Below are 115,343 nucleotides of genomic sequence, written 5' to 3' on the forward strand. Positions count from 1 at the left end.
CCGTCACAGCTCGTTTCCAGTGCCTGTCTGTAAATCATAAAGAGCATACAGCAACAATTTGCTCATCGTGCAAAACTTGCTGTGCTCCTCGCAAAGCCACTGCAAAATGTCGCGTACAAAGATTCGCGAACTCGCCGTTCATCTGCATGTCACGTCCTTGCTCCGTACATCACCTTGGTAATAGGTCCCGTTCCCATTCCATCAACAACGCACCCCAACTCTTTACGACGCCCACCGGTACGTGTAATCTTCGCAGTGAAACCCGCACCAAACTCAAAGGAAGCGACCAACATGACCGATAATTTCTCCTCCGGACCGGAATCCCCCAACGATTCCGAACTCAGCGCCACCGGCATGTTCCTGCGCGCCTTTGAATCCGAGCCGGCTAAACCCGCTCAAGAAGATCCCTTCGCGGCAAAGCCAGCCGCTCCCGCACCACCAGCGCCATCACCTTACCTGGCAGCGCAGCCTGCGTCATCCTCTGGTCCTGGCGAATTCACCCGCATGTTCCAGGCCACTGAAGCCCGTCCCGCCGCACCGCCTCCACAGACTCCCGCACCAGCTCCACCACCAGCGCCTTCCGGAGCAGGTGAATTCACCCGCATGTTCAACTCAGGCCCCGCCGCTCCGGTTGCTCCAGCTCCGTCTACTCCGCCTGAACCAGCATTCAGGCCCCAGAGCGAGCCATCGGTGCCACAAGCTTCCTCTGTCCCCGTTCAGCCGCGCGCCAAGGGCTTCTCCTCACCCGGCGTCTCCGGCTCCGCCTCCGGCGAAGGCAGCTTCACGCAATTCTTCAAAGCATCTTCGTCACCCGCCAAGCCCGCAACGCCAGTTCAAACATTCACGCCAGCGCCACCGGCACCCGCTCCAGCGCCAACACCACAACCCGCAAGCCCATGGCAGTCCAGCCCCACCCCCAGCTATACGCCACCACCCAGCGCACCAGCTTCGAGCGGCGGAGCCACCGACCTCTTCGCCTCGCTCGCCGCAAAACCCGCAGCGCCTCCGCCATCGCAGCCCGAGCCAGCAGCGTATCGTCCAGATCCCTTCCCTTCCTACACGCCAGCTCCCGCGCCCGCACCATCTCCCGCCAGCGTCGAAGCCAGCAGCGTCACGCGTCTCATCCAGCGTCTCTCCGAAGTTCCCCGCGAAGCTCCGCCCGAGCCCATCCCCGCTCCCGTGCCGGCCTTCAACAACACTCCAGCCTTCACGCCCGCGCCTTCCGCACCCACAGGCCCGGAGCCCGGCGAATTCACCCGTATGATCCAAAGCTCCGCGCCCGCAAAGCCGGCAGCTCCAGCTCCCGCGGCGCCTGCCCCTGCGCCTGCTCCCGCTCCGGCCGCCCCCGTTGCAGTCAACGTCTCCTTCGCCGCGCCGGCCATGCCCGCCGCACCCTCGCTGCACGTAGCCGCACCCTCGCCCGCAGCTCCGGCCCCCGCCATGCACTTCCCTGCAGCGGCAGCGCCTGCCCCCGCTCCCATGCCTAAGGTTGAGCTCCCCAAAGCACCCGAACTCAAAGCCCCGGCACTCGCAGCCCCCAAGACCAAGCTCGAATCGATGATGCCCGCCCTGCTCATCATCAACACATTCCTGCTCGTCCTAATCCTGCTCGTCGTCCTCTTCGCAATGAAAGGCCGCTAAAAAAGTTATGGGCCGCCGAGATACTCTCTCGGCGGCCCACAATCCATCCGGCATTCCAGGGTAAATCCAGAACCCCGATCAACACTTACTTCCTCACGCCAGCAATCCCCGATCCTTCAGCAGACTATCGTTCCGCTCAAAGCTTGCAATCAGCACCACGCCCTGCGAGCGAGCCTTGCCCGCCCAACGTGTCGCCTCATCCTCGCCGAATTTCAAGTCCTGTAGCAGAGTCACCAGTTCGTCGTAGTTCGCAGCCTTCGCAGGCTTCGTATTCAGCCGGCCAGCGTATGGCACAAACACCACCTCGAAATATGGCTTTCCGCCGTCAGGTCCAGGGCTCGCGGTAATGCGCAAATTCCCTGTCAGCTTCGCCATCCACTCCTCCACCCAAAAACGCAAAGTTATCTTGAAACGGCTGCTCCGCCGTTGTCTTCAAGTCTTTCACATCTGCGTCATTTTCACAGAGGCAGACCTTTCAGCAGCGTATAAATCCGCACCGAATCCCTCAGGAATTTTCTACCGTCATAAAACCCCGTTCGATCAGCTTCCACAACAGCGCCTGGCACTCGCTCTGCACCCGTTCCAGCGGAGCTTTCACCTGCGCGGCAAACGACGCGATAGCCTCTCTCGCCGTTCGCGTCCCATCGCACGTCACCAGAAACTCCGCCACCAGCGGCTGTACAGCCATGTGGAACGGAAACCCACTGATCAGTCGCAGCGTCAGCGAATCCGTCGTCCAGCGCCCCTCTTTCGGAGCGCACACATGCTCCAGGCGCACATTCGCTCCCAGCTTCGGCCTCAACTTCAGGAACGCCTCATCCGTATCCGCGTTTTGCAGCAGATCCTGCGCCGCAAACGACGTCACAATCATCTCGCCCAGCTCGCCAGACGGCGTCTTCGGCACCTCTTCAATCCGCGCCCAGTTCTTTCCCTCCCGCTTGCGAATCACCACCAGCCCGTCGTGAATCGCTTCCACTCCACGTTGCCGGTAGTAATTCATGTAGCCCGCGTATGCTTCCGCATCTCCACCTGGATCCTGCGATATCTCCTTCACCCGACGCTGCGCATACTCCTCCGGATCCTGCGTCACGCCCTTCATCACCCACGCATCGCAGCCTGTACCCCGTAGCCATTCCGCCACGCGATCTTCCCAGCGCTCTCCGGTAACCTGTGCCCACTCGCACAGCATCTCCAGGTAGCCGCCCTCGCTCAGATGCTCCGGAGCTTCCTTCACCAGCCTGCGGCAAAGTCCATCCAACTCCATCGAGTTGTCGCAAAACAGATAGTCGCTCTGCGGCGTGATGAAAAACGGCGGATTCGAAAGAATCAGGTCGAACTTTTCGCCAGCCACCGGGGCAAAGCAGTCCCCAGCCACCACGTCGACGTTCTTGATTCCGTTCAGCCACACATTGAATCGCGCCATCTCCACCGCGCGCTCATTCAGATCCGTCGCAATCACCTTGTCGCTGAACGCCGCAGCCTGCAGGCTCAGAATGCCGCTGCCCGTTCCCAGATCGAGCGTCGCCCGCGAGTGCCTGCGAATCGCAAACTTCGCCAGAAACTTGCTCGTCGGATTCGGCCACAGCACAAGATCTGCTTCATGCCGCTCAATCGCCGAAGGATGATCCGCCGCCACCAGAAATCCGTCCGTGTGCAGCAGCATCACCGTCGCTGCCCAATTTTCGCCCTGCTCTGCAATCAACCCTGTCTGCTCCAGCAGGCCAAGCATCTCCGCCGGAATCGTCTTCTCCGCATTCGCCTTCGCTACAGGCACGCCAACCCAGAACCATCGGAGCAGCGTATTCAACTCGGTCGCGGTAGAGGTGCGATCCAGCAGGCGCGCTACATTGCGCAGCTGCAGCGACGGCAATTCCGCAGCGCCCAGATGTTTTCGCACTTGCGCTTCGGTATATCCGGCATCGTTAAATGCGTTTAACAACGTTCTTGCGGCATTCTCTGAGAGGACTTTCAACATAGCCTCCCCACCTTACCATCCTAAGTAGCCAAGCCCGAAAACTATAAGTTCCATGCGCCTCAAATGCCGCTCCTACTCCATTCCACATATGGGCTGACGATCTGCATTTCGTGTTATCTCGTTCCGCTGGTAACAGTACGAAAAGAAATTATCTTGACCCACCCATAGGCGTGTGCTATCACGAATAGGCACAAGAACACGACTGGCTTGACCGCTGGTTTGCGGTCTCTGTTGCACACGCATCTTCTTCGGTTTGCCCGGGGGCTGATCACCGAAGAAGCATTTTCTCCTGTTCGTATTTAGCACACCGTTCTTCGTTACCGCCGAAGGATGCATGTAACGTTCGGCGATTCCCCATCACTCTCCATCGAGGAAGGAAGCATGGCTAGACAAAGCGCTCAACATAAATTGGACCGGGTACGACCGCCCAGAGTGCAGATCACTTATGACGTCGAAGTTGGTGGCGCCATCGAAATTAAAGAACTGCCCTTCGTAGTCGGCGTCCTGGGTGATTTCACCGGAAATCCCGAACAGCCTCTCCCCAAGCTCAAAGAACGCAAGTTCGTCGAGGTCAACCCCGACAACTTCGATACAGTCCTTGAGGGCATGAAGCCCCATCTCTCCTTCGCCGTCGAAAACAAGCTGAGCGACGATCCCAACGCAGCCAACCTCAAGGTCGATCTCAAGTTCCGCAAGTTCGACGACTTCGAGCCCGGCAACGTCGCCAAGCAGGTTAAGCCGCTCAAGGAGCTTCTCGACCTCCGCACGCGTCTCTCCGATCTCCGCGGCTCGCTTCAGGGCAATGACAAGCTCGAAGAGTTGCTGCTAGAGGCTGTCGGCAACACCGAAAAACTCGACAAGCTCAAGGGCGAGATCGGCGATGGAGGCTCCAATGGCTGATACAGCAGTAAATCCTCAAGGAGCAGCGGCAGCCGTCGAGACAACCGAAGGCAGCCTTCTCGATCAGATTGTCCAGGAAGGCCGTTTCGGCGCCGACGCTGCGGCGCGCGATCGCGGCAAGGACCTCGTCAAGGAATTCGTTGCCCAGGTTCTCGATGGCTCCATGACCATCGCCAAAGATGCCGAGATGATGATCAACGCGCGCATCGCGCAGATCGATCATCTGCTCTCCATCCAACTCAACGAGATCCTCCACCACCCCAGCTTCCAGAAGCTCGAGGGCTCGTGGCGAGGTCTCAAGTACCTCATGGACAGCAGCGAAACCGGCACCTCGCTGAAGATCCGCGTCTTCAACGCCACCAAGAAAGAGCTCCTGCGCGACATCGAAAAAGCGCCTGAGTTCGATCAGAGCGCTCTCTTCAAGAAAATCTACGAAGAAGAATACGGCGTCTTCGGCGGCGCGCCCTTCGGCGCTCTCGTCGGCGATTACGAATTCGGTAAGCATCCTGAAGATATGGCGCTGCTCGAAGGCGTCTCCCATATCGCCGCTCAGGCTCATGCTCCTTTCGTCAGCGCAGCCGCGCCCGATCTCTTTAACCTCGAGGGCTATGGACAGCTCGACGCCCCTCGCGACCTGGCAAAGATCTTCGACTCCACCGAGTACGCCAAGTGGAAGTCCTTCCGCCAGAGCGAAGACTCGCGCTACGTCGCTCTCACCCTGCCTCGCACCCTGGGCCGCCTGCCTTACGGCGCCGAGACCAAGCCCATCGATGAGTTCCGCTACGAGGAGCACGTCGACGGCACCGATCACTCCAAATATCTTTGGACCAACGCAGCCTATTCGCTCGCTTCCAAGATGACCCAGTCCTTCTCGCTCTATGGCATGTGCGTTGCCATGCGTGGCGTTGAGGGCGGCGGTCTCGTCGAAGGTCTGCCTGTCCACAACTTCACCACTGACGACGGCGATATCGCCCTCAAGTGCCCCACCGAGGTACCCATCACCGACCGTCGCGAAAAGGAACTCGCGGATCTCGGTTTTGTGCCGCTGGTTCACTGCAAAGGCACCGACTATGCTGCCTTCTTCAGCGTGCAGAGTGCACAAAAAGCCAAGACCTACGACACCGACTCGGCAAATGCCAACGCGCGTCTCTCCACGCAGCTTCCGTACATCATGGCAGTCTCCCGTTTCGCTCATTACCTCAAGGCCATGATGCGAGACAAAATCGGCAGCTTCATGTCGCGTGAAGAAGCTGATCGCTTCCTCAACCGCTGGATCACGAAGTACGTCACACCTGATGATTCGGCTTCACCGGCAACCAAGGCCCAGCGCCCACTGCGCGAAGCGCGTATCGACGTCACCGAGGTTCCAGGCAAGCCTGGATGCTATCGTGCCGTCGCATTCTTGCGGCCTCACTTCCAGCTCGATGAGCTGACCGTTTCGCTTCGCCTGGTTGCTGAACTTCCAGCTCCGGCCAAGTAATTCGACCTTCGCACTCCCCGGGACTCAGGGCCGCATGTTCCTGCCGTCCTCAATCGACAGCTTTTGAACGAATGCCTCAAGGAGATCGAACATGGCAGTCAATGCGTATCTTATGATCGATGGCCGGCCTGGTCCCAGCACCAGCAAAACCAATGCCATCGATATTCTGTCCTTCAGCTTCGGCGCCAGCATGCAGCACACCATCGGCGTCGGCTCGTCCGGTGGCGAGTCCCGCTCCGGACGCGCAAACCTCACCGACCTGAGCATCATGAAGGTTCTCGACAAGACCTCGCCGCTGCTCTTCGATGATTGCGTTACCGGCAACGTCCTGACCAAGGTCGAGCTCTTCTACGACAAGCCCATGGGCGACCAGCAGGAAGACTACTTCAAGATCGAGCTCGACAACGCGCTGATCACCTCGATCTCGCTCTCCGGCTCAAGTGAGAATCCCATGGAGTCGGTCAGCTTCGCCTTCAACAAGGTCAAGGTCAGCTACAACCCCGAGACCGACGGCAAGCTCGCCGGATTCATCGACAAGGGCTTCGACCTGCTCACCATCAAACCCTGGTAGTACTCTCTGCTCTGGACGCCTTCGTCGCGGCCAGGCAGAAGTTCACGCCATATCAGTACGACAGGTGGCGATTTCCCTCGGGAAATCGCCACTTGCTGTGTATTCATTTTCGTCATCCTTCAAAGGAGCAATGCGCGTCCGGTGGCTATCACTCCGAAACAACTCTTCGATGCCGGCAAAGTGCGCGAGACCGAAAAGGCTCTCACCGCCCATTTGCGTGACAAACCCTCCGATACAGCCGCGCGTACATTTCTCTTCGAGCTTCTCTGCTTCTCCGGTGAATACGCCCGCGCCGAAAAGCATCTTGCCATCCTCGCCGATGGCCACCCCGACAAAGAGACCGGCGCCATCGTTTATTACGCTGCTCTCCACGCGGAAAAGACCCGCCACGAGTTATTCGAAAAGCAGGCCTTTCCAACCGATTCCCCGAAATCTCCAGCCGGTGAGCTGAACGGCAAGCCCTTCCAGGAGATTCGCGACGCCGATCCTGACATCGGCGCACGCCTCGAAATCTATGCCGCCGGAGCCTATCTCTGGCTTCCCTTCGAGCATGTGGCAGACCTCGAAATGGGCCCTCCGGAGCGCCTGCGCGATACTCTCTGGACTCCTGCAATCGTTCAGACCGCTGCATCCTTCCAGGGCAAGGACCTCGGCGAAGTCCTCATCCCCGCCATCTACCCGTTCTCCTGGAAAGATCCCGACGAGCAGGTCTGGCTCGGCCGCCTCACCACATGGCTCGCAGATGACGAAGGCAACGAATACCCATCCGGCCAGAAGATGCTGATTGTCGATGGCGAAGAAGTGCCTTTCCTCGAAGTGCGTACTCTTAAATTCTTCCACCCGGATACACCACAGCAACCGGCCGCTGAAGAAGCCGGCGAACAATGATGCATACACTTGATCGGGGTCTTATAGCCAATGCCTCTTCGTGAAGACATTCTCACGCCTATTCCTGGGGACAATCCCAGCGGCATCGACCTGCGTTACGACAACAAGCTCCTCGTTCACGACAAGATCAAAGAAGCCCGCCGCCAGGACGATGACCTCGCCCAGGGCGAGTGGCAAGCCGAGCGGAAGATTGCGAACTTTCCCCTCGTAGTCAAGCTCGCCCAGGAGACCCTCGCCACTTCCTCCAAGGATCTTCAGCTCGCCGCCTGGCTCACCGAAGCTCTCCTGCAGACCGAAAAATTCCCCGGCCTGCATCAGGGTCTCGATCTTACATTCAAGCTCCTCAATGACTTTTGGGACACCATCTACCCTGTCCTCGAAGAGGACGACAAAGAGCTCCGCGCACGCCCCCTTAACTGGATCGGCACCCAGCTCGACCTGCCCATTCGCAACGCTCCTATCACCAACGCCGGCTACTCCTGGCTCATCTACAAAGACTCGCGCCAGATTGGCTACGACGAAGTCCAGCGCCCGGACAAGGATAAGAAAGCACGCGAAGCTCTGATAGCAGGCGGCAGAGTCTCCGCCGATATCTTCGACAAATCCTTCAACGAAACCCCCAAAGCCTTCTACGCCCAGACCGAAAAAGAGATCGACGCCTCACTCGCCATCGTCGTCGAAATGGAAACCTACTGCGACGAAAGGCTGGAAGACGATTCCCCATCCTTCGGCAAGCTCAAGACAGCTCTCACTGAGGTCCGTCAGACCATTCATCAGCTTCTCGAAAAGAAGCGCGAAAAAGAGCCCGATCCAGTCGAAGAAGTCCCTATAGAAGCCTCTGCGGAAGGTGCAGAAGGCGCGCCCGTCGAGGGTCAGGAAGGCGCCGCGACAACCACCACATCCTTCGCCGTCTCCATGACCGCCGAGCCCGCGGACCGCCGTCAGGCCGTCGGCAGCATCCTCGCCGCCGCGCAGTTCCTGCGCAAGCGCGAGCCCCTCAGTCCCGCGCCCTATCTGCTTCTGCGCGGCCTTCGCTGGGGTGAGCTGCGTGCCGCCGGACCACTCGCAGGCAACAACATTCTCGAAGCCCCGACTACCGAGCTCCGCCAGCAGATCAAGCGTCTCGCCATCGCCAAGCGCTGGGCCGATCTCCTCGAAGCCGGCGAACAGGCCATGGCCCACCCCGGCAGTCGCGCATGGCTCGACCTGCAACGTCTCTCGGTCGCCGCCTGCAACGCTCTCGGCCCCGACTACGAGCCCATCGCCAAGGCCATTCAATCCGAGCTGCGCGCTCTGCTTAACGATCTTCCCGATCTGCTCGACGCCACGCTCCTCGACGACACACCCGCTGCCAATCCTGAAACCAAAGCCTGGCTGCAAGGCCTCTCCGAGCCCATCGTGCATCCAGCCTCAGAAGACGCCGAAACTCCCGCGGCAGCTCCTGCACCCATCAATGGCATCCCCACCTGGCTCAAGTCGGCCACCGACGCCTACTCGCTCGCCAAGGACGCTCTCGCCGCAGGCCAGGAAGAAAAAGCCTTCGCCATCATGCGCGCCGAAATCGCCCGCCAGCGCTCCGGCCGTCGCCGCTTCCGCCGCACCATGCAGATGGTCGAGCTCGCCGTCACCGCAGGCAAAGATGCTCTCGCCCAGCCGCTGCTTGAAGACATCTCCGCCATGATCGAAAACCACAAGCTCGACGCCTGGGAAGATCCCGAACAGGTCGCCTCGGACCTCATCAAGCTCATGCGCCACAGCAAGAAGATTCAGGGCAACGCCGGCGACAAGCAGAAGCTCTTCGAGCGCATCTGCCGCCTCGATCCCGTCCAGGCTCTCAATGTCGGATAAGAAACAGGAATCGAAGGTAGGCGGGGGTTTTAACCCCCGCATAAACCGCAACCACACAAACGGGGCTTTAGCCCCAGGGGCAATCTCTACTTTACCGGGGTGCCCCAGGTCTCGATTCTGAGACCTGGGCAACCACAACGGCCCACATCTCCACATATCCGTTTGCGGATGCTTCAGGATCAGGAAAGCGCTAAGTAATGGCCAGAAGCCAGGGCGAAACCACCATCACTATCTCGGTCCTCGACCGGCTCATCGATCTTGAGCCTTCGAACACCGTAGAGAATCCCCTCAGCCGCGCGCAATCCGTCCGCGTGCTCAAGGCCGCCGTGCGCCGCGACCTGGAGTGGCTTCTCAATTCACGCCGCATCGCCGACCCGCCCGACGAAGAGCTCAAGGAAACCAACCGCTCCGTCTACGTCTACGGCCTGCCCGATCTCTCCGCGCTCACCATGGCCTCTTCGGCTGACCGCAACCGGCTCGTCAAATCCATCATGAGCACCATCAATCTCTTCGAGCCGCGCCTGGCCAACGTCCGCCTCGTCATGGTCGAGTCGCCCGACGCAGGCAAGAAAGACGTGCGCCTCCGCATCGAAGCCATGCTCCGTATGGACCCGGTCCCCGAGCCCATCTCCTTTGATACCGTCATCGAGCTCAAGAGCGGCAACTGCCTCCTTACCGGCGGCGATGAAGGAGCACGCTGATGCCTGCCTCCCGCACAGGAGTTCCCCATGCGCGATGAGATGCTCCTCTTCTACGAGCGCGAGCTCGATTACATGCGCAAGTCCGCCGCGCAGTTCGCCGAGAAACACCCCAAGGTCGCCTCGCGCCTCGTCCTTGAGCCCACCAAGTGCGAAGACCCGCATGTCGAGCGCCTTCTGGAAGCCTTCGCCTTTCTCACCGCGCGCATTCATCTCAAAATGGAGGATGAGTTTCCCGAAATCACCGAAGCTCTCCTCACCGTCATCTATCCGCAGCTCGTCCGCCCCTTGCCTTCCATGTCCGTCGTCGAGTTCCAGCTCGACCCCGAAAAAGGCAAGCTCGCCAGCGGCCTCAAGATCGACCGCAGTACCCCGCTCTACTCCAAGCCCGTACAGGGCATGCCCTGCACCTTTCGCACCTGCTACGACACCACACTCTGGCCCATCACCGTCTCTGCAGCCGAACTCAGCGCGCCCAGCCGCCTCAAGCCCGCCGTTAAAACCAGCGATTCCGCATGGGCCATCCGCCTTGAGCTCCGCTGCGCCCGAGACATCACCTTCGTTGGCCTCCAGCCCGACAAGCTCCGCTTCTATCTCGATGGCGAAAGCGGCCTCGTCAACATCCTCTACGAGCTCCTCTTCAGCCGCGTCAATCGCATCCTCGTCCGCGATCTCACTGAAGGCTCGCGTCTCGCCCCCATCACCCTGCCCACCTCCGCTCTTAGCGCTGTAGGCTTCGGCCCCGACGAAGGTTTGTTTCCCTATCCTTCCTCATCCTTCGCTGGACATCGCCTCCTGCTCGAATACTTCGCCTTCCCCGAGAAATTTTTCTTCATTGATCTCGCCGGACTCGACCAGGCTGGTGCAGCAGGCTTCAAAGACGCCCTCGAAGTCATCTTTCTCATCTCCGATGTCGAGAGCGATGGCCGCCTCCAGCGCCTTGAGCTTGAGTTATCCAAAAAGACCTTCCGCCTCGGTTGCTCACCGGTTGTCAATCTCTTCACCCAGGTCGCCGAACCCATCCAGCTTAACCAGCGCAAGTACGAATACTCCATCGCTCCCGATGTCCGCCGTCCCTACGCCATGGAGGTCTTCTCCGTCGACGAAGTCGGAGCCATCAACTCCGCCAACCAGAAGATCACCACCTACGAGCCCTTCTACTCGCTCCGCCACTCCGCGCGCAAAGAAGACCGCCCCTGCTTCTGGCTCGCTCGCCGCCGCGCCTCCAACCGCCCCAACGACGATGGCACCGACCTCTATCTCTCCCTCGTCGATCTCTCCATGTCCACCGTCCATCCCGACGCCACAGTACTCTCCGTCCGGACCACCTGCACCAACCGTGATCTGCCCTCGCGTCTCCCCTTTGGCAATCAGGACAGTGATTTCGAAATGGAAGGCGCAGCCGCTATGCGCCGCATCGTCGCCCTGCGCAAACCAACGCCCACCGTCCGCCCCGCGCTCGGCAAAAGCACTCTCTGGCGTCTCGTCTCGCACCTCTCCATCAATTACCTCTCGCTCGTCGAGGAAGGCAAGACATCGCTGCAGGAGATCCTTCGCCTCTACGATGTAGGCCGTACCGCCTACTCACAAAACGTCATTCAGAGCATCCTCAACATCCGCAGCAGCCGCCACTTCACGCGCCTCATCTCACCCGAAGGCGTCAGCTTCGCCCGTGGCATCAAGATCGATCTCGAGCTCGACGAAGATCAGTTCACCGGCTCGGGAGCCTTTCTCTTCGCCAGCGTCCTCGACCGCTTCTTCGGCCTCTGCGCCTCGCTCAACAGCTTCACGCGGCTGCGCGTCACCACTCCTCAAAGAAAGGAGGCGCTGCACGAATGGGAACCGAGAGCTGGCCGCAAGCTGCTGATCTAAGCAATCAATTCGATTCGGATCCAGGGACAGGCAATCCCCTTGATGCCTCCGTTGATAGCGAGTACGAGCACAAGTTTGAGCCCGCTCCTGCCATCGACACCTCGCTCCGCGAGCTCATCGAGTCCGAGCTCTCGCAGGACGCGCCTTCGTTCGAATTCTTTCAGGCGGTAGCTCTACTGCAGCGCATGCGTCCCGACACGCGCCCCGTCGGGCACTTCTACAATCCCGCCACCGAAACCCTGCGCTTCCGCGCGAATCAGCGCCTCGGCTTCCCCGCCAGTCAGATTCAGCAGCTCAATCTCTCCAGCTCCGGCCCCGCTGACATGATGGTCAACTTCATGGGCCTCACCGGCCCCGAAGGCGTCCTTCCCTACACCTACAGCGAACTCATCCTTGAGCGCGCCCGCGCCAAAGACCACAGCCTCGCCGCCTTCCTTGACATCTTCAACAACCGCGCCATCGCGCTCTTCTATCGCGCCTGGCAAAAGTCGCGCTTCCCCGTCACCTACGGTGGCGCGCACGATCTCTTCAGCCAATACCTTCTCGATCTGCTCGGTCTCGGTACCGCCGGCCTGCGCGATCGCCAGCAGATCGAAGACGAGGCCCTCCAGCACTACATCTCGCTCATCGCCATGCAGGCCCGCTCCGCCGTGGCTCTCGAACAGGTCATCGGCGATTATTTCGAGGTCCCGGTCGAGATCGAGCAGTTCACCGGCTCCTGGTACTCCATCGATCCCTCCACGCAATGCGAAATGCTCGACGAAGAATCTCCCTCCATCGAGCTCGGCAATGGAGCCATCGTCGGCGACGCCATCTGGGATCGCCAGGGCCGCGTCCGCATCCGCATCGGTCCGCTCTCTCTCGAACGCTACAACGACTTCCTTCCCGGAGGCAGCGGCTATGACGCCGTGCGCGCCATCACCCGCTTCTTCGGCAACGACACCCTCGACTTCGAACTGCAGCTCGTCCTCGACCGCAGCGAAGCCCCCATCATCGAGCTCGAAGGCAGTGCCATTCGCCTGGGCTGGGTCTCCTGGCTCAAAACCAAACGTCTCGCCGCTGACCCCGACGACACAATACTTGCTCTTTAACTTCGGTTCTCTCAAGAGGAACAATCATGGGACTCAATCTGAAATCGCTTATCGGCAAGCTCAACGACACGACTCGCGGCACTCTCGAATCCGCCGCCGGGCTTTGTCTCTCCCGCACCCACTACGACATCGAGATCGAGCACTTCCTCACCAAGCTCCTCGATAACTCTTCCGGCGACCTGGCCGCCATCGTCAAGCATTTCGAAATCGACAAATCCCGCTTCACCGGTGAGCTCGCCCGATCCATGGACAAGCTCAAATCCGGCAACGCGCGCACTCCTGCCATCAGTCCCACCGTCCTCAAGATGCTCACCACCGCGTGGACCATCGGCTCCATCGACTTCAACGCCGGCCAGGTCCGCACCGGATTCGCCATCCTCGCCCTCGCATCCGACGAAGAGCTCGCGCGCCTCATGCGCGACGTCAGCAAAGAGTTCCAGAAGATCAACGCCGACGGCCTCAAAAAAGACTTCATGGGCATCGTCGCGCTCTCCAACGAAACCACCACTTCTGGCGCATCTATCGGCGCTGGCGGCGCGCCCGGTGAAGCCCCCAAACCCGGCAGCGGCAAGACACCCAACCTCGACGCCTACACCATTGACCTCACCGGCAACGCGAAGAAGGGCAAGATCGATCCCGTCCTCGGCCGCGACTCCGAGATCCGTCAGGTCGTCGACATCCTCACCCGCCGCCGCCAGAACAACCCCATCCTCACCGGCGAAGCTGGCGTAGGCAAAACCGCCGTCGTCGAAGGCTTCGCTCTCCGCGTAGCTCAGGGCGATGTTCCCCCGCCGCTCAAGAACGTCAAGGTTCACACTCTCGACCTTGCGCTTCTACAAGCAGGCGCAGGCGTCAAAGGTGAATTCGAAAACCGCCTCAAGGGCCTCATCGAAGAAGTCAAAGCCTCACCCACGCCCATCATCCTCTTCATCGATGAAGCCCACACCATGATCGGAGCCGGAGGCCAGGCCGGACAGAACGACGCCGCCAACCTCCTCAAGCCTGCATTAGCCCGTGGCGAGCTTCGCACCATCGCCGCCACCACTTGGTCCGAGTACAAGAAGTACTTCGAAAAAGACGCAGCTCTTGCCCGCCGCTTCCAGGTCGTCAAGGTCGAAGAGCCCACCGAACATCAGTGCATGATCATGATGCGCGGACTGGTCGCCTCGCTCGAAAAGCACCACAAAGTCCGCATCCTCGATGACGCTGTGAACGCCAGTGTCCGCCTCTCGCACCGCTACCTCGCCGGCCGTCAGCTTCCCGACAAGGCCGTCAGCATCCTCGACACTGCATGCGCCCGTCTCTCGCTTGGCCAGAACTCCACCCCTCCTGCCATTGAAGACCTCACCCGCACCATCGACGCTCTCGAAGTCCAAACCGGCATCCTCAATCGCGAAGAGATCGTCGGCGCCGACCATCAGGAAAAGCTGGCCGAGATCGCCAAGCAGAAGGCCGCCGCCGAAGAAAACCTGAAGACCCTTCAAGCCCGCTTCGACAAAGAGCGCGAACTGGTTACCAAGATTCGCGAACTCCGTGACAAACTCGAAGCCGCGCACAAAAAGGCCGCAGCGCCAGCAGCCGAAACTCCGGCAGCAGCCGCACCCGCTGAAGCTGCTCCCGCTCCAGCTGAAGGCGCACCCGCGGAAGCCGCCGCAGCGCCAATCGACCCCAAGACCGAGCTGCGCGCCCTGGAAACCGAGCTCTACGCCCTGCAAGGCGAAACCGGCCTGATCCAGGTCTGCGTCGACGCCCAGATCGTCGGCGAAGTCCTCTCCGCGTGGACCGGCATCCCCGTCGGCAAAATGCTCAAGGACGAAATCACCACCGTCCTCGAGCTTCAGAACCATCTCGCCAAGCGCGTCATCGGTCAGGATCACGCCATGGAGATCATCAGCCAGCGCGTCCAGACCTCGCGCGCCTCGCTCGACGATCCCAACAAGCCTGTCGGCGTCTTCATGCTCGTCGGCCCCAGCGGCGTGGGCAAAACCGAAACCGCCCTCGCCCTCAGCGATCTCCTCTACGGCGGCGAACACAATCTCATCACCATTAACATGTCCGAGTTCCAGGAGTCGCACACCGTCTCCACCCTTAAGGGCTCGCCTCCGGGATACGTGGGCTACGGCGAAGGCGGCGTCTTGACCGAAGCCGTGCGCCGTCGTCCCTACTCCGTTGTCCTTCTCGACGAAGTCGAAAAGGCCCATCCCGACGTCCTCGAGCTCTTCTTCCAGGTCTTCGACAAGGGCAACATGGAAGATGGCGAAGGCCGCTCCATCAACTTTAAGAACAACATCATCATCCTCACCACCAACGCCTGCACCGATGAGCTCATGAAGCTGGTCGCCGACCCGGAAACCATGCCCAGCGCGCGCGGCCTCATCGACGCCATCAAGCCCGGTCTCAACAAGGTCTTCAAGCCGGCCTTCCTGGGACGCATGGTCATCATCCCCTACTACCCGGTGCGCGACGAGGCATTGAAACAGATCATCCGCCTCAAGCTCGGCAAGATCCAGCGCCGTCTTAAGGAGAACCACAAAGTCGCGCTCACCTACGACGACGCCTTCCTCACCGAAGTCGCCAGCCGCTGCACTGAAGTCGAAAGCGGCGCGCGCAACGTCGACAACATCCTCACCAACTCCCTGCTGCCCGACATCTCTCGCAAGATCCTCGGCAGCATGGCCGAAGGCGAAAAAATGTCCACCATCGCCGTCACCGTAAGCGAAGACGGAGCCTTCGCCTACAACTGACAAGCAACAACCGCGATGCAGGATTAAACCGTCGAAACCACCACAAATCGGGGTGCCCCAGGTCTCGATCTTGAGACCTGGGTACCACAAAACCTCACCGCTTCGGCTTTTGTTCTTGCTTTTCTGTCTGTCATCCCCGCAGGGGATCTGTTTTTTGTTCGCATCACCATGAATCCGGGTGCCCCATCCTTTCCACGTCTTCTGTGGAAAGGGTGGGTACCACAAACGCCCGCAGCGTCGGCTTTTGTTCTTGCTTTTCTGTCTGTCATCCCCGCAGGGGATCTGCTTTTTGTTCGCATCACCACAAATCCGGGTACCCATCCTTTCCACGTCTTCTGTGGAAAGGGTGGGTACCACAAACCCCAGCAGCACCACAGAAGCACTTTAGGAAGGGAGCAAGAAGGCTTTACCCTCTGAAATTGCTGAAAGCCACCGTTTTGAAAGGGCACGAGTTTACTCGTGCCATAAGAGCCGCAAATAAACGCGGCTTTAGCCGCTGAGGGATGTATTGCAACACTGCCGGACTTCATCAGCAATCCGAGGGACCTCTAACCCCTGAAAACAGGCTGAAGAATCAGGGTCTTCAGGCCCGGCTCATCAGCAATCCGCGACGCAAAAGGTACATCATGGGAGCAGCGCGCCCCGCAGGACCCACCTGCGGATCAAACAACCCGGCAGACATCAACGACGGCACGCTCTGCCGCGCCCAATCTCCTGCGCCCGCTTCCACCGGATGGGACTGGTTCTCGTCCAGCATCTCTTCAACCATCTCTTCGACCGCCTCCTCCATCTCGAACGCCTACGATTCCGCCTATAGCACTGCCACCGCCGACTACGCCGCCACCAAGACAAAGCTCCAATCCATGTATAGCTCGGCCGGTCAGTATCTCCGGTCCGACTACGATGGCGCTCGCTGCCTCTATCAGGCCGCCACACGCGCCATCGATCTCGCCCCCGCCGCCGTCTACGAGGAAACTGGCTACGAGTTGAAGGCAGTCCTCAAAGGCCTGCTCCCCGGCCTTGTCCAGATGATCGTCATCCTCGGCGTCACCACCTTCCTGGGCGCAGCCATCGGCGGCATCGTTGGCTTCTTCTTTGGCGGAGTCGGTGCCGCACCCGGAGCAGCCGTCGGTGGCGACCTGGGCTTCGACATCGGCATGGCCGTTCTCACCTGGCTCGGCCTCGCCTTCCTCGTCGAATCCATCGCCTCCGGCTTCGTCGAGCTTCTTCACACCCTCAAGAGCGGCGTAGAAACCGCGTGGGCCGCGCGCAAGCTCACTGGCAAAGCCGAAGAAAATCAGGTCGAGCGCGCCGCGCACCTCTTCGCCTCCTGCGTCGCCATTCTCGTCCGCCTTATTCTCCAGGGCATCGTCGCGTACCTTCTCAAGAAAGCCGCGGTTGGCGCAACGCGCTCCGCAGTAGCCACCGCGCGCATGACCCAGGCTCAGGGAGCATCCGCGGTCGCTGAAGCCAACCTCGCCGAGCTTCTCGGCAAGCTCCGCGCCAGCAAACTCGGCGACGGCTTCGCCGACTGGGTCGAGAAAAACTGGCGCAATCTCACAGAAAATCCAAAACTCAAGCCCAAAGTCGCCGAGACTGCAGGCGGAGCTGGTGGCAAGCTAGCCGAGCTGCAGGAAGAGGGCGCAGCCCGCCGTGATCAGTCCTACGACGACATCGCCGACTACAAGCAGAAGTACCAGGAAAAAGAACAAGAGGCCCGCGAGGCCGGAGAAAACCGCAGGGCCGGCGGCTTCAAATCCAAAGTCACCGAAGCCATCGGCGAAGACGAATCCACGCAGTACATGCAGAACAACTATCCTGACTACGTTATGGATCAGGGATTCAGCCCCGGCACAGGTTTCGATCAGGTCTACACCCAATACGACGCTGCAGGAAATCCCACCGGGATGATGATCGTCGAGGCCAAAGGCCCCGGCGCATCGCTCTCCACCAACGCAGCCAAAGGCCCGCAGATGAGCCAGGAATGGGTGCAAAACACCGTCACCGAAATGACCAACTCCAGCGACCCCGCCACCCAGGCCCTCGGCCAGCGTCTGCAGAATGCACTCGATACCGGAGACCCTCCTGTGACCGGCAAAGTCATTCAAGCCCAGCCCGGAGGGGGAGCGCAGGAAATTCCTCTTCCACCAGGCCCCGTCTACAATGGGGGGCAATACAACTAATCCCGAACTCATAGGCCCGAGATATGCCATTAAAGCTCAACAAAATCGAAAGCAACGTTGTCGCCGGAAACGTCGCCAACAATCGCACCCGGCTCCAGAGCTTCCTCACTGCCGACAGCGCCTCACCCATGTGCTCCGATCCCATCCGCTACGCACGACGCCTCTCCGATGCAGCCGTCGAGTTAGGCCTGGGGCTTTACCAGCAGGAAGGCTCACCCGAAGAGATCCGTCACAGCTTCGATCTCGCTGGCTCCTATCTCTGCTCCATCCTCCTGATGAACCAGCCCAACGCCGCACTCTCCCCACTTGAATTCGAAAAAGCGCTCGCACTCGCCGATTGCTTCTCACAACCATCTGTCCTGGCCGGCATTGCCTCCGTCCCATTCACGAAATTCTTCTCCGACGCCCAGGCTCTCGCCTTCTACGCGCTCATGGCCCGTCAGCTCGACCTCATCCGCGCCTTCATCACCACAGGCCACTTTGACCAGGCAGCAGCGCAGCAGCTCGAATCAGCCTGCACGCAAAACAACGCCGATCGCTTCGACGCCGTCGTCACGCTCGCCAAGCTGCGCGCGCTCAAAGCCGTCAGCACAGGCGACGAGGCAACCTTCAACGCATCCATTGAAACTCTCATAAAAGATCACGAAGATCAGGCGCTGCACGGCGAGAATCAGCGTTCTACCCGCGCCTTCATCTGCTTCCCCGCTCTCATGTTCGTTCACCTCGGCGCCGCGCGTAATCTTGCCTGCACGGTCCAGTCGCCGTATCTTCCCATACAGCTTCTCAACAGATAACAGCTTGCTCGTAGATAACAACTTACCCGCAGGTAACAATTTGCTCATAGGCAACAATGGATAACCAGAACTTCTACGTCGTCGAACCCGCTCAGATGCGATTTGCTTATCAGGATCTCCCTCTGCAGACGCGTCGCAATCGCCTCGGTGAGCTCGTGCGAGCTCGCGGAGCGCGCTGGGCCAGTGTTCGCGCTCGTGGAAAAATCTTCATGTCCATCGTCCAGCGCCTCGACCGGTACATCGGAGCCGAAGAAGAGCTGCTCAATTCCGCCTTCGAAAACTCCCCATCGCAAATCTTGCCCATCGGATTCTCCGGCGATTACGATCCCCTCTTCGGTTACTACGAGCCGGATCGCGTGCAACGCTACGATCAGCTCCTGCACAAAATCCCAAATGCCGTCATTCAAAACTGGGAAGACGGCCCCAACGGAGAATCCGTTGGACAAGTCATCTACGCATTTCGTTCCACCTTTGCCGAGGCTGCCCGCCGCAAGCAAGCTGTTGCCATCGAACACTGTTGATTTAAACCCGCTGTCTTCAGGGTTCGTAGCATGGAGATCGATTGACTATGCCGTACACGCAAGATAACCGCCTTATCTCCCTCACCACGCCGCTCGGCCAGGACGTGCTGCTGCTCGCCGGCTTCTCTGGCCATGAGGCCATTTCGCGCCTCTTCAGCTTCCACCTCGATCTCCTCACCGAGCAGGCGTCCATCGATTTCACGAAGATCATCGGCCAGAACGTCACCATCACCGTCGGCCTCACCGATGGCACATCTCGCTACTTCAACGGCCTCGTCAGCCGTTTCGTCCAGAGCGCCAAAGACGTCACCTTCACCCACTATCAGATGGAGGTCGTTCCCTGGACATGGATGCTCACTCGTAACGCCAATTGCAAAATCTTCCATAACAAATCTGTCACCGACATCATCCAGCAGATCTTCTCCGACCGCGGCTTCACCGACTTCAAGCTCAGCACCACCGGCACCTATTCGCCTCTTGAATACTGCGTCCAGTACCGCGAAACCGACTTCAACTTCATCTCCCGCCTCATGGAGCAGAACGGCATCTTCTACTTCTTCCAGCATGAGGACGGCAAGCACACCATGGTCCTTGCCGATGCCTCCAGCGCTCATGAATCATGCCCCGGCCAGTCCAGCGCCGGATACAATCTAGCCGCTGGTGGCCTCGACAATGAGGACGTCATCAACTCCTGGAGCATCGGGCAGGAGCTGCGCAGCGGCAAATACACCCTCACCGATTACAACTTCATCACACCCTCCACCAGCCTCCTCGCCACTGAGCCCACCATCGTCAGTGTTGGAGGCAACTCCAGCTATGAGCTTTACGACTATCCCGGGGAATATGGCGTCCGCGCAGACGGCACCAGCTTCGCCAAGTTGCGCATGCAGGAAGAAGAAGCCGTGCACATGATCGCTCACGGCTCCGGCGTCTGCCGTGCCTTCACCACCGGCTATAAGTTCGACCTCACCGACCACTATCAGGACTCGATGAACACCACCTACGTGCTCACCGAGATTCAGCATGTCGCCTCATCCGGCGGCACCTACACAGGCGGCACCGCTGGCGAAAGCTACGCCAACACCTTCGTCTGCATTCCCGCAACCACGCCATTCCGGCCCGTCCGCATTACGCCAAAACCTTTCGTGCAGGGCCCGCAGACAGCCGTCGTCGTCGGCAAAAGCCAGCTTCAAAGCACCGCCGGCATCGAAGACGACGGCGACAGCACCGAAGACATCTGGGTCGATAAATATGGCCGCGTCGTCGTCCTCTTTCCCTGGGATCGCAACACTGATTGTTCCTGCCGTGTCCGAGTCTCGCAGGAGTGGGCCGGTGCGGGCTGGGGCTCCATCACCATCCCTCGCGTCGGTCAGGAAGTCATCGTCAGCTTCCTCGAGGGCGACCCCGACCGCCCCATCATCACCGGCCGCGTCTACAACGCCAACAACATGCCGCCCTATACGTTGCCCGACTACCAGACCCGCAGCACCATGATGACCCGCAGCTCCACCGGCGGCAGCGCCAGCACTTACAACGAGCTGCGCTTCGAAGATAAAACCGGCAAGGAGCAGGTCTTTCTCCGCGCTCAGTTCGATCAGGACAACTACGTCACCAACGACAGCCGCGAATGGATCGGCAACAACCGTAGCCTCCTCGTAACCAAAGACCAGATGGAAAAGGTCAGCGGCGACCGTCATGAGCAGGTGGTCGGCAAGCACATTGAGAAAGTCACCGGCGATTGGAACAGCAACGTCACCGGCAACATCAATCAAAAATCCGCGCAGAACATCTCCATTCAAGCCGGTCAAAATCTCTATGAAAAATCCGGTGAGAACTTCGCCCACCAGGCTGGCATGGCCATCCACCTCAAAGCTGGCATGAACGTCGTTATCGAAGCCGGCGTCGAACTCACCCTCAAAGCCGGCAGCAACTTTATCGATATCGGCCCGGCCGGTATCGCCATATCCGGCACTCCCATGGTCATGATCAACAGCGGCGGAGCCGCAGGCTCCGGCTGTGGTTCCAGCCCCACCGACCCCGCCAGTCCCACCGATCCCGATCTCGCCGACGATGGCAAATCCGGCACCAAGCGCGGCAGCGGCAGCAGCTCGTCGTCCTCTTCATCCAGCTCCTCGGCAGGATCCAGTTCCAGTTCCAGCTCCTCCTCTTCCAGTAGCTCATCTCCCAGCAACCCTTCCAGTCCGCCTCCGCCACCGCCCCCAGCCCCTGCCTCGAATCCCGCAGCGGCAGGTGCGGCAGGGGCAGCCGCTGGGGCAGCCAGCCCTCAGGCGAACCCGGCAGCGCAGCAGGCTGCACAACAAGCCGCCGGCCAGGCAGAGCAAGCCGCTCAACAAGCCCAACAAGCCGCTGGCCAGGCAGAGCAAGCCGCACAGCAAACTCAGCAACAGGCACAGCAGGCCGTCCAGCAAACCACCGATCAGGCACGCCAAGCCTTCAACCAGGCCAACACTGCAGTCAAACAGGCGCAGCAGCAGGTCCAACAGGCTTCCGCTCAAGGCCAGGCCGCCGCGCAGCAGGCTCTGGCCCAGGCCCAGCAGCAAGCCATGCAGACAGCGCAGCAAGCCGCCCAGGCCGTCAACCAGGCCAAATCCCAGGCCGAAAAAACCGAGCAGCAGGCGCAGCAACAGGCGCAGCAAGCCCAGCAGGCAGCTCAACAGGCGCAACAAGCCGCTCAGCAGGCACAGCAGCAGGCGCAACAAGCAGCTCAGCAGGGTCAGCAGGCTGCCCAGCAAGCCGCACAACAGGCGCAACAGGCGCAGCAACAAGCGCAACAGGCCGCTCAGCAGGCACAACAAGCTGCCAAACAAGCACAACAACAGGCCCAGCAAGCCTCGCAGCAAGTCCAGCAAGCATCGCAGCAGGCAACACAACAGGCACAACAATCAGCCCAGCAGGCGCAGCAATCAGCCCAGCAAGCCGCCAACCAGGCCCAGCGAGGTTTCTAATGCGAATGCTTTTGTTTTTGCTTTTCTGTCTGTCATCCCCGAAGGGGATCAGCTTTTGTCTTTGCTTTTGTTTTTACCTTTCTGTCTGTCATCCCCAAAGGGGATCTGCTTCTCCTTCACACCCACACTCGCTCCCCGCTTGTTCCCCTCAACCTCAGTTGCTATCGTTAAACTTCGGTCATCGCCCATGAAACAGCTACAGCCCGTCCTGTGGAGCAAAGGCACCTTCCTCACCCCACAGCACATGCAACTGCAGGACAAGTTCCTCGAGGACTCCCTCACCTTCCGCCTGCAGGCGCTCAAATTCTGCGCCTGGGGATTCAGCGAAGTCGTCCTCGATCAAGAGCTCCTCGCCGACGGACAACTCGCCATCTCCCGCGCCTCCGGCATCTTTCCCGACGGGCTCATCTTCGAAATCCCCGGCCCCGACCAGCCGCCGCCATCCAAGTCCCTCGTCGATTTCTTCGACCCCGGCATGAAGGACCTCGACATCTATCTCTCCGTCCCTGACTACAAAGACAAAGGCCTCAACGTAGCCGGCCTCGGGCGCGTCGCCACCAGCCGCTACCTCGCCGAAATCTCCACCGTCCGCGACGACAACACGGGCGCTGGCGACAAGCCCATCCAGATCGCGCGCAAAAACTTCCGCCTTCTCGCCGCCAATGAATCCCGCGAAGGCAGCTCCACCCTCCGCATCGCCAACATCGAAAAAACCGAGACCGGAGCCTTCCGCATCAATCCACGCTTCGTCGCACCGCTCCTCGAGGTCCGCGCCTCCGACTATCTCCGCGGCCTCGTCAACGGCATCCTCGAAATCCTCACCGCCAAGAGCGCACAACTCGCCGGTGGCCGCCGCCAGAAAAACCAGAGCCTCGCCGACTTCACCGCCTCCGACATCGCCAATTTCTGGCTGCTCTACACGGTCAACTCCAACATCCCCGTCCTCAACCATCTCCTGCAAGGCCAGCGCTGCCATCCCGAAGAGCTCTTCACCGCACTCACCGCTCTCGGAGCATCGCTCACCACCTTCTCGCCCACCATCCGCCCGCGCGACCTGCCTCTCTACGATCACGCCAGCCTGAGCAAAGTCTTCACCGACCTCGACGAAAAACTCCGCATCCTCCTCGAAACCGTCGTCCCCACCAACGTCGTTTCGCTTCCGCTCAAGCAGGTCAACAACACCATCTACGCCACCGCGCTCGATCAGGACAAATACCTGCAGAACACCCGCATGTATCTAGCCATCAGCGCCGACTCCAGCGAAGACACCATCATTCGCGGCGTCCCGCGCCTCGTCAAAACCTGCTCCGCCACTCACATCGAGCAGCTCGTCTCCAACGCGCTCCCCGGCATCACCCTCACTCACGTCTCCACGCCACCCAGCGCCATCCCCATCAAGCTCAAATACCAATACTTCAGCCTCAACCAGTCCGGCGCCGCATGGGACACGATCTCCCGAGCCCGCAACTTCGCCGCCTACGTCCCCGCCGAAATCCCCAATCCCCAGATGGAGCTCATCATTCTTCTCCCAACCGCCGGCGGTGCCGCATGAGAACACTCACCAAGCCCGTCTGGTCCGAAGGCATGTATCTCGGGCCGCATCATTTCCAGGCCCAGAACCGCTACTTCGAAGACGCACTCGAATTCGTCACCACCAATCTCTGGCGCGACGCCTCCGGTTTCTCCGGGCTCCAGTTCGACCGCGACGCTCTCCGCAACGGCTCGCTCTCCCTCACCCACGCCCGCGGACTCTTCGCCGATGGCCTCGCCTTCGACTTCCCCGGCTCCGACCTACTGCCCGCCCCGCGTGACTTCGCCGCACTCTTCTCGCCCGTTGCCGACAATCTCGTCATGCACCTTGCCGTCCCTGCGTTCGTCCGCGACGGCCTCAACACCAACCTCAATGGAGGCGGTCCCGCCGCAGCCCGCTTTCAGGCCAGCGACATCCGCATCCCCGACCAGAACACCGGCCTTGACGAAAAGCTCGTCCAGATCGGCCGCAAAAACCTCCAGCTTCTCGCCGCTCACGAAGTAACCGACCGCTTCGTTTCCATCCCCGCCGTCCGCATCCTCCGCGACGGCTCCGGACACTACGAGCCCGACCCCACCTTCATCCCGCCCTCACTCGCCATCAGCGCCAGCCCCGCACTGACCGACATGCTCCGCCGCCTCATCGACATCCTCGACGAGAAAAGCACCGTCTTCACTCAGGAGCAGCAGCAGCGCCACGGCGTCTTCCAGGCTGGACTCTCCGCCCGCCACGTCGCCCAGTTCTGGTTCCTCCACGCCATCAACTCCAACGTCTCGTCCCTGCGCCACTTCCTGCTCTCCCAGCACATCCACCCGCAGGAGCTCTTCCGCGAAATGTCCCGCCTCGGCGGCGCACTCTGCACCTTCGGCCTCGAAACCCACCCCCGCGCCCTGCCCGTTTACAACCACGCCGACCTCGGCACATGCTTCGCCCAGCTTGACGACCACATCCGCCGCCATCTCGAAATCGTCATGCCCTCCAAGGCCATCCGCATCCCGCTCAACCCCGTCGAAAACTTCCTCTTCACCGGAGACATCGCCGACGAGCGCTGCATCGGCCCCGCCCGCTGGATACTCGAAATCCAATCCCCCATCGGCGAAGGCAACCTCATCACCCTCACCCCTCAACTAACCAAGCTCTGCTCCTCACGTTTCGTCGTGGAGCTAATCAAGCGCGCCCTCCCCGGCATGGCCATGCGTCACCTCTCAGTGCCGCCGCCACAAATCGCCGCACGTGTAGAAGCCCAGTACTTCTCCATCGACCGCGCCGGCCCCTGCTGGCAGCACATCCTCCAAACCCGCCAAGTAGGCATCTACGTCCCCGCCGAAATCCCCGCACCAACACTAGCTCTAATCGTCCTCCTCGACGAATAATTCGGCGAAGAAGAAAACAGGGACGAAGAAATCAGCGGCAAAGAAACCTGCCGCCAACCCCACGCCGTTGTCATTCTGGGCGAACCGGGGTCCCCGCGGACAGGTCTTCGTCCGTGGGGTGTGGGAGCGAAGAATCTGCTTTTGCACCTGCCTTTGCTTCTGCACTTGCCTTTCTTGTCTGTCATCCCCGAAGGGGATCTGCTTTTTCAATCTCCGCCACAAACGGGAGTGCCCCATTCATTTCGCGCACTCGCAGGATAAGTGGGAAACCATCACACCCCGACCAGCGAACCAAGCGCCAAAGACGCATCCCACTCCAACCCGGTTCAAAACGAAAGGCCGAGCTTGCGCTCGGCCTTTCGTGACGCCTTGGGTTTTCTCATGGACACACAGCCTAGTGGTTGGCAACCGCCTTCTCCGCCAGCTCATGAAGTCGATCGCTGTTGGCGGGTCGGGTGTAGAACATATGGCCACCGGGAAACTCGTGGATTGAAAGTTGCTTGGCGAGGGTTGGCGGAAGCTCGTTCTGGGTGAGGATCGAGCCCATGAATGGGCAGGAGAGGTCGTTCCAGCCATGGAAGATGACGACATGGAACTTGGGATCGGCGGCGAGGGCCTCGCGCATATCGGGTACGGAGCCGCGTTGAGTTTCGGGATTCTGGCGATCCCACTGACGCCCTACATCCGATGACAGCAGTTCGTACTGCGCTTCTGTCTTCCAGCCCACGGTAACAGTGACGAAGTTAACCATGGCCTCGGTAATGGTAGCCTTGCCGCTTTCGAGGATAGGGTCTCCCGACTGCTGCATCGAAGAGTACGGGAAAGGATCAGGATCAGTGACGTTGGAATCGTAGACGGAGCCGATGGTGCCCTGATCGCGGTGAATTTCACGAAGAAAGGCGCGTGTCTCGATGCGGCCACCGGAGCGTTTGACAAACTCGGATGAGAGACCGGTCATCTCGGTGACGCGCTGAATCATAGCGTCGGTAGCGGCAGGGTCGGAAGGGCCTTTGATGAGCGTGGAGGCGTACTCCCCTTCATCGTAGGCAATGACATCCTTCATCGCCTCGGGGGTGAGCTTGTGTTCGTTCTCCAGGTGGGCGGCTGTCACCGAAGGGAGCGTAATCATCCACGGCACCGGCGAAAGGTTGCCGTCGCCGAAACTGGGGTTGAGATAAGGGCTGACGAGGAAGAGACCATTGACGCCGACGCCGAGATTCGTCTGCAGGTAGTGCGCAATGCGTGGGCCTCGGAAGCCGCCGTAGCTCTCGCCCAAAAGATACTTCCTGGAAGGCATGCGCTCGTTCTTGGTCAGCCACTTATAGATGACCGTAGATAGGTACTCAACATCCTGGGTAGGACCGTAGAAAAGCTTGCGGCTCTCGGCCTCGTCGACGAGAGAGCGGGAGAAGCCAGTACCGATAGGGTCCAGGAAGATCTCGTCGGTGAAGTCGAGCCAGGTACCGGGGTTGTCGGTGAGGTTAGGAGGGTCTGAGGGCGAGTCACCAGCATTGCCGAAAGTGACATGCTTCGGGCCGACTGCGCCAAAGTTGAGATAACCGGAGGCCGCGCCGGGGCCGCCATTAAAGGCGAAGAGCACGGGACGGTCGGCATGATCGCCATCCAGAATATAGGAGGTGAAGACGACTTCGCCGGTGGCGTGACCGTCGGGCGCGCTGAGCTTGATAGTGCCGACGGTAGCGGTGTAGTGCAGGGTCTTGCCGTGAACGGTGATGGTTTGAGCGACGGACTTATCGGCGGAGAGGGGTTCGAGCTTAATCTGGGCAGGCTTGGCAGAGGTGCCGGCATCCGGCGCGGCTTGCGCTGGCTCGGGCCGGTTGCCGCGCTGCGCAAAAAGCACAGAGGAACCAGGCACGAACACAGACGTGGTCAGGAGGATCGCGGAAGCGATTCGGTTGAGATTCATGGGAGATATGGTAATTGCGATTCCAGTGCACTGGATGCCCCATATCTCGCTTTTGAGACATAGGAAGCACCAAAGACCGCATCACTCGCACAATTGCGTAGTGCCCATTCATTCCACGCATCAGCCGAAATGAATGGGAAACCACCACAGCCATCCCACCACCTCACAAAAAAACTCGCGAATCGCGAACCTGAAAGAGCAGGGACCTTCATGCCCTTGAAAAGTCGCAACCGCAGGAAGCATCTTCAGCCGCGAGCTCACCCCTCGCATAAAACAACCGCAATCCCCAAAACCAATCGCCACTCAACAGCTCGACGCCAAGCGCCAAAGGCGCGCTCTATCCCAGCCCAGGGCAAAGCGAAAGGCCGAGCGCAAGCTCGACCATTCGCGACGCCCTGGGTCGAATTCCCCATAACCCAAGAGGGCTGAAAGCCCGATCTATACTGAACTAGACCCCCTACAGAACCGCTATCCACTACATCGTTTGTCATCCTGAGCAAAGCGAAGGATCTGCTTCTGCCCCTGCTTTGCACTTACCTTTGTTTTCTATCTGTCATTCCCCTCAGGGGAATCTGCTTCTTTCTTTGCTCTCGCCTTTCTGTCTGTCATCCCCGAAGGGGATCTGCTTTTAACTCGCACTCCACAACACGGGGTGCACATGTCTCGATTCTCAAATCCGGAAATCACCATTGCGCGCACACCATCACCCGGAAAACCGTCCGCGCAAACCGCGAACCAGAAGCTGGGTAGGTGTTTCACTTTCACAAATGCCACTAGAAACTCTCCAACCAGGGCATCGAGAGTCCAAGCCACATTTCCTCATCCCTCAGACTCTGTAACAAGTGCTTGATACTTGGCAATATGGAATTCACCACGCCTCGCGAGATGCCACAAATCACCTGAACTCAGAACTCTAAAGTTTTCCCCACTAGTTAAGGATTGGAGTCGCTTGTTTATATCTTTTGTTCCGCGCCTATCCTGAGGCTTAAGGAACAAAGCTTCGTAGAAAAGCATTACCCATTTCACGTATTTACTTGAATCCGTCCCTGTTCGCGCGATCCGCTGCTGCATGTCCTTTTCGATTTCGCACATTAGCTCCTCGGCGTTCATCTTCCGTATTGCAAATTTTGCCAACGGCTTCAACCACCCATGTACACGAACATCTTCAACTCTTCGCGACAATATCTCCGTGGGTTCGCTGATCGAACAAACCGATGGATTCAGCAGAGAAGCAGCCACCATCAGCATGGCGGTCTGGAGCGGTACACCAAAATTCGCGTAAGGAGCTTCTATGCCCAATCGCCATGTCTCGACAGCTGTGGAGTGATCATCAAGGCACCAGTGAGCCGCGCCGAGAAGAGCATAAACATGTTCCCCCTGCATCCGGAATCGGCCCATATCCCCGGATTTCTCGATCACGCCTGTGAAGTGTTGCAACACGCACTCATACTTACAGGTCCACATCAAGGCCACGGCATACGCCAAATTCTTTCGAGGAGATGATTCGTCGGATATTTCTCTTCTCATTATCTCCAGGGCATCTTCTTGATCACCCTCAATAAGTAGCTGCCATGGCGTTTTTGCTTTTCCGTCCGCTGGATTCATATCCCTCATTATGGCTTGCCCTGATCAACATCTCGCGCCCAACGAAAAACCTAATTCTGCAAACAATAAACCTCTTCATTATTCACTCCACCGGCACCAACCGCCCCTCCGACCCAAACTTCCGGTACTTCAAAAACCGCACCTCATTCACATACTGCGTAAAGTCCCAATCCCTACCTTGATTCGTCACCGCATTCCGAATCTGTGAAACCGCCACACTCCGCACCGGACACACGTACTCCTTCTCTCCAATCGTTACCGGCCCATACCAAACTCCAATCATCGAAGAAGCCATTGGAGCCGTCTGGGCCATCTCTACCTGGAGCGTGATCCGCTCCACCACCCCGTCATCAGGATCGAGATAGATCTCCCCGTCATACGCCGGCCGATCGTGAAACTCCCATTCCCATTGTTTCTCTGAGGCCCAATACCCGCAGCAGAAATCCACTGCATAGTGCGATAGCTCCTTTGGCACCGCAAAGTGGAAAACCGCCACGCGCTTCCCCTTCACCAACTGCCATCGGCTCCAGCGAACACTCCCGGCAAAAGCATCCCGCAGCACACTACCCAGCAGTTGCCCAAACTCGCCACTCGTTGTCAGCCCAATCGCTATTGGTTGACTCGTTGTCCTATCGCGACCATTCGTCGCCGAAACCTCCGCCCCATCGCGATATGTAATCCGCTCTTCCGTCGCACTGACCCAATGCAATGGCATCATCTGCCATAACTGGGGCTTGTCCTCGGTCGGCCCCATCCACTTGTTGTTGAAGCTTTGCGTCTCCCGCGTTGCCAGAAAATCCGGAAGATGCCGCAGCGTATCCTTCACATATTGCACGGCTCGCTCAACCATCGCCCGCTGCGTCTCTATATCCGGCGTTGGATCATTCGCTATCTCATCTTTCGGTGGCGGCATCAGAATCGAAGCATCCATCAGCATCCGCAGCTGCTCCACCGTTTTCTCCCCCGGCTGCGCCTCCGCAACCAGGGCCGCAAACCGATCCTGCGATAACTGTTCCGTCAGCAGTACCTCGGCCAGCCGTCCCGCTGCTTTCTTATCCGCCCTGCCTCCCCTTTTCGAATCATGGCGCGAATCCCATCGCAGCGCCTCCTCCACCTGGGCAACCGTCACCTTCTTCTGCCCCCAGAGAGACAGCCCGCTATTCGCGAACAGAAGCAGGAGAATCAGCCATCGCATAACAAAGCAACCCGGTTTCCACATCGGAGTTCCTCTGATTAGACTCCTTCACCACGCCACAGCCAACGCAAAAAACAAATGCCACCTACCAAAGTAGATGGCATTTCTAACCCATGCACAAAACCCCATAGTTCCCCGCAAATCTAACTCAAAGACATAACTCCACTTCCAACAAACTCCCTTGACACGCCCCAAAAACAGCCCAATCCCACCAATTGCTCCTCATGGAACACTCCCCCAAATTGCTCCACGTGGAACACTCCGGAACTCATCCCGCGCACTTAAAATGTTCCACGTGGAACATTTTTGACTTAATCAGCACAGCTCAAATTGCTCCACGTGGAGCAATTTGCTAATCCCCCATCTTGGCGATCGCTTCCAGCAGCAGCTTCGGATGAATCGGTTTCGACAAGATATCGAACTCGTGCCCCTTCTTCCGCGCATCCTCTTTGAGATGCGCCGTAGACAACACACCAGAAAACAGCAGCACCTTCACCTCCGGATGAATCGCCTTGAACTGCGCGCCTAAATCAATTCCATTCAAACTCGGCATCACCACATCGGAAACCAGATAGTCAGGACAATTGGTTTCAGCCGCCCGCAGCGCCTCTATTGGATCGGAAAAGTGACGCGCCGTATAACCGGCACTTTCCAGAATCGTAGCCAAGGTAAAAGCAATGATGGGCTCGTCGTCCACCACAAAAACGCGAAGTCTCTTTTGTCCAGTCATCCATGCCCCTTCTTATATGCGCCGGTTCATCATAATGCTCGGCATATTGCTCCACGTGGAGCAATTTGAGTCAATTTTGAACGCTTGTATTCGGGCGAGGTTTGCGTGGAATTATGCTGCACCCGGGTAAACTTGAGCCGGGTGAGGCTCTACGTTTCGGATTTGGCTAGAGGGAAGGCTGTGATGCGCAGCTTGGCTGCGGCGTAGGGGATTAGGGTGATGGTTTCCTCTGGGGTGGTAACGGCTACGGGGCTTTGCGGCAATGGATTTGTTGCACCGTCGTCGGCGCGCCATTCTGTTGCCCTGCGCGCTTTTACTTTCAGCGAGACGGATGTTTCTTTGCGGGCGAAGGGGTGGGCGCCAATCGGCGATTCTTCTACTGTTACGTGCTTTTCCGGAGATTCGGTATCGAGGGTAAGAGCGTAGTTCCAGGCGGTCGTCGGATAGATCTGCCAGTCGGCGGTCATGCCGCGGTCGCGGAGCTTGACCCAGTCTTCGCCGATGCCGTAGGAGAAGACCAGCGGTCCGCGTTCGATGGCTACGGAGTTGTTGAACCAACGCGAGGTGCGCGGCTGCATCGGGAATACAATCTCGATGCGATCGCCGGCTTTCCAGGTGCGATCGACGATGGCAAATGAGCCGGCCTGCGGCGCAGGTTGTGCTTGTCCGTTGACGTGAATCGTTGCGTCAGCAGCCCACGCGGGAATGCGCAGATGCAGCGGGAATTTCGCGGCTTTTTCAGGATGCACCGTAAGGTTGACGGAACCGCGGAAGGGGTATTCGGTTTCTTCGACAAGATGTACGGGAACGCCAGCAATGACAGTGCTGACCTCGCATGGCGCGTAGGCAGCAGCAACCAAACCATCGCCGCTGCCGCTCGTCATCCAGAGGCTGTTCGCGAATTTAGGCCAACCCTGATGGTAGTTGGCGGTGCAGCAGCCGAAGTTGGGCTCAAGTCCGAAGAGGTTGGATTCGGGGCCGTCGGTGGTCCAGGGCTTGTGATGCAAGCTGCACTCAACCTGATTGGGCTCCTGGTTGTACTGATGCGCCCACATGTCGTCGGTGAGCGTGCCGGGCAGTGCGTTGTAAGCGAGACGTTCCAGCTTGTCTCCCAGAGAAGCGTCGCCGGTAACGGCAAGAGCCTGTTCCAGCGAGAACATATATTCGACGACCGTGCATAGTTCGGAACCTTGCGTGGGGTCAAGGCCCGCGAAGTGTTCGTCGCAGGAGAACATGCCGTTGGGTAAGCCGTGATACTTGTCCAGTTCGGAGATCATCTGCAGGACAGCTTTACGGTCGGCATCGGAGCCGGAGACTTCGGACCAGATGGCTCCGGTCTTGATGGCCTGGCCGTTGTTGACGCCGTGGGTTGATAGAGCGAGGTCTTTCAATCCGCCGTCTTCGTTGAGCTTGATGTACTCCGGTGTGATGCGCTGTGTGTATTTGAAGTCTGCGTACTGTGCTTCCCAGTCGTGCCCCTGCTGGTGAAGCAACTTGGCGAGATCCATGAGATAGGGTTCGCCGGTGCGGTTATAGAGCCAGAGAACGCTGAGGGCTTCGTCCTGCCAGCGGAATTTGCCCCAGTCGCGCAGCGGCCGCTGCGGGAGCGCGGTCAGCTGATAGCGGAAGTAGCGGTCCATGAGCGGAATGACGCGGGGATCCTTGGTCAGCTCTGCGTATTGGGTAAGGACTTTAAGGATGACGATACGCGGCCACCAGTCGTCGTTGGAGGCGGGGCCGATCATGCCGTTCGATTGCTGATGGGTGAGCACCCAATCGATATATCGCTGGGCTTTGGCTTTGAGTTTCGCGTCGTCGAGCAGATACGCGAGAGGCACGAGGCCGTCGAGGTAGTAGGGGCCGCGCTCCCAGGATTCGCCTGTGCCGCCGAGCCAGCCGCTGTTAGGGCCGACGTCGGCCCAGGTTTCGTCGAGATGGCCGGTTAGTCCCGTGGCCTGAATCTGCAACTGGCGCAGAAGCCAGCCTTGCGGCTTGATGGAGCCGAGCGGGAGGAGATAGAAGGCGTTGGGAGTAAGCGGGGCTCGGTTGTGGATGGCGTCGGTTTCATTCGGCTCCGCAAGCAGCGAATGGCTGAAGGTTGGAAGTGCGGATGCGATGCCGAGATTGCGAAGATGCTTCAGGAATTCGCGGCGTGCGATGTGTTGACCCAACCAGTGCATGAGATGCTCCCTGTTTCGACTTATTCATCGTAGAGCATTGGGAAACGAGTGTGGAGTGTGAAAAGCTGGGCTGAAGCCCTTTTGTCTTCCTCAGAGCCTTGCTTCCTCTCGTTCGCGCTAAGAAAGAGTGATGTGCTTGCGATTCTCCTTGATCCACGCAAAGAGTTTTTCGTCGAGATGCTCTTCGTACTTAAAGAATTGCTGATCCAGTTCATTTAAGATGCCCTTTCGCACGGCGTTATCTTTCATAATTTTCTCCCGTATTGCGATCCCAGAAAGATCAGAAAGTTCGAGGGTTTCGATAGCCCTCCGTGCGAGACCTGCTGTCTTAGGGCAATCGATCTGTTGCAGCGCATCCACAACATAGCGGACGAATTCGCTAGACGAGTTCAAGAAGAATAGATTGAATCCGCCATTCATAACTTCTCTTTCGATGTTCTGGACGGCAAGGATTACGCGCTGATAGTTGGTAAGTAGAGGTGAATCTTCGTATCCAAATTGGCGATCGAGGGCACGTTCTATAGCAAAGTTGATGGAATATGTTTGGACGCTACCATGGAGCGAGATCGACTCATCTAAAGATTGTCCCGAATAGTCTTGGAGGTAAGGCAGCTTGTTCATTGTTCACCCTTTGAAATTCAAGACGATCAGGTTATCTGAGGATGCTACCTTGAGTTCTCCTGACTTGTCATGGCGAAGCATATCCCGCTTGGGGAATGACAGACAGAAAAGCAAGGGCAAGTTTGGCGTAGGGCGTAGAATCATGCGAAATCCCCCGTTCTGAACAATTTTGTGAATAGCCGAGGCTGACGGATGACGGAACTACAGCAGGTGATGAGTTGGATCGCGGTTGGGTTGGTGACGCTGATGACGCTGCTGTTCTTCTGGATCGTGATGCGGCGTGGGCTGAAAGAGGGTGCGTGGCTGAAGGTGACGGAAGCACATTTTGCGGCTGTTGTGGGCCTTCCGGCGGCTGCCGTGGGATCGCTTTTCCTGGTGCTGGTGTTGCGTATTACCGAGGGGCCGATCAGCGTCAAGTTAGGCACGGTGCAGTTTGAGGGAGCGGCTGCGCCGATTGTGTTCTGGATCTTGTGCTTTCTCGCTATGGCGTATGCGATCCGAATGCTTTGGAAGGCGTGAAGAAACGCCAGTCCGGTTCGCGCTTTGCGCGAATGGGATCTTGTGTTGATGAGGGTGCAAACGATGGCGGTTTCCCACTCATTCGCCAACAAACGCCGAATGAATGGGGCACCCCTGTTTGTGGTGGTGCGGACGGAAAGCAGATCCCCTTCGGGGATGACAGGCAAGAAAAGCAAGGACAACAACAAGCAATTGCTGGTGCGGGCATTTGTGGTTCCCACCCTTTCGGCACAGAACGCCGAAAGGATGGGGCACCCGCAGATTGGTGGGGGATGCGGGCGGTTGAAACCGAACAGTATCTACATGCTTGCCGTCTGTACAATGGAGCGTCTGACGCATTAGGCTCCGCAGCAGAGGTGCTTGCATGGCGCTTGTTTCTGATTTTGCCGATACGGTATCTTCTCCGGGTCATACGCAACGTTTACAGAAATATGACATACGACGCGCGGCTGTGCTGGGTGCGGGGACGATGGGCTCGCGCATTGCGGCGCATATTGCCAATGCTGGATTGCCGGTGCTGCTGTTGGATATGGTTCCGGCGAATGTGGATGGGGCGAAGGGTGACAGAAGCACGCTGGCACGCAAAGCTGTTGAGAGTCTTGGGAAGTCGAAGCCTGCGGCATTTACCGATCCGACATTTGCGAGCCGGATTACGCCTGGAAATTTCGACGACGATCTTGAAAAGCTGAAAGACTGTGACTGGGTGATTGAGGCTGTCGCGGAGAACCTTGAGATCAAGCGCGCGCTACTTGCGAAGGTTGCTCCGCATCTGCATGCGACGGCGCTCTTTACGACGAATACGAGCGGGCTGCCGGTCACGCAGATTGGTGCGGAGTTGCCTGCCGATTTACGCAAGCGGTGGTTTGGTACGCACTTCTTCAATCCGCCACGGTATATGCGGCTGGTGGAGATTATTGCCACACCGGAAAGCGATGCTGAGGCGATTGATGCAATTGCAACGTTCTGCGATCGACGACTAGGCAAGACCGCCGTGCCGGCGAACGATGTGGCGAACTTTATCGCCAACCGCATCGGCACGTTCCAGATGCTTAATACGTTTGCGATCATGCAGCAGCAGGGATTGAGCATCGAGGAGATCGATACACTGACCGGGCCAGTGATTGGATGGCCGAAGACGGGCACGTTCCGGCTGGCTGATCTGGTTGGCATCGACATATTGGGGCATGTGGCGAAGAACTTTCTTGAGTCGACGCATGACGAGCGCGCAGACGTGAAGCTGCCCGAAGTAATTGAGCAGTTGATGGCGCACAACTGGATTGGCGATAAGACAAAGCAGGGCTTTTACAAGAAAGAGCGCGGCGCCGATGGCAAGGAGAACCGGCTGGTGCTTGTGCCGGAGACGATGGAATATCGCGCTTCGACTAAGCCGAATTTCGTCACGGTAGATATGGCGAAGAACAGTGACTCGGTTGCGGCGCGCATCAAGCTGGTGATGGATGCCGATCCGAAGAAGGATCGCGCGGCGCAGTTTTACTGGCAGGCATTGCCGGAGCTTTGGTCGTATTCTGCGAATCGCATTGGCGAAGTGGCGCGAACACTGGTAGATATCGACCGCGCGATGCAAGCGGGATTTAACTGGGAGCTTGGGCCGTTTGCGATGTGGGATGCGGCGGGCGTGACGCGCACGGTGAAAAAAATGCGCGCTGCGGGGAAGCCTATTCCTGAGGTGGTTGAGAAGCTGTTGGCTGCCGGCGGCGAGTCGTGGTATCGCGCAGATGGCACTGAATACTTCGACGTTGAGTTTGGCGCATACAAACCAGTGATGCTTGCCGTGGAGCACGCGCCGATAGCGAGTTACAAACGCAGCAACGGGGTGTTTGCGGAGAACTCTTCGATTTCGCTGGTCGATCTTGGCGATGGCATTGCGTGCTTCGAGTTTCACTCGAAGATGAATTCTTTAGGCTCGGACATTGTGAACTTTGTGAAGAAGCAACTGCAGCCGGAGAGCGATGCGGTACGCAACTTTGCCGGATTTGTGATTGCGAACGATGGGCAGAATTTTTCTGTCGGTGCGAACCTGATGCAGTTGCTGCTGGGAATTCAGGACGAGGAGTGGGATGAGATTGACTGGAGCATTCGCGGGTTCCAGGAGATGACGCAGGCAATCAAGTTCTGTGCGAGGCCAGTGGTGGTCGCACCGTTTGGCATGTGTCTTGGCGGAGGAACGGAGATCTCACTGCATGCGGCGCAGAGACAGGCGCATCTGGAGCTGTACGCCGGGCTGGTGGAAGCGGGTGTGGGATTGATTCCGGGCGGAGGCGGGTGCAAGGAGATGTTGCTGCGCGCGCTGGATGCGGCGGCGGTGGTAGGTGGCGATCCGAGACCGGGATCGGTGGATTCGATTGAGACGATCAAAGGTGTGTTTCAGACGATTGCGATGGCGAAGGTTTCTACTTCTGCGGAAGAGGCGCGCGCGTTTCGATTTCTTTCCGATACAGATGCAATATCGATGAATCGTGCGCGGCTGGTGAGCGATGCGAAGGACCAGGCGCTGCGGCTGCTGAACGAAGGTTATGTCGCGCCGGTGATGCGGAGGGATATTGCCGCGCCGGGTGAGAGTGTGCAGGCGACGCTGAAGCTGGGTGTGTATCTGATGCGCGAGGGTGAGTACATCAGCGATCACGATGCAAAGGTGGCGAACCACATTGCGCGGGTGTTGACGGGTGGCGATGCGACGGCGGGAACGCTGATGGATGAGCAGTATTTGCTGGATCTAGAGCGCGAATCGTTTTTGTCGCTGTGTGGTGAGAAGAAGACGATGGAGCGGATTGGGTTTACGTTGAAGACGGGTAAGCCACTGCGGAACTAGTGTGAAGTGTGAGTGTGGGTGAGCGATGAGAGAAGCTGTGATTGTTAGTGCGGTGCGGACTGCGGTGGGCAAGGCTCCGCGGGGGACGCTGCGATTTACGCGGCCGGATGATATGGGTGCGTATGCGGTGAAGGGCGCGCTGGAGCGTGTGCCTGAACTAAATGCGAAAGAGATTGATGATGTGATTATTGGCTGCGCGATGCCGGAGGGTGAGCAGGGCATGAATGTGGCGCGGCTGATTTCGTTGCGTGCGGGGCTGCCGGTGGAAGCGGGCGCGATGACGGTGAATCGCTACTGCGCTTCAGGATTGCAGACGATTGCTCTTGCTGCGGAGAGGATTCGCGGCGGCGGTGCGGATGCAATTGTGGCGGGTGGTACGGAGTCGATGTCGTTTGTGCCGTTTGGCGGGAACAAGGTTTCGGCGAATGCATGGCTGATGGAGAATCATCCCACCGCTTACATGTCGATGGGGCTGACGGCGGAGCGCGTGGCGAAACATTACGAGATTTCGCGTGAGGATTCGGATGCGTTTGCGCTGGCGAGTCATAAGAAGGCGTTGGCGGCGATTGGTGCGGGCAAGTTCAACGATGAGATTGTGCCGGTGACGGTGGTGAGTTCAGAGCGCAATGGAAATGGAAAGCCTTCAAAGAATGAGATTATCTTTGCGGTTGATGAGGGGCCGCGTGCTGATACTTCGATTGAGGCGCTGGCGAAGCTGAAGCCGGTGTTTCACGCGAAGGGTGTGGTGACGGCGGGCAACAGCAGCCAGACATCGGATGGAGCGGCAGCGGTGGTGGTGATGTCGGCGGATCGCACGAAGGAGCTAGGGCTGAAGCCGCTGGCACGGTTTGTGTCGTTTGCGTATGCGGGGTGTTTGCCGGAGGAGATGGGAATCGGGCCTGTTTATGCGGTTCCGAAAGCGTTGAAGCTGGCGGGTTTGAGGCTTGAGGACATTGACGTGATTGAGTTGAACGAGGCATTTGCGGCGCAGTCGCTGGCGGTGATTCGCACGCTGGGCATGGACATGGAGCGCGTGAATGTGAATGGCGGCGCAATTGCGCTGGGGCACCCACTGGGATGCACGGGCGCGAAGCTTACGGCGAGCATCTTACCGGAGATGAAGCGGCGCAAGGCGCGTTATGGCATGGTGACGATGTGTGTGGGCGGTGGGCAGGGTGCTGCGGGGATCTTTGAGAATCTGCAGGATTGATTTGCTGGCGGAGGGATCGCGATGACTGTTGAGGCGGGGGTAAGCGTGGCGAAGCGAGTGGTGGGCGGGAGTTTTCTGCTCGAGGATTTGACTCCGGATGATGTGTTCACGCCGGAGGATTTGTCAGAGGAGCAGCGGCAGGTTGCGTCGACTGCGACGAGCTTCGCGGAAGAGAAGATACTGGCGCAGGCTGAGGCGATTGAGGAGAAGGATTTTGCTGTCACGCGCGAATTGATGCGCGAACTGGGTGAGCTGGGGCTGCTGGGAGTGGATGTTCCGGAGGAGTATGGCGGCCTGGCGATGGATAAGATTACGTCGGCGATTGTGGCCGACAACCTGAGCGTATCGGGTGGGTTTTCTGTGACGCTTGGCGCGCACTGCACGATTGGGACGATGCCGCTGGTGTGGTACGGGACGCACGAGCAGAAGGCGAAGTATCTGCCGAAGCTGGCGAGCGGCGAGTGGATCGCGGCGTATGCGCTGTCGGAATCTTCGGCGGGGTCGGATGCGATGAATATTCGCACGCGGGCAAAGCTGTCGGAGGACGGCAAGCACTATGTGCTGAATGGCGAGAAGATGTGGATCTCGAATGCGGGGTTTGCGGATCTTTTCACCGTGTTTGCAAAGATCGATGGCGAGCAATTTTCGGCGTTTCTGATTGAGCGCGGGACGCCCGGGCTTTCGGTGGGGGCTGAGGAGCACAAGCTGGGGATTCGCGGGTCTTCTACGTGTCCGCTGGTGCTGGAGGATTGCCGGGTGCCGGTGGAGAATCTGCTGGGGACGGCGGGCAAGGGGCATCACATTGCTTTCAACATTTTGAATGTGGGGCGGTACAAGCTGGCGGCGGGGACGCTGGGCGGGATGCGGTTCGCGTTTCGCAATGGGGTGCGATATGCGAAGGAGCGCGTGGCATTTGGGAAGCCAATTGCGACGTTTGGGCTGATTCAGGAAAAGATTGCGGACTCGGCGGCGGCGATTTATGCAACGGAGTCGGCGGTGTATCGCGTGGTGGGAGCGATTGATGCGGCACTGGCGGATTTGAATCACGATTCGGCGACGTATGCGCAGGATGTGCAGAAGAGAATTGAAGAGTTTGCGGTGGAGTGCTCGATCCTGAAGGTGCTGGGGTCGGAAGCGCTGGAGCGGGTGGCGGATCATGCGCTGCAGATTCACGGGGGGTATGGGTATGTGGAGGAGTATCCGGCGGAGCGGAGTTACCGGGATTCGCGTATTAACCGAATCTTTGAGGGGACGAACGAGATTAACCGGCTGATCGCTACGGGGTTCATGATTAAGCGAGCCGTGGCCGGGACGCTGCCGCTGATGCCGGCGATCAAGAAGGTGATGGATGAGGTGATGGCGGGGCCTGGCGAGCGAGTGAGCTATGACGGGCCCATGGCGGCGGAGCGCGCTCTGCTGGCGAGTGCGAAGAAGTTGGCGCTGTTTACTTCGGGAGCGGCGTCGCAGCGGTTTGGGAATGATCTTGGCGAGCAACAGGAAGTGATGGGAGCGCTGGCGGACATTCTGATTGAAACGCTGACGATGGAGAGCTGCATTCTGCGCGCGGAGAAGCAGAGGAAGGCGAATGCGCCGGGGGTGAAGCTCGCGAAGTATTATGCGATGCGGGCTTTTCGGGTGATCGAGACGGCAGCGGAGCGCGTGCTTGGTGCAGTGGCGGAAGGAGACATGCTGCGAACGCAGATGACGATCTTCCGGCGGCTGGCGAAGCATGAGCCGGCGAATGCGGTGATACTGGGACGGGAGATTGCCGCGGCTATGGTAGAGGCTGGGCGGTACAGGATTTGAAAAACAGGGGCGGGTGTGAAGTGTGAGTGTGTCCTGTTGATGCATGGTCAGGGAGAAGCGGATTCCCTTCGGGAATGACAGACAAGAAAAGCAAAAGCAACGGCAAAAACAAATCCTTCGCTTCGCTCAGGATGACAAGCCGTGGTGGTGATGCGAGCTTTAGTGATTCCCAGGTCTCAGAAGCGAGACCTGGGGCACCCCTAGTGGTGGTGCAGGCTGGTGAATGGCGCGTTTAAGCCGACTCAGTATCGGTTACTTTGCGCAGATAGACGGAGTAGCGCTCGTCTGTGATTTGGCTTAGCGGAACGAGGGTGTGCTGCGGTTCGCGGCCTTTGGTGCGGAACTGCAGCGGGTACTGAGGCGAGCTTTCGATCTGTTCAAACCACACATCATCAGAGGGAGCCGCTGTGGCCGCAGCAGCCTGATTATTGCGGCGGCGGCGCAGATCGATTTCAGGCATTGGATAGCCATCGTCGAAACCGCGGGGACCGCTGCCTCCATAGATCATCGAGGTGGTGAGGCCTTCAGTGCCGAGACGCGCGGCGAGAACAAGCGGGCCATACATTGCGGACTGGACCTGCTTATCATCGGGCGCGGTGTCGATATGAAGCGTGAGCGGAATATCGATGGTGACGGTGTCGCCAGCCTTCCATGGGTGTTCGAGCGTGGCATAGGTGGAAGGAGCGGCGGCGACGGATTGTGTTTCGCCATTGATGCTGAGGGTTACTCCCTTGGTGGCCCAGTAGGGGATGCGAACCTTGAGCGCGGTTGGCTGCGACGGGGCGGCATCGATGGTAAGAGTGATGCGCTCGTCATTGGGAAATTTTGTAGTCTGACGAAGCTCGAGGCCGCGTTCTTTCCAATCGAGTTTAGACGCGATGAAGAGATTGACGTAGACCGAGCTCTCGTCGTGGAAGTAGATGGAGTCGGTGAGCTTGGCGTACTCTTCGCTGCCGGTTCCGGTGCAGCACCAGAAGGCGTCGAAGGGCGTGCCGAAGGTCTTATACATGCCGGGCTGGAGCGGCACATAATACATCAGCATGCCGTTGCGGTCCTGTGTACCGGCACGAACGTTGAAAAGCAGACGCTCGTAGTAGTCGAAGAATTGAGGCTGCGGGCTCTGGCCGTAGAGATGACGTGCGAGCTTCATCATGTTGTAGGAGCAGCAGCACTCTTCGGCTGCCGGGCCTAGCTCTTTGGCGATGGCGTCGGAGGCGTGCCACATCTCACCGTTGCTGGTGCCACCGGTGCAGTACGCGTGGTGATCGGTGACGATGCGGTAGAAGTTTTCGCTGATGGCTTTGTAGCGCGTGTCGCCCGTGAGCTCATAGCCGCGGGCCGCGCCGATTACCTTGGGAATGTTGGTATTGGCGTGGTTGCCGTCGAGCTTGTCTTCATTGGCGGCGAGCGGATCGAAGATCTTCTTGTGCTCGAAGCGATAGGCCAACTCGCGATACTTGGCGTTGCCGGTGATGGCGTAAAGATTAAATGCAGACTCCATCATGCCGCCCTGTTCGACGAGAAGGACGCGCTGCCAATCGTCGTCAGTGAAAGAACGAGCATAAGTATCGGCCCAGTCGGCCATGCGCAGGGCCATATCGAGGGCTTGTTTGTTGCCAGTGTGCTCATACATATCGATGAGTCCGGCCATGATCTTGTGGTAGGTGTAGAAGGGCGCCCAGACCTGCTCATGCCTGCGGAGGCGGTCGTAGAAGGCGGTGGGATATGCGCCGAGGTATCCGTCTTTAGCCTGACACTCGGAGAGGATTTGGACGAGATCGTTGGCCTTGTGAAGGATGGGCTCGTCGCCGGTACTGACGTGGAGTAAAGCGCACGACGAGAGATAGTGGCCGACGTAGTGGCCGCGCAATTCGCAGTCGGGGGCTTCCCAACCGCCAAGCGGATCGGCGTCGGATGGGATGCCTGCAGTGACGCGGAAGTTGTGCGCGAGGCGGTCGTTGGGTAGAGAGTAGAGGAAGCTGCGGTTGAGCTCCATCATCTGCTTGAAAGGGCCGGGGAGCAGGCGGACGTCGGGCATGGCGAATGGCTCAGCCTGCCATTTGACCTTGGAGACGGAGGAATGGACAAGGTTGCGGGTGGCGACATCTGCGCTGCTTGCAGAGGCGACCTGTTCGCTGCGAGCGGGTGCGGATGCAAGGGCAGCTTTGGATGGAAAGAGCGTTGCTGCTCCGAGTGCTCCTGAGCTGGCGAGAAAACGTCTACGGCTGAAGCCGTCATTCATATGCGCACACCTCGTATTCTTGTTCTGGCAGGAGAATCTTTTATCGATTGGAAGGATAACGTTTTCCATGAGGGTTTGAGAACTGCGAGACGAAATCACTATCGCAGCTTATGGCGATAGCCATTGTAAGCTGAAGACCTAAGAGCTTTGACAGGAGAGGCTTTGAAGGAAGGGACTGCCATTTCGCTGAATGGCCGAATTGTCGAAGTACCGAAGGGCGCGACTGTGGCGGCGGCGCTGCTGCAGCACGGTGCAGGCAGCCGCGTCTCGATAAGTGGTGAGGCAAGGCAGCCGCTGTGCGGCATGGGCATCTGCTTTGAGTGCCGCGCGAGCGTGAACGGGCGCGCGCATCAGCTTACGTGTCAGCTTGTATGCGAGCCGGGAATGGTGGTCGTGACCGAATGAGCGGCGTTTACGATTGCCTGGTGATTGGCGCGGGGCCTGGTGGGCTGGCAGCGGCGGCGACTGCTGCTGAAGCTGGTTTGCAGGTTGGGCTGGAAGATGATAATCCAGCAGCGGGCGGACAAATCTGGCGGCGCGGCAACGCTGCTGTGAGCGTTTCGCACTCTGCGGAGCAGTGGATGGAGCGCATTCGCAGCGCGAAGGTTGATGTGTTGTGCGGATGGCGCGCTACGGATGCCGGGACGGATGCTTTGGGGACACCGTTTATCCGCGTCGAGGGGCTGGGAGGATTTCGCGATCTGCGTTATAGGAAGCTGATACTGGCGACTGGCGCGAGAGAACTGTTTCTTCCCTTTCCTGGATGGACGCTGCCGGGGATCTATGGTGCGGGCGGGCTGCAGGCATTTGCGAAATCGGGCTTCGATGTTCGCGGTATGCGCGTTGTGCTGGCAGGGACTGGTCCGCTGCTGATGGCCGTGACGGCTCATCTGCATGAGGCTGGGGCGAAGATCGTTGCGGTGGTTGAGCAGGCGCCGTTGTCGCGGCTGATGAGCCTTGGCATGCATCTGGCGCCGAGTGCGCCGGGAAAGCTGATGGAGGGTTTGCGCTATCGGCTGCGGACGATGGGTACGAAATACTACTTCGGCCATTGGGTCAGCGAGGCTCGCGGAGATGGGAAGCTGGAGCGACTCACGATTACGAACGGCTCGGAGAGCTTTGCGGTCGAAGCTGACCTGCTTGGTGTTGGGTATCATCTTGTGCCGAATACTGAGCTGGCGCAGTTGCTGGGATGCGGGCTGGAGAATGGGTTTGTTCGCGTAGAGGAAACGCAGGAGACCTCGTGCACAAGCATTTATTGCATAGGCGAAGCAACAGGCATTGGCGGTGTGGACAAGGCTCAGGTTGAGGGGCGAATTGCGGGGTTCTCTGCTGCTGGAAGGATCGAAAAGGCACGATCGCTGTTTGCTGCACGCGATAAGCAGTTGCGATTTGTTGAGCGGCTGGCTGCGGCGTTTGCGTTGCGTGAGGAACTGCGTGGTCTTGCGCAGGAAAATACTTTGGTTTGCCGCTGCGAGGATGTGCCGCATGGTGCGCTGCGTGAGTGCCATTCATGGCGCGAGGCGAAGCTGCATACGCGGTGCGGCATGGGGCCGTGCCAGGGACGCATCTGCGGGCCTGCAACGCAGTTTCTGTACGGATGGCACGCGCCTGCGCCGCGTCCACCAGTGTTTCCAGCGAGTGTGGGCACGATTGCCGCTGTTGATGAAGCCGGCGTCCACCATGAGTAGCAGGATGCTTCGATCGGAAACCGTGTAAAATCGCGGTAGATTCTCTGGCCTGCAGCGAGATTCTCGTTTCGACTCTCACTATGCCTATCTCAGCCATCAATAAATCAAAGCCCAAGATTCCGCGTACAGCCTCGGCCAAGGCAGAACATGGCACGAGTGTGACGATAGCGTTTCAGCGGATTCGCGAACTGATTGTGCATGGCAAGTTGTCGCCGGGCACATGGATTGTTGAAAACGATTTGTGCCAGCACCTGAACATGAGCCGGACGCCGGTGCGCGGTGCACTGTATCTGCTGCAGCGCGAGGGCTATGTGCAGGAGCAGCGCAATGGAAGCAAGTCGCGGATGCTGGTTTCTTCGCTGACGAAGGAAGATGCGAGCGAGCTGTATCCGATTATTGGGTGCGTTGAGGGATTGGCTGGTCGCCGCGCGGCTGTGCTGCCGGAAGCAGCACGCACAGAGTTGGCCGGTAAGCTCTCCGAGATCAATGCAAAGCTGATCAGGATTGCCAAAGAGCGCGTGATCGAGGGCGCGAACATCTTCGATCTCGATCGGGAGTTTCACCGGTTGGTGGTGATGGCTGGCGCGGGGCCGAGGCTGAAGACGCTGCACAAGGCGATTGAGCCGCAGACGGAGCGGTATTGGCGGTTGTATGCAAGCTCGATCATCAATGATCTGACGCTCTCGACGGAAGAGCATGAGGCGATCATTGACGCGGTGAAGGAAGGCAATGCCGACAAGTTGGAGCTGGCGTTGCGCCTGAACTGGGAGAATGGCTGCAAGCGCCTGGCGCGTGTGATTGATATGTTTGGCGAGCGAGGCAGCTGGTAAGGCTGCCCTCTTCGCTTGCTGATATCTTTGTGATTATTTTGCAGCAGCTTTGACGGTGAGTTGCGTGCTGGCGACTGCGATGCTGGGGCGACTTGCGATTGCGTGCTGCACAGCTGCGCGGGTGGCGGCTAGCTCTTCGCCGATGACTTCGAGACGCGGAGCGCGAACGCGGGCGCTTCCGACGTGGATCTCCTGCTGGACTTGCTTAATGAGCTGGATAAACTTGGGCACGGTGTCCATGCGGAGCAGGGGTAGGAACCAGCGATAGAGCTCGAAGGCTTCGGCGGATTTGCTTTCGCTGGCGAGGCGGAAGAGATCGACACTCTCGCGTGGGAAAGCGTTGACAAGTCCGGCGACCCAGCCTGTGGCGCCTGCGTTGATGCCCTCGACGATGGCGTCATCGACTCCGACGAAGATGGAGAGGCGATTGCCGACGAGCGCACGGATGGCGGTGACTCGACGGACATCGGTTGAGGACTCTTTTACTGCTTTGAGGTTGGGATATTCTGTGGCGAGTTCCTGAATCTGCTCGGGCAGGAAGTCGGTGCCGTATGCTACCGGGTTGTTGTAGAGCATGGCGGTGAGTGGAGTGGCTTCGAGGATTGCGGCGACGTGAGCTTTCATCTCGCGCCAGTCGCCCTTGTAGACATAGGGCGGCAAGATCATGAGGCCTTGCGCGCCCTTTGCGTATGCGGCTTTTGCGAGCGCCACAGCTTCACTGGTGGAGAGCGCGGAGATGGCGGCGACGACCGGCACTTTGCCATCGACAGCGCGGACGAGCGTTGCGATGAGGTCGAGCTTTTCGTCGAAGGCCATGGTGGCGGCTTCACCGAGCGAGCCGAGGGCGATGAGGCCGGTGACGCCGTTCTCGACCTGCCATTGCGCGTGGCGTGCTACGAATGGGTGATCGATGCTGAGATCTTCATTGAATGCCGTGGTTAATGCCGGCATGACTCCAGTCCATTGCATGGGCTTCCTCACTCTCATGGTTTGCTTAGATGATTTGCTTGATTTGCATTGGCAAAGCGGGCGGGCAGATAGGGTTCGCAGGGAATTGCGGTTGTGCGGCCTGTGATCAGGTCGGCGATGAGCTCGCCTGTCGCCAAGGATGTGGTGATGCCGAGGCCTTCGTGGCCGGTGGCGAGCCAGAGCGATTGATCGTCGCTGTAAGGGCCGATGAGCGGCAGCTTGTCGGGAGTGGCAGCGCGAAAGCCGGTCCAGATGCGAATGGCTTTGAGATCGGCGACGCGCGGAATGTATTCGATAGCGCGCTGCAACATGGCGCTCACGACGGGCTGGTTGACTTCGCTGGTTTCAGCGCCGTATTGACGCGAGGAGCCGATGAGAAGCTGGCCCGTGCTGCGCGGCTGCACGTTGAAGGCTACGGAGTCTCCGGTAGATTTGTGCGCGCTTTTGAGATAGCCGAGCTCGACGAGCTGATGACGAACGAAACCGGGATAGCGGTCGGTGATGAGCAGATGGCCTTTGCGTTTGCGGACGGGAACGCCTGGCGTGATGCGCGCCGATTCAGAGCCGAGCGCGTTGATGATGGTATGAGCACGGATTATGCTGCCGTCTTGCAGCACGAGCTTGCCATCGCTGAGGATGTGGACCTGCTTGCCGATGTAGAGAGCTGCGCCAAGTTTTTCGGCCTCGCGGGCGAGGGTAAGCGCGACGACTGGCGGATAAACGACGGAATCCTGCGGAACTAGCAGAGCGCCTGCAAGGCCGCTGCGTAGATTGGGTTCGGCTGCGGAGAGTTCTGATGCGGTGAGGGTGCTGGTGGGCACACCGCGATCACCGTACCAGCGATGCTTCTGCTCAACGGCAGCCATTTCTTCTTCGTCGGCTGCTACCCAGAGGGTGCCGCACTCTTCGTATTCGCAATTTGCGGGAAGCTTTGGTGCGAGTTCGCGCCAGAGCTGCTGCGAGTAGCGTGTGAGTGCGAATTGAGCTTCGGAGTCATCCATGACGACGACATGGCCCATGCCGGCAGACGTGGCTCCGGAGCCGAGCACATCGCGTTCTACGAGAGCGACGCTTAGGCCGCGATGCGCGAGAGCACGTGCGCAGGCTGCGCCTACGATGCCTCCGCCGGCGATCGCCACGTCGAAGATGGCGGGCTGGGTCATCCAGCGATTGCCTCACTGGTGGAGATGCCGGTGCGAAATGGATCGTTTGGCTCGAAGATGAGTGAGGACTCAGCAGTAACATAAGCGGAGCCGGTGATAGTGGGAATGAGGCGGTCACCATCCTGCTGCATACAGCCGGTGAAGACGCTGCCGAGAATGCCTTCCTGACGCCATGGCTGGCCGGGCTTGAGCTTGCCGTCGGCGATGAGGCAGGCGAGCTTGGCGCTGGTGCCGGTGCCGCAGGGTGAGCGATCATACGCTTTGCCGGGACACAGCACGAAGTTGCGGCTGTGATTGGCGGGATCGAGTGGTGAACCGAAGAGCTCGATGTGGTCGATCTCCGCACCGTTCGCACCGGTGATGCCCTGCTCGGTTAGTGATTTACGGACCTTCCAAGTGAAGTCCGTCAGCGACTCAACCTTCTCGATGAGCAATTGAAATGGATGCTCTTCGATGAGATAAAACCAGTTGCCGCCCCAGGCTACGTCGCCATACAACGTGCCATAACCATCGACTTCGACGGGAACACGCGCGCGATGGCGATATGCGGTGACGTTGCCGATGGTGACTTCGCCGGACTCTGCGAGAGAGACGGTGACGTTGCCCACAGGCGTCTCGAAGATGTGACGACCGAGACTGAGCCTGCCGAGATACGCGAGTGTGGCGGCGACGCCGACGGTTCCGTGGCCGCACATGCCGAGATAGCCTGCGTTGTTAAAGAAGATGACGCCGGCGGCGGATGCGGGATCTGCCGGCTCAACGAGCAGCGCGCCTACGAGAACATCGGAACCGCGAGGCTCGCACAGCACTGCGCGGCGATACACGTCATGGCTGGCGCGAAGCCGGGCGAGCCGTTCTGCAACCGACCCGGCGCCGAGCTGCGGGCCGCCTGAGATGATGCAGCGTGTTGGCTCCCCTGCCGTGTGGGAGTCAATGACTTCGATCCGTTGAGGCAGGTGTGATTGCATTCGTATCCCCTGGCGGTCTGTTGAGGTCCGCGATCTTTTGAATTATCCGAGCATCAGGAATCGCAAATCCGGATATAAGCCCTTGTGTATCAGACTGGACCGAGAAGTCTGAAGTCGAGAAGTGCGATGTGTTTATAGTATACGATGTTGCATACAATAATCATGAGATTGTATTTTGCCGTTTCAAAAGAGCTGATTTTTCGAGGGAAAACGAAGATCTTGGCGCTGAAGCTTCCGGTTGCCGGGTGACTGGGCGATGTGCCCCCCCAGTCATCTTCGGGGTGGGCCGATTCGCTTGAGATTGCAACCTGTGGTACTCTCCGATTGTGATGGTGTTTAGCGAAAACATGGTCAGCTTGAGTGTCTCCCAGACGCTCGCAGCCTGTTGTTGTCTTCGCTAATCATCTCTTCTCTGGCGAACTAACTGGTTCGCACTCTTCCCCAACAACCTCATCGCAGTTCCGGAGTTTTCGTTTGACCGCTATGCAATCCCATCCACAGTTTCTCCGGCATGGCTACATGCAGCGAGCCTGTTGTTGTCGCTGATCTTCTGCGCCTGAAGCCGTCTCATTCCATTTCATTCATTCGATTTTGAGGAAAGTTCGATGTATAAGACACGGGTAATTTTGCCTACTCTTGCTTTTTTGTTCGCTTTTGCTGTGATGCTCTTGCCAGATGCCGCAATCGGTCAGCTCGTTGGTGGTACTATTTCCGGCTCGATCACAGATCCGGGCAACGCAGCAGTCGGCGGTGCGCATGTGACGGTTCGCAACCAGGAGACGGGCAATACACGCGAACTGGTCACCGGGCCGGAAGGCTCATTCTCAGCCCCTTCGATTCCGGTGGGTGTGTACGCAGTAACGGTCGAACGCGATGGGTTTGCTTCGCAGGAACAGGCGGGCATCACCGTAACCGTGGGCCAGAATGTGCAGCTTCGTTTTGTGCTGGCTGTGGGCAAGGTGGAGCAGACTGTTTCAGTTTCTGATTCGCAGCCCGGAGTTGATGTTTCAACGTTGCAGACGCAGGGGCTGGTGGATGAGCGGCAGGTGAAAGAGCTGCCGTTGAATGGACGCAGCTTTGACCAGCTACTGCAGTTGAATCCGGCGGCGGTCAACTACACAACACAACGATCGGGCGGAGTAGGTACTTCGAACTCTTCTGTCGGCAACATGTTTTCCGTGTCGGGGCGCAGGCCGCAGGACAATCTTTTTCTGTTAAATGGCATTGAGTACACCGGTGCTTCACTGATTAACGTGACGCCTGGTGGAACAAGCGGGCAACTGCTGGGCGTCGAGGCTGTGCGCGAGTTCAATGTGGTGAGCGATACGTATGGCGCGAATTACGGCAAGAGAGCGGGTGCGCAGGTTTCAATCATCACGGCATCGGGCACGAATGCTCTGCATGGGTCGGTGTATGAGTTCTTCCGCAACAGTGCGCTCGATGCGCGGAACTACTTTGACCAGGCACATATTCCGCCATTTCAACGGAACAATTTTGGCGCGGCACTGGGCGGCCCGATTCGCCATGACAAGGTATTTCTATTCGGCAACTATGAGGGTTATCGGCAGCGGCTTGGGTTGAGCGATGTGACGTTCGTCCCTGATGCGTCGGCGCGCGCGGCTACAGTTGCGAGCGTGCAACCGTTGCTGGCGCTGTGGCCTGAAGGAACGACCGAACTTGGTCAAGGGATTGCAGAAGCATTTTCGAATCCACTGCAGCATGTACGTGAGGACTTTGGGACGACGCGCGCGGACTGGAATCTGACGCCGAGCGATTTGTTCTTTGCGGTTTACACGATTGACGACAGTGATGCAACGACACCATCGGCAAATCCTTACTCTTCAATTTATGAAAATCTGCGAGAGCAGGTGCTGAGTGGGCAGGAGCAGCATATCTTCTCCTCGCGGCTGCTGAATACGGCGCGAGTTGGATTTTCGCGCGCAACGTTTGGATTTCAGAGCCTCGTAGACGGGGGAGTTGCGGGATGGGTGGATGGAGCGCCGGTGGGAGCGATTGTGATTGCGGGTAGCACCGCATCGAATGGAGCATCGCAGATTACGCAGGCGGGTGCGAATACGGGCAGCGACAATGCCACGGCGCGCAATCTATTCACGGTAGATGATCATATCTACTACACGCGCGGGCATCATCAGCTTGAGGCCGGCGTGTGGCTGCAGCGGCTGCAATCGAACGATGCACTGGCGCAGTATCAGTACGGACAGGCTTCGTTTTCAACGCTTGCCACGTTTGAGCAGGGGCAGGTGTCGAAGTACACGATTGTTCCCTCGGCAACGGAGCTGGGCTGGCGCTCGCTTTTCAGCGCGGGGTTTGTGGAAGACGCATGGAAAGTAACGCCCCGGCTGGAGTTGCGAGCGGGGCTGCGTGTGGAGTCATCAACGGGATGGAATGAGGCGCAGGGGCGCGCTTCGAACTATCTCTTTACCGATGGCGTGATTAACACGACGCCGACGGTGGGCAGCTCGGCGCTTTCCGACAATCGCGCCAAGTTTATGCCGGAACCGCGCGTTGGGCTCGCGTGGGATCCATTTGGCAAAGGCAAGACGGTGGTGAAAGCCGGCTTTGGCCTACACCGCGCGCTGCTGGACACGCTGGATTACCGGCTGGATCAGACTGCGCCGTATAACACGACGTTTTCTTATAGCAACACGGTGGTGAGCAAACTGCCTGCTCTTTCGACAACGAGCGCAACGGGCGGGCAGGTTTCTCCAAGCAATGTGCAGCCAAATCTGCAGACGCCTACGGTACTGTCATGGACGTTGAAGGTGGAACAGGAGATTGCGCCTGCAACGACGCTGACGGTGGGCTATGTTGGGTCGCATGGGTATCACCAGATTCTGTCGGAGGATATGAATACTCCCGCGTCGGTGATCTGCCCCGATCCATCATGCCCCGCGGCGCTGACAGCGGGGACGATCTACTATCCGACGACGACGTATGCGAACCCAAACCTGGCGAATACGACGTCTTGGGTGTCGCAGGGCATCAGTAACTATCATGCCCTTGAAGCCGATGTACGCAAGCAGATCAGCCATGGGTTCCAGCTGCGTGGAGTGTATACGTGGTCGCGCAATCTGGATGATGGATCGGCGTGGAACACGAGTGTATCGGCGAACACTCCGGCATATGTTTCGTATCCTGCAAATGCGAAGGTGGATTACGGACCGGCGGCGACGAATATCAGCCAGTCGGCAGCAATCAATGGAAGCTGGGATCTGCCGGTGGGACGCGGACGGTTGCTCGATCCTGGTAATGCGGTGGCAAGCCAGGCTGTTTCCGGGTGGACGGTAAGCGGCATTGCTTCGTTGCAGAGCGGGTTTCCGTTTTCGCCGCAGCTTGGTTATAACCCTACGGGCAATGGAGATTCGCGTAATCCGGCGCGCCCGCAGTTGAACCCTGATTTCCATGGCGAGCTTTACCCACGCACGCCGGGTGAATGGTTCAATCCAGAGGCGTTTGAGGCGCCATATCAGGGGAGCTTTGGCAATACTTCGCGCGATTCATTGATCGGTCCAGGGCTTGCAGATCTGGATGTATCGCTGGCCAAAACAACAACGATCCATGAGGGCGTAAGAGCCCAGTTTCGCGCGGAGTTCTTCAACGCGCTGAACCATGCGAACTTCTCGACACCGAATCCAGTAGTCTTCAGCACGGGGCCAACTCCGGCAAAGCCAGCTACGGCGGCAGCGCTGTCGCCAACCGCGGGTGTGTTGACGGCTACGGCGACGACGTCGCGGCAGCTTCAGTTTGCGCTGAAGTTTCTGTTTTAGGCCGGGATGGCTGGGGTTGCGCAACTTGCTGCAACCTCAGCCGTCTGTTAGCATCTTTAGAAGAGATGCGCTGCGGTTCCCAAAACCGGTGTTGTTGTCGTCTGTCGAACATTTTCGACGGGTGCGCACTCTAGTCTCTTCTTCCTTCGCATAATCAACTTCCAGGCGAAAGCAGATATGCAAGACACACCCGTGGCTGACCAGCCGGGTTTGTTTTGATTTGCTTACCGGCGTCAGTACCTCAACCACACAGAGGACTCCATGCCGGTAGCAGTACCCACAAATAGTTCCATCGATCCTCTCCACTCAGAGCAGGCCGATGCGGTAACGCCAAGTATCAGCCATTTGCGCCTGCTGGAGGCGGAAAGCATCCATATCCTGCGCGAGGTGGCTTCGGAGTTTGAGCGTCCGGTGATGCTCTACTCCATTGGCAAGGACTCGTCGGTGATGCTGCGCCTGGCGCAGAAAGCTTTCTATCCGGGGCCTATTCCCTTCCCGCTGCTGCATATCGACACAGGATTTAAGTTCCGCGAGATGCTGACCTTTCGCGATGAGATGGCGCGCTCGATTGGCGCGAAGCTGCTGGTGTGGCGCAATGAGCCGGCAATAGCCGCGGGGACGAATCCGATTGCACTGGATACGAAACGCTGCTGCGGGCTGCTGAAAACGCAGGCGCTGCTGGATGCGTTACGGCATTACAACTTTGACGCGGCTTTTGGTGGAGCACGGCGCGATGAGGAGAAATCGCGCGCGAAGGAGCGGATATATTCCTTCCGCGATAACGCGGGACAGTGGGACCCGAAGAATCAGCGGCCAGAGCTTTGGAATATCTACAACGCGCGCATTCATCCGGGCGAAAGCATTCGCGTCTTTCCGATCTCAAACTGGACCGAGATGGACGTGTGGCAGTACATCAACGTGGAGAAAATTCCGGTAGTTGATTTGTACTTCGCGAAGGAGCGGCCGATGTATGTACGCGGCGATGCGCTGCTGCCGATTGAACAGGATTTTGTGGCGTGGCCTGGTGAGAAACCGCAGATGGTGAAGAGCCGGTTGCGGTCTCTGGGTTGCAGCCCCTGCACGGGCGCGATTCGATCGGATGCAGAGACGATTCCGGACATTATTGCGGAGCTGATTTCGTTCCGCTCGTCTGAGCGCGCCAATCGCGCGATCGATCACGATCAGGAAGGCTCGATGGAACTTAAGAAGCGGGAGGGCTATTTCTGATCATGGCTGCGACTGCGTTTACTGGCTTGACGATTCATGAGTTTCTGCGCGAAGAGTCACAGAAAGACCTGCTGCGTTTTTCGACTGCGGGCAGTGTGGACGACGGCAAGTCCACGCTGATTGGACGGCTGCTGTATGACACGCAGTCAGTGTATGAGGATCAGGTTCGATCGATCGAAGGCAAAGGCACGACGGCCCCTGGACAGATTGATTTTGCTCTGCTGACGGATGGGCTGCGTGCTGAGCGCGAGCAGGGCATCACGATCGATGTTGCGTATCGCTACTTTTCGACTTCGCGACGAAAGTTCATCATTGCCGATACGCCGGGTCATGAGCAGTACACGCGCAATATGGCGACTGGCGCATCTACCGCGGATGCAGCGATTGTGCTGGTGGATGCACGCAAAGGCGTGCTGGTGCAGTCGCGGAGGCATGCCTATATCGCTTCGCTGCTGAGAGTGAGGCATATCCTTGTCGCCGTAAACAAGATGGATCTCGTCGGATTTGACGAGGGTGTTTTTCACGCGATTGAGAAGGATTTCCGCGAGCTGCTTGAACAGATTGCGCTTGAGACAGGTAATCCTGTCGAGGCGCAGTTTGTGCCGGTGAGCGCGCTGCTTGGCGACAACGTGGTGCACCGGTCCGCGTCGATGGCCTGGTATGAGGGGCCTTCGATTCTGGAGTTGCTTGAATCGGTCGAACCCACTGCGGATGTGGATCATGCGTCCTTCCGGTTTCCGGTGCAACGGGTGATCCGGCCTGATCATACGTTTCGTGGATTTGCCGGGCAGATTGCTTCGGGGACGGTTCGCCAGGGAGATGTAGTAGCGGTGCTGCCGTCTGGTGTGCGTGCGCAGGTGGAACGGATTGTGACGTGGGATGGCGATCTGCGTGAAGCGTCGGCCCCGTTGTCGGTGACGCTGGTGCTGGATCGCGAGATCGATATCAGTCGCGGCGATCTGATTGTGCCAATTGAATCGCAGGCGCAGCTTGCGACTCGCGTTACGGCAGCGCTTGTGTGGATGAATCAGCAGCCGCTTGAGTTGAACAAGCGCTATTTGATCAAGCATGCCAGCAGAACTGCGCCAGCGTTTGTGACGGGCATCGAGTATCGGTCGGATGTTGCGACGCTGGGGCATGAGGCGGCTACTACGCTGGAGATGAACAGTATCGGTGTGGTACGGCTGCAACTCAATAGCGCAATTGCTTTTGATCCGTATGGAGAGAATCGCGCAACCGGGGCATTCATTCTGATCGATCCGGCGACCAATGCGACGGTTGCGGCGGGAATGATCCGGCATGGAGAAACAGGCGCATCGGCAGCGGTTTCTGCAACCGCCGGGCTCGGCAAGGTTTCCCTGCAAGAGCGCGAAGCGCACTGGGGACATCGCGGAGGCGTGATTGAGATTGCTGCTCCTGCCGGTGCTGTTGACGCCGTCGAGCGTTCGCTCTTTTCGCTCGGTGCGGCTGTGATTCGCATCGATGCGGATAACGAAGAGTTTCTGATCCATCCGCAGCTTCTGGACCGCATTACAGAACTGCAAAGCAATGCTGGATTGTTGACGATTGTTGAGCGCAAGCGCGAAGAAGGCTCGTCTACGGCGCGTGTTGGCGATGTAACGGTCGAGCTTAACGGCAATGATGCCGCAGATGTTGTGACGGCGATTCATCGATTGCTGCAATCGGCAGGGATTTTACGTTCTACAGAAAAGGTGAATGAGGCATGAGCGCAGCAACTTTGGAAACGCAGCTCGAAACGAAGCTGAATGCAGTGAAAGAGCTGCTGCGGCGCGAGATCACAGGCAAAGGCGATGTCTGCCTTACATGCAGCTTTCAGGCGGAAGATGTGTTGCTGGCGCGACTGGCAATTGATCTTGATCCATCGCTGCCTATCCTCTTTCTCGATACCGGTTATCACTTTGCCGAGACTTACGAATATCGCGATGCGATCACGCGCGAGTGGGGATTGAACCTGATCAATCTGCTGCCAGAGCGGACGGTCGCGGAGCAGGAGCAGCAGTTTGGTCTGCTGTATCAGAGTGCTCCGGATCAGTGCTGCAAGCTGCGCAAGGTGGAACCTCTATTTAAGGCTGTTGCGGAGTATCGCGTTTGGATCACCGGAATGCGCCGTGAGCAGGCGAAAACGCGCGCTGCGCTTGAGGAGTCCGCCGTCTTTCATCTGCCCGGCGGCAAGCAAGTGCTGAAGCTGGCGCCGCTTGCCGACTGGACAACACGCGACGTCTGGTATGCCTGCGAGCAACTTGGGATTCCGCTGCTGCCGCTGTATGCGCGCGGCTACTCGTCGATCGGGTGCGAGCCATGTACTTCGCTGCCGGTTGATCCCAACGATCCGCGTTCAGGACGATGGTCAGGCCGCAAGGTGGAATGCGGCATTCATATCGAAGCTCCTAACAATTAAGGCAACAAAGCGAGCACGTCATGCCATACATTCTGGGTTTATTTATCGCGTTCTTCATCTCGCTCACAGGAGTCGGAGCAGGGACGCTTACGGTACCGATACTGATTCTGTTTCTTGGCGTACCCGCGCCGGTCGCGGTCGGAATTGGTCTACTGTTTGCAACTGTGGTCAAGTTCATTCTGGTGCCCGCACAGATCGTTCGCGGCAATGTGTCATGGAGAACGCTCGCACTGATGCTCTTTGGTGGAGTACCGGGAGTGCTGGTCGGATCGTTGTTTCTGAAACATCTGGTGACGGCAGGTGCGAACAATGTCCTTAATGGGATTCTCGGAGCAATTCTTGTAGGCATGGCAACCTATCAGATTCTCTATTCATTTCGAGCGCCAAATCCTGACAAGGTGCGGCGCGATCGCGCTTCGTGGCTAACGTGGCTGATGCTGCCGGTTGGCGCAGAGGTTGGCTTTTCGTCGGCAGGAGCCGGGGCGCTAGGGTCTGCGGCCATACTGAGCTTTACCAAGTTAGAGCCTGCGCAGGTGGTTGGAACCGATATCGCCTTTGGATTCATCCTCTCGCTCATCGGTAGCGGCGCACACTGGAGCTCGACACAAGGAAACACCACGCTGCTCTGGCAACTCGTGATTGGCGGAATTTTTGGCGCAGGAATCGGGACGTTGCTGAGTACGCATATTCCGCGCCGGCCTCTTCGCGTTGCCTTATGGGTTTGCCTGCTGTTGCTGGGAGGACAGTTCCTGGTAAACAGCTATCACGCGCACGCCTTTCTGTGATCCGGTGCACGAAGCTGTGCGGAAAGTTACATGTTGACATTGCGATTGATACCACGTTGCGCAAAACGGATGTATGCTATGCGGCAGAGGAACGGGCATGAGCGACATCCTTGTACCTTTCAGCAATGACGAGCAAGACGACGCGATGGTCAACGACGCGTTTGGAACCATCGATCCAGCAGACACCATGGAAACGGACCCGGATGAAGATCCGGAAGCTGGCGGTAAGGGCATCGGCGATAAAGTGGCTGAGTAAATCAGATTGGCTTCTTTTCCGTTGATTCAATACTTTCGCAGCCACTAGACCGCAGGCTGCGAAACTTAGTCTGGGCGTGGGTTGAACTGGGTACACAGCGCGAATGTCTTCTCAAGATGTTCGATAAACAATACACGTCGACTCATGCGGGCTGTGTATCGATCATTGGCGCGCCGCACTATCGGTGCCCGGTTGCACAGTCACGATAATTCGCCGATAAGAAGTAAGTTGCGGCGAGCCATCGTCTGTTACGGCGAGAATGATGTGGATAACGCCTGAGCCACGGCAGGGCACAAGATTGGGAATCCACGCGGCGCTGCAGGCCGAATTGGCATGTACTTCCGCTTTTGTTGTCTCCGCTGCTGTTAGCGTAACGTCGGCTCCGTGTGTACCTGTGAGGCCGGCTTCGGGGTAGGTGAACCACTTGTACGTCAGATGCTGATGGTCCGGATCGGACGTTCCGGCGGCATCAAGTGTAATTGTCTGACCAGCCTTCATTGTCAGTTGCAATGGAGCTGTTCCGGCACTGCCGTTCACTATAACTTGCGGGTTGTGATTCGCATGAGCGAAGTCATGGATGGTCCAGTCCATACGTGCGGCGAAATCATTCTGAAATGCATCACGCCAGCGCCAGATTGTGGCCTGATCCGAAATATGCGTGCGACCGTCGATGCCGGTCACGGCGTCCTGTGAGCTTGTGCGGAAAAACTCGTCACCGCCCTGAGTCCAGATGGGATGCGTCTCTCCATAAGGCTGCAGATAAACGTAACGACCACCCCATCCGCCCCAGTCAGGCCTGCTCCGGGCATCGAGTCCATTGTCGATCAGATTGAGAAAGCTGGGTGTGTCGCCTTCCATGATGAACATGAATTTGGGATAGTCTTTGCCGAGAGGGCCTTTGGAGCGTATGTTCGCGTCGAGCCATTCGTTGGTGACGACACTCGGGTCCGCGCCTTCGCCGTTGCGGTAATAGCGATCGCCACTGATGCCGGTCCACGTTGCCATGTAATAACCGTCACTGTTGGCGCGGCTTGGAGTGACGATGTAGTAGAGGTTTGGAAACTCGCGGCGAATCCACGGACCAGCATCGTCCTGATCAGAGATGGAGTAAACACGAACGCGAGAGATCAGTGTCTTCGTTTCTTCAGCACTCTTTGAAGCACGCAGGTCCATGAGGGCTTGGGCGAGCGTATTGGCACCACCCCAAATACATATCCATAATGGACGCGGATCGTCGCGTTCGATGGCAGCGGCAAGAGCACGCGAACCGTCGGAGCTCTTGCCTGCGCCTGTTGCCTCCATGCCGTATGCGTGCTGGCCTGCGTATATATGCTGATCGAGATACTCAGCAGTTGGCCAGCCGGAGGCATGCTTGAGCAGATTGGTGCGCACTTCGCCATAGGCGTGGACGAGCTGATGCATTGTCTCGGGATGGCTTGCAGATTTTTGCCAAGTTGAAGTGGTAGCGATCATGGCTTCGAGATCGAACTCATTCGAATACATCAGCAGGCGAACGAAAGACATCTGATCGTCTGGCTCATTGCCGATATCGCTGATGATCGCGACGCGCGGATTACCGCTGAATTGATCTACAGGCTGCGGCTGGACAGGCTGCTGTGCAACGACAACGCCGACAGCAAGTGTCGAAAGCGCGAAAGCAATAACGAAGCTTCTTACGGACGAGATCGACTCGAATAGACGGTGCATAACCCTCTGCGTAACGAAGGCCGGCGCGCGAGCGCACGGTTTTTCTGCTGTATTACTGGTCAAGGAAAAATCGTACACTTCGGCTGCTGAGCACTGTCAATAATCTTATCGAAGACGCGAGAGATCTGAGACGCGAGAGATCTGAAGAAACTTGCTGCTCTATCCCGGTGAGATCGGCCCTGGTGAGATCGGCAAACTGATCGTGACCTGCAGTCCTGGAGAAAGATTTCGTGCTGCGATCTGGCCATGATGCAGCAGCACGGAGCGACGCGCGATTGAGAGTCCAAGGCCTACTCCACCTGAGGTTGTTTCACGCGATGCTTCAACGCGAAAAAACGGATCGAAGATACGCGATAACATCTCTTCCGGAACCCCAGGCCCAGAATCACTCACTGTGATGGTGGTGCTGCCACCGGCATCGCTCGCATTGACTTGAACGGCTGCACCATTGCCCGAATATCGAATGGAGTTGCGCAGCACATTTTCGATAGCGCGGCGAACCAGTTCGGGGTTGCCTTCAAGGCGCGCGATTGAATTAAGACTGCTCTCAATCCGCACTCCACGCGACTCGGCTTCAAAAGCGCAATCGCTAACAACCTCCTCAACCAACGGCGTGACTGAGAAAGACTGAGTTTCTCGAGATGAGGGGTCGCCTTCAATACTGGTGACCTCAAGCAGCGTAGCGATGAGTTGCGAGAGCCTCATGATTTCACGGCGCATACGATCGAGCGCAGCATCGGGATCGGCAGCACTGCCCATTAACTCCGCTGCAAAACTGAGCCGGGCAAGCGGCGACCGCAGCTCATGAGAAACGTCCTGAAGAAGCCGCCTCTCGGCGGTCAAAAGCGTTTCGATGCGATCAGCCATGCTGTTAAAAGATCGGCCGACATCGCCGATCTCATCGCGGCGTGTCATGGCTACGCGTGCCGAGAGATCTCCGCGACCGAATCGATCGACTGCGCCTGCCAGCCGATGCAAGGGAGAGACGATGCCGATGGACAGAATCCACCCGAGCAGAATGATCGCAAGCGCCACAGAGACAAAGTAGGGAATGAATCGCGCCATTTTGATAGGCGGTGGCGCAAACAGGATGAGATGATAACGCCGATCAGCAGATGACTTCACGAATACGAACTGGCCATTCACCTTCGGCGGCGGACCGGGCGGTCCTTTTTCAAGAGAAAGCATGTTCGAGCGATCGACGCCGGAGACCAGATCGCGTCCAGACGCGTCCGTCAGGTATCGAACTCCAGGGAGAGCGGCGTTGGTCTCAGAAAGATAGACACCGAGCGCATGTGAGCCTCCCTCCTCATACATACGCGTTGCCTGCTCTAGCTCGAGATCAACCGATCCTCTGAAAAAATCTCCCGTAGCCTCATGCGAGATGCGATCGGAGATCTTCCACATTGCGAAGGAAGAGCACAGCAGCGCAAAGGTAAAGATTAGAACGATGCGCCATTGCAGTGATTTCATTCGCTTCCCTTCTCTTCTGTGGCAAACATATAGCCGACGCCGCGCACAGTGCGAATCGCCGGCAGGCCTCGCTGTTCCAGTTTCTTGCGAAGGTGGCTAATATGCACGTCGAGAGACCGCTCAAACGGGCTCGACTCCCGCTGATAAAGCACAGTGGAGATTTCGTCGCGTGAGACGGTGCGGCCAGGGGATCGCATCAGAACTTCGAGGATTTGGAATTCAGTGTCCGTGATATCGAGATCTTCTCCGGCATAACGCACGATGTGCGTTACGGGATTGAGTTCAAGCAGGCCGCTGGTGAGTTGATCGGACTTTACCAACGGAGCGTTTTTATAACGACGCATAACGGCACGGATACGTGCGAAGAGCTCATCGGGAAGAAACGGTTTTGGGAGGTAATCATCTGCGCCGCTGTCTAAACCGGCAATACGATCTTTGCCCTGTGTGCGAGCCGTCAGCATGATGACGGGAACGGAACTGCGCTTGCGCAACTGGCGAAGTACCTCGAGGCCGTCGAGTGCAGGGAGCATTCCGTCGAGAATGACAAGATCATGTTTGCCGCTCAGCGCCGCAGCGAGCCCGGACCTTCCATCATAGACACATTCCATGGAATGACCTGCTCGCGTGAAGTACTCCTTCATCAGCTTGCACAACTCGGCGTCATCGTCCACAAGCAGGAGCGCAGGCCTGGGCGCTGTATCTACTGTCTCGCGGGTCACGGTTTCGTGGGGCATGGTCTGTATTCAGTATCGCGCGATGGAGAACCATCCGGCACCGGGTTTTTGGCACTTTACAAATCTTAAGACGCCGCCATCCGGAACTGCCGTCTACTCCAATGAGAAGCAATGCGCACTCTCAAGGCTGCAGCGACTCCGTTGTGGACCTGATTACTCCGGATTCCGGAGAAAGCATTGCTCCGTTCGCCAGGAGGTTCGCAGCAATGCGTTCATTACGATCAATCGCACTTTTTGTTCAGATTCTGCTAATGGCTGGTACGTGCATCGGCGTTGGCTACGCGGAGCCAGCGGCTACCGGAACGGTACACGGGACGGTAACCGACCCGACGGGCGCGCTCATTCCGACGGCTACGATTGTCATTTCTAATACCGATGGCTTTTCCAAGACTGTGCCGGTGAAGGCAGATGGCACCTATGAGATTACTAACCTCGTCCCAGGCCGCTACGCCCTCGCGATCACAGCCGAGGGCTTTGCAGACGCGAGCAAACAGGATGTCCTGGTTTACGGAGGCAAGTCTGCTCTGGTCAACGTTGTGATGCAGTTGCCTGTTGAAAAGCAGGAAGTACAGGTGGACGCAAATGCGGTTGGCGTGGACACAACGCCTGACAACAATGCGAGCGCGATTGTGATCAAGGGTAAGGATCTTGATGCACTGTCCGATGATCCAGACGAATTGCAGAATGAGCTGACTGCGCTGGCAGGTCCCTCGGCTGGACCGAGCGGCGGGCAGATCTACATCGATGGATTTACGGGCGGACAATTGCCTCCGAAATCTTCTATCCGAGAGATTCGTGTCAACCAAAACCCGTTCTCGTCGCAATACGACAAGCTGGGCTATGGCCGTATTGAGATTCTCACCAAGCCCGGAACAGACAAGTTTCATGGCATGGTGATGATCAATGGCAATGATTCGGCATTCAACTCACTGAATCCCTTTGTAACGAATGAGCCGCCCTACTACAGCACGTTTATGAACGGCTTTGCCAGCGGCTCGTTGAATAAGAATGCTTCATGGTTTGTGAATGTGTTTCGGCGCGATAATCAGTCGAACTCAATCGTCAACGCTGAACTGCTCGATGCGAGCGGGAGCCAATATAACTTCACACAGGCTTATACAAATCCCCAGTCGCGTCTGGATGTAAGCCCACGATTCGACTTTCAGCTTGGAAAGAACAATACATTAAGCGTTCGCTACATGTTTGACCGGCAGAAAGAAACCAACGATGGCGTGTCACAGTTTTCATTGGCAAGCCAGGCCTACAACCTAACGAACTACGAAAACACACTGCAGCTGAGCGATACGCAGATCCTTAGCCCGAACATGATCAACGAAACACGCTTTCAGTACACTCGCGATCGAGATCTGGAGGCTGCGCAGAACAGCGACCCAACCGTTACCGTACAGGGCGCATTTACGAGCGGTGGCAACACTATCGGTACAGTGCGGGACAATCAGGATCGCTATGAGCTGCAAAACTACACGACGGACATTGTAGGACGTCACTCGATCAACTTTGGGGTACGCCTGCGGCTGACGCGCGATTCTAACTACTCGACAAGCGGCTTTAATGGAACCTACATTTATTCGTCGCTTGCGGATTATGCGGCAAACACTCCCTCACAATACACAGTGACGGCGGGCAATCCTGGAGCCGTTGTGAACCTCTTCGACGCTGGTTTGTTTTACCAGGACGATTTTAAGATCAAGCCGAACCTGACTTTCAGCTATGGATTGCGGTACGAGGCTCAAAACCGTATCAGTGATCACTCCGACTGGGGTCCGCGTCTCTCATTTGCATGGGCGCCCCCGACAAAAAATGGCAAGCCGGCGAAGACCGTGATTCGTGGCGGTTATGGGTGGTTCTTCGATCGCTTTGGTTCAACCTATGTTCTGGATGCGATTCGCCAGAATGGAATCAACCAGCAACAGTATGTGATTCAGAATCCGGACTTTTATGAGAACGCTCCTTCCACGAGTGAACTGGCAGCGAGCAACACCGTTGCTCCTACGATCTACGAGGTTGCTCCGCATTTGAAGGCCGCTGTCAATATGCAAGCAGCCATTGGAGTGGAACAACAGATCGGCAAGATAGCGACGATTTCAGCGACGTATATCAACTCACGCGGTGTGCATCAATATCTGAGCGACAACGTGAATGCTTACCTGCCAGAGACCTACGACGCTGCAACCGGAACCGGCACACGGCCTAACGGCATCAACGAGAATATTTATCAGTTCCAATCAGGTGGCGTATACAACCAGAACCAGATCATTCTCAACTACAGTGTGCGCGCCAAGCGTGTGTCACTCTTTGGCTTTTACCTGACGAACTTCGCGAAGGCGGATACGTCGGGCGCAACATATTTCCCTTCGAATCAGTTCGACCCTGGTGCTGATTATGGCCGGTCCAATTTCGACGTTCGCAGCCGCTTCCTGCTGGGTGGCAACCTGAGCGCTCCGTATGGAGTTTCGTTCAGCCCGTTTTTGGTCGCAGACTCGGGGCAACCGTTCAACATCGTTCTTGGCCAGGATCTGAATGGCGACAACCAGTTCAACGATCGGCCTGCCTTTGCAACGGCGAGCAGCACGGATACCGTCACTACCAGCTACGGAACGTTTGATCTTGATCCGGCATGGAATGCACAGCGCATTCCGTACAACTATGGCAATGGCCCGGCGCAGCTAAGCATGAATATGCGCGTCAGCAAATCGTTTGGCATTGGCCCGCGCGTAACAAGCGGATCTGGTGCGAGTTCTGGCGGGCCCGGTGGACCTGGCGGCGGGGGACCACCCCCTGGAGGTGGCGGACCGGGAGGCGGGGGGCCTGGCGGCGGACTCGGACCAGGAGGGCTGAGCCGCAGTGGCGGACCTCCGCGGCTTGACCAAGCGTTGCCACGGCGCTATAGCCTCAATTTCGCAGCGATGACACGAAACGTCTTCAACAACGTCAATCTTGGACAGCCGGTCAATGTTCTCGGCTCGACACTCTTCGGCAAATCCAACTCACTTGCTGGCGGCTTCTTCTCATCTCCAGCGTCGAACCGCAGCATCGACCTGCAGATGAGCTTCAACTTCTGAGAACTCCTTGCAACCTGTAACAAATCAAGCCTCACGGAAGGTCATTCTCCGTGGGGCTTTTTCTTTTTACGCACAAGTGCTATGAGAGGACGGGAATACGCCGTTCTGGTTTTGGAGCGGCGGGGCTGAAACATGCAAGCTTTAGTTCCGACACTTCTCCTGGAAGAACGGCCACCTGTTCTTCGATGATGGCACGCACTTGCTCCGGCGATGCGGCTGCACGAAGATTGAGCAATAGTTCATGGTGTATGTCTGGCGAAGCGTCCAGGTCACCGTCCACCGTGGGTTCGTCTCCATTGGCACAGAGCGCGGCTTTGATCCATCCAGTGGAAGCGCGCGCAATCATTTTCAGATGGACGATCGGAATGTTCGCAGATGTAAGCGCATGATCGATGCCATCCAACAAAGGACCAGCCATCATGGCGGGAGATGCAGCGGCAGGAAGAGTTATTTTCAGACTGAGATTGAGCCACGCCAAGGCTGCTTCTGCTTGTGCGTATCGCTCATAATCGATGTCGAGAGATTGAGATCCAACGGTTAAAGTGCCACTCAATACTTCGTCTAACCACTCCGCAATCCCCTGCCCTGCTCTGGCGCTGATGCGACGGGTACGAACTCCGGGAATCTGCATTGCACTCGGATAGATATCTGCCTTTGTCATGCAAACAATATCCGCCTCCTGCAGCTGTTTCCGCCAAAGAAACTGCATATCGGAATCAATGTCAAGGCCCTGCATCGCTTCTACTCGTTTCGGGTCCACCAACACGGTGAAAGGAGCAACACGGCACAGTTCGAACTCCTGAAGCAGCGGGTTCAGAACGGTTGCGACCAGATCGGTGCAACTTCCTACTGGCTCGGCAAAGATAACTTCGGGCGCATAGTTGAGCAGATCAGCAATGGTTGAGCGCAAATCGGAAAGGCGGCAACAGAAGCAGCCTCCTGTGACCTCGCGTGAAGCGATTCCTCGCAGCTCTGCCTGGAGTGTGTCCACCAGTTCTTCGCTTTGATCATTGAGAATCGCGGCGCAGCGAATGTTACGGGCCTTCAGCATTCTGGCCGCTTCAAGAATGAGCGTTGTCTTACCTGCTCCAAGAAAACCGCCGACGAGCACAACCCATGGCTTGATGGATATTCGATGTTGGCTCATGCGCGAATCTCAATTTGAAGTGGGCTTTGTGGAGAAAGCGTGGCAGCTTCGGCGAGTGTGACGACGGTCCGTCCGGCCTTATCTTGCTGGCTACACTGCAAGGATGTGCTGCCGAGATGCGCGGTTATCTCGCGGCCTGAAGCGGCAATCTCATACGTACGGCAACGCAGCGTTCCGTGCAGCACGTTAATGCGCAGTTGTGTTGCTTGCGGACGTTTGCGAATGGAAAACGTGCCCCATCCGCTTGCCGCTGACCAGAAGCATTCGAAGCGATCACTGGAGACGCGTGGCACAACTGTGAGCGAACTTGATGGCCCATCATAGACGAATCCGCTCAAAGCAACGAATAGAGACCATGCGGACATGGCGCGCGCGTAATGATGGCCGCATTCGGCTTCGTCCCATGGATTGCGCTTTTCTCCGTCATAGCGCGCGCGTGACGTATGAACGATCTCAATGCCCTGCTCTTCCATTCCATACAACATCATTAACGTTGCGGCAGGATACTCGATCCCTGTCCAAGCCTCGGAGAAATACGGAAACGGAATTGTTGGCCGTTCGGCTTTGCCGTAATCGCAGACCACGACCGCAGCTTCATCATTCAAAACATAGGTGCGAGCTACATTGTCGTGATGTGCAACACTGCGCTTGTAGTTATAGCGATAGATCGACTGCAGTGCAGAGCGGATATGCTCCGATGACAGCAGCGGGTCCATGCCGCCGACGCTTGCGACGTATTGCCCTATGAGCTGATCGACGAAGCAACCCGATCCTACCTGGTATTCAGGATGCTCTGTATCCTCTGACCCCATGTCGCTGCGCAGGTTGGGAGCTATCTGATCTTTATGGAACCCGCGCACTTGCTGAATGTAGAATTCGCCGTTGAAGAGATTTGCGTCGATCCATTGACTGCCTTTTTCAAGGAGGCTGCGGTATCGCTGAGCTGACGCGTCGTCGCCTGCTGCATGCGCCATCTGCTCTGATGCGCGAAGCGCGGCAAGATAGTAGACACTGCACATGGGGTTCGGCCCATAGAACTCGACGTCGTAGGTATTGTGCTGCACTCCTTCAAAGACACCGTCGCGATTACTGTCCCAGCCGCCTTGAATCCATGCGAATTCAAGCGCCTTCTTGATGCGTGGCCAGTTTTCGTGCAGCCATGCGTTATCGCCCGAGAGCTTCCAGTCAAGCCACGCATGAACGATCTGCCCCATCTGTCCATCTGCGGCGGCGAATCCCCAGCGCGATTTTCCATCGGGAAGAGTCTGACGGAAATGAATCGCGCCGACATCATCCATGGAATAGCCGAATGCGCTCCTGCGCAGAGATCTTGCGAACGAAGGAAATAGAAACGGTGTTACCGTTTCATAGTTCCAGACGTGTGTGCAGTTGCCGAAGCAGCATCCGCGTGTGTCGTCGCTGCCCTCGAAGCCATGAAACTCTCCATCGGCAGTGCGAAAGCAGGTGGTTGTCGCGAGCGTAGACAAATTAGCGCTTGCCGCATCCTTTACAGCGGCGGGCAAGGTGCTGCTCCTCAGTGCATCTGCGAAGAGGCGCGTCTTCGCTTCAAGGCGCTCGAGATTCTCCGATGTATACACGACGGCCTGCCACGCATCGTGAAAGCGCGTCGCGTAGTAGTTTCCGATTACTGTCTTTTCTTCACCTGGAGGCGCATCCCAGCCGATCCAATCAGGCGTGCGGTTGGGAAAGTGCCATCCGAGAAGAAAGAGAAACTCCGCGCTGCCACCAGCGGCGATTGTTTGTTGCACGCAAAGAGCGGCAACCGAGTTGTGTGGATCGGGTTGGGCTCCGAGTTCACCACTCTTCGTGAATTGGTCCCAGAAGAGCAGCGGCGAATTCCACCATCGGCCAGCAGGCCAACCGGTCCAATACGAAAGCGTTCCATTCTTACCGGGCACGGCTGCCAGAGCGATGGTACCCGACATTGGATCTGCCTGAGTGAGCGTTGTATTTTGCATCAGCAATCCCTGCACGTGAGCTTCGGAACGGTAAGTATTGATGCGCTGCTGATCCGTGTCGCCATTGCGAATGGGATTGTCGAGTGAGAAGGCCACGCTTACTTTAGCCTGTGTGTGGCCTGGATTTTTTACTGTGTAGCGAAATACGGCCACGGGAAGTCCGGAATCATCCGGCTCGTGAGGAATAAAGGGAGAAAAGGCGTCCAGCGCAACTGTCACGGGCAAAGAGCGATCTTCAAAATCGATATGCGCCAGTGGGTACTCGCCGGTAAAGACTGCACCTTCGAGACGGCTCAAGCCGGGCACATTGTTTGAACCGAGGCCATCCTGCCCTTCATAAGGAGGCAGAATGCGCGATTCGAGGACGCGGGCCACGGGCTTCTCATTGCCCGCCTGCATCCAAATGGACGGAAATGCGTACGAAGGCCGAAAGCCTTTGTTGGGCCGGTTAAAAATCTCCCAGTCACGCAACTGACCGCGGCCGCCAAGAGCCACGCTGCCCGCTGCGACGCCACCAAGCGGAAAAGCGATCATGTGAAGCGCTCTGCCGCGAAAGACCCGAGGATACTCTGCAGGGAGGCGAGACGGAGCAACCTCTGAGGCCCTTGATTCAGGGTGCGCGGAAGGCGTGGCACCATGTAGTGCTGCTGATGCCTGCGCTGCGGTGCCTACAACACCCGCTGCTTTCTTAATGAAATCTCTTCTATCGATTTTGAGTTGATCTGCCATGTGCTCCGTTCTGCCTCAGACGGTCCGTTTTCAGCGTGCTGCAAAAGCGCCAAAGCAACGCACTCCACTTTACAGCCACGATGAGAGGATTCATGCGAGACGCGCTGGGGAGAAGACAATCGGTTAACGCCGATCGCCCCAATCATTGACCCGATCGCCGCCAACCCGTTAGGATAATGAAGTTGCTGCTTCTTCGAAAAACAGATTCGAGGTTGAGCCGGCAACCGCGTGGAAGTTTCTTTCTGTTGCCCCCTCGTTCAATGGTAGGACAGCTGACTCTGACTCAGCATATGGTGGTTCGAATCCATCGGGGGCAACCAATCTCTTTTGGAATCAATTAAATAGAAGATCCTTCATTTTGATAATCATCGAAATTTAGTCCAGGTTAGTCCAACTTGGACCAATTCTTGACAGACCGGATTCCCTGTACGGTCTCTTAATATCGGATAGATAGCTAGGCGCAGCGATTACATCGCAGGTAATTGCTGCGATTTTCATGCTGGGCGATAGTAGGCATGTAGCCGAACGGGATGTCCCGTAACGCTGCGGATCAATAAAGGAGAATACATGCCGAACTATCCAGTTCATACGATCGCCTCAGCACCGGAGGGTTCGAAGCCGGCGCTCGAACAGCTCAAGAAGGCTTTCGGTGTTTTGCCGAACCTTCCCGCAGTCATCGCAAATTCACCGAAACTCATCAACTCCCTCGTTGGCCTGTTTGGGCAGGTGCATAGCCCAGGACTCAGCGAGGCGGAAAATCAGATCGTTCTGCTGACGGACGCGGTCACGAATTCGAGCACCTACGCAGTAGCGTTCCACACGGCGTTGGCTCTCCAGCAGGGAATCAGTTCTGAGGAGACAACCGCAATTCGTGAGCGACGCTTACCCGCAGACAAACGATTTGCGGCGCTTTCAGCACTGGCAAAGGCGCTGATTGAAAAACGCGGGCACCTGAGTGAGCAGGAACTTGACTCATTTATTGCTGCGGGCTTCACGAAGGAGCAGGTCCTGGAAGTTATCGCTATTGTGGCGGCATCGACGATCACCAACTACACCGGAACTATCGGCAATCCGCCGTTAGAAGAATCCTTCCGGCAGTACTCCTGGCAGAGTTGAGCGCGGAGAACGAAGACCAACGTATCTGCTGTTCATGCTGCTTTGTTCAATCCTTCGAAGGAGGAGATCGTGGTGGGAACGCAAACTGCATTAACTGTTCCTCAGCTTGGCGAACTGCTGCGCTACTGGAGACAGGAGCGCGGCAAGAGTCAACTCGACCTCTCGATGGATACCGGCTTCTCGCAACGCCATCTGAGTTTTGTGGAAAGCGGGCGCAGCGCTCCAAGCCGGGATTTTCTTTCCATCGTCTCCGATGCTCTAAACATTCCTCTCCGCGAGCGCAATGTTCTCTTGCTGGCGTCGGGATTCGCTCCGCAGTTCAGCGAGCAAAGCATCGACGCCGGGCAGTTGGAGGTCGTGACGCGGGCCATCGATCGAATGTTGCAGCAGCATGAGCCACACCCGGCATTGGTGCTCGACCGGTATTGGAATGTGATTCGGACGAATGAGGCCGCGCCGCGATTCTTTGGATCGTTTATAGATATGGAGAAGAGACCTAAGCCGCGTAATCTTCTCCATTTGATGTTCGATCCCGCAGGAATGCGGCCCTTTGTTGAGGAGTGGGAAAGGGTCGCGTCCGGTTTGTTGCAAAGGATTCGACGGGAAGCGGTAGGGCAGGTAGTGGATGCGAAATTGCAGGAGTTACTGAATAAGCTGCGGGAGTATCCAGGTGTTTCAGCGCTAAAACCATTACTCACGCCGCAAAGTCCGGTATTACCGATTGTGTTTCGAAAAGGCAATCAACGATTCTCGTACTTCTCTTTGATCACAACCGTCGGTACACCGCAGTGCATCACGGCGCAGGAACTGCGCGTGGAGTGCATGTTTCCGACAGAGACGGAGGAAAAATCGGCGTCATGAGTATTCCCTTATTTGTCAGCGAGAGATCACGTCCGAAAGTCACAACGCTGCCGCTTTCTGTGGGCTGCCTCATCTTCGAGCGAATGGATCAGATTGACTTCACAGGACCGTTCGAAGTCCTTTCGCGTATGCCGGACACAACGATCCACGTCATCGGAAAGGACGCTGCGCCTGTTCGCGACGTGCAAGGGCTTCGACTTTCGCCGGATGTGAGCATTGCGGAAGCTGGGCTCTTCGATGTTCTGGTCGTGCCTGGTGGTTATGGACAGCAGGTACTCATGCACGACGAAGAAGTGCTTGGACTGATCCGCAAACACATTCAGAATGAGAAGCTGGTGTTTTCAGTCTGCACTGGAGCGTTGCTTTGCGGTGCGGCGGATGTGCTCGTGGGTAGACAGGTGACGACACACTGGTCTGCACGGCACCTGATGCCGCACTACGGTGCGGATCTTGTGGATGCAAGAGTCGCCGTAGACGGCAACATCATCAGCGCCGCCGGCGTGACAGCCGGACTGGATGCAGCTCTTGTGCTGGTCTCACTTCTGAGAGGAGATGCGGCTGCTCAAGAGATCCAACTCGCAATTGAATACTCGCCTGCGCCTGTTTTCCATAGCGGAAGTCCGCACACTGCTCCGGCTGACGTGGTCCAGAGCTTCCAGAAAAAGTATGAACCCATAGGAGCCGCGAGAGAAGCGGAAGCGATTCGCTATGCGGCGAGCAGTGTAGCCTCTCGCAGCGGAAGCTGACACCAAGACGCTCGAAAGGTATCCGGCGATGATGTCTTAATCGATACCAATGAACGATCGCTCCGTCATGGAGAGTTTTCTCCCTCTTTTCTCGCAAGCTGCAGTGGATGACCTGCGCTCGCCTGCAAAAGACGCGATAGTCGGAAACCGCAAGCAGCACCGGAGGGGATGGCCTACGAAGCCGACACGGTCGGAGGTATTTCTCCGGCACGTGGTGTCACCCTGAAATGCGCGTCAAGACGCACGCTTAGAAGAGGTTGCGCTGCAGGCCCCAGGTACCTTTTACACATGTATTGCAGTGCGAGATGCAGCCTGCTCGTGGGCTTTCTGTCAGCACTCTGCAAAAAAGCCTAGCATCTCATCTTTTTAGCGCTTCTAGAGAGGCTCTTCGATAATCTCGATTGTGTGAAACGTGAGACAGAATTGGATATGCTCACCCAAGTCTCGCTATCTTCTCGCGGAGGAGATAGTGTTTCTCCGATTGTTGCGATGCGCTTTCAGGCGCCCGGCTGTACGAAGAACCACTTTGGAGATGTATGCACTGTGCCCTGACACGCACCCCTGCAACACTTATTGCAATCGGTATTCTGTCTTTCTCCTCGCTCCTTGTGGCTCAAAAGATAAATTCACAGCCATCAGCTTCAGCTGTCCCTATCTCCATTCCCTATGAATCAACGCAGGATGGCCTGCTCACTCTCTTGATTGAGGATGAACACGGCAACCGTGTCAAAAACCTGGTCGCTGACTATCCAGTCCACACGGGCCATAACACGATTCCCTGGGATGGAAGTTCTCTCAATGGCGTTGCCCTCCCTGGCCGCTATCGTATCAGTGGCCTCTTTCATCAACGCATCGTTCCACGCCTTCAGTACTCCATCTACTCTCCCGGCACTCCACCCTGGCCTACTGCCGATGGCACCGGTGCATGGCTCGCGGACCATACCGCTCCTGCCTCCGCGCTCTTTCTTCCTGAAGGCAGCCCGTGGCCGACCCACTCCACCCAACCAGAGATACTGCTTGGAGCTCAAGCAGCCGAGGCCGGTCACGCGCTGATGTGGACCGATCTGAATGGCCGCAAGCTTGACGGCATCAAGATCCGCGGCTGGAACGGCGGTGTCGCGCTTGCCCGTGACATTGGCCCAAATCGAAATCCGGACCACGTTGCCTACACGGTCTACGTCGTCAACCCCAGCCGTGACTTCGGCAAAACCGATCCCGGCGCACTCCAGGTCTATATCTTTACCAAGTCGGGCCTCACGCCACTCGAAAAGGTTGTTGGCGGTATCCAGATTCACGATGCCTTTCGCGAACTCGTTGGCCTCGGAGCCTTCAATGGTCTACTTCTGCTCTCGAATCCAGCAGCTAACGAGATTATTGCCTTCGATGTTCGCCATAACGCACAGGTCTCCTTCGCAAAAATCAAGCTTCCTCATCTTGGCTCTCTCAGTTTTGAACCTGATGGTCATCTGCTGGTCACAACAGACGGCGCGATCACGCGCTTCACTGTGGTCAACGACTGGCGCTCTCTCCAACTCACCAATCCGCAGATCATCGTCCCTGCCTCTGCACTCGAATCACCTAAACAGATCATCGAATCCGATCGCGAGATATACGTTACGGACTGGGGCTCGAGCCACCAGGTCAAGGTCTTTTCCGCCGATACCGGCAAGCAGCTACGCACCATTGGACATCGTGGCGGTCCTCAACTCGGCGCCTACGACGAGCAGCGCATGGCCCACCCTATGGGCATGACGATCGATTCCAACGGCGTCCTCTGGGTAGCTGAAGAGGACTACCTGCCCAAGCGAATCAGCCGCTGGGATGCTAAGACCGGCCGCTTCCTCAACGCCTGGTACGGCCCCACGCAATATGGTGGCGGCGGCTTCGCTGATCCGCATGATCTCTATCGCGCCTACTATCCTTCGATTGGCAATCCCGGAAGCATGGGCCTGCTTGAGTTTCGCGTCGACCCCGCAACCGGCAGCTCGCGTCTCACTGCTGTGCGCTATCGTTTTCCTGACCCGCTCAACGACATCATCAGCTACGGCGGCTACGCGCCCAAGCCCATCTTCTTTCCGAACGACATGATCCCCGCCGGCTCGCATGGCGGCATTACTCCTGCTCAGACCTTCTATCGCGGTGACCATCAATACTTCACTGACTCCTACAACACTTACTGGTACAACCAGACGACCGTCACCACGCTCTGGATACTTGAAGATGGCATCTGCCGTCCGATTGCGAGCGCCGGCTGGGTTGGATCAGGGCCTCATCACTGGACCACACTCGATCAACCCGAGATCCGCCGAAGGATTCCGGCAGGAGATCCTGATCAGACCTTCTTCGTCTGGACCGATCGGAATCACGACCACGCTGTTCAAGCCGATGAAGTTCAGTTCTCACGCCCTGCTGTTCCTGGCTCAGCAGGTGTCGTCTTTCAGCCTGATCTCTCCGTTATCAGCGGCGGCCCGTATCATTTGCCCACAGCCTCTATCGACGCTGCAGGCGTCCCCAGCTACGATCTCAGCAAGTTAGCGCTCGTCTCCAACTCCCCAGTCACCGGTGAGGTCGCGCTCAGTCCTGATGGCTGGTTTCTTGCCGGCATGAGTGGCTACAAAGACGGCCATCTGCGCTGGACACTCTCCACTCGATCTTCCTCGGTCCCGCCCTCAGGTCCCGGAGATATACAGGACCCCAAGCGCATGCTCGGTTATCCGGTACGCCCAGCTGCTGGTGAGGCCGGCTATCTGGTTGCCCGTTACTCCTACATGGGCGAGATCTATATCTACACAGTCGATGGTCTGCTCGTTGCCACTCTGGGCGGTGACACGCGCTTGTCTCCTTTCTGGCCCTACCCGCAACAGAAACTCGGTATGGAAATCACAGGCCTCAGCTTCGACGCAGAGCAGTTCTGGCCTTTCATGTTCGGCAACGATGACGGCAATGTTTACGTTGCCATCGGCAAATGGCACACCTCCGTCGTGCGCCTCGATGGACTGGACTCCATCCAGCGCGTTGACCTCGGCTCCATCGTTGTCAGCAAAGATGAGCTTGATGAGACCGCACCACTCCGTGTCGAATCTCTCTCGCGTGAGAGGTTAAAGACTGAAGTTGATGTTCACCATCTCGACGCATCCCCTAGCGCCTCGCCCGAAAGCTGGCCTGCTAAAGACTGGGCAGCTATCGATAAAAATTCTTCATTTCAGCTCGATACTGACGGCAAGAATCTGATCGTCGCCTATCGTACTAATCAGCCCGATCTGCTGCGTAACTCTGCAACCGAATTCCCCTTTGCCTTCACGCAGGGCGGTGGCCTTGACCTGATGGTGCGTGCCTCCGGATCGAGCGACGATCGCCATGTCGCAACAGGCGATGCCCGCATCTTCGTTACGCGCCGCAACGGCAAGTTGCTTGCCGTCCTCTATCGCCAGAAGACCGACAAACCGGGCAACCGCGTCACCTTTGCCTCACCCATTGGTGAAGTTGTCTTCGACGATGTCGAGGACATCAGCGATCGCGTGGCGCTTACTTCCAACAATGGCTTTTACCAGCTCTCCGTGCCGTTGTCACTGCTTGGCCTCGAGCCATCTCCTGGTAAACAGTATCGCGGCGATGTGGGTCTCGTGCTCAGCGACGGCACACGCGCGCAGGCACGTGTTTATTGGCACAACAAGGCCGACGCCATGACCGCGGATGTCCCCAGCGAAGCACGTTTGAACCCCAGTCAATGGGGTATCTTCCGTTTCTGAGTTCCTGCGTTTGAATCTCAGATTGGCGCTCTACAGCCGCACTGCAAGCTGCGCCAGCAGTCCGCCGTCTGCCCTGTACGATGCGCCTGTAATGAACGAGGCCTTTTCGCTCAGCAGAAACGCAATCAGATTCGCGATCTCATCCGCATGCGCCACGCGCCCCAGCGGGTGATTCTCTCCCCACTGCTGTAGCGTCTGCTCGAGCCCATTCGTCCCGCCGAACCGCTCTGCCGACGAGCGTACCATCGGCGTATCAACTGTTCCCGGCAGCACTGCATTCACGCGAATATTGTCCTTTGCATGATCGACCGCCATCGCGCGCGTCAGCGCCTCCAGAGTGCCTTTACTGGCCGCATACGCCGCAACACCTTCCTGGCATGCAAGCGCCTGCACTGACGACACCAGCACAATCGCACCGCCGTTACGCATCTCTGGAATCGCCGCGCGGCATGCCAGAAAGGCTCCGCGTGCATTGGTCGCCTGCACCATATCGTATTCTTCAATCGACGTGCTCACGACCGAGCCATAGTGCTGAATCCCAGCGCTGTAAACCAGCCAGTCGAGGGGTACATCCGTGGCCGCCCGGCGTACTGCTTCAGCTACCTGTTCTGCTTCTCGCACATCGCAGTGGATATACTGGGCCGATCCCTCGTCCGATCCGTTGGGTCTGCGCACATCGGCAATCGAGACCCTCCCTCCCTGCTCCATCATGAGCCGGGCCGTAGCCCATCCAATACCCGAAGCTCCGCCGAAGATCAGCGCGTTCTTATTCAGGGAATTCTGCATTCCTGCTCAACTTTCATTATCAGTCGTTCAGCCATCATAAAGGCTCCACGCAATTCCGCCAGGCCGCGTAAACGTCCCACCGCTGGATATGCCGGGGAAGCCCCGCGCTCCGTGTCGTTCAAAAGCTCTTGTCCGTGATCGGCACGAAACGGCAGGCTGCGATCATCTCCATGCAATTCGCGCCGATGCTTCTCCCGAACAACCTCGATCATGATGCCAATGAGATCCGCATCTCCTTCCAGGTGTGTCGCCTCAAAGAACGACTCCATGCCCGCCACCGAATTCTGTTCACGCTCAGTCGAGCGAAGATGCAGAAATCCAATGCGTGGAGCAAACTCAGTAACCATCGCTCGCAGATCGTTGTCTGCCCTGACGCCGAGCGCTCCGGTGCAAAGGGTCAATGAATTTGCGTCTCCTGGATACTGATCGAGAATCCAACGCAGATCCTTTGCAGTACTCACAACTCTCGGCAGCCCCAACAGTGGCCGCGGTGGGTCATCCGGATGAATACAGAGCCTTACGCCGTACTCTTCCGCTACCGGACCAACGGTCTGAAGAAACTCACCAAGTGAGCCGCGAAGCTCGTCGCGGGAGACACCCTCGTAACTTCGTAACATCTCCGACGTCTCCTCTATTGTCAGTTGCCGATGGCCGCCCGGCAATCCATGCAGAATTGTCGCGCGCAGCGTATCCGCTTCCGCTGGAGAAAGCTGCCGGAAGTACTTATAAGCCGCGCGACTCGCATCCTCGCCCCACTCCTCCTCCGCATGAGCTCGCTTCAGCATGTACAGATCAAAGGCCGCAAACGCCAGCGCATCAAACCGCGTTGTGTATCCACCCTTTGGCGCCGGCGCATGCAGATTTGTCCTCATCCAGCTGAAAAGTGGCATCCAGTTGTAGGCGATCGTTCGGATGCCGCAGCTCGCGAGATTGCGAACAGACTGGGCAAAACTCTCTATATCTTTCGGCCATCCAGGCGCTCGCGTCTTGATGCGTTCCGTCACTTCAAGGCTTTCGACGACCGTCCACTCCAGTCCCGCCGCGCGAACCTCACTCTGACGTTTCGTGATCGCCTCGACAGACCACACTTCGCCTTGCGGTAACTCGTGCAGAGCTGTGACGATTCCGACCGCTCCGGCTTCTTTGGCATCTCGCAGAGTGACACGATCTCCGGGGCCAAACCAACGCCATGTCTGCTCCAGTAGCATTGCTACCTTTCCTGAAAGGGATCATTCATCGTGCAGTGATGATCTTCCCGTTTGCCTGTATTGCATGGATTGCGATTAACTTTCTCATGAACGGCTCAAGAGCGCGAACCGATCACCCTTATCAGTCCTGTCATGTTAAAGCGCAGAAAGCATCGCAAGAAAACGCAATAAAATCAAGAAATAAGTATTTTGCATTGCGAAACAGAGTCAGGCAATAGGCCTTGCTTTAAAAAATGCGATCGGCATCGAGGTACTAATGAAATCAGCTTCCAAGATTACCCACAAAGCCACCAGTGCTAAGCGTGGATATACCGTTCAAGCCGTGGTTCGCGCCGCTGCTATCCTCAATGCCTTTCAATCCACCTCTGAAGTGCTCGATCTCCGCGTCATTGCTTCGCGTGTTGGTCTGCATAAAGCAACTACCTTTCGCCTGCTTGAAACGCTGGTTGAGACACATCTGATCGAGAGAGCGGGTAAGCAAGGCTATCGCTGCTGTGTCCAGCCAGCTCGCACCAAGCGCTACCGCATAGGCTACGGATCGCAAACCAGTTTGCTCCCCTTTACCGCGACGGTCAGCGATGGACTCGTTGTAGCCGCGAACGCTGCAAACATAGACCTGTTTGTCCTGAACAACGGCCTGAGCCCTCGTGTCGCGCTGCAGAACGCAGACACCTTCGTTGCCGAAAGGGTCGACCTCGTCGTCGACTCCCAGATCAATATCGGCGTCGCGGCAGAGATCGCAGTGAAGTTTTCCGAAGCACGCATCCCCTTCATTGCGCTCGATATTCCTCATCCTGGCGCAATCTACTTCGGCGCGGACAACTATAAGGCTGGCCGCATGGCTGGCCGTCATCTCGCTCGATGGGCGACAAAGAACTGGAAGAACGGTCCAGAACAGATCATTCTCCTCGGGGTCGACGCGGCTGGCCCTTTGCTCAATGCAAGACTAACGGGCGTACTCGACGGCATCAATGAGGTCAGCACTTTGGGGCACAATATCCCCACGCATCACTACGACACGAAAGGCGGCCAGTTTGAAGCCACGCTCGACATCATGCGCCGCCACATTCGCCGCAGAAAACCTGAACGCGCGCTCGTTGGAGCCGTCAACGACTCAACAGCTCTGGGAGCGCTCCAGGCTTTCCGCGAAGCGGGTATCGAGCGCTCCTGCGCCATCGCCGGACAAGACGGAAGCCTTGCAGCGCGCGAAGAGATGCGGCGGCCTTCAACCCGTTTGATTTGTTCGGTCGCCTACTTTCCCGAGACATACGGAGAGAGGATCATCCGGCTGGCGCTTGACGTGCTCAAACATAAGCCAGTTGCCCCCGCTGTCTTTGTTCAGCACGAGCTTCTCACTCCGCAGAATGTCGACCAGATATACCCCAACGACACGTGGATGAAATCCTCTCCAGAGCGCATTTGAGTCCGTTGGAAAGACCTCAGAATGGTCGATATTTGTCTCGTTCTGCGAGATATGTGAGCTGATTTTTCTGCAATCTTTTCATTATCCGTAAAACTAGATTCGGCCTTTAAACATGTATTAAAACACTGAAATTACGCGCCAGGCTCTCTTTACACATTGCAGATAATTCATCTCGCAGATCGAGACAATGAGATGAAGCTGCAATAGCTCATCAATATCGTTGACACGCCTTTTTGCAAAGAAATACAACACTGCTCGTTCCAGTCAGCCAGAGATCTTCAATATGGCGGCTGTTGTACCTGAGCTCGTTTTCCAGGAGGCTTCATGCAACTCAGTAAACAGTACGAGAGTGCGCAGCAAAATTTCTTGCGGAGCTTTTGCATCCGCCTTAGCGCGCACATGACGTTTATCTTCCCTTGGGCCTTACGTGCCACCGCTGCCGCAGCTTTGGTATCAGCAGTCAGCGCCTGCGCGCAGACCGGACAAGGCGCAATCGGCGGATCTGTACGTGACAACTCCGGATCTGTTATCTCTGGCGCCGAAGTTGAGGTCCTTAGCGGGGCGACCGGTGTGAAGCAGACAACAACCACCAATCAAAATGGCCTGTTTCAAATCCAGTCTTTAAACCCAGGGCTTTATACGGTCATCGTTCAGAAAGACGGTTTCGAGCGTGCAACGGCAGAATCCGTAAATGTATCCGGCGTTGGCACAACCCCCATCGACATCACGCTGACCATCGGCGCCGTCAGTCATACCGTTACAGTCAACGCTGATGCGGACCTGCTCACAAAGACGGAATCTAACGTCACGACGACGGTCGATCATGCAATCGTTGAGAATCTTCCTTACCCCGAGCGCAGCTCACTCGAGGCATCATTGCTCGTTCCCGGAGTTGTCGGTGATCCGTTGCAGCCTGGCGGCATTTCCACCGAAAATCCAAACGCCTACACCAGCTATGTCACCCCCGGCGCAGGTATCGTAGTTGGCGGCGCACCTCCAGGCACCAGCTCCATCGTCGTTGACGGTTCCGACGTCACGCAGCCCAGCCTTGCTCGCACCGGCGTGAATCTCTCCGGCCATGAAGTACAAGAGACCACGGTAATCGTAACCGGACTTTCCGCTAAGTATGGCCGTACCGGAGGCGGCGTCATCGTTCAGAGCAGCGCTGCCGGAACCAACCAATATCACGGCGCTATCACTTACAGTCACACCGACCCTTACTTCAACGCCTTTCCCGACGGCAATACTGCACCCAGCGCACTGCACGAAAATTACTACGGCTTCTATGCTGGTGGTCCCGTCTGGGTTCCCAAGATCTATCCCCATAAAGACAGAACGTTTTTCTTTGTTGGAGTTGAGCCCGCACGTCTGCAGAATGCTTTCGGATTCCGTGGCATCTTTCCAACTCCGGACGAACTCGCCGGCCATCTACAGAACTCCCTGACGCTTCTCAATCAAAGCATCCTCAAGAGCTCCGGCTACGCAGCGGCGCTTGCAGCTCCTCGAATCGGCTCCATCAACTATCAGTCAACGATCAATGCGAACGGATTCCCCGATGGGCCCTACGATACGTCGCAGATTCGCGCCATCGCCAACAACGATGTCTCTGCCCAGCTTGCGCAAAATCCTTTTGCGCAGTTCGTCCTGTCGCAGTTCCCGACGCCTAACAACCCCGGCCCCTACATCAAGTTCGACAACCCCCAGGCCACACCCCAGAACGACGGCACCAACGCGACTTACCAACGTGGCGTTCTCAACACGGATAATCGCTACTCGATCCGCATCGATCAGCACTTTAATAACAACGACCGGCTCTTCGCTCGTTACACCGTGATCCCGGTCAGCGCAGCCCGGTTCTTTGCCGTCGATCAGTCAAACCCGCTGACCATTGTGCCCACTGACTCAGCCAGCACCCACGATATTGCTCTCGGCTACACGCATACCTTCTCAAGCAGCATCGTCAACAGTTTCCATTACTCTTTCATGCGCGTGAATCAGCAGCGTCTCGCGCCTCCCAGCACACGCAACAAAGACTACGCCGCAGCCTACGGTCTCACGCCTGCTTCCTTTGGCTATGGCTTCCCCAGCCTCGGCAATCTCAATGCCAACGGCGTCTCCTACACCATGCAGATGGGCCTTTCGACTGCAGCCATTCAGGTTGATCAGAACTTCATTGCTGGCGACGACTTGACCTGGACGCATGGAAACCATCTGTTCCAGTTCGGCGGCGAGGTCCGCTGGATGCAGTCCAACCAGTACGATCTCGGCGGAGCCACCGGCGGCCGTTACAGCTTCTCGGCAGGCCAGACCAACAACGGCTCTACTGGAGGAGCCCCACTCGCTACCTTCATCCTGGGAACGATCTCTTCCTTTTCCAACACACCCGTTGAGATTCCCGGCTACTATCGCTGGCGCTACTACGCCGGCTATTTCCAAGATGACTGGAGAATCCTCTCTAACCTCACCATCAATGCTGGACTTCGTTACGAACTCGAAACGCCACGCATGGAGAAGTTCAACAATCAGGCCTACGTTGGCCTCAACATTCCCGGCAACCTGAACGGACTCGCAACGACCGCAGCTTTCTGTTTTTCCGGAGCCTGCGGCAATCCCAAGACATTGTGGCCGATCAACTACATGGGCTTCGAGCCCCGCATTGGCGTTGCCTACTCTCCTACGCTGAAGACTTCCGTTCGCGCGGCTTACACACTGCAGCGTTTGCCGCTTACCGGTTATGAAAACATCCCTGATCCCGACTTCAACGTAGCATCGCAGGCGGTCGGCAACCAGAGCGGCGGTGTTACTGCCAACTCGACTGTCAACTACATCACCAACCCCGTTGGACCGCTCACCTCCGCCTATACAGCGCTCAACGGCAATCGTGGCCCCATCCTCTACTCCAACGGCCTGGCTCCGGTCTTTGTCGAGCACAGCAGCAAGGTTCCCTATACACAGTCATGGAACCTCACATTGCAATATCAGCCTGCGACACGCACCATTCTTCAGGCTTCCTACAACGGCGCCAAGGGTACTCATCTCGTCGGTCCGTTTGGCGGTGCAGGTACTGCCATCGCATTGAACGTTCCCGATCTATCCACGATCGTCAATGCTATCCAGACTCATCAAAACCTGGGCCGCAACTTTCCCAATCCCTGGGGCATCACCCAGAATGGATCCCTCGTATCTGAAACCGGCCTGCAGGCGCTCAACCCTTATCAGAACTTCTTCAATCAATCGCTCAACTACATGTATCCGCGTGGCGGAACGATGGAATACAACGGCATGTACCTCAGCGTCAATCAGCGCTTTGGAGCCGGACTCTCGCTGCTCGCCAATTACACCTGGTCCAAGACCCTCGACAATATTCCCGATACCAATACCGGTGCCAACGGCGGTGGCTTTGGCTACGTCGTTCCGCAGAATCCACTCAACCCCTATGCTGAGTGGTCCGTCGCCAGCTTCGATCAGGCAAGCCGTCTCAAAGCCGGCTACACTTACGATCTGCCCATCGGCACAGGACACCTGCTGAGCCTGCACAACCGGGTTCTCGACAACCTCATCGGCAACATTTCCACTGCAGGCATCGCCACCTACGCCGATGGCCTGCCGAACGCCATTACCCTCGGCACTGTTGGCTACTTCGTTTCTGTTACGCCTTCTGGAGTTAATGGCTGCATCACCAGCGGCTCAAACCAATTCTGCACCGCCAACGCTCTGCCAGCCGGATATACACTGCGCCCCAATATCGTTCCAGGCGTACCGCTGATCAACAAGAACTGGAAGAAGAACGCGCTCAACTCCAACTTCACACCTTACCTCAACACCGCAGCGTTTTCAGTCCCAGGCTCGCTCAGTAATCCTCAACTGGGTAACGCACCGCGTCTGCTTGCCAACGCGCGCTCCCCACGCGAAGCCCTGTTCGATATGCATTTCACCAAAGGATTTAAATTTGGTGAGCGCTATGATCTTAAGATCAACAGCACCTTTATCAATGTCTTCAATCACCCCGTCTACTACGGCGTGAACCATTCGCTGCTGAGTTCAAACACGGTTTCGAATGTAACCGGAACCGTTAAACCGGTGACTACTGCGAGCTTCGGTGAGTTCAACCAGTCCCAGACTGCCGGCATGTCCCGCGTTATCCAGGTAGGCGGCGAATTCACCTTCTAAACGAAAAGCGGATGCGGATCACCTCGATCCGCATCCGCTCCAGCAATATCCCTGTAACAGCCTGCCTACTATCGTAAGAGTGTGGATCATTGCATAGAGTGAGGACATATTACGGTAGATGAAGCAGATTAAGAGAGCCCCCTACTCGATAGTTGCCAGTAAAGCTGTATTGCTATTTGCGTTCATCGTCAGCACAGTTGGCATCTTCGTCGGCCCAGCAATTCCATACGCAGCAGCAGAGCGCCCATCCGATCCATTTTCCATGGTCGATCCCCGCATCGGAACGGCTCATGAAGGACAGACCTATCCGGTTGTCGGCGTTCCCTTTGGTATGACCGGCTGGACCCCCGAGACACGCAGCACAGAAGCCAAGTGCATTGCTCCCTACTACTACAACGACGCAAAGATCACTGGCTTTCGTGGCAGTCACTGGCTCAGCGGAAGCTGTACACAGGACTACGGCAGCGTGACACTCATGCCCACGGTTGGCGATCTGAAGGTCAACCCCGAGCAGCGCGCTTCACACTACCAGCATGCCTCTGAGGTCATGTCGCCTGCTTACTACTCCGTACATCTGGATGACTACAACCTCAACGTCGAACTCGCAGGCACTACTCGCGCGGGCATCATGCGCATCACTTTTCCTCGCGAAGGCCGCCGCAATCTGATCATCGAGCCGAATGCACGCGCTGGACAAGGTTTCGTTGAAGTGCGCCCGGAAGCCCGCGAAATCGTTGGCTACAATCCAGTCGTTCGCATCTATCAGGGAGCCGGGCAATCCGCAGGCTTCAATGGCTACTTCGTCATCAAGCTCCAGCAAGCGTTTCAGGAAGCCGGTACCTGGTGCGGCGATCAAACAACGAAGCACACACAACAGCAAGGGGCGGGCTGTGATCGTCTTGGCGCTTACGTCACGCTTGCCGACAATGCGCCTCAGCGCATCCTCGTCCGCATCGGCACATCCTTCACAAGCCTTGCCGAAGCAGAACGCAATCTTTCCGCAGAGGAACCCGGCTGGAACTTTGACGCTGTCCGCGGACGCGCCGAAGCCACCTGGCGCCAGTATCTCAGCCGCATTGAGATTGAGGGTGGAACCCCGGCGCAACGAACCACCTTCTATACTGCGCTCTTCCATGCCTCGCTTGCTCCACGCATCGTCAGTGATACCGACGGCACTTATAACGGCTTCGCCAACGAAGGCCGCGTGCATCACGCCGCCTCAGGCAGCGACTACTACGACGACTTTTCTCTTTGGGATACCTTCCGCGCACTCCACCCGCTGCTCACCATTCTTGATCCTCAGCGTGACGGTCAGATGATTCAGAGTCTTGTGGACAAAGGCCGGCAAGGCGGCTTCCTTCCTATCTTCCCCACATGGAACAGCTATACCTCCGAGATGATTGGCGATCATACTGTTGCCGTCATTTATGACGCCTATGCGAAGGGCATCCGCAACTTCGACGTTCCGGAAGCCTATCGGCTCGTTCGCCAGAATGCTTTTATCACTCCGCCTCGCGATCAATATGTAGAAGGCAAAGGCCGTCGCGCGCTGGCCTCGTACTTGCAATACGGTTACATCCCGCTCGAAGACGAAGTGCCCGACGCGTTCCATCGGCGTGAACAAGTCTCCCGTACGCTCGAGTACGCTTACGATGATTTTGTCGCTTCCCGATTCGCTTCCGCGCTCGGACACACGGATGATGCAGCGCTTCTGCTCAAGCGCTCCGCTAACTGGAGAAACGTTCTCGACCCCGAAACCCGATTCGTTCGCGGCCGCTATGCAAATGGTTCCTGGATCTCCCCATTCGATCCCGCCAAGCCCGCAACCTATGTCACCGAGGCCAATCCCTGGCAGTACACGTTCTTCGTCCCCCAAGATGTGGATGGCCTGATTGACGCCGTCGGCGGCCGTGAAGCCTTCATCTCCAAGCTCGATGGCCTCTTCGCCAACAATCTCTACGATCAGGGCAACGAGCCCAGCCACGCCATCGCGTATCTTTACAACTTTGCCGGCGCACCCGCAAAGACGCAGCAACATGTTCGCGAGCTTCTCAACACACAATTCGGCTCTGGTCCTGACGGTCTTCCTGGTAACGACGACGCTGGCCAGATGTCCGCATGGTACGTCCTCAGTGCGATGGGCTTCTACCCAGTGTGCCCCGGCACACTCGACTACAGCATCGGCTCGCCGCTTTTTTCGCGCATCGTGATTCATCTCACCAACGGCAAACGCTTCACGATCTCAGCACTAGACAACTCCGCCGACCACACTTACATCCAGTCGATACGTATGGACGGCCACCTGTACAAGAGCTGGAGCTTTAGTCATCTTGATATACTCCGTGGCGCCACATTGACACTCCAGATGGGAACCATCAATTCCAGCATGCAAAAGAAGGAATAAATCGCAGAACCTTTCTCAAATCCTGCGCTTCGCTGCTGGATTAAGGTGCGATATCGTTACTTCGGTTCTACTATCGAGAACTCCTCCGGCGTCACACTGAAAATGCCAGATGCTGTCTTGCTGAAATCGGCTCGCAGTTCAACTTCTCAATGTATTTTTCCCCCTTGACCGCTAGAATCGGTGCAGCTTTTTGTGGCTGGAATTTCTGCTCTGAAATTCGAGAGGGATATGACTCGAGAACCCGCCGGCATCGATTCGCTTATGAGGAACGTTCCGCTCCTGTTTCTCCTGCTCCTGTCGTTCAGTATTCCCTCCGATGCATCGCACGACGCATCCGGGTCATGGCCCATGATCAATCTCAATCCGGGGGCCACCCGCTACTCTCCGCTGGCCCAAATTACGCCTGCAAATGTCCAGCATCTGAAGGTTGCGTGGATCTATCACATGAAGCCTGCGCCGGTCGCAGGGGCCGAATCGGACAACGGATGGCGGCTCTCTGAAGATCAACCACTGGTTGTTGGAGACACGATGTTTGTCGTGACACCGTACAGCCGCGTGGTTGCGCTGGACCCGGCCAGCGGACGAGAAAAATGGGTCTTCGTCATTCCTGGATCAGATCACGCATCACTGCGTGGAGCCGCATATTGGCCTGGGGACGCATCCACCGACCCCGCTCTCATTTTCGGAACGAACAATGGGCTGCTCTACTCGATCAGCGCAACTACCGGCAAGATCAACGCAGCTTTCGGCAACAACGGAGCGGTCAATCTACGTACGCCTGAAGTCATGGGTACAAACATAGGCGCGCTCTACATTCTGCCCTCACCGCCGGTCATTTACAAAAATCTGGTTATCACGGGCGCGGGACCTGGCGAAGGCCACGGAGGCACGGGCGGCGGACTCGGCGCTGCTGGAGATACGCGCGCGTGGGACATCCATACCGGAAAGCTCGTATGGACGTTCCACGCGGTGCCACGCCCAGGCGAGACAGGCCATGACACATGGGGCGGTGATAGCTGGAAAGATCGCTCGGGCGTGAACGTATGGGGGTACATGACCGTCGACCAGCAACGGGGCATCCTCTACATGCCCTTTGGGGCCCCGAACTACGACCGCGTCGGCGTAGATCGGCCCGGCGACAATCTATTCGGCACCTCGGTGGTCGCCGCGGACGCTGCCACAGGAAAGCTGCTTTGGTACTTCCAGGCCGTTCACCACGACATATGGGACTACGACACGGAAACGCCTCCGACTCTCATCGATGTCCATCGCGATGGCAAGACGATCCCCGCGGTAGTCATTGTCAACAAGACCGGGCTTCTATTTGTGCTTGATCGGCTCACGGGCAAGCCGCTGTTTCCGGTCGTCGAGAAGCCAGTGCCTCCCAGTGACGTTCCGGGCGAGCATGCCTCTCCTACGCAACCCTTTCCCGTAAAACCCGAACCGCTCGCGCCAATGAAGGTGGAGCTGTACCATGACCTGCCGGATCACGCGGCATGGTGCAAGGCTTATGTGGACGACAATCACATGCTGCTGGCGCAGCAGCCTTACACTCCTCCGGCATTCAATCGCTATACGCTCAACATGCCCGGAACACACGGCGGCGTGAATTACTCCGGCGGAGCGTTCGACCCCACGCTCGGACTCTTCGTGGTGAATGTCAACAATCTCGGCCAACCGGTGCGCATCGTGCCGGAAAAGGGCGGAGGATACAGCAATTCAGGCCAGTTTGCAGGATATGCGCGTTTCTGGGATCCCGAGAAGCGCCTTCCGTGCACAGAGCCACCCTGGGGACAGCTCGTGGCGGTCGACGTGAATAATGGCACGATTGCCTGGCGATCGACTCTGGGCGTTACCGACAGTTTTCCCGCCGGAAAACAGCTCACCGGGCGTCCCGGCCTGGGAGGGCCCATCCTCACCGCAGGCGGCCTGACATTTATCGGCGCCACAGATGACGCACGTTTCCGCGCATTCGATACAAAAACCGGAAAGGAACTCTGGACCTTTCATCTGCCTGCATCCGCTGAATCTATCCCCATCACTTACACCGACCAGCACGAAACTCAGTACGTGGCAGTTGTCGCAACCGGCGGAGGTTTGCTGCGAGCGCCTCTGCTCAGTGATGAGCTCATCGCATTCAAGCTCGATGACGGTGCGAGCGGTGGGCCAAACGTCGTTCAGGCAAGCCCGAATCCCACGGTATCTCAACCATCGCCCGTAATATTCTCTGCAACGCCGGTGAAGCAGGACCCCAGATGGAAAGCGCTGATAAGCCAGCAGGCCGCTTTGCTGCCCGCGGGATCAGGACGCGATGTCACCATCCGCGCCTGCTCTACTTGCCATGGCCTCGACATCTTGAGCAATCAGCACCTGAGCACGCAGGAATGGTCCGGCGTTGTGCAGACCATGTCCGCAAAAGGCGCTGCAGCCAGCCCTGCGGAGTTGAAGCTCATCCAGTCTTATCTTGCCAAAGCATTTCCTCGCCCAGCCGGTAAAAGTCCAGGCGGTCAAAGTCCAAATTGAAATTCCTCAACCCTATCCCCCATGTGAAGGATGGCAAAACATTGAGAACACAATCAGGTTTGCAGCAGAAGTTCTCGTGGATACAGCACCGGGCGGCGCGCCGCATGCTTTACGCGCTTCCCGCTCTCGTTCTTCTTGCAGCCGCATCGCTCCTGCCGCTGCAAGCCGCAGCACAGTCTCAGGCCTCACAAGGACCCCAGACTCCCAAGCCATGGGGCCAGAATGCAAACGGTATGCACATCTACATCTGGGCAGGACTGAAATCCCATCTTGTGGGTCAGCATGACTATCCACAGTTTCTGGCTGACTGGAGCAAGTTGCTGACAGAGCATGGCGCGGTGGTTGACGGTGCTCTGCATGCGCCCACCGCTGCTGACCTTGAGCACACCGATGTGGTCATTATTTACAAGGGTGACGCAGGGTACCTCAGCGATACGGAAAAGTCTGCTCTGGAAGATTACGTCAAACGTGGCGGAGGGCTGGTTAGCCTGCATGATTCGCTCTGCGGCCCGGACCCGGCTTACTTTGCCACTCTGGTCGGGGGAGCGAAGAAGCACGGTGAGGTCAATTACACTCTCGGGGCACCGATCCCGTACACCATCGTGGATTCTGCCGATCCGATTATGAAAGGCATGTCGAATTTCACCATCTTCGACGAAGCCTTTTACAGCATGACCTGGGCGCACGACCCCGGTGTCCACGTACTCGCTACCGCCGTTATCCCCGGAACTCCGAGCGCGGGCTCCCACAAAGGTGAAGTGGTCCCGCAGATCTGGACGTATGAACATGCGGTCGCCAGCGGGAAATCCGCACGCGCCTTTGTGTGGATGCAGGGACACGAGTATGCCAACTTCGACAATTACCAGATTCAGCAGATGCTCCTGCGCGGCATCGCGTGGGCGGCGCAAAAGCCTGTAGACGCTCTTGTCGATTACGTGCCGCCGCCTTCAGATCATCCCCTGCCAGGCGCACCGCGATAGCGTCTCTGAAAGGCGATGAGCTCAGACTCCTGATCCTTTTTAACGCGCCGTCCAGCCGCCGTCGATCAGAATGTCGGTTCCCGTAATGAAGCCCGCAGCTTCGGAGCACAGGTAGCAGGCGAGTGCACCAATCTCCTCTACCTTGCCCCACCGCGCAACGGGTACGTTGGCCATGAACTGCGCGTACTGTTCAGGGTTGTTCATCACTGCGAGATTCATATCGGTACCGATTGGTCCCGGGCTGATACCGTTGACTGTAATTCCCTCTGTAGCCAACTCCAACGAGAGCGCTCGCGTGAGCCCCAGCAATGCGGCCTTCGCTGAGCTGTAAGCTGTACGCCCTGGGAGCGATATATGGCTCATGATCGATGTCATGTTGAGAATGCGGCCATAGCCGGTACCTTTCATTCCTGGAACCAATGCCCGGCACATGAGAAACGTCGAGATCAGGCTTGCATCGAGCACGCTGCGGAACTCCTCCAACGTGTAATCCACCAGATTTTTCCGTATGTTGATTCCAGCGTTGTTGATCAGAATTTGCGGATTGCCAAATCGCGTCTTGATCTCTTCGGCCACCCTCGCGACATCGTCCTCGCGAGTCACGTCAGCGACAAACACATCGGCCACCGCTCCCTTCGCGGCGATCTCGTCGCGCACCTGCTCCAGACGCGCACGGTCGCGCGCCACCAGGGCGATCTCCGCTCCAGCATCGGCGAGCGCCTTCGCCATCGCCTCACCCAACCCTCGGCTCCCTCCGGTAATGACAGCAGTACGCCCTTTCAGATTGATTTCCATCGATTCGCTTCTCCTCACGCTCTCGGTTTCGCTCTCTCAGTTCACTGCTGATCTTACAAAGGCGCAGGGCTCGAACTGGCTGCCGGCACTGAGCCCAGTCGGCGCTCCCTATCACGCGCTGCCGATTCCGGATCAAGATACAGCCAGCATGCCGCGGAGACAGCCGACGCCCCCACCATGGAATAGATCAGCAGATTCCATCCCCCAAGCCCTGTACCAACGTGCTGCAGAATGACTCCGCCAACAACGGGCGCAATGAATCCACCCAGGTTTCCCAGCATATTCATCGCAGCCGCAACGGTGGCTGTATAAGCTCCGCCGATCTCCACACAAGTGTCCCACGAAATCGGCATCGTCAAATCGCTGGAGAAGCTGGCCAGACCCATCACCACCATTGCCGGCACTACCGCATGAATCCGTGTACATGTAAAGAGCAGAATACCTGTCGCGAGAAAGCCGCCGAATGCAATTGCGCGCCTTGGCAGCCGCCGCGAAGACAGGCCTGCCGTCAGCGAGCCGAATCCACCGAACAGGAGTGGCAGCACGGCAAGCGCAGCCGCACGCTCCGGCGACTGTCCCCGTCCCTCGCGCAGATAGGTTGGCAGCCACGTAATGTAGAAATACCAGACATACGAAAAGCAAAAATATTGAAGGAGGAGCACGGCAACCTGCCTCGTCAGCAGCAACGAAATCCAGCTTTGCTCAGCTCTATGTGTCGTAAGTGTTCGTGAATCTTGTAGCACTTCCCTTTCCGCCGCGTTCACCCCAGGATGATATGCCGGATCATCCCTGAACCATATGAGGAACACGACGCACCACACCAGACCCAATAATGCGAAGCCAACAAAGGCTCGCCGCCAGCCGAACCATGTAATGCACAGAAGCGTCAGTGGTGGTGTTGCCGCGCCTCCCCAGCGCGTGCATGCCCACATCAGGGATTGTGCGGTCACTCGCTCACGCGACGGCAACCACGCGCTCAGCATACGTGTCAGGTTTGGAAAGCATCCCGCCTCGCCAGCTCCAAACAGGAACCGGATCGCCACCATCGAAGTGACATTCCATGCTGCGCCGGTCAGCGCCGTAAACGCAGACCACGCCAGCACGATCTGCGTCAGCGTTCGCCGCACACCGAGCCGATCACCCAGCAGCCCCATGGGAATCTCGAAGAGCGCATAGGCCAATCCAAACGCGCCGAAGACCAGACCCATTTGCTGCTTTGAGAGATGCAGATCATGGGAGATTGGCCCGGCCGCGCCTGAGATTGCCACGCGCTGGACATAAGACAGCACCGCGAGTCCAATCGCGAGAACGACGACTCCATAGCGTGTACGACTGGGCTTCATTGGCTAATGCTCCACGCGTACAAACTGTCGCCTGCGCCGAACACGATGTACTGCTTCCCGTCCAGCAGATAAGTAACGATGCCACCGGATTCGTTGGCGTTCAGTTCGTGATGCCATAGGATGCGCCCTTCATCCGCACTGAAGATAATCATGTTCTTCTGATCGTCACCGGAGATAAGCAGATTGCTTGCAGTTGTCAGGATGCTCGGCCCAACGGTGCTCGACGCATCGTTCCTGTTCGGATACGCGTGCTTCCACACAGCGTTTCCTGTAAGCGGATCGATAGCCTGCAGCACTCTCACCTGACGCCCTATCCCGGCACCTGTGCCGCCGTAGCCAGAAGGCTTGTCGCTATCGTCGGTCAGGTAATAGATCGCTTTGCCTTCTACGGAGTTCACATAGACCAGCCCGGTCTTCGGGCTATAGGAAGGAGCGGGCCAGTTCGTCGCATTGACGATGTTGATTGAGCCGCCCACTGATGGGTCCTTGTCGGGAATCGGAATTGGTTCGCCATTCGGCGACAGCCCCGATGAATAATCGAGCGGCACAAACGGTTTCACTACCAGATGCTTGCCCGTCACGCGGTCCAGCGTAACAAAGAACCCGTTACGCGCGGCCTGGGCCAGCAGCTTCTCCGGCTTTCCGTCTACCTCACGATCAACCAGGATCGGAGCTGTGGTGTTGTCGAAATCATGCGTATCGTGCGGCGATACCTGGAAATACCACTTCAGCGTTCCGGTATCCACATCAAGGGCAACGATCGATTCGGTCCACAGATTCGCGCCTGGTCTTCCCTGCCCTGCAAACACCGGATTCGTGTTTCCCGTCGGCCAGTAGAGCAGGTTGAGTGCCGGATCGTAAGTCCCCGGCATCCATGTCATCCCGCCGCCATGCTCGGATGCCATCTCGTTCGGCCATGTCTTCAACGCTGGATCACCCTTGCGCGGCGTCGACCACCATGTCCACTGCAGACCTCCCGTCGCGGGGTCGAAAGAGTCGAGGAAACCCGGCATGTCCATTGCGTCCCCGCCCACTCCCACAATCAGGTGGTTCTTCACAACGAGCGGCGCAGCAGTGGAGAAATACTGTTTCCGCGCGTCGGCGTAGTTCTTCTTCCACAGTTCCTTGCCCGAGTTCGCATCGAGAGCGATCAACCAGTTGTCCGGCGTCTCAAAGAACAGGCTGCTCTTCCAGATCGCCACGCCTCGTTGTCCTATCAGATGCCCGCCATGGTCAATCCAGTCATAGTGCCACAATTCTTTGCCGGTATGAGCATCGAGAGCCCACACGTGGTCCGGAATCGTCATATACAACACGCCATTCACTTGAAGCGGCGTGCATTTGATAATCGGAACGGGCGCGCCGCGCTGCGCTCCAACGTTAGAGATGCGATATACCCATTGGGGCGTGAGCCGGCTCAAATTCGCGGCGTTTATCTGGGTTAGCGTGCTGTAGCGCTCTCCGGTATAGTCACCGTTGAACGTCGTCCAGTTCGTCACTGGCGCCTTTCCAATCAAGTCTGGATCAAGCGACACCATTGGCGCGTGAAGCGGCGTCTCCGCCACAGCCATCGCCACGATTATCGTGCAGAGCCCGGCAACCAGATTCATTTGAGCGTCTCAAAATAGGCGGTTACGTTGTGCATCTCATCATTTCTCAGCTTCATCACAATCTGCTCATGCGCCACAAGTGGATCGTGAATCTGCACCTCCACACCGGGCACGAGATCAATGCTCTTTGCCTCGCCCGGTTCCGTCACCAGACTGATTCGAAAATCACTGATCTGAGTTACCTTGCCCGAGATCGTGCCGTCCGCTGTTTTGATTTGCGCTGTCATATCCTCGTCGCGTACCGGCCAAATCCAGTTGCGCTGCAGTTGTTCTGGAGAGCGGTACTTGCCCGCAATGTGCGCGAAGGTCTGCGCCGTGTGACAGCCCATGCAATGGCTCTCCACGTATGCTTTTCCTTCCGTGGCGTTTCCAACCAGAATGTTCAACACGTGGTAAGTCCCGCGATTCGCGACATCATCCACCTGCAGATGTAGGAATTCGGCAATATCCGTTAGCTGCTGATCAGACATCGTTGCGAAGGCCGGCATGCCCTTTTCCAGAATGCCTTTCCTGAGGAATGGCATCAGGTGCTCACCCTTATCGTCAGCAAGAACCTTGTCGGAAGTAATCAGGTTCGGACCGGTCGCTCCCCGAGCATTTGGCCCATGGCAGAACGCGCAGTTCTGTGCAAAAAGCGGAGCACCTCGTTCAGCCGCGGCCTTGTCCGGCTCAGCTCCCAGTCCAAGAAAGGCGCGTGTTGCGGCTGCCCTTTGGGTCGGGTTCGCGGTTTGACTTTTCTCCTGCACGCCTTCATGGGCGCTCGTCTGAGACTGCTCGGGGGTGGCCACGAATGCCACACCACCAACGGCGCTTCCGACAAGCAATGTGGCGCAGATTAAAGAGCGCAATTGACTCTCCCCTGATTCCTCTCTTGATCCATCTCTCGATCCAACCGGCCGACCACATAAGGCATTCAATGCCAGGCAATCTGAATCGCCTTCCAGCATATGCTAGTCGCACTGGGGTCTGCAGCCGAAGCTCGCCTTCGAGCGATTGATCAATCACACGGAAGAGTCGGGAACGATCGCGGTTTGTCGATAAACGGACGAGCAGCTGTAGCGGCAAACCATGTCTGGTCTCTTAAAATCTGCATCTCACCTTATGCAAGATCATCATCCAATATTGTGGATCAAATGCAAACCATGCCTCGTATTCCCACCTCAACATATCGCTTGCAGTTGCATGGCGAGTTTACTTTCGATGATGCGAAAGCAATAGCGCCTTACCTGAAGGAATTGGGGATATCGCATGTGTATTGCTCGCCTTATCTGCAAGCAGCGCCAGGCAGCACGCATGGATACGACGTGGTCGATCATGAGCATGTAAATGAAGGGCTGGGCGGCGAAGAGGCGCATCAGCGCTTTTGCCAGCGGCTACGAGAGCTTGACCTGGGTCAGGTGCTTGATATCGTACCCAATCACATGGCGACTGGTTCAATGAATCGCTACTGGTGGGATGTGCTTGAGAACGGCCCGGCAAGCCGCTACGCTACGTGGTTCGACATCGACTGGCAATCTCCGGAGATTAAGCTGCAAGGCAAGGTGCTTATCCCCGTGCTCGGCGACCAGTACGGACGTGTATTGGCTGAGGGAAATATCCGTATCGAATGGGATCGCGAACGGTTTCAATTGCGCTACCTCGATCAGCGGTTTCCACTTTCGCCTCGCTCGCTTGCCACGGTGCTAATGCGCACTGCGAGACAGATGCGTGACGATACGCTTGGTTTTCTTGCAGATAGTCTTGCGCGCCTGCCCGCGCCCGATTTGAATGACCCGGCCCTGGTGCAGGATCGTCATCGCGACAAAAATGCCGTCTATGGCTTGCTCAAGCGTCTTTGCGTGGAGAAGCCAGAGCTCATGCAAGCCATCGAAGCTACGCTTAGCTCGATCAATGCTGACATCGATGCGCTAGACGAAATTCTCGACCAGCAGAACTACCGGTTAGCATACTGGCGTACGGCCGATCAAGAACTCGGCTACCGACGCTTCTTCGATATCAACACTTTGGTAGGAGTGCGCGTGGAGCGGCAGCACGTCTTCGACGCGACGCACTACCGCATCTTCCAATGGCTCGACCAGGGTGTGCTCGACGGAGTACGGACCGATCATCCCGACGGTTTACGCGATCCCCAGCAATACTTCGCTCGACTGCGAGCGCGTGCTCCTAAGGCGTGGATTATCGGCGAGAAAATTCTCGAAGACGGCGAGTTTCTGCGCGAGAACTGGCCTATCGACGGCACGAGTGGCTACGACTTCTTGAACGTGTGCAACAGTGTACTTGTTTACGACGTCGGACTGCGGAAGCTCAGCGATATCTATGCGGAGTTCACCGGAAGAAATGAATCCTACGATGCGATGACGCACGATAAGAAGCTTAACGTCGAGCAAGAGGCTCTGGGCAGCGATGTGAACCGGCTGGCAAATCTCTTTGTTGAGATTTGCGAAATGCATCGCAATGAGCGCGACTTTACGCGAGCGGAGATCAGGCGCGCCATCCGCGAAGTGGCCGCGTGCTTCTCTGTCTATCGGACCTACGTAGTTGCGGAGCGGAATGAGATTACCGAAGAAGATCGCAGAGAAATCGTCTCCGCGGTCACACGAGCTAAAGAGCAGCGCACCGACATCGACGCGAGGCTTTTTGATTTTATCGGCGACGTGCTCATGCTTAATGAGCGGGGCGGGCGCGAAAGCGAGTTTCTTTTGCGATTTCAGCAGTTCACGTCTCCCGTGATGGCTAAAGGCGTCGAAGACACGGTTTTCTACTGCTTCAATCGCATGATCGGACTCAACGAGGTGGGCGGCTCGCCTGCGACGAATGGCATCACGCTCAAGGAGTTTCATGACTATTGCAGGCACATGCTGGCGACACACCCGCTAACCATGGTGTCTCTAACGACGCACGATACAAAACGCTGCGACGATGTGAGGGCGCGGCTCGCTACCTTGTCGGAAATTCCAGAGAAATGGCTCGCAGCATGCACTCGCTGGACACGGTTGAACGAGCCGCTCAAAGTGAATCGCAGTCCCGATCGCAATACGGAATACTTTCTCTATCAGACGCTTGTTGGCGCATGGCCCATTTCCGAAAAACGGCTTCAGGCCTACATGGAGAAAGCTACGCGCGAAGCCAAGGAACAGACGAGCTGGACCCAACAAAACAAGGAATTCGAAGAGGGCCTTCGAACATTCCTTCAAAAGCTGCTGCAATCGACTGAGTTTTTGGCTGATCTGGAAGCGTTTGTGCTGGAAGTGAAGGAAGCAGGTCAGACAAATAGTCTTGCGCAGTCGTTGTTGCACTATACGGCGCCTGGCGTTCCCGACACATTTCAGGGCGGAGAACTCTGGGATTTTCGTCTGCTCGATCCCGATAACCGCAGTCCAGTCGACTATGGAATGCGGCAGTCGATGCTGAACCAGCTAAAGGGCGGCCTTACGCCTGAAGAGATTCTCGAGCGTGCGGATACCGGCATGCCGAAGCTCTGGCTGACATATAAAGCGCTGCATCTGCGCCGCGAGCATCCCGAGTGGTTCCTGGCTGAGGCGGAATACACACCGCTATTTGCGACCGGGCCAAAGGCAGAGCACATCATTGCTTTTACCCGTGCCCGACACGTTCTGACGTTGGTTCCACGCTGGCGATTGATCCTTGGAGATGACTGGGCGCGCACGTCGTTCGAAATTCCTGCCGGAAGATGGCGTAACGTTCTCACCGATGAGTTGGTGCATGGCGGCATGACATCGATCGAGGAGCTTCTTCAAAGGTTTCCGGTAGCGTTGCTTGTCCTTGATTCGGAGTAATCATGTATACATTCAGGATCTGGGCGCCAAAAGCGAAGAAGCTCGCAGTGCAAGTCGGCGAGCAGCGTTTGCTGATGCAGGGCCCCGATGCGCACGGGTGGTGGTGGGCAGGACTGGAATCTGCAGAAGCAGGCAGCGACTATGGTTTTCTTGTCGACGACGATCCCAAGGTTTATCCAGATCCGCGTTCGCTGTGGCAGCCCCGGGGTGTACATGGAATGTCGCGTGTTTACGACCAGGATGCGTTCTCATGGAGCGATACGGGCTCTCAGGCTGCGCCGCTATCGAGCGCGATTGTTTACGAGCTCCACGTAGGTACGTTCACTCCTGAGGGCACATTGGATGCTGCAGGTTCAAAGCTTGACTATCTTAAAGAGCTCGGTATTACGCATGTGGAACTGATGCCTGTGGCGTCGTTCTCAGGCAATCATGGATGGGGCTACGACGGCGTGGCGCTCTTTGCCGTGCACGAGCCTTATGGAGGACCCGATGCGTTGAAACGCTTTGTGGATGCTGCTCATCGCCGAGAGCTCGCCGTCTTGCTCGACGTGGTTTACAACCACTTCGGCCCTGTGGGGAACTACACCGGAAAATTCGGCGCCTATGTGACCGAGACACACCAAACTCCATGGGGCGGAGCAGTGAACCTAGAGGGCGCGGACGCGTATGAGGTCAGGCGCTTCTTTTGCGATAACGCACAGATGTGGATGCGAGACTTCCATATTGATGGCTTGCGCCTTGATGCAGTGCATGCCTTCGTGGACCGATCAGCAATTCATTTCCTCGAGCAGCTCGCCATGGAAACCAAAGCGCTGGAGGCTACGCTGGGACGACGGTTAGTGCTGATCGCGGAGAGCGATCTGAACGACCCTCGCATCGTAACAGCGCGTGACGCAGGTGGCTTCGGCCTGGACGCGCAATGGAGCGACGATTTTCATCATGCGCTCTTTGCGGTGCTGGCCCGGGAGCCCGAAAGCGGGTACTACGCCGATTTCGGGCGTGTCGGGCAGCTTGCCAAGGCGTTGCAAGATACGTTTGTGTATGACGGTATCTATTCCGAATACCGCAAGTGCGTGCATGGACGGCCTGCAAAACATCTTCCGCAGAGCCGGTTTTTGGGCTACATCCAAAATCATGACCAGGTAGGGAACCGCGCGACGGGGGAGCGTCTGACGGAAAGCGTTGGATTCAATCGCGCAAAGATCGCCGCCGCGATGATCCTGCTATCACCGTTCGTCCCGATGCTTTTTCAAGGCGAAGAGTGGGCGGCATCGTCGCCCTTTCCCTATTTCGCAGACCACGATGATCCTGAACTGGCTCGGTTAGTCTCAGAGGGACGTAAGAAAGAGTTTGCGGTATTCGGCTGGGATCCGGCCTTGATTCCCGATCCAGAGAAACGTGACACATTCGAAAACGCAAAGCTGCACTGGGACGAGATCCAACAAGAGCGGCATGCCGAGATGCTGAGATGGTACCGGAATTTAATTTATCTGCGCAGAACCACTGCCGATCTCAACAACAGCGAGCCAGGCCAAACATCGGTCGCATGGGATGAGGACGAACGATGGATAGCAATGGAACGAGGTTCTATTACGCTGATATGCAACTTGGGTAACGCCGAGTACGCCTATCCTCTGCCAGACGGGGCGAATATCATTCTGGGTTCGCGGCCAAACCTGGTCCCCAACAACAGTTCGTTGAAGTTGCCACCGAACACGGCCGCCGTATTAAGCAGTTGACAAGCTACCGAGTCAGCTCGGAAGAGGTTGTCTTTTGTAGCAATGCCTGAAACGCGCTCCACTCACAAGACGCATCGCTCCTGCTGCACCCCGGAATGAATACCGGCACTCGCTCGGGCGGGTTCTCTAAAGTGAGCGGTGTGGTGTTTCGCATCTGATCAAGTGTCTGAGCTGTAAAGAAAAGTCGCACTGAGTAATTCGAAGCAGATCCGTCCTGCCAGAGTTCGAACACAAGGGCGCTACCTGGCGGAGTATCATCGCGCCTTCCATCAATGAGCCAGGAGAGGCCAAGCGCTCCACTGATATTCGTGAGGTTGGTGTCATGTCCAACCAGAATGAGCAAGCGATCGGATTTTCTTCCGGCTGCTCCAGCGACCGCTTTTTGGGTGACTGTCTGCTGCATCGACGCGAGGATCGCTTCAAGCATTGGCGCTGACTGCGCACGAGCAATGTAGGGAGTCCAACGTTCGAGATCTGCGCTTGCCGTGTGGAGTTGCATCAACTCTCGCAACGTGTGTTCATCGACACGGCCCCATCCTACCTGGGGCATGCCATCGGTATATTCCAGCAGCAAATTTTCTGCCATCGTCGCCGCTGTGCCTAACGGGCTGCGCAACTCCACTAGATGGTCACCTTTTCCCGGAGCAATCGAAGAAGGGACATCGAACAGAGACATCTTTGGCGGAGCACCAGTGCCTGAGAGCACCTGTTCCAGAGCTTGCAGCTGTGGACGGTACGCTTCCACCAATCCAGAGGGATTGTTGCCGATTCGCCCAGACAATGCTGCCGTAGCAAGTTGCTTATCGGGATGAACAGTTCCTGCGGCAAGCGGGTGAAAGAGCGGATCGGGTGTGCCCTCGGCAAGGGCGTGAGTTTCCAGATTGCAATCCGGCAAGAGGCCGGCGGCTATCGCTTTGCCCGTTTCGCGGGTGCGCTGGTCGGAGTCGGCGAGGAGGGTTATGTGTTCTACGTCGCCGCAACCCTCCGCAGCAAGCAGACCCTGCTTTATCAGGAATTCACGTTCGAAGCCGCCCATGAGCTTCATAAGCGTGAAGCCGCGCTCGGTGAGATAGCCCGGCGGTACACTCCACGCGGGCCAGGGCTGGGCAGAAAACTGATTCAGCTGGTCAGTCTTACCGGTTGGAGACCGCACTCCATGACGGCTGACTACGACTACAAATCTCAATTTTCCCTGCGGCGTAGACTCATCTGCCGAAACCTTGGAAGGCTGCTGCGCAAACAGTGCGGGGTATCCGGCGAGCATGATGGTGGCGAGGATGAGCGGTTTGAATTTTCCCAGCATCAATTGCCACCTTGTACGATTGACGTGGAGTAAATATCTATCTCCGCAGACTTGCTGCCAGCTCCGGGGACGCCTACGTATAACAGGGATTGCGATGGTACAAAGAGTGCCGTTTTCGCTCCGGTTGCGGTAGGAACCACTCCAAGAGAACGAAGCTTGGTCTTCGATTCAGTCTGAAAAACGTCAACCTCGCCTGCTCCAGCGATAACGTATATGCGATGCGCGGACGAATCGTAGAAGAGATCGTCTGCGCCTTCGCCCGTAGAGACACGGGCGAGTTCCTTCCCGGTCGCGGCATCCAGAGCGAGAAGCACCGCAGGAGTCCGGCAGGCTACATAGAGCACTTGGTCTTCCGCATCAAACGCTAGAGGAACATTGTGGCTAGCCCCAGCCAGCCTCCATTTGCTGTTCGCTGTGTTACCAGCGCCATCAAGAATGGAGACCTCGCTAGAATCCGCAATGTTGGCAAAGATCCGTTGGCTTTGTGGATCGATCTCAAGAGCCTCAGGGTGACTTGCTACCGCAATATCCGTCTTCAGATGAAAGCTATCGGTATCGACTACTGCGATGCTGGGCGGAGCAGCCGCGCCGCTTCCGCCGTGGCCCACGAAGAGCAAGTGGTTTGTCTCGTTGTAGACCATATCATCGGCATCGTCGGAAAGCTTGATGCTTCCGGCGAGTTCGAGAGGTGAGCCTTGATACCTCTTAAGTTCAGCAAGCGTGCCATCCGCAACATAGAGCGTGTGGGTGGAGGCAACCCATACCAGGCCGTGCGGCTTGCCAAGCCCTGAGATGGTTTGCTCCACCTTTCCGGTTGCGAGGTCAATGACCTCAACGGAATGATTTCCAGTCGCCGCTGCAAAGAGACGATTGCCTTTGAGGTCAATCGCAAAGTGGTCGAACTTGCCGGTTACTCCCGGTAGTTTCACGGTCTGCTGCAACACAAGCGGCGGCGCAGGCTGAGCGATGGCGGAACCGGAACTTAGCGATATCCCGAGAACAAGCAAAATGAGCTTCATGGATACTTTCTTAGATTGGATTTGTCGATCAAAAGACCGCTTGCAGTGGTGCTCCCAGATATCTTGCAATCCGCATTACTCGTGGTGCTGGGTCCAGCGGATACCACCGTAGTAAATCGGCTTGTAGTACTCACGCTGCGTCATGTATTGCTTGCTTCCGTTGTAGAAGCCCAGAATCGCGTTGTTGGCGTTTTCTTCCGAGGCGGTAATCGTGAATCCTTTACCAAGGTAGTAACTTGCCTGCGCGTCCACCTGAGTGCGTTCGAAATAGTAGTTATCCCCGAATGGCCCGTTAACGGGGCCGGGCACAGCGTTGGAGCCCTCGTTTTGCCATTGATAGCTGGCGATATTGGGACCGTTATAGGAGATGCCGACGGAGACGGTCGCACGCTTGGTCTCGTAGGTCGGAGTAATGTTATAGGAAAATGGCGCCTGACCTACCAGTTGCGGGGCGTCCGTGCGATTAGGTATGTCGTAGTTTTTCGATCGCGTCCATGTCATGTTGGCGTTAATCTGCGCATGGCCCAGGGCCCCCGGCAGAAACGACAGATGTTGCTGGTAGGCGAACTCAATGCCCTCAACGTACGCATGGCCGCCATTGATCCACTGCGTCAGCAACACGGTTGGAGTGACGGGGTTAGGAAACGGGTTGGGTACCTCCGTTTCTGTCTGAAAGAGAGGCTTGGTCAGATGTTTATAAAAATAACCAGCCTCAATCATGCCAACAGAAGGGAGAAACCTTTCATAGAGGAGATCGTAGTCATCGGCATGTTCCGCAACCAGCGCCGGGTTGCCGATGTTTTCGACATTCGGCTGTTTCGTTTCATCCAATGTTTTATAGGGCACCAGTTCGTACGGATCTGGCCGGGAGATCCCCATGCCAAATACGGCGCGAAGGTCCGAATTTTGGTCAATGCCGTAGCGAAGCTGTACGCTCGGCAGCGGGTTGATATAAGAACCGCCGCCATTCACGGCCTGGGTGGAGATGTAGATGCCATCGGAATCGTTGATCACAAGGTAGCCGGTGTTCGATTCGTTGGTGGCCTCGATACGCAGCCCGGTTTGCAGGTGGAACCTGCTTCCCAGATCGACGGTATTCATGATGTAACCGGCCGTAATCCTCTCCTGCAGGTTGTAATTCGCCGGATCGGAATTCAGATGGGTCTCCGGCTCATCCAGAGGAAGTACGCCTGGATTCGCTGCCAACCATTTCTCAGTTGATTCAAACGATGTAACTGGTCCGTATTTGTAACTCCCTCCATAGAAACTTGGATTTGTAAAGTTGGTAGTAAATTGGCTCATCAGTGGATTTGCGTTCGCGCTGCAGGGGCTTGTGCCATTGTTGACCTGGTCGTCGGTCTGGGGATTGCAATCGTATGTAGGTGAGAAAGCGTACTGTCCCTTGTGCGCATTACGGATCAAGGCGCCAAACTCGAACGTGGATGCATGCGAGCCCAGATGGTAATTGAGCCCGACCGAGCCGCTTGCCTGCAAATTGAGCTGGGACGATTGTCCGGTGGTGAGGTTAATGTCCTGGAGGGCGTACTGGGTGGGGTCGTAGATGGGATCGTTTGCCGCGCAGGGGAACTGCGGCCGATAGATGCTTGGACCTGGAACATAAGTGCACGTGCTTCCGAGGTTCGAATTCAGTGGAGTGTAGTCCGCACCAGGGTTGCCCGCTGCCCCGCCTTCGCGCGAGTGCGAGATGGCGGCAACATAGTGGATAAAGGAATGGGTGAAGACGTGATTGCCGCCGAGAAAGAGATCGGAGATCTGGTAGTTCGGCCGGCGCAGGCTGTTGTGGAACGAGACGCCGGCATTACCATTGGCGCTATTACCAATGTCGTACTCGTACTTCTGGCCGTAGTCCTTGAAGTTTGAGAAGATGCCGTGCACGAACAGATCGGAGTTGTCCGAAATCTTGTAGTCCATGCTTCCACCGAAACCATACCGGGTGTGGTTATAGAAATACTCATTGAGGGCGATAGTGTCGAAGTAAGGAGCGTTACTGCCGTCGGGATTGACATCTGGCAGGGGCTCCACATCGTCCGTGCCCAGGTCGTTCAAGTCGTAGCTAAAGCTGAATATCGCTCCAAAACGCTGGTGCGCGCCGAATCGCTTGCCAACGGTCGCATCATCCCGGAACCATGGCTGGCCTGTGTCGATTGGGTTCCAGCCACCAAGGCTTTCAAAATCGAGCGTCGGCCGGCTGCTCGTAGCCTGCCTCACATGCAAGTTCACTGAGCCACCAATGGCGTCGCCGTCCTGGTTGGCTGATAGCGTCTTGTTGATATCGATCGAACCCACAAGGTCCCCGGGGATCACCCACAGATCAACCTGCCGCACCTGCGGATCGGGTCCGGGCACAGAGACGCCATCGACGGTGGTGTTGCTGAGGCGGGGCTCAGTCCCACGAATCTGCACATATTGAGCTTCGCCCTCGTTGATCTGCACCGTCACGCCCGGCATGCGGCCCAAGACGGTTGCAACGCTCTGATTAGGCAGATTCTGGATGGTATCCGCCGTCGTCACATTAAGGATGTTCTCGGAGGTGCGCTGCTCATTGATGGCGGCCACATCGCCCTCCAGGCTGCCGTTCACGGCAACCTGTTGGCTGGTTGAGGCAAGCTTCAACGTTGTATTCACCAGAGCATTCGCTCCGGCATTCACTACCACTGTGGAAACATTCGTAGCGAATCCCACAGCCGAAATTGTGACCGTATACGTGCCCGGCTTCAGGTTTTGAATGACAAAGTTGCCCTGTGCATCCGCTGCGGTTTTGGCTGCTCCCGGCTCCAGCGCAATCTGCGAGCCCGGCAAGACCGCCCCGGAAGGATCTTTCACAGTGCCGCTGATGCTGCCGGCAGAACTTTTGTCGCTGGAGATTGTAGCGTTGGCGAAGGGAACAACCAGTAAGAGAAGCAGTAGAAGGACAGGGACTCTGGCGCGCATAGTTCTCCTTGAAAGGCGAGAGGAGAAGCCGCATGCTCCCTATCTCGCCTTGGGTGTGGCATCGCTGATCGTTAGCTTGTGCCGTGGCTGTAAATCGATGTTTACGAGACCGTAAATAAGTTCTAAGGAAGCTCTGATTAAGTGGGCGTTTTGAAAGGGCACTAATTTATTTGCGCTGCTAAATCATGCAGATTGAACACCGGCTTCAGCCGCTGAGGGAAGATTTCTCTCCATCGGGCCACCTAATCGGAGCTTCCCTTAGGTGCGAGGTCGCCGCGTACCGCATCGATTGCTCCGATGAATCTTTCATAAGATTGTCACTTCAATCTGTAATATTTGCTCCCGGATATGCTGGAATTGTCTCAATCAACGGATTCTGGAGTCGGACGAGATTTCATCCCCCAAGTGAGAGGTTGCAGAAAAACTCCATGCGTATTCTGGTAATCGAGGATGAGCCGCGGATGCTGGAACTGCTGCGCAGGGGTTTGCAAGAGCATGACTTCGCGGTTATGACGGCTATGGACGGCGAAACCGGACTGGAGATCGCCACCACCTGTGAGTTCGACGCGATTGTGCTCGACATTGGTCTTCCCCGTCGCGACGGCTACGACGTAATACGAACCCTGCGCGAACGTTCCTGCACAACCCGTGTCCTCATGCTGACCGCGCGCGACAGTGAGGATGACATCATTCGCGGACTCGATCTGGGCGCGGATGATTATCTAACAAAACCGTTTTCTTTTCCTGAATTTGTAGCACGGCTTCAATCGATCACGCGCCGGCAAACGCAAGATACGAACTGCAAAATCGAAGCAGGGGACCTCGCTGTCGATCTCGTGAAGCGATCAGTGACTCGCGGTAACAACAACATCGATCTTTCGCGTTCCGAGTTCAATTTGTTGCTTTCGTTAGTGCGCAGCGCGGGACAGTGCGTCCCTCGTCAAAGCCTGATGGAGGGCGTCTGGGGCGCCAATCCCGGAGTGGGCTCCGGCGCTCTCGATGTACTGGTGAATTCTCTCCGCGGCAAGATTGATGCCTCGTACCAACCCAAACTTATCCATACGGTGCGCGGATCGGGCTACCTGCTCAGCAGCTCGTGGCATACGTGGGGGCAAGCCCGGTAATGAAGACCGCTGCGATTCGCATCAGACTTACGTTCTGGTATTTCGCCATGTTCGCAACTGCGGCATGCCTGCTAAGCATAGCCAGTTGGTGGATGTTACAACGCAGTGTCGATGCAACCGAATACCACGATCTCCAGGAGCGCGCGGAGGATGTCCAGCTGCTGCTTCTCAACGAAGACCCTAACCGAAGCATCGATGAGCTGAGACAGGATTTCACTCAGATCTATTCCATCAAGGACGACGGCAAATGGCTGCAGGTCGCAGACCAGGATGGGCGCTGGATATACCGCTCCAGACGCATGATCGCGGAGAATCCTGAATTGCCTCGTCCCGAACAACTACCCAAAATGGGCGTCATTGCAGAGTTCCATCAAGGCACGCGATACGTCAGGATATTGGCTTATCCCATTCAGGTTCGCGACAAAAAATACTCCGTGCAGACGGGTATCGCCCTCAACAAATCCATGGCGTTGCTAAAGTCCTTCGGCGCCGATCTCCTGCTGCTGACCCCTGCGATGATTCTGTTCGCCTCCCTTGGAGGTCACTGGATGAGCAGGAAGGCCTTGCGGCCCGTTGCTCTGTTGGCCGCCGAGGCACGCTGTATCAATGACAGAAATCTGGACAGGCGGCTACCTGTCCCGCAAACTCAGGATGAGATCAGCGATCTTTCCAACACACTCAATCAGATGTTGGAGCGGATCGACAAGGCTTTCGCCAGCGTGCGCGCCTTTACCGGCAATGCTTCGCATGAACTGCGTACGCCCATCACTCTTTTGCGGACCGAAATCGAAGTTGCGCTGATCCGTCCACGTGATGGCGAAGAATACAGGGCAACTCTATCCCACCTGCATCACGAAACGGTCTTGATGACCAGACTGGTCGAAAATCTGCTTTCCATTGCCCGCGCAGATGCTGGAGCTGAAAGGGTGAACCTGCAGCCAATCGATCTGAATGATCTCTTCCATCGAATGGACCGCGACTGGATAGACAGCATGCACCTCGCAGGCCTTGATTTTCGGACGGAGATTGGGAATGAGCAGCACCAAGCACTGGGAGATCCGTCGACTCTGCCGCGTCTTTTATCCATTCTGCTGGAGAACGCAAGAAAATACACACCTGCTGGAGGGAGCGTAGTCCTGTCAGCCGTAAATGAGAGCGCGGGAATCAGGATTGCGGTGCAAGACACCGGCGTCGGTATTTCGCAGAAAGATTTGCCTCGTATTTTCGATCGTTTCTTTCGTGGCGAACAAGCAGGTATCGCGGAGTCAAGCGGGTCTGGTCTGGGGCTTGCACTTGGAAAGTGGATCGCCGAAAGACACGGAACAGAATTGGTTGTTGCAAGTTCCCCGGGATGCGGTAGCAGCTTCTCTTTCACGTTACTGCGCGCCACGCCCGCTCCACTCAAGCGGGCAAGCTTGCCTTATCTCCTGGAGGACGAAGAGGAAATTCAAGCATGACAGGCTGATTAGAAGCTATCTCATATATGCCTTTGCGGTTTTACGATGCGGCCTGAGACCCGCTTCGATGGCGGGTCTCATCCGAGGCCTTACCGGTATTTGAGGGTTTATGAGATAGCTTCTAGGATCGCCTTTCGGGTTATATGGATTACGGATAAAGCAATCTTTCGTACTGAAGTAGCCGCCGCGGCCTAGATCAATCGTCTTTGACCGGATGGAGTTGATGGTGTACGAAAGGCCATTTGTAGCGTCCTCTGCAACTGCGTCTGTAGAGCGTCATAGTTATTCGATCCATCCCTCGCTCTGCTCATATCCGGTGGGTACGAAGTACGGAAACGGCACGCGGTTCCACAAATCTGTGCAAGATCGCGATATGATTCGCACGGCTGAAAAGCTGGAACACTTCTTCCTGCAATTCCCCTCTGTAAGCGAGAGCATGAATCTTGGTGCGACTTGCAAAATCCACGGATCATAAGTGGTGACGGCTTGTCGTCACAGCGCCGGATTGGATAATGCTTGCGGCTCAAAACACTTTCGATTCATCGTGCTTTAACAACTCGGCGCTGCAAACGTCTTATATTTCGATGGCTTCGTCGCCTTTTACCAAATCCTTACGTCCTTTGTATTGAGGTTTTACACTCCTTCATTGAAAGTTTTTGTAGCACCATAGAAGTTACTTCTATCCTGCCTTCGGGTAAAATCTGGTCAAACGGTGGAGATTCTTCTCAACATCACCTGGGCAGTTTGCTCGCTGATCCTCGTCGGATTCTGGCTGCGCAGCGGTGTCGCATCCTCCCAGCCCCGGCGAACACAGCTGTTTGCGTTAAGCATGGCGGTGCTGTTGCTCTTACCGGTGATCTCCCTGAGTGACGACCTTCTCGCCATGCAGGCGCCGGCTGAGACCGATACCTGTGTTCGACGCGTTCAGCAGCTCGACAACCTTCATCCCGCGACACTACTACCGGCTTTGCCGTCGCGCGTCTATGTACCTGCACTGATTGGATTTGTGTCCGTGCAACTGCCATCCCGGCAGAACGATGTTGTACCTTCGTTCCAGTTGCCCTCCGCAATGGACAGCCGCCCTCCGCCACAGGCCTGATTTCTCGCCCCGAAGACTTGGCTCTTAGTGAAACAGGCTGCCGGTTTAAATAGAACCGGCGAGGAAAGTATGAATCGACACGCACCCTGGGTGTACGCTGTCTCGTGCCTCTGCGCTGCCGCGTTCAGCCAGAAGATATCAGCACAACAGACCAGTCCTGGATCGCAACAGGTTCCCTCTGCGATCTCCGCACAACAGGCCGTAAACGGCCCTTCCACTCCCGGCGCTCTTACATGGGATCAGGTAAAAACCAAATTTGAGGCGTCCAATCCTCAACTCAAAGCCGATTCGCTGAACGTCGACGAGATGCGCGCCGAAGAGATCACAGCGTTTCTGCGGCCCAATCCGCAGTTCACTTTCTCTGAAGACGGTGCGCAGATTGCTCCTCACAACGGCGTATGGCAGCCATTGAGCGGCATACAAGAGCAGTCGAACATCGGCTATCTCATCGAACGCCGCAACAAACGCCATCTGCGTCTTGAAACAGCCCAGGACGCGACACACGTAGCCGAGTCGCAGCATCAGGATCTCGACCGCACCTTGACCTTCGGGCTGCGCAGCGCGTTTGTTCAAACGCTGCAGGCAAAAGCTGTGCTCAAGCTCGCCCAGGAAGACCTGGCCTACTACGACCACATCATCGATATCAGCCGTGATCGCCTCCGCGCAGGCGACATTGCTCAAGTGGACTTCGACCGGATTGAACTGCAGCGCGTGCAGTATGAGTCCGAGCTGCAAAATGCGCTTGTCAATCTGCGCACAGCAAAGATCCAGCTCATGCAGTATCTTGACCAGCGCACGCCAATTGAGCAGTTTGATGTGCAAGGGCCGTTCGATTTCACGCAAGATCTCCAGGATCTCGAACATGTCCGCCAGTTGGCTCTCGACAACCGCCCTGACCTGCGCGCTGCCCTCCAGCAGATTGAGCAGTCGAAGGCAGCGCACAAACTGGCTGAAGCAAACGGGTCCACCGATCCAACCCTTAGCGGATGGTGGACACACAACGGCTCCTACAACAACGTCAATGCGGAAGACGCTCTTGGCCTGAGCGTCAACATTCCACTGCGCATCTTCGATCGTAACCAGGGCGAGAAGAAGCGCACAGCCATTGATGTGGACCGTTCCACGCAGCTCACCGAACAGGCCCGCGCACAGGTCTTTGCCGACGTCGACTCCGCATATACCACCGTGCAGAGCAACGTCGATCTGTTGAAGCCCTACAAATCCAAGTACCTCGACGAGTCCACTCGCGTGCGCGACACCATCACATACTCTTACGAGCACGGCGGTGCATCGCTCGCCGACTTCCTCAATGCGCAAAGCGATTACCGCAGCGTGCAGCTCGCATATCTCCAACTGATCGGTACCTATCTCTCAGCGGCGAGCCAGCTCAATCTCGCAGTTGGCCGCGAGGTGATTCCATGACCCTATCCCGCTTCGCGGTTGCCTCACGGTATTGGCCGCTTTCACTCCTGCTTGCCGCCACTGTCATCACCTCCTGCAAAAAAGAAGCCTCTGGAGATGGTGCGCCTCCACCGGCGAACGTAGTTCACGTCCCAGACATGAACCTCGTCAGCGTCGATCCGCAAAAACTCAATCTCTTTCCACTGCAGGCAGCAGAGAAGATCGAGACCGCATCGCAACTCACCGTCACCGGATCGGTCAATCCGGATATCTCACGCACCATCCCAGTCATTTCGCTGGCCAACGGTCGCGTCGTCGATATCAAGGTCCGCCTGGACGACTACGTGAAAAAAGGCCAGCTCGTCATGAAGGTGCAGAGCCCCGATGTCTCCAGCGCCTTTGATGCCTATCTCAAGGCTGTCAACGACGAGCAGCTTGCCAATAAAGCCTACGTCCGCGCTAAGGATCTGCTCGATCACGGAGCCATCTCTCAAGCCATGTATGAACAGGCTGAGGATTCGGAGAAAGATGCCAAAGCAGATCTCACCGCTGCCGAGGAACAACTCAAGGTTCTCGGCGTCGACAAGGATCATCCCAGCAGCGTCGTGAACGTATACGCTCCCGTTTCGGGCGTCATCATTCAACAGAACACCACACAAGCAGGCGCAGCCGGCGTCAACCTCTCCGGCTCATCGACATCTTTTGTCATCGCCGACCTCAGCGAAGTCTGGATTCTTTGCGATGTCTTCGAGAATGATCTCTCCAAAGTCCACCTTGGCGAGAACGCGCAGATTCACATCAACGCCTATCCTGACAAGGTTCTCACTGGCCGCATCAGCGACATCGGCCCAGTGCTCGACCCAACCATGCGCACAGCAAAGGTCCGCATTCAGGTTCCGAACCCCGGCATTCTCAAGGTCGGCATGTTCGTCACAGCTACCTTTGCATCAAAGCAAGCCGCAGAACACACCGTCGTACCCGCAACTGCGGTCCTGCATCTGCATGATCGTGATTGGGTCTTCATTCCCACCAGCGAGAACAATCAATTCAAGCGAACCGAAGTTCACGCCGGATCGATGCTGCCGGGAGACAAGCAGGAGATTCTTAGTGGCATCCAGCCCGGAGACAAGGTCGTAGCGAATGCGCTGAGCCTTGAAAGCACGGTGAGCCAATAATGATTCGCGCTCTCGTTGACTTCTCGCTCAGAAACCGCTGGCTGGTACTCGGCGGCGTCATTCTGCTCACCGCCTGGGGCATCGTTTCGTTCCGAAACCTGCCCATCGAGGCTTATCCCGACGTAGCCAACAACTACGTCACGGTCATCACGCAATGGCCTGGCCGCTCCGCCGAAGAAATTGAACGCCAGGTCACCGTTCCCGTCGAAATCCAGATGGCCGGTATCCCGCATCTCTCCGCCCTGCGCTCTTTCTCGCTCGCTGGTCTTTCTACCATTGAAATGACCTTCGATGATGCTTCCATCGACGATGTCAATCGCGAGCATGTGCTTGAGCGCATGCAGCAGGTCACGCTTCCTCAAGGCCTACAGCCGCAGATGGGCACAGACTGGAGCCCGGTCGGCCAGATCTACTGGTACACGCTCGAAAGCACCAACCCCGCCTACGACGCGATGGAAAAGAAGTCTCTCGAAGACTGGACGCTCGAGAAGACCTTCAAGCAGGTTCCCGGCGTAGTCGATGTCTCCAGCTTCGGCGGCCCCACGCGGGAATACCAGATTCGTCTCGACCCCGATAAGCTCATCTCTTACGGCCTCAGCATTGGACAGGTCGAGCAGCAGATCGCCAACAACAACACCAATGCCGGCGGCAGCTTCATTGAGCAGGGCCAGCAGCAAATCAACGTTCAGTCGCTCGGCCTCTACACCACATCGCAGGACATCGAAAACACCCTCATCAAGACGCAAAACGGCACCGCCGTCAAGGTCAAGGATCTCGGAGTTGTTGCGCAGGGACCGAAGATTCGTCTCGGCCAGATCGGCCGCGCGTGGCATCGTCCCGATGGCACCATTGTCGACAATGACGACACTGTTGAAGGTATCCTTCTCCTGCAAAAAGGCGAGGACTCTGATCCCGTCTTGAAAGGCATCGAAGCCAAGGTCGATGAGGTCAACCACCACATTCTGCCACCAGGCGTAAAGGTAGTTCCCTTCCTCGATCGCTCCGACCTTGTTCATTTCACCGTCGAGACCGTGGAGCACAACCTGGCCGAAGGCGTCATCCTCGTCTCGCTCATTCTCTTCGTCTTTCTCGGTAACGTGCGCGGCGCATTCATCGTCGCGCTCACTATTCCCTTCTCGCTACTCTTCGCGTCGATCCTGCTCGATCTACGCCACATCCCAGCTAACCTGCTATCACTAGGCGCACTCGACTTCGGCATGGTCGTCGATGGTGCGGTCGTGATGATCGAAAACATCATCCGTCATCTCAACCATAAGCAGGATCTTCACACTCCCCGCCAGAAAATCCGTGATGCCGCGCAGGAAGTGCAGCGCCCCGTCTTCTTCGCCATCGCCATCATCATTACTGCGTATCTGCCCATCTTTACGCTGCAAGCCGTGGAAGGCCGCCTCTTCAAGCCCATGGCGTGGACAGTCGCCTTCGCCCTGCTCGGAGCGCTCACCTTCTCCATCATCGTGGCTCCAGTGCTGGCAAGCCTGCTCTTCAGCAAAGGCGCAAAAGAATGGGAAAACCCGCTTATGGGCTTCCTCGTTCGTCATTACCGCACCAGCGTTCGTTGGACCATCGAGCATCGCAAGCTCACCGTCTCCGTCGCTCTCGTCATCTTCGCTGCGGCCATCTATCTCAACTTTGGCGGAGTCATCGGCTCCGAATTCCTCCCCCACCTTGATGAAGGCGCCATCTGGGTCCGCGGCACGCTCGCACCAAGCACCGGCCCCACCGCAAGCATTGATTTCACCAATAAAGCTCGCATCGAACTTGCATCATTTCCCGAGGTAACAACAGTAGTTAGCCAAACAGGCCGCCCCGATGACGGCACCGATTACACCGGTTTCTTTAACACCGAATACTTCGTTGACCTCAAGCCCAAAGACAAGTGGCGTCCCGTCTTTCACCAGAACAAGGAAGCACTCATCGACGCCATCGACAAGGACCTCGAGAGCAAATTCGCAGGTGCGATCTGGAACTTCTCTCAGCCCATCTCCGACAACATGGAAGAAGCCGTCTCCGGTGTGAAAGGCGAGTTGGCCGTCAAGCTTTACGGCGACGATCTGCACATGCTCGAGAAGAAAGCTCAGGATATCGTCAACGTCATGCAAAATGTGCAAGGCGTCGCCGACCTTGGTGTCTTCCGCATCATCGGTCAGCCTAACCTCAACCTCACCGTCGATCGCGCCGCAGCCGCTCGCTATGGCATCAACGTCGCCGATATTCAGGATGCGATTCAAACCGCGGTGGGCGGCAATGCCGTCACGCAGGTGCAACAGGGCGAGGCGCGTTATGACGTCACCATTCGCTATCTTCCCAAGTACCGCGATACTGAAGAAGCCATCCAAAACATCCGCCTGCTCGATCCTGCTGGCGAGCGGGTCTCTCTTGCGCAACTCACCAAAACCGATGTCGACGATGGCGCCGAAGAAATCTATCGCGAAGGCGGTCAGCGTTACATCGCAATCAAGTACTCCGTTCGTGGCCGCGATCTCGGATCAACGGTCGAAGACGCCATCGCAAAGGTTGAGAACAAGGTTCAGCTACCGCCCGGCTATCACACCGAATGGGCCGGTGAATATCAGAGCCAGAAGCGTGCCAACAAGCGTCTTGCGCTCGTCGTTCCCATCACGCTGATGGGCATCTTCCTGATCCTCTACGTAATGTTCCACTCGCTCAAGTGGGCCTTCCTCGTCATGGCCAGTGTCTCCATGTCCTCCATCGGTGGACCGCTCGCACTTTTCATGACGCACACCAACTTCAGCGTCTCCTCTGGTGTCGGTTTCCTTGCGCTCTTCGGAGTGTCGGTCCAGACCGGCGTCATCATGCTTGAATACATCAATCAACTGCGAGCACGCCGCAAGGGCATGCAGGAAGATCACAAGAGCAACATCATAGAAGCAGCTATTGAAGGCGCTGTCCTTCGTCTGCGGCCCATCATGATGACCATGCTGGTCGCAACGCTCGGCCTGACGCCGGCAGCGCTGTCGCACGGCATCGGCTCCGACTCTCAGCGTCCCTTCGCCATCGTCATTGTCGGCGGCTTGCTCGCAAATCTTGTGATCGGTGTCTACCTATTGCCCACACTCTACGTCATATTTGCTAGAGACAACGACGTACTACCCAAGGTTGAAGACGATAACACAGAGTTTTAACATGAGCATCGAATTTGTGACCCCCAAAAAACCGCAGGAAATCCGGCAGCTTCGCGAGGAGCTGCCGGGCAACTGGTACAACTACGAATCATCCGAAACAACTCTGAATCGCCAGCACGTCAGTCATTGGCTGGCCAATCTGGAAGTCTCAGAAAACAGCTTCGACCGGTAATGCTCCATGAAGACGATCCGACGAAGCAAGCAGAGCTATAAACCGGCAAAGCTGTATTGACTTACTCCTCGCGCAGCACTTCCAGCGGTCGCAAGCCAAGTATCCGATGGCTCGCAACCCACCCTGTCGCAGTAGCCAGTGCAGCCGTGCCTAGCAGTGCAATCACCGTCGCGCCCCACTCGATGTGCCACGGAGCCTCCAGCTTGCGCAGCAAGATCCGCGTCAGCACGTTGGCAAAGATCACGCCGACAGTTCCCGCCAGCAGGCCAAGAACTGAAAACTCCACGCTGAAGATGCGCACAATCCGCCATCGCGTCGCACCCAGCGTCTTCAGCACCACCGCCTCGCGCATCCTGCGGAATCGTGTGCTCGCTACGCTCGATGCCAGAATCATCAGCCCCGCAAAGATCGAGAACCCCGCCAGGAACTTCACCACCATCGTGATCTGGTGCACCACGCTCTCAATGCGGTCCAGCACATCCGCCAGGTTGATCACCGTCACCGTCGGATACGCCGCAAACAACGCGCGTTCAATTGCAGGCACCTGACTCGTCTCAACACGCACCGCACCATACCAGACCGCAGGCGCATCCTTCACCAGCCCCGAAGGCAGCATGAAACTTGCCCGTCCAGCGATGTGCTCCTCATCCGCACGATATAGCGCCGCCACCTTAAGCGGCATTGTCACGCCATTCACCTCAATCTCAACCGCCGATCCAACTCCAACATGAATGCGCGAAGCGATTCCCTCGCCGATAGCAATCTCCTTCGCTTTCGGATCGCTCCACCACTTTCCCTGCCTCACTTTATCGCCCTCAGGCAAGGTGTCAGCCCAGCTAAATGAAACACTCTCCAGCATCCGCTTCGGAAAGTGCTCCACCTTCAGCTGGTCGAGCGGCGTTCCATTCAACGAAACAAATCGCCCGCTCACCACAGGCAGCAGATCAAGCTGCTGCTTCACGCCCTGCTGATTCTTGAAGAACTGCCGGATACCATCGATCTCATCGTTCGTAATATCCACCAGAAACATATTCGGCAGCTTTGGCGAAGCCGTCTCCTGTATCTCGCGCAGCACCTGCGACTGCATCAGATACACCGCAAGTATGAGCATCACTCCAACGCCAAGCGCGGCAAGCACAGCAGCCGACTGATTCCCCGGCCTGTACAGGTTCGCCAGCCCCTGCCTCAGATACTGCGGCAAACGCAGCCGCACGCGATTCAACAACCATCGAAGCAAGCGTAGAAATCCTGCCGAAAGCAGCAACAGCACAAACAAAATCGCCGCAAGACACGCACCAAACCACGTCCCCACCTGCGCCGAATCACTCAACGCCGCAGCAATCGCGGTCAGAGCAGCAAGTATCACCACACCCGCAACGATCTGCAACTTCCTCTGTCCCCACCTTGTCAGGAATGCCACAAACCCGCGCTGCTCCGCATCTTCCACCACGCGCCGCAGCACCAATATCGGCCGCACCTTCCGCACATCCAGCAGCGGCGGCAAGCAAAACAGCAGTGTCGTCAGCAGCCCTGTCGCAAGCCCAGCAGAAGCCGACCGCCACGGTATCGCCAGCCGCGCATGCACCGGCAGCAGATTCCCCAACACTGACGGCATCGCCAACATCACACCCGCGCCCGCAAGCACACCCAATAACGCCCCAGCCAATCCAAGCCCAAGCGTCTGCAATAAAAAGATCCGCAGCAGATCGCCCGATCCCGCGCCCACAGCCTTCAAAATCGCCAGCACATCCATGCGCTGCTCCAGATGCGCGTGCATGCTCATCGCCACGCCAATCGCACCCAGCACCATCGCGACTAAACAAATAAGGCTCAGAATCGCCGTCGAGCGATCCAGCCCCTGCGTCAGCGCAGGATTGCCCTCGCGATAATCCATCACCTGCGCCTCAGGCAGCGCGGCCTCCAACTGTTTCCGTACTTCCGCAAGTTGCGGCGTGCTTTGCAGCGTCACGGGCAGCGCCACCAGCAGCCGCTCATTCGCCCTGCTCCCTGCCGCAAGCAAACCAGTTGCATTGAGCGCGCTCCGCGAAATCAACACGCGCGGCCCTAGCCCGGCGCCAGCGGTCATCCGATCAGGCTCCTGCACCAGCCGCGCCGCAATGCGAAAGTTGTGCCCGCCCAGCCGCACCGTGTCCCCAACCTTCGCCTTCATCCGCACCATGAACTCGTCGGCAACAACCACCGATGTATCCGTCAGTGCGGCCTGCAACGGCATCTCAGGCTCCAGCACAGCCTCGCCATAATACGGATACTGCGCCGGATCGACAGCCTTCAGCGAAACCAGAATCGGCACCGGATCAGGTGGCACCGACACCATGGACACCGTCTCCGTCACCCAAGTCGTGCGAATGCCCTGCGCATTCAGCGCCGCAATCTTCTTCAGCTCTTCCGCGCTCGCCTGCTGATTCGTTCGCGCCGACAGATCGCCCGCCATCAGTGACCGCGCCTCTGTCGTCAACGTTCCACGAAAGATCTCGCTGAATCCGCGCACACCCACCAGCGCCGCTACGCCCACCGCAACCGACAGCACCACAAACAAAAACTTCCCAGGAGCCGAGCGTAGATCGCGCATCGCGATGCTGGCCGCACGTGACCACGTCAAGGAACGCGCCGCCATCTAACGCACCTCTTGGGAAACAACAGCCGTGACAACATCCATGGACTGAGCGACAACGTCCTCCACAACCATCCCATCCCGCAACACAATCTTGCGATGCGCCAACGCAGCCACTTGTGGATCGTGCGTCACAAGCACCAGCGTCGTCTTCGCATCACGATTGCGGCTCAACAGCAGCTCCAGTACCTTCTCGCCATTTACTGAGTCGAGATTGCCCGTAGGCTCATCGGCCATCACAATCGGCGGATCGACAATGAACGCCCGCGCCAACGCCACTCTCTGCTGCTCGCCGCCCGAGAGCTGCACCGGGTAGTGATCCATCCGCTCCCCCAACCCCACCTGCTCCAGCAGCCCGCGCGCCTTCGCCACACCATTGCCCGGCTGGTTCAGCTCAAATGGCAGCAGCACATTTTCGAGTGCCGTCAGTGTTGGAATCAATTGATACGACTGAAAGACAAACCCCAGCTTCTGCCCGCGAACAATCGCCAGCGCAGCCTCATCCAGATTGTGAATCGGCACGCCGTCGAGATAAATCTCACCCTCACTCGGCGTATCCAGCCCGGCCAGCAATCCCAACAGCGTGCTCTTCCCGCTGCCGCTCGCCCCCACAATCGCCACAAATTGCCCTGAAGGGATGCTGATATCGATTCCCTTCAAAATCTCCACGCGACGCGCGCCATTCTGAATCCACCTCTTAACCCCGCGCACTTCAATCATGCAAAAGTCCTCATCAAAACTTCGGTATTATCGCCGCATCTTGTTGTCATCCTGAGCGCAGCGAAGGATCTGTTGTTGCCTTTGCACTTGCTTTTCTGTCTGTCATCCCCGGAGGGGATCCGCTTCTTCCTGAAGTACGTTCACCCTCTTCCCGCGCACTAATCCTTGTTTCCAATCTACGCGGATTCGTCCACTAGGGTTCCTCTACCACCTAACTCCCATTGATACACTGCATTCGTGAAGCCCCGCCACGCCGCCTCGCTGCTTATCGCGCTCATCCTCTTCGCCGCTTCTCTCTTCGCTGCCCCATCGGAAAAAACCCTCATCTGCTTCGGCGACAGCATCACCGCCGGCTTCGGATTGGACGTCTCCCAGGCCTACCCAGCCGCACTCCAGCATCTGCTCGACACCCGCGGCTACCACTATCACGTCGTCAACGCCGGAGTCAGCGGCAACACCAGCAAAGACGCCGTCGCCCGCGTCCAGTCCATCCTCGCCCAGCACCCCGACGTCGTCCTGGTCGAATTCGGCGGCAACGACGGCCTCCGCGGCCTGCCCCTCGACCTCACCCGCCACAACCTCGACTCCGTTCTCACCACCCTCCAGGCCGCCCACGTCAAAATCCTGCTAGTCGGCATCACCCTCCCGCCCAACTATGGTCAGGACTATATCCACAGCTTCGACGCCATCTACCGCGAAGCCGCCGCCAAACACCATGTCCCCCTCATGCCCATGCTCTACAACGGCATCTACACCATCCCCGGCACCATCCAGCCCGACGGCATCCACCCCACCGCCAAAGGCAGCCAGCTTATCGCCGAACACATGCTGCCGCTCATCACGCCCCTGCTGCGCAAGTAAGAGACAGTTACGAAACTCTTTGCTCGGACGAAGTCATCAGACTGGAGCCGTGCTGCGTCAAGACGCGACGCGCTCTCGAAAAACGGCATCACAATATTTGGCCTCCTTTGAAGTCCAGACCAGCC

78 protein-coding genes and 1 tRNA gene are annotated in these 115,343 nt (G+C 57.3%); 51 read left to right on the plus strand and 28 right to left on the minus strand.

Translation table 11 applies throughout. The annotated features are described in order from the left end of the window. Positions 1 to 291 precede the first annotated feature (291 nt). The gene (locus tag OHL22_RS20090) at positions 292 to 1,641 is read left to right on the plus strand and encodes a hypothetical protein (RefSeq protein WP_263341345.1); all 1,350 of its coding nucleotides are present in this window, start codon (positions 292 to 294) and stop codon (positions 1,639 to 1,641) included. Positions 1,642 to 1,734: 93 nt separating this feature from the next. Here the strand turns inward: OHL22_RS20090 and OHL22_RS20095 are convergent, their stop codons facing one another. Then, positions 1,735 to 2,016 carry a hypothetical protein gene (locus tag OHL22_RS20095; protein ID WP_263341346.1) on the minus strand — a complete coding sequence of 94 codons (282 nt, stop codon included), beginning with the start codon at positions 2,014 to 2,016 and terminating at the stop codon, positions 1,735 to 1,737. Between the two features lie 130 nt (positions 2,017 to 2,146). Continuing rightward, positions 2,147 to 3,613 (minus strand): class I SAM-dependent methyltransferase, encoded by a 1,467-nt coding sequence (locus OHL22_RS20100; protein WP_263341347.1) that lies wholly within the window; start codon positions 3,611 to 3,613, stop codon positions 2,147 to 2,149. Between the two features lie 384 nt (positions 3,614 to 3,997). On the opposite strand from OHL22_RS20100, the gene tssB reads away from it, so the two are divergent. The 15 genes from tssB (at position 3,998) to tssK (OHL22_RS20175) (ending at position 25,076) form a co-directional block, all read left to right on the plus strand. Then, the gene (gene tssB, locus OHL22_RS20105; protein WP_263341348.1) at positions 3,998 to 4,516 is read left to right on the plus strand and encodes a type VI secretion system contractile sheath small subunit; all 519 of its coding nucleotides are present in this window, start codon (positions 3,998 to 4,000) and stop codon (positions 4,514 to 4,516) included. Beyond that, the gene (gene tssC / locus OHL22_RS20110; RefSeq protein WP_263341350.1) at positions 4,509 to 5,996 is read left to right on the plus strand and encodes a type VI secretion system contractile sheath large subunit; all 1,488 of its coding nucleotides are present in this window, start codon (positions 4,509 to 4,511) and stop codon (positions 5,994 to 5,996) included. The genes tssB and tssC overlap by 8 nt, the downstream gene beginning before the upstream one ends. Positions 5,997 to 6,087: 91 nt before the next feature. Further along, entirely contained in the window at positions 6,088 to 6,567 is a 480-nt protein-coding gene (locus OHL22_RS20115) for an Hcp family type VI secretion system effector (RefSeq protein WP_263341352.1), read from the plus strand. Between the two features lie 141 nt (positions 6,568 to 6,708). Beyond that, on the plus strand, positions 6,709 to 7,455 hold the full coding sequence (locus tag OHL22_RS20120) for a type VI secretion system accessory protein TagJ (protein ID WP_263341354.1): 747 nt from the start codon (positions 6,709 to 6,711) through the stop codon (positions 7,453 to 7,455). Positions 7,456 to 7,485: 30 nt separating this feature from the next. Beyond that, positions 7,486 to 9,303: a type VI secretion system protein TssA gene (tssA, locus tag OHL22_RS20125; RefSeq protein WP_263341356.1), complete on the plus strand. Its 1,818-nt coding sequence runs from the start codon at positions 7,486 to 7,488 to the stop codon at positions 9,301 to 9,303. 197 nt (positions 9,304 to 9,500) lie between these two features. Then, positions 9,501 to 10,004, plus strand: a complete 504-nt coding sequence (gene tssE, locus OHL22_RS20130) for a type VI secretion system baseplate subunit TssE (RefSeq protein WP_263341357.1) — start codon at positions 9,501 to 9,503, stop codon at positions 10,002 to 10,004. 27 nt (positions 10,005 to 10,031) lie between these two features. Then, positions 10,032 to 11,873 (plus strand): type VI secretion system baseplate subunit TssF, encoded by a 1,842-nt coding sequence (tssF, locus tag OHL22_RS20135; RefSeq protein ID WP_263341359.1) that lies wholly within the window; start codon positions 10,032 to 10,034, stop codon positions 11,871 to 11,873. Next, positions 11,837 to 12,964: a type VI secretion system baseplate subunit TssG gene (gene tssG / locus OHL22_RS20140; RefSeq protein ID WP_263341361.1), complete on the plus strand. Its 1,128-nt coding sequence runs from the start codon at positions 11,837 to 11,839 to the stop codon at positions 12,962 to 12,964. Before tssF ends, tssG begins: the two co-directional genes overlap by 37 nt. A gap of 26 nt (positions 12,965 to 12,990) precedes the next feature. After that, entirely contained in the window at positions 12,991 to 15,708 is a 2,718-nt protein-coding gene (gene tssH / locus OHL22_RS20145; protein WP_263341362.1) for a type VI secretion system ATPase TssH, read from the plus strand. Positions 15,709 to 16,334: 626 nt separating this feature from the next. Beyond that, positions 16,335 to 17,891 (plus strand): DUF6861 domain-containing protein, encoded by a 1,557-nt coding sequence (locus OHL22_RS20150; RefSeq protein ID WP_263341363.1) that lies wholly within the window; start codon positions 16,335 to 16,337, stop codon positions 17,889 to 17,891. Between the two features lie 23 nt (positions 17,892 to 17,914). Further along, a complete protein-coding gene (locus OHL22_RS20155; protein ID WP_263341364.1) occupies positions 17,915 to 18,685 on the plus strand; it encodes an immunity 49 family protein in 771 nt (256 codons plus the stop codon). Between the two features lie 56 nt (positions 18,686 to 18,741). Then, positions 18,742 to 19,206, plus strand: a complete 465-nt coding sequence (locus tag OHL22_RS20160; protein ID WP_263341365.1) for a hypothetical protein — start codon at positions 18,742 to 18,744, stop codon at positions 19,204 to 19,206. Positions 19,207 to 19,253: 47 nt separating this feature from the next. Then, positions 19,254 to 22,172, plus strand: coding sequence for a type VI secretion system Vgr family protein (locus tag OHL22_RS20165; RefSeq protein WP_263341366.1), 2,919 nt, complete (start codon positions 19,254 to 19,256; stop codon positions 22,170 to 22,172). 187 nt (positions 22,173 to 22,359) lie between these two features. Then, positions 22,360 to 23,724, plus strand: a complete 1,365-nt coding sequence (tssK, locus tag OHL22_RS20170; protein ID WP_263341368.1) for a type VI secretion system baseplate subunit TssK — start codon at positions 22,360 to 22,362, stop codon at positions 23,722 to 23,724. Continuing rightward, the gene (tssK, locus tag OHL22_RS20175) at positions 23,721 to 25,076 is read left to right on the plus strand and encodes a type VI secretion system baseplate subunit TssK (protein ID WP_263341369.1); all 1,356 of its coding nucleotides are present in this window, start codon (positions 23,721 to 23,723) and stop codon (positions 25,074 to 25,076) included. The genes tssK (OHL22_RS20170) and tssK (OHL22_RS20175) overlap by 4 nt, the downstream gene beginning before the upstream one ends. 394 nt (positions 25,077 to 25,470) lie before the next feature. On the opposite strand, the gene OHL22_RS20180 is transcribed toward tssK (OHL22_RS20175), so the two are convergent. The 6 genes from OHL22_RS20180 to OHL22_RS20205 all read right to left on the minus strand — a co-directional run bounded on the left by OHL22_RS20180 (position 25,471) and on the right by OHL22_RS20205 (position 33,334). Next, positions 25,471 to 27,003, minus strand: coding sequence for a S10 family peptidase (locus OHL22_RS20180; RefSeq protein ID WP_263341371.1), 1,533 nt, complete (start codon positions 27,001 to 27,003; stop codon positions 25,471 to 25,473). An 819-nt stretch (positions 27,004 to 27,822) separates the two neighbouring features. Then, a complete protein-coding gene (locus tag OHL22_RS20185) occupies positions 27,823 to 28,608 on the minus strand; it encodes a hypothetical protein (protein ID WP_263341372.1) in 786 nt (261 codons plus the stop codon). Positions 28,609 to 28,690: 82 nt separating this feature from the next. Next, entirely contained in the window at positions 28,691 to 29,803 is a 1,113-nt protein-coding gene (locus OHL22_RS20190) for a hypothetical protein (RefSeq protein WP_263341373.1), read from the minus strand. Positions 29,804 to 30,155: 352 nt separating this feature from the next. Then, the gene (locus OHL22_RS20195) at positions 30,156 to 30,533 is read right to left on the minus strand and encodes a response regulator (protein ID WP_263341374.1); all 378 of its coding nucleotides are present in this window, start codon (positions 30,531 to 30,533) and stop codon (positions 30,156 to 30,158) included. A 149-nt stretch (positions 30,534 to 30,682) separates the two neighbouring features. After that, entirely contained in the window at positions 30,683 to 32,713 is a 2,031-nt protein-coding gene (locus OHL22_RS20200) for a glycoside hydrolase family 127 protein (RefSeq protein WP_263341376.1), read from the minus strand. A gap of 117 nt (positions 32,714 to 32,830) precedes the next feature. After that, complete coding sequence (locus OHL22_RS20205) at positions 32,831 to 33,334, minus strand: DMP19 family protein (RefSeq protein WP_263341378.1); 504 nt, start codon at positions 33,332 to 33,334, stop codon at positions 32,831 to 32,833. A 192-nt stretch (positions 33,335 to 33,526) separates the two neighbouring features. On the opposite strand from OHL22_RS20205, the gene OHL22_RS20210 reads away from it, so the two are divergent. From OHL22_RS20210 to OHL22_RS20230, 5 genes are all read left to right on the plus strand, one after another. Continuing rightward, positions 33,527 to 33,853 (plus strand): hypothetical protein, encoded by a 327-nt coding sequence (locus OHL22_RS20210; protein ID WP_263341379.1) that lies wholly within the window; start codon positions 33,527 to 33,529, stop codon positions 33,851 to 33,853. A gap of 63 nt (positions 33,854 to 33,916) precedes the next feature. Continuing rightward, entirely contained in the window at positions 33,917 to 34,195 is a 279-nt protein-coding gene (locus tag OHL22_RS20215; RefSeq protein ID WP_263341380.1) for a hypothetical protein, read from the plus strand. Positions 34,196 to 34,217: 22 nt separating this feature from the next. Then, positions 34,218 to 36,683 (plus strand): 3-hydroxyacyl-CoA dehydrogenase NAD-binding domain-containing protein, encoded by a 2,466-nt coding sequence (locus OHL22_RS20220; RefSeq protein ID WP_263341382.1) that lies wholly within the window; start codon positions 34,218 to 34,220, stop codon positions 36,681 to 36,683. 25 nt (positions 36,684 to 36,708) lie between these two features. Beyond that, positions 36,709 to 37,893, plus strand: a complete 1,185-nt coding sequence (locus OHL22_RS20225) for an acetyl-CoA C-acyltransferase (protein WP_263341384.1) — start codon at positions 36,709 to 36,711, stop codon at positions 37,891 to 37,893. Between the two features lie 21 nt (positions 37,894 to 37,914). Further along, positions 37,915 to 39,699 (plus strand): acyl-CoA dehydrogenase family protein, encoded by a 1,785-nt coding sequence (locus tag OHL22_RS20230; RefSeq protein ID WP_263341386.1) that lies wholly within the window; start codon positions 37,915 to 37,917, stop codon positions 39,697 to 39,699. A gap of 232 nt (positions 39,700 to 39,931) precedes the next feature. Here the strand turns inward: OHL22_RS20230 and OHL22_RS20235 are convergent, their stop codons facing one another. Further along, positions 39,932 to 41,941 (minus strand): beta-L-arabinofuranosidase domain-containing protein, encoded by a 2,010-nt coding sequence (locus OHL22_RS20235; RefSeq protein ID WP_263341388.1) that lies wholly within the window; start codon positions 41,939 to 41,941, stop codon positions 39,932 to 39,934. Between the two features lie 162 nt (positions 41,942 to 42,103). On the opposite strand from OHL22_RS20235, the gene OHL22_RS20240 reads away from it, so the two are divergent. The 3 genes from OHL22_RS20240 (at position 42,104) to OHL22_RS20250 (ending at position 44,462) form a co-directional block, all read left to right on the plus strand. Then, complete coding sequence (locus OHL22_RS20240) at positions 42,104 to 42,346, plus strand: (2Fe-2S)-binding protein (RefSeq protein WP_263341390.1); 243 nt, start codon at positions 42,104 to 42,106, stop codon at positions 42,344 to 42,346. Next, entirely contained in the window at positions 42,343 to 43,632 is a 1,290-nt protein-coding gene (locus OHL22_RS20245; RefSeq protein ID WP_263341392.1) for an NAD(P)/FAD-dependent oxidoreductase, read from the plus strand. The genes OHL22_RS20240 and OHL22_RS20245 overlap by 4 nt, the downstream gene beginning before the upstream one ends. An 80-nt stretch (positions 43,633 to 43,712) precedes the next feature. Beyond that, a complete protein-coding gene (locus OHL22_RS20250) occupies positions 43,713 to 44,462 on the plus strand; it encodes a GntR family transcriptional regulator (RefSeq protein WP_263341393.1) in 750 nt (249 codons plus the stop codon). Positions 44,463 to 44,495: 33 nt separating this feature from the next. Here OHL22_RS20250 and OHL22_RS20255 read toward each other — a convergent pair whose 3' ends face one another. The 3 genes from OHL22_RS20255 to OHL22_RS20265 are packed head-to-tail and all read right to left on the minus strand — an operon-like array spanning position 44,496 to position 47,562. Next, a complete protein-coding gene (locus tag OHL22_RS20255) occupies positions 44,496 to 45,431 on the minus strand; it encodes a dihydrodipicolinate synthase family protein (RefSeq protein ID WP_263341394.1) in 936 nt (311 codons plus the stop codon). 14 nt (positions 45,432 to 45,445) lie between these two features. Continuing rightward, positions 45,446 to 46,594 carry an NAD(P)/FAD-dependent oxidoreductase gene (locus OHL22_RS20260; RefSeq protein WP_263341395.1) on the minus strand — a complete coding sequence of 383 codons (1,149 nt, stop codon included), beginning with the start codon at positions 46,592 to 46,594 and terminating at the stop codon, positions 45,446 to 45,448. Next, entirely contained in the window at positions 46,591 to 47,562 is a 972-nt protein-coding gene (locus tag OHL22_RS20265; protein ID WP_263341396.1) for a proline racemase family protein, read from the minus strand. The genes OHL22_RS20260 and OHL22_RS20265 overlap by 4 nt, the downstream gene beginning before the upstream one ends. Positions 47,563 to 48,167: 605 nt before the next feature. Here OHL22_RS20265 and OHL22_RS20270 point away from each other — a divergent pair. The 6 genes from OHL22_RS20270 to OHL22_RS20295 all read left to right on the plus strand — a co-directional run bounded on the left by OHL22_RS20270 (position 48,168) and on the right by OHL22_RS20295 (position 56,037). Then, positions 48,168 to 51,350, plus strand: coding sequence for a TonB-dependent receptor (locus tag OHL22_RS20270; RefSeq protein ID WP_263341398.1), 3,183 nt, complete (start codon positions 48,168 to 48,170; stop codon positions 51,348 to 51,350). Positions 51,351 to 51,611: 261 nt separating this feature from the next. Beyond that, positions 51,612 to 52,577, plus strand: a complete 966-nt coding sequence (cysD, locus tag OHL22_RS20275) for a sulfate adenylyltransferase subunit CysD (protein ID WP_263341400.1) — start codon at positions 51,612 to 51,614, stop codon at positions 52,575 to 52,577. 2 nt (positions 52,578 to 52,579) lie between these two features. Then, the gene (gene cysN / locus OHL22_RS20280; protein ID WP_263341402.1) at positions 52,580 to 54,304 is read left to right on the plus strand and encodes a sulfate adenylyltransferase subunit CysN; all 1,725 of its coding nucleotides are present in this window, start codon (positions 52,580 to 52,582) and stop codon (positions 54,302 to 54,304) included. Then, positions 54,301 to 54,996 carry a phosphoadenylyl-sulfate reductase gene (locus OHL22_RS20285; RefSeq protein WP_263341404.1) on the plus strand — a complete coding sequence of 232 codons (696 nt, stop codon included), beginning with the start codon at positions 54,301 to 54,303 and terminating at the stop codon, positions 54,994 to 54,996. The genes cysN and OHL22_RS20285 overlap by 4 nt, the downstream gene beginning before the upstream one ends. Positions 54,997 to 55,016: 20 nt before the next feature. Then, positions 55,017 to 55,781, plus strand: coding sequence for a sulfite exporter TauE/SafE family protein (locus OHL22_RS20290; protein ID WP_263341406.1), 765 nt, complete (start codon positions 55,017 to 55,019; stop codon positions 55,779 to 55,781). 97 nt (positions 55,782 to 55,878) lie between these two features. Further along, positions 55,879 to 56,037 carry a hypothetical protein gene (locus OHL22_RS20295; protein WP_263341408.1) on the plus strand — a complete coding sequence of 53 codons (159 nt, stop codon included), beginning with the start codon at positions 55,879 to 55,881 and terminating at the stop codon, positions 56,035 to 56,037. A gap of 162 nt (positions 56,038 to 56,199) precedes the next feature. Here the strand turns inward: OHL22_RS20295 and OHL22_RS20300 are convergent, their stop codons facing one another. From OHL22_RS20300 to OHL22_RS20310, 3 genes are all read right to left on the minus strand, one after another. Continuing rightward, positions 56,200 to 57,744 (minus strand): DUF1593 domain-containing protein, encoded by a 1,545-nt coding sequence (locus OHL22_RS20300; protein ID WP_263341410.1) that lies wholly within the window; start codon positions 57,742 to 57,744, stop codon positions 56,200 to 56,202. A gap of 159 nt (positions 57,745 to 57,903) precedes the next feature. Beyond that, the gene (locus OHL22_RS20305; RefSeq protein WP_263341412.1) at positions 57,904 to 59,217 is read right to left on the minus strand and encodes a sensor histidine kinase; all 1,314 of its coding nucleotides are present in this window, start codon (positions 59,215 to 59,217) and stop codon (positions 57,904 to 57,906) included. Then, a complete protein-coding gene (locus OHL22_RS20310; RefSeq protein ID WP_263341414.1) occupies positions 59,214 to 59,951 on the minus strand; it encodes a response regulator transcription factor in 738 nt (245 codons plus the stop codon). The genes OHL22_RS20305 and OHL22_RS20310 overlap by 4 nt, the downstream gene beginning before the upstream one ends. A gap of 206 nt (positions 59,952 to 60,157) precedes the next feature. On the opposite strand from OHL22_RS20310, the gene OHL22_RS20315 reads away from it, so the two are divergent. Beyond that, the gene (locus OHL22_RS20315) at positions 60,158 to 63,034 is read left to right on the plus strand and encodes a TonB-dependent receptor (protein ID WP_263341415.1); all 2,877 of its coding nucleotides are present in this window, start codon (positions 60,158 to 60,160) and stop codon (positions 63,032 to 63,034) included. 79 nt (positions 63,035 to 63,113) lie between these two features. Here OHL22_RS20315 and OHL22_RS20320 read toward each other — a convergent pair whose 3' ends face one another. Beyond that, on the minus strand, positions 63,114 to 64,181 hold the full coding sequence (locus tag OHL22_RS20320) for a GTP-binding protein (protein WP_263341416.1): 1,068 nt from the start codon (positions 64,179 to 64,181) through the stop codon (positions 63,114 to 63,116). Beyond that, positions 64,178 to 66,694, minus strand: a complete 2,517-nt coding sequence (locus tag OHL22_RS20325; protein ID WP_263341418.1) for a non-lysosomal glucosylceramidase — start codon at positions 66,692 to 66,694, stop codon at positions 64,178 to 64,180. The genes OHL22_RS20320 and OHL22_RS20325 overlap by 4 nt, the downstream gene beginning before the upstream one ends. Before the next feature lie 441 nt (positions 66,695 to 67,135). Between OHL22_RS20325 and OHL22_RS20330 the strand changes: the two genes are divergently transcribed. From OHL22_RS20330 to OHL22_RS20350, 5 genes are all read left to right on the plus strand, one after another. After that, a tRNA-Gln gene (locus tag OHL22_RS20330) sits at positions 67,136 to 67,209 on the plus strand. A gap of 247 nt (positions 67,210 to 67,456) precedes the next feature. After that, positions 67,457 to 68,005 (plus strand): carboxymuconolactone decarboxylase family protein, encoded by a 549-nt coding sequence (locus OHL22_RS20335; RefSeq protein WP_263341420.1) that lies wholly within the window; start codon positions 67,457 to 67,459, stop codon positions 68,003 to 68,005. Positions 68,006 to 68,077: 72 nt separating this feature from the next. Continuing rightward, positions 68,078 to 68,866, plus strand: a complete 789-nt coding sequence (locus OHL22_RS20340; RefSeq protein WP_263341422.1) for a helix-turn-helix domain-containing protein — start codon at positions 68,078 to 68,080, stop codon at positions 68,864 to 68,866. Beyond that, positions 68,863 to 69,612 (plus strand): DJ-1/PfpI family protein, encoded by a 750-nt coding sequence (locus OHL22_RS20345; protein ID WP_263341423.1) that lies wholly within the window; start codon positions 68,863 to 68,865, stop codon positions 69,610 to 69,612. Before OHL22_RS20340 ends, OHL22_RS20345 begins: the two co-directional genes overlap by 4 nt. Before the next feature lie 536 nt (positions 69,613 to 70,148). Beyond that, complete coding sequence (locus tag OHL22_RS20350) at positions 70,149 to 73,361, plus strand: NHL repeat-containing protein (RefSeq protein WP_263341425.1); 3,213 nt, start codon at positions 70,149 to 70,151, stop codon at positions 73,359 to 73,361. A gap of 30 nt (positions 73,362 to 73,391) precedes the next feature. Here OHL22_RS20350 and OHL22_RS20355 read toward each other — a convergent pair whose 3' ends face one another. Both OHL22_RS20355 and uxuA read right to left on the minus strand, forming a co-directional pair. Next, positions 73,392 to 74,147 carry an SDR family NAD(P)-dependent oxidoreductase gene (locus OHL22_RS20355; protein WP_263341427.1) on the minus strand — a complete coding sequence of 252 codons (756 nt, stop codon included), beginning with the start codon at positions 74,145 to 74,147 and terminating at the stop codon, positions 73,392 to 73,394. After that, a complete protein-coding gene (gene uxuA, locus OHL22_RS20360; RefSeq protein ID WP_263341428.1) occupies positions 74,132 to 75,355 on the minus strand; it encodes a mannonate dehydratase in 1,224 nt (407 codons plus the stop codon). Before uxuA ends, OHL22_RS20355 begins: the two co-directional genes overlap by 16 nt. Positions 75,356 to 75,611: 256 nt before the next feature. Here uxuA and OHL22_RS20365 point away from each other — a divergent pair, with 256 nt between their 5' ends. The 5 genes from OHL22_RS20365 to OHL22_RS20385 all read left to right on the plus strand — a co-directional run bounded on the left by OHL22_RS20365 (position 75,612) and on the right by OHL22_RS20385 (position 86,855). Beyond that, positions 75,612 to 76,778: a substrate-binding domain-containing protein gene (locus OHL22_RS20365; RefSeq protein ID WP_263341429.1), complete on the plus strand. Its 1,167-nt coding sequence runs from the start codon at positions 75,612 to 75,614 to the stop codon at positions 76,776 to 76,778. A 324-nt stretch (positions 76,779 to 77,102) separates the two neighbouring features. After that, a complete protein-coding gene (locus OHL22_RS20370; RefSeq protein ID WP_263341430.1) occupies positions 77,103 to 80,948 on the plus strand; it encodes a carboxypeptidase regulatory-like domain-containing protein in 3,846 nt (1,281 codons plus the stop codon). Between the two features lie 118 nt (positions 80,949 to 81,066). After that, positions 81,067 to 83,352 (plus strand): GH92 family glycosyl hydrolase, encoded by a 2,286-nt coding sequence (locus OHL22_RS20375; protein ID WP_263341431.1) that lies wholly within the window; start codon positions 81,067 to 81,069, stop codon positions 83,350 to 83,352. A 228-nt stretch (positions 83,353 to 83,580) separates the two neighbouring features. After that, complete coding sequence (locus OHL22_RS20380; RefSeq protein WP_263341432.1) at positions 83,581 to 85,875, plus strand: outer membrane protein assembly factor BamB family protein; 2,295 nt, start codon at positions 83,581 to 83,583, stop codon at positions 85,873 to 85,875. A gap of 41 nt (positions 85,876 to 85,916) precedes the next feature. Beyond that, on the plus strand, positions 85,917 to 86,855 hold the full coding sequence (locus OHL22_RS20385) for a ThuA domain-containing protein (protein WP_263341434.1): 939 nt from the start codon (positions 85,917 to 85,919) through the stop codon (positions 86,853 to 86,855). Positions 86,856 to 86,894: 39 nt separating this feature from the next. Here OHL22_RS20385 and OHL22_RS20390 read toward each other — a convergent pair whose 3' ends face one another. The 4 genes from OHL22_RS20390 to OHL22_RS20405 are packed head-to-tail and all read right to left on the minus strand — an operon-like array spanning position 86,895 to position 91,550. Further along, positions 86,895 to 87,650 (minus strand): SDR family NAD(P)-dependent oxidoreductase, encoded by a 756-nt coding sequence (locus OHL22_RS20390; RefSeq protein ID WP_263341436.1) that lies wholly within the window; start codon positions 87,648 to 87,650, stop codon positions 86,895 to 86,897. Positions 87,651 to 87,703: 53 nt separating this feature from the next. Further along, a complete protein-coding gene (locus tag OHL22_RS20395) occupies positions 87,704 to 88,993 on the minus strand; it encodes an MFS transporter (protein WP_263341437.1) in 1,290 nt (429 codons plus the stop codon). Next, positions 88,990 to 90,603 carry an acido-empty-quinoprotein group A gene (locus tag OHL22_RS20400; protein WP_263341438.1) on the minus strand — a complete coding sequence of 538 codons (1,614 nt, stop codon included), beginning with the start codon at positions 90,601 to 90,603 and terminating at the stop codon, positions 88,990 to 88,992. Before OHL22_RS20400 ends, OHL22_RS20395 begins: the two co-directional genes overlap by 4 nt. Continuing rightward, positions 90,600 to 91,550, minus strand: coding sequence for a c-type cytochrome (locus OHL22_RS20405; protein WP_263341440.1), 951 nt, complete (start codon positions 91,548 to 91,550; stop codon positions 90,600 to 90,602). The genes OHL22_RS20400 and OHL22_RS20405 overlap by 4 nt, the downstream gene beginning before the upstream one ends. Before the next feature lie 195 nt (positions 91,551 to 91,745). Between OHL22_RS20405 and treY the strand changes: the two genes are divergently transcribed. Together treY and treZ are read left to right on the plus strand one after the other, a co-directional pair. Next, positions 91,746 to 94,400, plus strand: a complete 2,655-nt coding sequence (treY, locus tag OHL22_RS20410; protein WP_263341443.1) for a malto-oligosyltrehalose synthase — start codon at positions 91,746 to 91,748, stop codon at positions 94,398 to 94,400. 2 nt (positions 94,401 to 94,402) lie between these two features. After that, positions 94,403 to 96,139 carry a malto-oligosyltrehalose trehalohydrolase gene (gene treZ / locus OHL22_RS20415; RefSeq protein ID WP_263341445.1) on the plus strand — a complete coding sequence of 579 codons (1,737 nt, stop codon included), beginning with the start codon at positions 94,403 to 94,405 and terminating at the stop codon, positions 96,137 to 96,139. A gap of 4 nt (positions 96,140 to 96,143) precedes the next feature. Here treZ and OHL22_RS20420 read toward each other — a convergent pair whose 3' ends face one another. The 3 genes from OHL22_RS20420 to OHL22_RS20430 form a co-directional block, all read right to left on the minus strand. After that, positions 96,144 to 97,442 (minus strand): histidine-type phosphatase, encoded by a 1,299-nt coding sequence (locus tag OHL22_RS20420; protein ID WP_263341447.1) that lies wholly within the window; start codon positions 97,440 to 97,442, stop codon positions 96,144 to 96,146. Continuing rightward, positions 97,442 to 98,461: a YncE family protein gene (locus OHL22_RS20425; RefSeq protein ID WP_263341448.1), complete on the minus strand. Its 1,020-nt coding sequence runs from the start codon at positions 98,459 to 98,461 to the stop codon at positions 97,442 to 97,444. Before OHL22_RS20425 ends, OHL22_RS20420 begins: the two co-directional genes overlap by 1 nt. 75 nt (positions 98,462 to 98,536) lie before the next feature. Further along, the gene (locus tag OHL22_RS20430; protein ID WP_263341449.1) at positions 98,537 to 101,413 is read right to left on the minus strand and encodes a TonB-dependent receptor; all 2,877 of its coding nucleotides are present in this window, start codon (positions 101,411 to 101,413) and stop codon (positions 98,537 to 98,539) included. Between the two features lie 428 nt (positions 101,414 to 101,841). Here OHL22_RS20430 and OHL22_RS20435 point away from each other — a divergent pair, with 428 nt between their 5' ends. The 7 genes from OHL22_RS20435 to OHL22_RS20465 all read left to right on the plus strand — a co-directional run bounded on the left by OHL22_RS20435 (position 101,842) and on the right by OHL22_RS20465 (position 111,005). After that, complete coding sequence (locus tag OHL22_RS20435) at positions 101,842 to 102,537, plus strand: response regulator transcription factor (RefSeq protein WP_263341451.1); 696 nt, start codon at positions 101,842 to 101,844, stop codon at positions 102,535 to 102,537. Beyond that, a complete protein-coding gene (locus OHL22_RS20440; protein WP_263341454.1) occupies positions 102,537 to 103,994 on the plus strand; it encodes a sensor histidine kinase in 1,458 nt (485 codons plus the stop codon). Before OHL22_RS20435 ends, OHL22_RS20440 begins: the two co-directional genes overlap by 1 nt. A 712-nt stretch (positions 103,995 to 104,706) precedes the next feature. Further along, entirely contained in the window at positions 104,707 to 105,093 is a 387-nt protein-coding gene (locus OHL22_RS20445; RefSeq protein ID WP_263341456.1) for a hypothetical protein, read from the plus strand. Positions 105,094 to 105,162: 69 nt separating this feature from the next. Further along, on the plus strand, positions 105,163 to 106,515 hold the full coding sequence (locus OHL22_RS20450; RefSeq protein ID WP_263341458.1) for a TolC family protein: 1,353 nt from the start codon (positions 105,163 to 105,165) through the stop codon (positions 106,513 to 106,515). Next, positions 106,512 to 107,669, plus strand: a complete 1,158-nt coding sequence (locus OHL22_RS20455) for an efflux RND transporter periplasmic adaptor subunit (protein ID WP_263341460.1) — start codon at positions 106,512 to 106,514, stop codon at positions 107,667 to 107,669. The genes OHL22_RS20450 and OHL22_RS20455 overlap by 4 nt, the downstream gene beginning before the upstream one ends. Next, positions 107,669 to 110,833: an efflux RND transporter permease subunit gene (locus OHL22_RS20460; RefSeq protein ID WP_263341462.1), complete on the plus strand. Its 3,165-nt coding sequence runs from the start codon at positions 107,669 to 107,671 to the stop codon at positions 110,831 to 110,833. Before OHL22_RS20455 ends, OHL22_RS20460 begins: the two co-directional genes overlap by 1 nt. Before the next feature lies 1 nt (position 110,834). Then, on the plus strand, positions 110,835 to 111,005 hold the full coding sequence (locus tag OHL22_RS20465) for a hypothetical protein (protein ID WP_263341464.1): 171 nt from the start codon (positions 110,835 to 110,837) through the stop codon (positions 111,003 to 111,005). Between the two features lie 61 nt (positions 111,006 to 111,066). On the opposite strand, the gene OHL22_RS20470 is transcribed toward OHL22_RS20465, so the two are convergent. Beyond that, positions 111,067 to 113,640, minus strand: coding sequence for an ABC transporter permease (locus tag OHL22_RS20470; protein WP_263341465.1), 2,574 nt, complete (start codon positions 113,638 to 113,640; stop codon positions 111,067 to 111,069). After that, positions 113,641 to 114,357 carry an ABC transporter ATP-binding protein gene (locus tag OHL22_RS20475; RefSeq protein WP_263341467.1) on the minus strand — a complete coding sequence of 239 codons (717 nt, stop codon included), beginning with the start codon at positions 114,355 to 114,357 and terminating at the stop codon, positions 113,641 to 113,643. Between the two features lie 237 nt (positions 114,358 to 114,594). Between OHL22_RS20475 and OHL22_RS20480 the strand changes: the two genes are divergently transcribed. Next, positions 114,595 to 115,218 (plus strand): arylesterase, encoded by a 624-nt coding sequence (locus OHL22_RS20480; protein WP_263341468.1) that lies wholly within the window; start codon positions 114,595 to 114,597, stop codon positions 115,216 to 115,218. Positions 115,219 to 115,343 lie beyond the last annotated feature (125 nt).

Origin of the sequence: Acidicapsa dinghuensis, from assembly GCF_025685685.1 — a bacterium.
GTDB lineage: Bacteria > Acidobacteriota > Terriglobia > Terriglobales > Acidobacteriaceae > Acidicapsa > Acidicapsa dinghuensis.

Coding starts and splice junctions, on each gene's coding strand:
- OHL22_RS20090 (WP_263341345.1), top strand. CDS start 292: ATGACCGATAATTTCTCCTCCGGACCGGAATCCCCCAACGATTCCGAA.
- OHL22_RS20095 (WP_263341346.1), bottom strand. CDS start 2,016: ATGGCGAAGCTGACAGGGAATTTGCGCATTACCGCGAGCCCTGGACCT.
- tssB (WP_263341348.1), top strand. CDS start 3,998: ATGGCTAGACAAAGCGCTCAACATAAATTGGACCGGGTACGACCGCCC.
- tssC (WP_263341350.1), top strand. CDS start 4,509: ATGGCTGATACAGCAGTAAATCCTCAAGGAGCAGCGGCAGCCGTCGAG.
- OHL22_RS20115 (WP_263341352.1), top strand. CDS start 6,088: ATGGCAGTCAATGCGTATCTTATGATCGATGGCCGGCCTGGTCCCAGC.
- tssA (WP_263341356.1), top strand. CDS start 7,486: ATGCCTCTTCGTGAAGACATTCTCACGCCTATTCCTGGGGACAATCCC.
- tssE (WP_263341357.1), top strand. CDS start 9,501: ATGGCCAGAAGCCAGGGCGAAACCACCATCACTATCTCGGTCCTCGAC.
- tssF (WP_263341359.1), top strand. CDS start 10,032: ATGCGCGATGAGATGCTCCTCTTCTACGAGCGCGAGCTCGATTACATG.
- tssG (WP_263341361.1), top strand. CDS start 11,837: ATGGGAACCGAGAGCTGGCCGCAAGCTGCTGATCTAAGCAATCAATTC.
- tssH (WP_263341362.1), top strand. CDS start 12,991: ATGGGACTCAATCTGAAATCGCTTATCGGCAAGCTCAACGACACGACT.
- OHL22_RS20150 (WP_263341363.1), top strand. CDS start 16,335: ATGGGAGCAGCGCGCCCCGCAGGACCCACCTGCGGATCAAACAACCCG.
- OHL22_RS20155 (WP_263341364.1), top strand. CDS start 17,915: ATGCCATTAAAGCTCAACAAAATCGAAAGCAACGTTGTCGCCGGAAAC.
- OHL22_RS20160 (WP_263341365.1), top strand. CDS start 18,742: ATGGATAACCAGAACTTCTACGTCGTCGAACCCGCTCAGATGCGATTT.
- OHL22_RS20165 (WP_263341366.1), top strand. CDS start 19,254: ATGCCGTACACGCAAGATAACCGCCTTATCTCCCTCACCACGCCGCTC.
- tssK (WP_263341368.1), top strand. CDS start 22,360: ATGAAACAGCTACAGCCCGTCCTGTGGAGCAAAGGCACCTTCCTCACC.
- tssK (WP_263341369.1), top strand. CDS start 23,721: ATGAGAACACTCACCAAGCCCGTCTGGTCCGAAGGCATGTATCTCGGG.
- OHL22_RS20180 (WP_263341371.1), bottom strand. CDS start 27,003: ATGAATCTCAACCGAATCGCTTCCGCGATCCTCCTGACCACGTCTGTG.
- OHL22_RS20185 (WP_263341372.1), bottom strand. CDS start 28,608: ATGAATCCAGCGGACGGAAAAGCAAAAACGCCATGGCAGCTACTTATT.
- OHL22_RS20190 (WP_263341373.1), bottom strand. CDS start 29,803: ATGCGATGGCTGATTCTCCTGCTTCTGTTCGCGAATAGCGGGCTGTCT.
- OHL22_RS20195 (WP_263341374.1), bottom strand. CDS start 30,533: ATGACTGGACAAAAGAGACTTCGCGTTTTTGTGGTGGACGACGAGCCC.
- OHL22_RS20200 (WP_263341376.1), bottom strand. CDS start 32,713: ATGCACTGGTTGGGTCAACACATCGCACGCCGCGAATTCCTGAAGCAT.
- OHL22_RS20205 (WP_263341378.1), bottom strand. CDS start 33,334: ATGAACAAGCTGCCTTACCTCCAAGACTATTCGGGACAATCTTTAGAT.
- OHL22_RS20210 (WP_263341379.1), top strand. CDS start 33,527: ATGACGGAACTACAGCAGGTGATGAGTTGGATCGCGGTTGGGTTGGTG.
- OHL22_RS20215 (WP_263341380.1), top strand. CDS start 33,917: ATGGCGGTTTCCCACTCATTCGCCAACAAACGCCGAATGAATGGGGCA.
- OHL22_RS20220 (WP_263341382.1), top strand. CDS start 34,218: ATGGCGCTTGTTTCTGATTTTGCCGATACGGTATCTTCTCCGGGTCAT.
- OHL22_RS20225 (WP_263341384.1), top strand. CDS start 36,709: ATGAGAGAAGCTGTGATTGTTAGTGCGGTGCGGACTGCGGTGGGCAAG.
- OHL22_RS20230 (WP_263341386.1), top strand. CDS start 37,915: ATGACTGTTGAGGCGGGGGTAAGCGTGGCGAAGCGAGTGGTGGGCGGG.
- OHL22_RS20235 (WP_263341388.1), bottom strand. CDS start 41,941: ATGAATGACGGCTTCAGCCGTAGACGTTTTCTCGCCAGCTCAGGAGCA.
- OHL22_RS20245 (WP_263341392.1), top strand. CDS start 42,343: ATGAGCGGCGTTTACGATTGCCTGGTGATTGGCGCGGGGCCTGGTGGG.
- OHL22_RS20250 (WP_263341393.1), top strand. CDS start 43,713: ATGCCTATCTCAGCCATCAATAAATCAAAGCCCAAGATTCCGCGTACA.
- OHL22_RS20255 (WP_263341394.1), bottom strand. CDS start 45,431: ATGCAATGGACTGGAGTCATGCCGGCATTAACCACGGCATTCAATGAA.
- OHL22_RS20260 (WP_263341395.1), bottom strand. CDS start 46,594: ATGACCCAGCCCGCCATCTTCGACGTGGCGATCGCCGGCGGAGGCATC.
- OHL22_RS20265 (WP_263341396.1), bottom strand. CDS start 47,562: ATGCAATCACACCTGCCTCAACGGATCGAAGTCATTGACTCCCACACG.
- OHL22_RS20270 (WP_263341398.1), top strand. CDS start 48,168: ATGTATAAGACACGGGTAATTTTGCCTACTCTTGCTTTTTTGTTCGCT.
- cysD (WP_263341400.1), top strand. CDS start 51,612: ATGCCGGTAGCAGTACCCACAAATAGTTCCATCGATCCTCTCCACTCA.
- cysN (WP_263341402.1), top strand. CDS start 52,580: ATGGCTGCGACTGCGTTTACTGGCTTGACGATTCATGAGTTTCTGCGC.
- OHL22_RS20285 (WP_263341404.1), top strand. CDS start 54,301: ATGAGCGCAGCAACTTTGGAAACGCAGCTCGAAACGAAGCTGAATGCA.
- OHL22_RS20290 (WP_263341406.1), top strand. CDS start 55,017: ATGCCATACATTCTGGGTTTATTTATCGCGTTCTTCATCTCGCTCACA.
- OHL22_RS20295 (WP_263341408.1), top strand. CDS start 55,879: ATGAGCGACATCCTTGTACCTTTCAGCAATGACGAGCAAGACGACGCG.
- OHL22_RS20300 (WP_263341410.1), bottom strand. CDS start 57,744: ATGCACCGTCTATTCGAGTCGATCTCGTCCGTAAGAAGCTTCGTTATT.
- OHL22_RS20305 (WP_263341412.1), bottom strand. CDS start 59,217: ATGAAATCACTGCAATGGCGCATCGTTCTAATCTTTACCTTTGCGCTG.
- OHL22_RS20310 (WP_263341414.1), bottom strand. CDS start 59,951: ATGCCCCACGAAACCGTGACCCGCGAGACAGTAGATACAGCGCCCAGG.
- OHL22_RS20315 (WP_263341415.1), top strand. CDS start 60,158: ATGCGTTCATTACGATCAATCGCACTTTTTGTTCAGATTCTGCTAATG.
- OHL22_RS20320 (WP_263341416.1), bottom strand. CDS start 64,181: ATGAGCCAACATCGAATATCCATCAAGCCATGGGTTGTGCTCGTCGGC.
- OHL22_RS20325 (WP_263341418.1), bottom strand. CDS start 66,694: ATGATCGCTTTTCCGCTTGGTGGCGTCGCAGCGGGCAGCGTGGCTCTT.
- OHL22_RS20335 (WP_263341420.1), top strand. CDS start 67,457: ATGCCGAACTATCCAGTTCATACGATCGCCTCAGCACCGGAGGGTTCG.
- OHL22_RS20345 (WP_263341423.1), top strand. CDS start 68,863: ATGAGTATTCCCTTATTTGTCAGCGAGAGATCACGTCCGAAAGTCACA.
- OHL22_RS20350 (WP_263341425.1), top strand. CDS start 70,149: ATGCACTGTGCCCTGACACGCACCCCTGCAACACTTATTGCAATCGGT.
- OHL22_RS20355 (WP_263341427.1), bottom strand. CDS start 74,147: ATGCAGAATTCCCTGAATAAGAACGCGCTGATCTTCGGCGGAGCTTCG.
- uxuA (WP_263341428.1), bottom strand. CDS start 75,355: ATGCTACTGGAGCAGACATGGCGTTGGTTTGGCCCCGGAGATCGTGTC.
- OHL22_RS20365 (WP_263341429.1), top strand. CDS start 75,612: ATGAAATCAGCTTCCAAGATTACCCACAAAGCCACCAGTGCTAAGCGT.
- OHL22_RS20370 (WP_263341430.1), top strand. CDS start 77,103: ATGCAACTCAGTAAACAGTACGAGAGTGCGCAGCAAAATTTCTTGCGG.
- OHL22_RS20375 (WP_263341431.1), top strand. CDS start 81,067: ATGAAGCAGATTAAGAGAGCCCCCTACTCGATAGTTGCCAGTAAAGCT.
- OHL22_RS20380 (WP_263341432.1), top strand. CDS start 83,581: ATGACTCGAGAACCCGCCGGCATCGATTCGCTTATGAGGAACGTTCCG.
- OHL22_RS20390 (WP_263341436.1), bottom strand. CDS start 87,650: ATGGAAATCAATCTGAAAGGGCGTACTGCTGTCATTACCGGAGGGAGC.
- OHL22_RS20395 (WP_263341437.1), bottom strand. CDS start 88,993: ATGAAGCCCAGTCGTACACGCTATGGAGTCGTCGTTCTCGCGATTGGA.
- OHL22_RS20400 (WP_263341438.1), bottom strand. CDS start 90,603: ATGAATCTGGTTGCCGGGCTCTGCACGATAATCGTGGCGATGGCTGTG.
- OHL22_RS20405 (WP_263341440.1), bottom strand. CDS start 91,550: ATGCTGGAAGGCGATTCAGATTGCCTGGCATTGAATGCCTTATGTGGT.
- treY (WP_263341443.1), top strand. CDS start 91,746: ATGCCTCGTATTCCCACCTCAACATATCGCTTGCAGTTGCATGGCGAG.
- treZ (WP_263341445.1), top strand. CDS start 94,403: ATGTATACATTCAGGATCTGGGCGCCAAAAGCGAAGAAGCTCGCAGTG.
- OHL22_RS20420 (WP_263341447.1), bottom strand. CDS start 97,442: ATGCTGGGAAAATTCAAACCGCTCATCCTCGCCACCATCATGCTCGCC.
- OHL22_RS20425 (WP_263341448.1), bottom strand. CDS start 98,461: ATGAAGCTCATTTTGCTTGTTCTCGGGATATCGCTAAGTTCCGGTTCC.
- OHL22_RS20430 (WP_263341449.1), bottom strand. CDS start 101,413: ATGCGCGCCAGAGTCCCTGTCCTTCTACTGCTTCTCTTACTGGTTGTT.
- OHL22_RS20435 (WP_263341451.1), top strand. CDS start 101,842: ATGCGTATTCTGGTAATCGAGGATGAGCCGCGGATGCTGGAACTGCTG.
- OHL22_RS20440 (WP_263341454.1), top strand. CDS start 102,537: ATGAAGACCGCTGCGATTCGCATCAGACTTACGTTCTGGTATTTCGCC.
- OHL22_RS20450 (WP_263341458.1), top strand. CDS start 105,163: ATGAATCGACACGCACCCTGGGTGTACGCTGTCTCGTGCCTCTGCGCT.
- OHL22_RS20455 (WP_263341460.1), top strand. CDS start 106,512: ATGACCCTATCCCGCTTCGCGGTTGCCTCACGGTATTGGCCGCTTTCA.
- OHL22_RS20460 (WP_263341462.1), top strand. CDS start 107,669: ATGATTCGCGCTCTCGTTGACTTCTCGCTCAGAAACCGCTGGCTGGTA.
- OHL22_RS20465 (WP_263341464.1), top strand. CDS start 110,835: ATGAGCATCGAATTTGTGACCCCCAAAAAACCGCAGGAAATCCGGCAG.
- OHL22_RS20470 (WP_263341465.1), bottom strand. CDS start 113,640: ATGGCGGCGCGTTCCTTGACGTGGTCACGTGCGGCCAGCATCGCGATG.
- OHL22_RS20475 (WP_263341467.1), bottom strand. CDS start 114,357: ATGATTGAAGTGCGCGGGGTTAAGAGGTGGATTCAGAATGGCGCGCGT.